Origin of the sequence: Micromonospora sp. NPDC048894 (genome assembly GCF_040649765.1) — a bacterium.
Taxonomy (GTDB): domain Bacteria; phylum Actinomycetota; class Actinomycetes; order Mycobacteriales; family Micromonosporaceae; genus Micromonospora; species Micromonospora antibiotica.
On the sequence record NZ_JBEZFY010000005.1, the window covers coordinates 304,174 to 419,516 of the forward strand.

Genomic DNA, 115,343 nt, shown 5'->3' on the forward strand with positions numbered 1-115,343 from the left:
CGGTGTGGCCGGTGTCGGCTGCACGTCGGAACCACTGCTCCGCCTCCTCCTGGCTATCACCGCGCTTGGCAAGTAGAACGCCCAGGTTGCTCATCGCCCCGGTGTGGCCGGTGTCGGCTGCACGCCGATACCACTGCTCCGCCTCCTCCTGGCTATCGCCGCGCTGTTCAAGCAGAATCCCCAGGTTGTACATCGCCCTGGTGTGGCCGGTGTCGGCTGCACGTCGGAACCACTGCTCCGCCTCCTCCTGGCTATCACCGCGCTTGGCAAGTAGAACGCCCAGGTTGCTCATCGCCTCGGTGTGGCCGGTGTCGGCTGCACGCCGATACCACTGCTCCGCCTCATCTTGGCTGCCGCGCTGTTCAAGCAGAACGCCCAGGTTGCTCATCGCGCGGGTGTGGCCGGTGTCGGCTGCGCGCCGATACCACTGTTCCGCCTCCTCCTGACGATCACCGCGCTGGGCAAGCAGAACGCCCAGGTTGAACATCGCGCCGGTGTCGCCGCTGTCGGCTGCGCGCCGGAGCCACTGTTCCGCCTCCTCCTGACGATCACCGCGCTGGGCAAGCAGAACGCCCAGGTTGCTCATCGCGCGGGTGTGGCCGGTGTCGGCTGCGCGCCGATACCACTGTTCCGCCTCCTCCTGACGATCACCGCGTTGTTCAAGCAGAACGCCCAGGTTGAACATCGCGCGGGTGTCGCCGGTGTCGGCTGCGGTGCGCCATGCCTGTTCGGCGATGTCTAACCGTTGGGTGAAATAGGCATGAGTGCCGATGGTGGCGGCTTGGCGGGTGGTGGCGATGGTGAGCAGGGTGTTCCAGACCTGGTCGGGGACGGGCGTGGCGGCGAGGGGGCCTTGGCCGGTGGTGGTGCGGTCGAGGAGATAGTCGGAGGCGGTGTAGGTGTCGTTCTCGTGGGGCAGGAGGCAGGAGCTGGCGCCGAGGACCCGTTCGCACGCCCATTGGAGTCCTTGAGTGATGGTGGGTAGATCGGCGCGGTGTCTCCAGGCGGGGGACAGGTAGGGGCGGTAGAGCCTGGCGAGGATGTCGCGGGGGACGGGGATGGTGTAGCCGGCGCGGCGGCAGTCCACTGCGGCGCTGATGAGGGCGTGTCCGACCTCGAACGAGGGGCCGTCGCCGACTGACCAGCGGTGCATCATGGCCGGGCCGGCGGCGAGGTATTCGGCGAACCCGACCCCGGCGGTTAGCGCAGCCGTGATCCGGTCGTCGCCAGTGGCCTCGGCGGCGGTGCGCTCGGAGTCGGTGAGGTGCTGACCGACCGGGATGCGACGTCGGCCGCGGATCTGGGCCACCAGTTTCGCCGCAGCCTCGTCCAGCCCGGCTGTGATGAGTTCTTGGCCTTGGCCGCCTCGGGTGGCGGCGTGGTCGAGGCGGGATAGTTCCTCGTCGCGGATGGTGGCCACCACCACCACGTCGGCCCGCCCGGAGGGGCACAGACGTTGAAGTAGCGCCTGGTCGATGCCTCCGGGGGTGAGGAAGCGCTCCAGGTCGTCGAGCCACACGACCGCATCGCTGATCGGATAGCCGGCCTCGACCAGATCTCTCAGCGCCCCTGCGTACGCCGGGGTGAGTAGCTGGTGGTGCGGGCGGAGGCGGTGGATGGCCTCGAACGCGCTGCGGCTCTTGCCGGCGGCTGCCTTGCCGTGCAGCAGCACGATCCCGCCTTCGGCGATGGCCCATTCCAGATCATCGTCACCAGTGCGGGGAACGTAGCGAGGAAGGTCCTGGTCATGGCGGTCGGTGGTATCGATGGCAGGTTTGACGCCCAGGTCCAGCGGGTCGACCTGCTCCACCAACGGCGGCCGTCCGTCGTCGCGAAGATGCAGCAGGCACCCGAGGGGCACGGACTCAGTCGGGCTGGCGGTGCCGGGTTTTTTGCCTGGTCGCGCCGTGCGCCAGCCGACCACCAGCCCTACCGCTCCGAGGAGCCCGAAACCGATGCTGGTGATTTTCTCAGCCCGGTCCAGACCTTGCTTCACCAGGAAGTACACCACCGGGACAACGACTGCGACCGAGGAGAACAGCAACACGATCTGGCGGAGTCGTCGCCGCACCGACATGAAGGCCACACGTCATTCTGAAGGTGACCGGCAAGAAGCGCAGACCCGCCATCTCACCCACGCTAGCCCGCCCATCAGCTGAGAGCATTCTCGACCTCAGCCAGGCGTAGACGGCGTGCTCGTCTTCTTCAGGCGTCACGGGTGGCCAACGAAGATGACGGCCGCCGATGTCGGGTGCTCCGAGCACGACGGGCAGCGCATGGCCCGATGTGACGAGGGGTGCGACGCCGTCCACGGCCAGGCGGCGGGCAGACCGGTGCGACCCGGTCAGGCCGGGCCGGCGGGCAGGGCCATGCGCAGGGCGAGCAGGTCGACGCCGGGCAGCGGAGACCAGTCCCGCTCCGGGGTACGCACGAAGCCGAGCCCCGCGTACAGCCGGTGGGCGGCGTCGGCGAGCCCGCTGCGGACGCAGATGACCATCGCCGAGCAGCCCTGGTCCACGGCCCGGGACAGGCAGGCCCGGACCAGCGCCGCGCCCGCGCCCCGGCCCTGGGCGGCCGGGTCCACCGCCAACATCCGGAACTCCGCCTCACCCGGCCGGGACAGCTCCGCGTACGGGCTGCCGGGCAGCACGTAGGTGACCGAGCCGAGCACGGCACCGGTCGGCTCGTCGACGGCGACCAGGATCTCGCCGTGCTCCGCCCGGCCGGCCACGTCGGCCAGCACCCCGCCGTAACCGTTCTCGCCCTTGAGCTGGCCGTCGGCCTCGTAGGCGGCGACGGTCAGCCGGGCCACCGCCGGAAACTCGGCCGGCCCGGCCCGCCGGACCAGCAGCCCGGTCGACCGGTCGCCGGGAATCAACCGATCACCGCGATCAGGTCACCGTCCTGCACCACGTCGCCCTCGTTGACCGCGAGCTGCTCGACCACCCCGTCGGACTCGGCGACGACCGGGATCTCCATCTTCATCGACTCCAGGATCACCAACGTGTCCCCCTCGGAGACGGTGTCACCGGTCGACGCCACGACCTTCCACACGTTGGCCACCATCTCGGCGCGGATCTCCTCGGCCATCACGGCCCTCCCTCTCCACCGGGTGTGTCTGCGTCGGTATCCAATCACGTGCCGCCCCCGCGCGGGCGACGAGCGCCGACACCGGCCAGGCCACGCCCACCGACGTACCGCTGCCGCCCCGGCGCACGACGGCGGGTGCCGGCCGCACTAGCATCATCAGGTCGGACCCCGACGCCGGGAGGACCGGCGGCGTGCCCCGACGTCCAGGGTCGCCGCAGCAGGGGTCGGACCCATCACGAGGAGGTCAGCATGGCGAAGAAGGCCCGTAAGAAGAAGGCCCGTAAGAAGAGCGGCGCGAACCACGGCAAGCGCCCCAACTCCTGAGTCGTCCCGGCGGTCCACCGCCGCGACGCCAGGGCCGGCCGGAGCCGGACACACCGGTGGCCCGGGTCGACGTCGACCCGGGCCACCGGTGTGCGTGCCGTCAGCCGGCCGGTGCGGGCCGGATTTCATTCGACGCCGGGTGGGGTGCGGGCACCGGCGCGTCGGGCGGCTGCGGGGTCACCCGGCCGCCGCAGGGTCACTCGGCGAGTTCGCGGGACTCGCTGGCCTCGAAGACCACCAGCTCGGTGAGGCGTACCCGCAGCCGCTCGCGCAGCTGGTCGGGGGCGGTCTCGTTGCCGCAGCAGCGGGCCACCAGCGCCCGTACCTCCTGCTCGATGCCGTACTCACGCAGGCAGGGCCCGCACTCGTCCAGGTGGTAGCGGATCAGCGAACGGCGTTCCTCGGCACACTCCAGGTCCAGGTAGAGGTAGACCTCGGCGAGCACTTCCCGGCAGTCCGTCTCGTGCGGCTTTCCGCAGCTCATGTCACACCTCCCGACTGGCAGTGGCGGTGGTGGTCGAGCCCTTCGCGGGCTGCGCGGCGCTGAAGCCACGCTCCGCGGCGTACCGCTCGAGCAGCTTGCGTAGATTGCGACGCCCGCGGTGCAACCGGGACATCACGGTGCCGATCGGCGTGCCCATGATGTCGGCGACCTCCTTGTACGAGAAGCCCTCGACATCGGTCAGATAGACCGCCAACCGGAACTCCTCCGGCAACTGCTGCAGGGCCTCCTTGACGTCGCTGTCGGGCAGCCGGTCCAACGCCTCGGTCTCGGCCGACCGCAACCCGCTGGAGGTGTGCGACTCGGCCTCGGCGAGCTGCCAGTCGGTGATCTCCTCGGTGGGCGCCTGGATGGGCTGGCGCTGCCGCTTGCGGTAGGAGTTGATGTAGGTGTTGGTCAGGATCCGGTAGAGCCAGGCCTTCAGGTTGGTGCCCTGCTCGAACTGGTGGAAGGCGGCGTACGCCTTCAGGTACGTCTCCTGGACCAGATCCTCGGCATCGGCCGGGTTGCGTGTCATCCGCAGCCCGGCGGCGTAGAGCTGATCGACGAAGGGCATCGCGTCCCGCTCGAAGCGGGCCTTACGCTCGTCCGTCTTCTCGGTGGTCAACCGCACATCCCCTCGCGTCGGATGCTGTCCCGCCGAGGATACGCGGCCGAACCGGCCCACAGCTTCGGTTCCGCCGGGTGTGCTGGTGCTCACCACCTCGTGACCGGTCCCCACCGCCGGCCAGTCCGGGCCGTCCAGCAGCTGTCTGAGCTGCCGTGCGCCCTGCTCGTCCCGCTCCCGGTTCCGTGTCTCGGTCGGCACCGGTCACCCCCCTCGCCAGATTCTTCGTCCGGGAGGCGTAACACCCGACCGCAGGCCGGGCATTCCGCCGGCCCCCGCTCCTGGTCCCGACCCACCGGTCGGCTACCGGCGGGCTGGGACCAGGAAGGGCCTGGGAGGGACGGTCCCGACCACCCGAACCGGAAGGTCGACACCATCGGATGCAACGACGGCTCCGGCGGGGCGGAAACGGGTGGTCACCGCGTCGGTCCGCGCCGGGGCGACCGGTCGACGCGGCGCGGGACGACCCGGTCCGGGCGGATCAGCGGGCCCAGCCGTGTGCGCGCAGCCAGGTGAGCACCACCCCGGCCGTGCCGGTCGGATCCCGGCGCAGGTCGTGACGTTCGCCACCGCGTACCACCACCTCGACCGGGCCGGCGGCGGTGGGCGTCCCGAACGGGTCCCGGTCGCCGTTGACCACCAGCGTCGGCAGCCCGGTGACCAGTTCGTCGGCCCGGGAGCGCTCCGGCCGCCCCGGCGGGTGCAGCGGAAAGGCCAACGCGACCACCCCGGCCGCACCCACCGCGCGGGCCGTCCGACAGGCCACCCGGGCACCGCTGGACCGCCCACCGACCAGCAGGGGCAGCTCGGGATGCCGGTGGCGCAGCGCGGCCAGCACCGCCGTCCACGCCTCGTCCAGGTGCCCGGCCGGGGCCGGGGCCCGGCGACCGGCCACCCGGTAGGGCTGGGTCACCCGGGCCACCACCACCCCGGCGTCGCGGGCGGCGTCGCGCAGGGCGAGCAGGTCCGGCGCGTCCACCGCACCACCGGCGCCGTGGCCGAGCACGAGCAGCGACGTCGGCGCGGCGGCCGGCAGGTCGGTGTCGACCCGGGCCGGGCCCCGGGGGGTGTCGAGTTGCGTGGGGTGCGGCACCCGGCCATTCTGCGCCGCCCCGACGGGTCAGCTCAGCGGAACCAGGGTGAGCAGCCGGTCCCGCACCGGTGGGCCGGCGTCGTCGGCCGCGGCGGGATCGGATCCGACCTCGCCACGCCAGGCGACCAGCATGGCCCGGCGCTCACGTGGGGTGGTGCCACCCCACACCCCGTGGGTGTCGCCCACCTCCAACGCCCAGGCCAGGCAGGATCCCTGGACGTCACAGCTGCGGCAGAGCGCCACCGCCGAGTCGGCTGGTTCGTTGGGTGCCGGAAAGAACGTCTCCGGATCCACACTCTGACAGGTTCCTCTGGTCCGCCAGGCATCGTCGGAACGGCGGTCCCGCAACGCGCGCAGCAGTCGCGGATCCCGTCGTGCGGCGGCCACCTCGTGCGGTCGGGGCATACGCGCCCGGGTCATCACACCCACCTCCCCCGTGGGACCGGCAAGATCGACGGGCGTCGTTCACACTGCGCGAAGACGCTCCCAGTGCCAGCGCTGTGTTCTATCGCACTGTTGGCTACGGGGACAAGGGGTCTGCCGGAAAGATGGCTAAAGGTCCGAGCGACGTTTCGCCCGGAACTCTGGCAATTCGTACGCGACAATGTCGCCAATCGCGTTCAGAACAGCGCAGTCTCCCCGTGGGAGCGTTCCCGGTCCACCGGCACCCGGGCGGTCAACTCCGGGCCGTTGTTGCGCACGTTGCCCACCGCCGTCCCGACCGGACGGATCTCCAACCCGGCGAGCCACCCCGCCGGCGGCGGGACCAGCAGCGCCGCCGGATCGTCGGCCGGGGCGAGCCAGTCCGTCCACCGGTCCGACGGCAACAACAGCGGCATCCGGTCGTGCACCTCGGCCAACTCGCCCACCGCCGCCGTGGTCAGCACGCTGAACGTGAGCGACTCCTCCCAGCGGGACCAGATGCCGGCCAACGCCAGCACCGAGCCGTCCCGCGGGGTCATGAAGTAGGGCTGCTTCGCGCCACCGGACCCGCGTACCCACTCGTACCAGCCGTCGGCCGGGACCAGGCAGCGCCGACGGGCGAACGGCACGGCGTACGCCCGGCTGGTGGCGACCGTCTCGGCCCGGGCGTTGATCATGCGGGCCGCGCCGGAGGCCGACTTCGCCCAGTGCGGCACCAGGCCCCAGCGGCCGACCGACAACACCCGCCCCTGCTCGGTGTCGACCCGGACCACCGGCACCGAATCGGTCGGCGCGACGTTGTGGTCCGGCCCGAGCCGACCCTCGGTGTCGTCGTACGACTCGAAGACGGCGCTCAGGTCCCCGGCACTGCGGGTCGTCGCATACCTGCCGCACATGCCGCATACGCTAACGCCCCGCCCCGTCGTGGGTTGTCCCGCCAACCGGGAGTCAGCCGGACGGTCGGCTCGAAATCGTCGCCGGGTTGGCAGAATGTGACCGTGGGAAACCTGACCGCCACCCGTCCGCAACAACCCTGGGCCGCGCCGACCGCCAGTGACCCGGTCACCGCGACGCTGCGCCTACCCGGCTCCAAGTCGATGACCGCCCGCGCCCTGGTGCTCAGCGCGCTGGCCGGCGGCCCGTCAACGCTGCACGGGCCGCTACGGGCCCGCGACACCGAACTCATGGCGGGCGGGCTGCGCGCGATGGGCGCGCACGTCTCCGTCTCCGACGACGACCGCTGGCTGGTCCGGCCGCACCGGCTCGTCGGCCCGGCCCACGTCGACGTCGGCCTCGCCGGCACGGTGATGCGGTTCGTCCCACCGGTCGCCGGCCTCACCGAAGGGCAAGTCACCTTCGACGGCGACCCGCAGGCCCGGGTCCGGCCGCTCGGCCCGCTGATCGGCGCGCTGCGCTCCCTCGGCGTCCGGATCGACGCGCCCGAGACCGGCAGCCTCCCCCTGGTGGTGCAGGGCACCGGTGGGGTCGCCGGTGGCGAGGTGGTGATCGACGCCTCCGCCTCCAGCCAGCTCGTCTCCGGCCTGCTGCTCGCCGGGGCCCGCTTCGACCGGGGCGTGGTGGTCCGGCACCAGGGCCCACCGGTGCCGTCCGCGCCGCACCTGCGGATGACGGTGCAGATGCTGCGGGCCGCCGGAGCAGCCGTCGACGACAGCGTCCCCGACGTCTGGGTGGTCGAGCCGGGGCCGCTCGCCGGCCGGAGCTGGGAGATCGAGCCCGACCTCTCCGGCGCGGTCCCCTTCTTCGCCGCCGCCCTGGTCACCGGCGGTGAGGTCACGTTGCAGGGGTGGCCGCACAACAGCGTCCAGCCGGTCGAGCAGCTCCGCTCGCTGCTGCACCGGATGGGCGGCGAGGTCACCCTGACCACCGCCGGGCTGACCGTCCGCGGCACCGGCACCGTGCACGGGCTGACCGCCGACCTGTCCGACGTCAGCGAGCTGACCCCGGCCCTGACCGCACTGGCCATGCTGGCCGACTCGCCGTCGACCTTCACCGGCATCGGGCACATCCGGGGGCACGAGACCGACCGGCTCGCCGCCCTGGCCCGGGAGTTCACCGGGCTCGGCGCCGACCTGACCGAAACCGCCGACGGGCTGGAGATCCGACCCCGGCCGCTGCACGGGGGAGCCTTCCGCACCTACGCCGACCACCGGATGGCGCACGCCGCCGCGGTGGCCGGGCTCGCCGTCGCAGGCATCGAGGTCGACGACGTGGCATGCACCTCCAAGACCATGCCGGAATTCCCGGCACTATGGTCGGCGATGGTGACCGGCAAGAGCTGACGACGGAGGGGGCAGGTCCTGACGACCAAACGACGGGAGTACGACGAGGACGACGTACGGGTCCGGCCCGGCCGGTCCTCACGTCCCCGTACCCGCACCCGCCCCCGACACGACGACGCGGTCGACGGGTTCGTCATCGCCGTCGACCGGGGCCGGTACACCTGCGTACTCCCCGACGCCCCCGACGGTGCCGCGATAACCGCCATGCGGGCCCGCGAACTGGGCCGCAAGTCGGTGGTGGTCGGTGACCGGGTGAGCCTGGTCGGCGACGTCTCCGGCACCGACGGGGCGCTGGCCCGGATCGTCCGGATCACCGAACGGCGCTCGGTGCTGCGGCGCACCGCCGACGACGACGAGAACACCGCCGAGGGGCGGCTGGAACGGGTGGTGGTCGCCAACGCCGACCAGCTGGTGATCGTCAGCGCGCTGGCCGACCCGCCACCCCGGACCGGCTTCATCGACCGGTGCCTCGTCGCCGCATACGACGCCGGCATCGAGCCGCTGCTCTGCCTGACCAAAGCCGACCTGGCCGGCCCCGAACAGGTGGTCGGCTACTACACCGAGCTGGAACTGCCGTACGTGCTGGTCCGGCCCGACTCCGACCTCGACGCACTGCGCGCCCTGCTCGCCGGCCGGGTGTCGGTGCTGGTGGGGCACTCCGGGGTGGGCAAGTCGACGCTGGTCAACCGGCTGGTGCCGGAGGCGCTGCGGGCGGTCGGCGTGGTCAGCGCGATCGGCCGGGGCCGGCACACCTCCACCAGCGCGGTGGCGCTGCGGCTGCCCCGGACCCCCGGCGGCGACGGGGACCCGGGCTGGATCGTGGACACCCCCGGCATCCGCAGCTTCGGGCTGGCCCACGTCTCGGCCGAGAGCCTGCTGCACGGCTTCCCCGACCTGGTCGAGGGAACGGTGGACTGCCCGCCCAACTGCCCGCACACCCCGGACGAGGCGGACTGCGCCCTGGACGCCTGGGTCACCGCCGGCAAGGCCGACCAGCGCCGACTGGCCTCGTACCGTCGCCTGCTGGCCTCCCGGGCCGGCGAGGGCGACCCCCGCGAGGTGGAGCGCAACCCCGGCGATCCCCTGGCCGGCTCCTGACCTAGCGGGCCAAGCGGTCCAGCAGCTCGCCGAGCAGCGCCCGTTCGCCAGGGGTGAGGTCGCCCGGGTCGTCGCCGACCAGTGCGCGCAACGTCAGTGCGGCGCTCGCCCGGGTGGCGGGGGCATCGGCGGAGGGGGTGTGCAGGACCCCGGCCAGCGCGGCCTCGCGGACGCGTTCGGACAGCCCGAAGTCCGGCTCCGGCTGGCTGATCAAGGTGAGCGTGACGCCGACGTTGGCGGCGAGCACCTGTTCGGCGGCGTCGGCCGCCGGCACCTTGAGCATGCCCTGGGCGGCGGCGCCGGTGAGCCGCTCGCGCAGCGCGGCGTGCGCGGGAGCGGTGACGGCGCAGGGCCTTCCCGGTTCGGCCCGGCCGTAGAGCAGCCCGTAGAACGACGGGTGCTCCAGCCCGAACCGTACGTGGCGGTCCCAGGCCTCCCGCAGGTCGCCCAGCGGGTCGCCGGAACTCTCGACCGCCGTGTACTGGGTGAAGCCGTGGTTGACCACGGCGTCGATCAGGCCCTGCTTGCTGCCGAAGTGGTGGTAGAGCGTCGGGGCCTGCACCCCGGCGCGTTCGCACACCGCCCTCGTGGACACCGTGCCGCTGCTCTCCAGCAACTCCGCCGCGGCGAGCAGGAGTCGATCCCGCGCGTTCTGCATGGTTGCTACAGTAGCGCATGTAGCGCTACATTGGCCCCTGTAGCGAAAGGAGAAGTCCCATGAGAACGTGGTTCATCACCGGTGGAACGCCAGGAGGGTTCGGCCTGTTCTATGCCGAGGCCGCACTGAAGCAGGGCGACCAGGTGGCGGTGACCTCCCGTCGCCCCTCCGAACTGCGAGAATGGGCCGAACCGTACGGTGCCCGGGTGCTCGTACTCCCGCTCGACGTCACCGATGCCGAGCAGGTGCGGGCGGCGGTCCGCACGGCGGAGGAGCGGTTCGGCGGGATCGACGTGCTGGTCAACAACGCGGGCCGCGGCTGGTTCGGCTCGGTCGAGGGCGCCCCCGACAAGACGATCCGCCGCACGTTCGACCTCAACCTGTTCGCCGTGGTCGAGGTGATCCGCGCGGTCCTGCCCGGCATGCGGGCACGCGGCGACGGCTGGATCGTGAACATGTCGTCGGTGGCGGGCCTCGTCAGCGCACCAGGATTCGGCTACTACTCCGCGGCGAAGTTCGCCCTCGAAGGACTGTCGGAGACGCTGCGCCACGAAGTCGAACAGTTCGGGGTACGCGTGCTCCTCGTAGAACCTGGAGCATTCCGCACCAACGCCTTCGCCGGCTTCCAGGACGAACCCGTCAACGAGACCGTCGACGCCTACGTGCCGCTGGTCGAGGGCGTCAAGGCGGCATTCGTGGACCACAACGGCAGGCAGGAGGGCGACCCCGAGCGCGGCGTCCAGGCCGTGATCGGCGCGCTGGCCGCGCCCGTCCCGCCGCACCGGATCGTGCTCGGCAACTCCGGCTACGACGCCGTCGTCGCGATGCACGAGAACGCCCTCACGGAACTACGCTCGAACGAGAAGCTCTCGCGCTCGGCGGACTTCTGAGCCTGCCGACTGAGACCGCGTCGGAGCCTGCCGACAGGAACCGCGTCGGAGGAGCCTGCCGGCAGGAGCCGCGCGGCGCCTGCCGACAGGGCCGCGTCGGCAACCGTCGGAAGTCGGCCGTGCCGCGAACGCGCGGAGCCGCGCCGGGGCGGACCGGGTCACCACACACCACCGAACCGACGGGGCCCTCGCCGACCGTCATCCCGCACCTGAACTGATCACCATGCCGCACGGCCCGTGGCGGGACGGCACCCGCAGCATCACCGTGCCGCCGAGCCGCCACAGGAACACGCCCGGACGCACCCGCGCCCCGGCAACCCGAGAAGACCGGAGAGCAGAGATGGACACCGTCACCCTTCCCCAGGCCGTCGAGAACTTCGTCGCCGCCACCAACGCCCACGACCCGAACGCGCTGGCCGCGGTCTTCGCCGACGGGGCCACCGTGCACGACGACGGGACGGCCTACACCGGCGAGTCCGCGATCCGCGAGTGGATCCAGGTGCACCTGATCAACCCGAAGATCGTGATCACGCCGACCTCGTTCGTCGACGACCGGCTGGTGGCCTCCGGGGACGGGGAGTTCCCCGGCGGGCCCCTGTCCTTCGCGTTCGTGTTCGGCATCAAGGACGACCAGGTCACCGACCTCGCGATCACCCCCGTCTGACCCCTCCCCGACCACAGCCACCCCACCCCTCCCAGCCCTCTCACCGCCCCCTCCCCCGCCCCCGGCCTCGCCGCCGGCCTCGCCGCCTCACCGCCCACCCACCCCGCCCCACCCACCCCGCCCCGGCCCCGCCGCCCGGCACTCCTCTCCCGCCCCGCCTCACCGTCTCGCCTCGCTGCCCAGCCCCCTCTCCCGCCCCGGTGATCAAGAGGTTTGCGTCAGGTGATCAAGAGGTTTACGTCATCCCGGAGCCCTCCCATGACGCAAACCTCTTGATCACGCGCGCGGGAAGTGGGTGGGAGCGGGAGGGGAGGTGGGAGGGGCGGGGGCGGGGGCGGGGGCGGGGGCGGGGGCGGGGGTTAGGGTTTTGGGGTGACGGGGCATGTGGGGGATGTTGATCTTGCTCATCGGCTTGCGGATGCTGCCGATGCCATCTCGATGAGCCGGTTCCGGGCGCTGGATCTGCGGGTGACGGCGAAGCCGGACCTGACTCCCGTCTCCGACGCGGACACCTCGGTGGAGCGGGAGATCCGGGCGCTGCTGGCCGACCAGCGGCCCGGCGACGGGCTGCTCGGCGAGGAGTACGGCGCACAGCCGGCCACCGGCCCGCACGACCGACGGTGGGTGATCGACCCGATCGACGGCACCAAGAACTTCGTCCGGGGTGTGCCGGTGTGGGCCACCCTGATCGCCCTGCTGGAGGGGGACCGGCCGGTGGTCGGGCTGGTCTCCGCCCCGGCGCTGGGCCGACGCTGGTGGGGCGCCCCCGGCCTGGGCGCGTACGCCGGACCGGACGCCGCCTCCGGCGAGCCGATCCGGGTCTCCGGGGTCCGCGACCTCGCCGACGCCAGCGTCTGCTACTCGTCGCTGACGGGGTGGGAGGCCGCCGACCGGCTGGACGCGGTGCTCCAGTTGATGCGCGACACCTGGCGCAGCCGCGCCTACGGCGACTTCTACGGCTACATGTTGCTTGCCGAGGGGGCACTGGACGTGATGGTGGAGCCGGAATTGTCGCTCTGGGACATTGCCGCGCTGGTGCCGATCGTGACCGCCGCCGGGGGCACCATCACCACCCTGGACGGCACTCCCGCCCCTGGTGGGAGCGTGTCCGGTGAGATCAGCGCGATCGCCACCAACGGTCCGCTGCACGCCGACGTCCTCTCCCGGCTGGGTCGGCCGACCGAGCGCTGAGGCCACCAGCCCTCTATTCTCGCCTGGTGGTGTCCTCCGGCTGGTGCTTCCTCGCGGCGATGATCGTCGCGTACGGCTTCGCCAACATGCTCCAGTCGGTGGCCGCCGCCCGGACGACCGTGCACCACACCTTCGACCCGGGGCTGCTGCTGCGGCTGGCCGGGCACCGGACGTACCTGATCGGGTTGCTCTGCCAGGTGACCGGCTTCGTGCTGGCCTTCCTGGCCCGCCGGGACCTGCCGTTGTTCCTGGTCCAGGCGAGCGTGGCGGCGGGGCTGGGGGTGACCGCCCTGCTGGGGGTGGTGGTGCTCAAGTGGCGGCTGCCCGCCGCCGAGGTGGCGCTGCTGGTGCTGCTCTTCGCCGGGATCACCGCGCTGGTGCTCTCCGCCCAGCCGGCCCCCTCCAAAGGGCTCGGCACCGCCGGCCTGGTCGCCCTGGCGGTGGCGCTCGGCGGGATCGGGCTGCTCGGCTTCTTCGCGGTACGCCTGCACGGGGCGCCCGGTTCGGTGGCGCTCGGTTCCCTGGCCGGGCTGGCGTTCTCCGCCGCCGCGGTGGCCGCCCGGCCGCTGGCCTCCGCCCCGTCGGCCGAGGCGTTCGTCCGTGACCCGCTGCTCTACCTGCTGATCGCCCACTCGCTGGTGGGTCAACTGCTGCTCGGGCTGGCGATGCAGCGGGGCTCCACGACGGCCGCCGTAGCCGCGATGGACGCCGCCGGTGCGGTGCCCGCCGCGATCGTCGGTCTGCTGCTGCTCAACGACAAGATCTGGCCGGGCCGGGAGTGGCTGGCCGCCGTCGGCTTCCTGATCACCCTCGCCTCGGTGATCGGGCTCACCCGGTACGCCGCACCGCAGCACCACCACACGGTGACCCGCCCCCGGGAACGCGCCATGGTCGGCGCGGTCCCCCGCGTCTGAGCGGACGGCCCGGAAACCACGACCGCCCGAAAACCACAACCGCCTGGAAACCACAACCGCCCCGAAGTCACGACCGTCCGGATCTCCCGGCCCGGTCAGACGCCGACCGGGCCGGCGGTCGCGCCCTTGACCGGGGCGTCAGTGTCGGCCTCGGCCACCGTCGCGGCACCCTCTTCGACCGACGGGTCGACGCCGCCCCCGACCGGCACCACGTCGGGCACCTCGACCGGCGTACGCCGGCCCACCACCCGCTCGTAGAGCCGCTCCAGCGCGCCGGCCGTCCGTTCCCAGGTGTAGCTGCACCGCACCCGGTCCACCGCGGCGTGCCCGTACGCGAACCGGCCCGGGTTGTCGGCGAGCAGGCGGCGCAGCGTCATGCCCAGCGTGCGGACGTCGCCGGGGGGCACCAGCCGGCCGGTGACCTCGTCGACCACCGCGTCGGCGATCCCGCCCACGGCGTAGCCGACCACCGGCACCCCGCAGGCCATCGCCTCCAGCGACACCCGCCCCGCACAGGAGTAGTGCGGGGTGCAGGCCACCACGTCGGCGGAGCGGTACCAGGTCGCCAACTGGTCGTGCGGCACCGCGCCGACCAGCGTGACCTGGTCGGCGACCCCGGTGCGCTCGGCCAGTTCCCGCAGCCGACGGGCCTCCGCGTGGGTGGCCAACTGGTCGGCCGGCGGCCCTCCGGCGATCACCAGCTCCGCGTCGCCGACCAGCCGCATCGCCCGGATCAGGTCGTCCTGCCCGTGCCCGGGGGAGAGTCCGCCGACGGAGAGGATCCGGGCCCGCTGCTCGCGGGGGGCGGCCTCGCCGTCGGGGTGGAACCGCTCGACGTCCACGCCGGTCGGCACCATCGCCACCGAGGTCCGTTGCAGCCCCATCCGGGTCAGCTCGTCGACCTCGGCGTTGCACTGGGCCACGGCGACGTCCACCGCCCGGGTGAGGGCCCGCTCCAGGGGGATCCGCTCATCCGGGCCGTCGTACTGGTGGCCGAGGTGACGGCGTTGTTCGACGCCGAGCGAATGGAAGGTCTGCACCACCGGGATGTCCGTTTCGCGGACGGCGTGCGCGGCGGCCAGGCCACCGATCCAGTAGTGCCCGTGCACCACCTCGGGCGCCCACTCCCCGGCCCAGTGCTCGGCCAGCCAGCGGCCCAACTCGGGGACGTACGGGACCAGGTCGGCGGTGGCGGTGGGCTGCGCCGGGCCGACGGGCACCCGTTGCACCCGGTAGCCGTCGACCTCGACGCTCGCCGGCAGGGCGGGATCGTCGCGGCGCTCGTACACCCGGACGTCGTGGCCGCGTGCGGCCAGTTCGCCGGCGACCCGGGCGACGTGCTCGTGGGTACCGACGGGTGGTTCTGCCGCGGACCGGGACGGCCCGGCGTGCGCGCAGACGAGGCCGACGCGCATGGTGCACCTCCATGCGATCTGCGAGGGTGGTCTCCGGTCAGAGCGTCCCATTAACCGGGGTCCCACGAGCCGAAACCTCGCAGATCGGAAGCGGTCAGCGGCTGGTGGCGGCGGCGGTGGGCGGCGCCGCCACCCGTCGGGCCGCCCGCCGGGTGGCGCCGCACGATCAGTCGGCGTCCCCCGGCATGACCCGGCCGCCCCGGGGGTACCGACCAGAGATGCCGCTGACCCGCATCCCCGTCGAGGCCACCACGCTGGTCCCCGACGCTCCGGGCGGGATCGACGCCAGCCCGGCGTACCCCGTCCCCCGACACGGCGTCGCCGTGGGCACGCCGGGCGTCGCCGCCCGGCCCGACCGGGCGGGACGACGATGAGCCGCTCCGACCTGCCGCCGACCCGTCGCCCGGGGGCCGGTCCCCCCGGGACGGCCCCTCCACCAGCGGTGGGGTGCCGGGTGGCCGTCGACGACTCGTCGGCGGTGGTGTGGCTCAGCGGGGTGCTCGAACCGGCCGACCACGACCGGGTCCGCGACGCCCTGCTCGCCCGGCTCGGTGACCGGCCCGGCCCGATCGTGGTCGACGTGTCGGGGCTGCGGTCCGCCGGGCCCACCGTCGACCGCCTGCTGGCTGAGGTACGACGGACGGTGCGCGACTGGCCGGCGGCCGACCTGCTGGTGGTCGACCCCGCCGGGACGGTCAGCGGGGAGCTGGCGGTCCACGCCACCCGCGACGGGGCGACGGCCGCGTTGGCCCGTACGCCGATGGCGGCGGTGCTGACCGAGGAACTGGCCCCGGCGGTCGGTGCGGCCCGGCGGGCCCGGGAACTGGTGACCGACGGCTGCGCCCGGTGGGGCGTGCCGGAGCTGGCCGAACCGGCCTGCATCGCGGTCACCGAGCTGGTCAACAACGTGGTGGCGCACGCGGCGACCCCGATGACGCTGCGGTTGGCCCCGGAGGGCGGCACCCTGCACGTGGCCGTCCGGGACCACTCCCGGCAGCAGCCGAGGTATGCGGGGTTGGCCCCGCTCACCTCGGCCGGCGGCCGGGGCCTGCTGCTCATCGACACGGTGGCCCGCCGCTGGGGCAGCACCCTGCTCCCGGATGGCAAGGTGATCTGGTGCGTGTTGCACACCGAGGACGAGTCATCCTGGCATCACGACTGATTTCTGCATTTTCGTCCCGATCCGGGGAGCGGGACCCGGTTACCCGGCCCCCGCCAGTGGGTAGTGCTCAGCCATGCGCGACGACGAGTTCCCGACCCCCGTGTCCGACCCCGAGGCGCTCGGCCTGCCCGACACCGCCGACGACGACTCGACCGCCAACGACGACGTGCTGACCGGCCGGGAGGCCGACGGCCCGGACCCGGCCCAGCTGCCCGGCGACCGGACCCCGGTCGCGGTCGACCACTTCGGCACCACCGCCGACGAGCAGCTCGACGGCGAGTCGTTGGACTACAAGCTCGCCCGCGAGCAGTACGAACGGCGGGCCGACGATCCGCTCGCCGGCCCGGTCGACCCGGACATCGCCGCCGAGGCGGAGAACGAGGAGGCCGCCGCGCAGGCCCAACTCGACGCCGACGTGCTGAACCCGGGCCCCACCTCGGACCCGAACTCCCCGGTCTCGCTCTATGACCACGGTCAGCTCGGCACGGTCGCCGACGCCCAGGTGGGCCGCCTGGTCGAACCGGACGAGGGTGCCCGCACCGACCAGGAGACCGACAGCATCGCGTACGACGCGGGTGCGGCCGGCGGCGGCGCGAGCGCCGAAGAGCTGGCCATCCACGAGACCCGGCCGCCCGAGGCGCACTGACCCCGGCCGTCCCGGCCCCGCACTGCCCAGTCGCCCAGCCCAGCACTGCCCCGGCCGTTCAGGCCCCGCACTGCCCAGTCGCCCAGGACCGCACTGCTCAGTCGTCCAGGCCCCGCTCGATCGCGTAGCGGGTCAGCTCCACCCGGTTGTGCAGTTGGAGCTTGCCCAGCGTGTTCTGCACGTGGTTCTGCACGGTGCGGTGCGACAACCCGAGCCGCCCGGCGATCTGCTTGTAGGACAGCCCCTTCGCCACCAGCCGCAGCACCTCGGTCTCCCGTTCGGTGAGCCGGGGTGCCGCGTCGTGTCCGCCGTCGGCCGAACCGCCGGCCGACGGCGGGTCGGCGGCGAGCCGCCGGTACTCACCCAGCACCAGGCCGGCCAGGCCGGGGGTGAAGACCGGCTCACCGGCTGCCGTGCGGCGCACCGCGTCCAGGAACTCCGCCGGGCCCGCCGACTTCAGCAGGTAACCGGTGGCCCCGGCCTTCACCGCGTCCAGGACGCCCTGCTGCTCGCCGCTGGCCGACAGCATCAGCACCCGCACCCGGGGCAGCGCGGCGCGCAGCCCCTGGATCACCTCCACCCCGGAGATGTCCGGCAACTGGAGGTCGAGCACCACCAGGTCGGGTCGGGCGGCGGCGGCCACCCGGACCGCCTGGCGGCCCTCGCCGCTGGTCGCCACCACCAGGTGGCCGGCCTCGGTGAGGTCCCGGGCCACCCCCTCCCGCCACATCGGGTGGTCGTCGACCACCATCACCCGGGTCCCGGTCATCGGTTCCTCCTCGGCACCATCAGTTCGAGTTCGGTGCCCTCCCCCGGCGTCGAGACGATCCGCGTCTCGCCCCCGAGATCGGCTATCCGACCACGGATGGCCTGGGCCACCCCCAGCCGCCCCTGCCTGGCCGCCTCGGCCAGCCGCCCCTGCGGGATGCCCGGACCGGCGTCGCGGACCGACACGGTCACCGTCTCCCCCTCGTCCTCGACCAGCACCCAGGCCCGCCCGTCGGCGTGCCGCCGCACGTTGTCCAGCGCCGCCGCCGTCGCGGCGGCCACCTCCAGGGCCACCGGGGCGGGCAGCGGCACCGGGGTGGCCGGGGCGGAGACCTGCACCGCCGCCGAGGCGTACCCGGCCAGCAGGGAGCGCAGGTCCACCTCGCCCACCGGGTCGGCGGGGGAGGTCGGCGGCGCACCGGAGATCAACGCGCGCAGCGCCACCTCCTGCTGACCGGCGAGCCGGGCCAGCTCACCGGCCTCCCCGTCGAGGTGTGCCCCGCGCCGCTGGACCAACGCCAGCACCTGGAGCACCGAGTCGTGGATGTCGCGGGCCAGCCGCTCCCGTTCCCGGGTCGCCGCCTCCAGCTCCACCGCCCGCTGCAACCGCTGCTCGGCGGTCACCGCCAACCGGGCCACGTGCCCCACCACCACCCCGGCGAGCAGCAGCAGGATCACCCCGGTCAGCGAGGACGGGCCGACCCGGCCCCGGGTGGCCAGGTCCGTGCCGCCGACCAGCAGGGCGGCCACCGTGCCGCGCCGCCGTCCGCCGGACACCGCCCAGGCCAGCACCGGCCCGGCCAGCCAGGCCACGGCCAGGGCCGGCACCCCCGCCGCCAGCGCCGGACGGCCCACCACCCACGGCGTGACGGCCAGGATCGACAGGACCACACCGAGGTCGGCCAGGAGCAGCGGCCAGCCCCGGTTGGCCGGCCGGGCGTAGCCGACCGCGGTCACCCCGGACCAGGCCAGCATCACCAGGAGTACGCCACCGGCGGCGACCGGGTGGGCGTACCGGTCGGCGTCGCGCAGGACCAGCAGCCCGACGTACGCCAGCGAGGCGAAGCGGAAGACCGCGACGGAGCGCCAGAGCGGGACCTCGAAACCACCCGGCGGGGACGACGGCATGGGCGTCACCATGCCACAGCCACCCCGGTGACCCGCCGGGCCGGCCGGTGCGGCACGGACAACCCTGACGTACGGTAGAAACAGCGCGAAAGACTCCGAGATCGCTGCCGGGACAGGGCCCATGACGAACGCAGAACTTCCCACACCGCGTACGGTGGTGCCCATCGAATCTTCCCTTCTCATCGCCGAGGCGTTCGACCAGGCGCAGGTGACCGAGCTGAGACACTCGGTCAGCTCCTGCGCGCACGCCGCCGGGCTGTCCGGCCAACGCCTCGACGACTTCGTGCTGGCGGTCAACGAGCTGATCACCAATGCCGTCCGCCACGGCGGCGGTCAGGGCTGGCTGCGGCTCTGGCGACGCCCCGGCGAGCTGGTCTGCGAGGTCGCCGACCACGGCAACGGCATGAGCGAGCAGCAGCTCGACGACCGCAGCCGGCCGGCCCCGGACACCGCCGGCGGCTGGGGGCTGTGGCTGGCCCGGGAGCTCAGCGACGCGATGGAGGTCGAGAGCGGCGCGGCCGGCACCACGGTCCGGATCAGCGCCGCCGCCAACTGACACCACCGGGCGGCCCTCCGCCCGGGCCGAGCTGGGCCGGGCGCGCAGAGCCGCACCCGGGGCCGGCCGCCGGGCCGGTCAGCCGAACAGGGCGCTGACCGACTCGCCGTTGTGGATCCGCCGCATCGCCTCGGCCAGCGCCGGGGCCACCGAGAGCACCGTCAACTCCGGCACCCGCTTCTCCGGCGGGATCGGCACCGTGTTGGTGCAGACGATCTCGCGCACCCCCTCGGTGGCGCTGAGCCGCTCCAACGCGCCGCTGGAGAACAGGCCGTGGGTGCAGGCCAGCCGGATCGACCGGACGTTGCGCTCCCGCAGGTGGGCGATCAGCTCGATCACCGTGCTGCCCTTGGCGATCTCGTCGTCCAGCACGATCACGTCCCGGTCGGTCACCTCACCGATCACCGTGCTGATGGTGACCCGGTCGTCGCTGAACCGCTGCTTGGCCCCCGCCGCGACGGGGGTGCCGAGCATCCGGGCGAACGCCGCAGCCTCCTTCGCGTTACCCAGGTCCGGCGAGACCACCACCGTGTTGCCCAGGTCGTCCCCCCGGAAGTGGGCGGCCAGCTCCCGCAGGGCGTGCAGGTGGTCGACCGGGACGCTGAAGAAGCCGTGCACCTGCGGCGAGTGCAGGGTCATCGCCAGCACCCGCTGGGCGCCGGCCGAGGTGAGCAGGTCGGCCACCAGCCGGGCCCCGATCGAGATGCGCGGGGCGTCCTTCTTGTCCGACCGGGCGTACGCGTAGTGCGGCAGCACCACGGTGATCCGCCCGGCCGACGCTCCCCGGGCTGCGTCGATCATGAGCAGCAGCTCGACCAGGTTCTCCTGGACGGGCGGCACCAGGGGCTGGATCAGGAAGACGTCCCGCTCCCGGCAGTTCGCCTGCAACTGCACCTCCAGGCAGTCGTTGGCGAACCGGGACACCCGCACCGGGTGCAGCGGCACCCCCAGGTGGGCACAGATCTCGGCGGCGAGGTCGGGATGGGCGGTTCCACTGAACACGGCGATGTCGCGCACGTCTGGAGATCGTACGGAGCCACCGTGGTTCTCCGGAGCGCACCCGGCCGGTACGGTGCCGAAATGACCGGAGAGTACGTCGCCGCCATCGACCAGGGCACCACCTCGTCGCGCTGCATCGTCTTCGACCGGGCCGGTGGGATCGTCGCCGTCGCCCAACGCGAGCACCGGCAGATCTTCCCCCGGCCCGGCTGGGTGGAGCACGACGCCGAGGAGATCTGGGCCAACGTCGAACAGGTGGTCCGTGACGCGCTGGCCGCCGCCGGTACCGGCCCGGACGGGTTGGCCGCCGTCGGCATCACCAACCAACGGGAGACCACCGTGGTCTGGGACCGGGCGACCGGCCGGCCGGTCGCCAACGCCATCGTCTGGCAGGACACCCGCACCGGCCCGCTGCTGCGCGACCTGGCCGGGTCGTACGGCGAGGAGAAGCTGCGGGCCCGGACCGGCCTCACCCTGGCCACCTACTTCGCCGGCCCGAAGCTGCGCTGGCTGCTGGACAACGTCGACGGGCTGCGCGGGCGTGCCGAGCGGGGCGAGGTGCTCTTCGGCACCATGGACAGCTGGCTGATCTGGAAGCTGACCGGCCGGCACGTCACCGACGTGACCAACGCCAGCCGGACCATGCTGATGGACCTGGAGACCCTCGACTGGGACCCGGAGCTGCTCGACGCGCTGGGCGTACCGGCCGGGATGCTGCCGCAGATCCGCAGCTCGGCGGAGGTCTACGGGACGGCCCACGGGGTGCTCGCCGGGGTGTCGGTGGCCAGTGCGCTCGGCGACCAGCAGGCCGCCCTGTTCGGGCAGACCTGTTTCCAGCCCGGCGAGGCGAAGTGCACCTACGGCACCGGCAGTTTCCTGCTGCTCAACACCGGGGCCAGCCCGGTGCCGTCCACCCACGGCCTGCTGACCACGGTGGCCTACCGGATCGACGGCCAGCCGGCCGCGTACGCCCTGGAGGGGGCGATCGCGGTGACCGGTTCGCTGGTGCAGTGGTTGCGGGACAACCTCGGGTTGATCTCGTCGGCGGCCGAGATCGAGGAGTTGGCCGCCAGCGTGGACGACAACGGCGGCTGTTACGTGGTCCCCGCCTTCTCCGGGTTGTTCGCGCCGCACTGGCGTCCCGACGCCCGGGGGGTGATCGCCGGGCTGACCGGTTACATCACCAAGGGGCACCTGGCCCGGGCGGCGCTGGAGGCGTCGGCCTGGCAGACCCGCGAGGTGGTCGACGCGATGAACGCCGACTCCGACGTGGCGTTGCGCCGGTTGCGGGTGGACGGTGGGATGACCGCCAACGGGCTGCTGATGCAGTTCCTCGCCGACGTGCTGGCGGTGCCGGTGGTCCGCTCCCGGATCACCGAGACCACCTGCCTCGGCGCGGCGTACGCGGCCGGCCTGGCGGTCGGCTACTGGCCGGATCTGGCCACCCTGCGCGCCCAGTGGCGTTCCGACGCGCAGTGGGAGTCCCGGATGGACCCGGCGGACCGGCAGCGCGAACTGGGCCGGTGGCGCAAGGCGGTCGCCCGCACGCTCGACTGGGTCGACTGACCCCACGGCGACCCGCCGGTCGATCGGTTCCCGACGCCCCGACCGATACGATCGGTCGGGGGGATGCCACATGCAGACAGTCGGTCCGTACGCGCTGCACCGCAAGCTCAGTTCGTGCGAGCTGGGCGAGGTGTGGGCCGCGCGGGACACCGCCGAGCGGCCGTTCACCGTGGCCGTGCTCGCGCCGGCCGCCGCCGAGGGCGGCTGGCGGGAGGCGTTCGCCGCCGCGGCCAACACGCTCGCCCGGTCCGACGGCCTGCCGATCACCGGGGCCAACCACACCGGACCGGTCCCCTGGGTGGCCTGCGCCGCCGAGCAGGGCGCGGGGGCCGCGCACGTCTTCCTCGCCCTCGGCCAGCGCCTCGTCCCGGCCGGGGAGCCCCCGACCGGGGTCGGGCCGCAGCGGCTCGGCCCGCCCGGTGCGACCGCCCCGGTGAGCCCGGCGGCCGGCGCGGCACCGGTGACCGGCCCGCCGGCCGGGCGTGCCGACGGTGGCGCGACCGGTTCCCCGGTGGACGGGTCACGCCCGGCGACGGCTGTGGCCACCTCCGCCGGGCCGGTCACCGACGGCACCGCGACCCCGGCCGGCGTACCCCGGTCGTCGGGGCCGACCTCGCCCGCCGCCCGGCCGGCCCCGCAACCGCCGGCCCCGCCCCGGACGACGCCGCAGCAGGGGGTGCCGGCCGGGCAGCGGGCAGCCCCGGTGCCCTACCCGCAGCCACCGGTCGCGCCCCGACCCGCGCCGGCCGGGTACCCGGGGGCCTACCCGTCGGGCGCGGCCCGTGGCCGGGGGCGTACCGGCTGGTGGTTGGCGCTGGTGGCGCTGGTCGCGGTGGGCGCGACGGCGATCGGCGCGGCCGGCGGGTTCGGCGTCGCGAGGTGGTCCGCCGACGACCCGACGACCGTCGCCGCCACGGCGGCACCGACCCCGAGCGTCGACCTGGGGCTACCGGGCACACCGCCGCGTCAGCCGGGCGTGGAACCCCCGGTCGGCGGCGGTTGGCCGACCGGGGCGCCGACCTTCGCCGCCACCGACCCGACCCGGGAGATCACCGGCCTGGCCGGGGTCGACTTCAGCTTCCGGGTGCCCACCGGGTGGAGCTGCACCGAGGCCGGCCGCACCAGCGGTTCGGCGCACTACCGGTGCGGCGTCCCGGCCGCCGACGGGTCGATCATCGGTGGCGACCTGGTCGTCCGGCAGTGCCCCCGGCTCTGCACCGACGAGCGCCGCACCGCGCTGCGCCGGCAGGAGGAGGCATGGGGGTTGCAGTGGGTACGCAGTGGCGAGTTCACCACCTGGGCCGAGACCGCCCGGGTGGACGGCGCGTCCCGCTACGGCCTGGTCTACCTCTCCTACTGGCGCAGCGTGCCGGAGGACGCGATCGACAGGCAGCTGGTGCTGCGGATGACCGCCCCCCTGGACCGTGCGGACGAGGTACGCAAGGTGGCCGCCTCGGTGCGCGAGGCCACCTTCACCATCTGACGCGGAGGCGAGACCACCCCCACTCGACCGGTACCCTTCGACCGGACGTCGACGACGAACCGGTCCGTCCTTCCACGACCGAGCGGGACCATGGTGCGCATGCTGACTGTCTCCCCTGACCGACCCGGTGCCTGTCCGACCATCACGGACGCGCTGGAGATCGCGCCGGACGACGCGGTCGTCTCGATCGAGCCCGGCGTCTACCCCGAGGCGCTCCGGTTGACCGGCCGACGGGTCCGCCTGGTGGCCGCTGGTGAGGCCGGTTCGGTCACCGTGGACGGTCGGGCCACCGGTCGACCGACGGTGGCCTGCGACGGTGGTGAGGTGCTGTTGCAGGGGCTGATCATCCAGGCCGCCGACCACCCGGCCGTGGACGCCGTCGGCGGTCGGCTCCGGATGGAGAAGTGCCAGGCCAGCGCGGGCTACGCCGCAGCCGTGTCGGTCCGCGACGGGGCCCGGATCGAGGCCGTGGAGGTGACCGTCACCGGTGGACAGCACGGGCTGGTCGTCTCCGACGCGGGCGGCACGGTCGAGCAGTGCGAGATCCGGGACGTCACCGACGACGGGATCATCGTGCGGCTCGGTGCCGACCCGACCATCCGCAACTGCACCGTCGGCAACGCCGGCTTCCGGGGTGTGTACGTCTACCAGGCGGCCCGACCCACCATCGAGCGTTGTGACGTCTCCGGCACCGGCGACGCCGGGATCGTGGTGGCGTTGCAGAGCAGCCCCACCATCGTGGACTGCTGGGTGCACGACACCCGGGGTGTCGGCATCGACGTCGGCCGGGGCTGCGGTGGGACGATCGAGGGCAGCCACACCGAGCGGACCGCCGCTCCGGGCGTCCGGCTCGCCGAGGGGTCGACCACCGTGTTCCGGGCGGCCGAGGCGGGCGGGCGACCGTTGGCCGGGGTGAGCGCGGGCGGCGGCCCGGTCGGGCAGGACGAGCACAAGGTCGAGGAGCTGCTCGCCGAGCTGGACTCGATGATCGGCCTGGCCGGGGTGAAGGCCGAGGTGCGCTCGCTGATCGACGAGATCCAGGTCAACGAGTGGCGGCGCAACGCCGGCCTGCCGGTGGGCGCGGTGAGCCACCACCTGATCTTCACGGGCGCCCCGGGCACCGGCAAGACGACAGTGGCCCGGGTCTACGGGCGGCTGCTCAAGGCGCTCGGGGTGCTGCCCAACGGCCAGTTCCGCGAGGTGTCCCGGCGGGACCTGGTCGGCCAGTACATCGGGCACACCGCCGAGAAGACCTCGTCGGTGTTCACCGAGGCGCTGGGCGGGGTGCTGTTCATCGACGAGGCGTACACCCTGTCCCGGGCCGGTGGTGCCGGCGGCGACTTCGGCCAGGAGGCCATCGACACCCTGGTCAAGCTGATGGAGGACCACCGCGAGCAGGTGGCGGTGATCGTCGCCGGTTACACCACCGAGATGGCCGCCTTCCTGGACGCCAACTCCGGGCTGGCCTCCCGGTTCGCCAAGACGTTGGAGTTCGAGAACTACAGCCCGGTCCAGTTGGTCGACATCGTCGGGCGGATCGCCCGCAACGACGAGTACCTGCTCGCCGACGGGCTGGCCGACGGCCTGCTGGAGTGGTTCGGCCAGATCGAACGGGACCAGAACTTCGGCAACGCCCGGGAGGCTCGCAAGCTGCTGGAGGGGATGCGCAAGGCGCAGTCCGGGCGGCTGCGTGCGCTGGGCCGGATGCCGAGCCGGGACGACCTGCGCACCCTCGTCCTGGACGACCTGCTCGCCGCCACCCGGTGACCGGGATGTCGCCCACCGGGGGCACCGGTGCCCGCAGCGACGCGCCGACCGCCCTGATCGTCCGGGTCCGCGACGCGCCACCCGAGCCGGCCGCCCCGTGGCGGCCCACCGAGGCCGACCAGCCGGCCCCGCCGGAGCCGCTGGACGCGCCCTGGCTGCGTCACCTGGCCCGGCTGTTGCCGATGGCCGTCGTCGCCGTCCTCGGCGGGATCGGGTTGAACCGGCCCGGCCTGTGGGAGGACGAGCTGGCCACCTGGGGCATGGTGACCGTCGGGTTCGACGACTTCGTCGCGGTGCTGCGTAACGTCGACGCCTCCATCGGCCCGTACTACCTGCTGCTGCGCGGGTGGGTGGCGCTGGCCGGCAGCTCCGACGTCGCGCTGCGGGTGCCGTCGCTGCTGGCCATGACGGCGGCGGCCGGCCTGGTCGCCGCGATCGGCCTGCGGATCGGCGGGCTACGGGTCGGGCTGGTCGCCGGCCTGCTGTTCGCGGTGCTGCCGACCACCTCCCGGTACGCCCAGGAGGCCCGACCGTACGCGTTCGCGGTGTGCGCCGCCGCGCTGGCCACCCTGCTGCTGATCCGGCTGCTGGAACGCCCCCGGTTCCTGCGCTACCTGGGCTACGCCACCGTGGTGGCGTTGCTCGGGTTGCTGCACCTGGTCGGGTTGCTGCTGCTCGCCGCGCACGCGGTGGTGGCCTGGCGGGGCGCGCAGCGGCGGCGTTCCTTCGTCGGCTGGCTCGGCGCGGCGGTGGCCGGCGTGCTGCCGGTCCTGCCGGTGCTCTGGTTCGGCCGCCTACAGACCGGTACGCAGATCAACTGGATTCCGCCGGTCACCCTGGACCGCCTGGTCGACACCCCGGAGGCGCTGTTCGGCGGGCCGCTGCTCGCCGGTGCGGTGCTCGCCCTGGCCTTCCTCGGCATGTCGATGCGGGAGCGGGCGGCGGTGGCCACCACCTGGCTGGTGCTGCCCGCCCTGGGCCTGCTGGTCGCCGCCCAGCTCACCCCGCTCTGGCTGCCCCGCTACCTGCTGTTCACGGTGCCGGCCTGGGCGCTGGTCGCTTCGTTGGCCCTGCGCCGCAGCTCGCTGCTGCGCGGCACGGCCGCGATGCTGGCGGTCGGGTTACTCGGCATCCCGGCGCAGGTGGAGATCCGTGGGGTCACCGGCCACAGCCAGGGCACCAAGGAGATCGCCGCGGTGCTGCGGGCGCACGCACGCCCCGGCGACATCCTGGTGTACGGCCCGTTCGACGCCGGTGACCAGCGCACCAGCCGGGACGCGGTGAACCGGTACGTCGACGAGAGCTGGCGACCCCGGGACGTGCTGATGACCGTTCCGGCCCGCCGGCAGGGCACCCTGGGCGCGCGGGAGTGCGCCGACCGGGACGTCCCGGTGTGCCTGGGTCGCCCGGAGCGGGTGTGGATCGTGCGTAAGGGGGCGTTCGACAACCCGGTGCAGCGGATCGGGGCGGCGAAGGAGACCGCGCTCAAGCCGTACGCCGTCGAGCGCACCTGGCGGGTCCGGGGCTTCAGCATCGGGCTGCTGGTGCGCAAGCCCGAGGTGACGAAGTGAGCACCCGGGCCGGCGGGGGCCGCACCGACGAGACGACGGAGTTCCACCGCCCGGTGCCGCCGCCCCGCCCCGGCCCGCCGGCACCACAGCGCGGCCCGGCACCACAGGCCGGCCCGCCGGCACCGCAGCACGGCCCGGCACCGCAGCGCCGCCCCACGACCCGGCGCGGCCCGGCAGTGCAGCCCGACGCCACACCGGTCGGCCCGACAGCCGCCCGACAGGGGTCGGCGGTGCCCCCGCAGCGGCCGGCGGTTCCGCAGCGGGGGCCGGTGCCCCCGGCGTGGCCGGGACGGGCGGGCGAGCCGGGTCGGCCGGCGGCGGTGCCGACGCCCCGCGAACCGACGGCGGTGCCGGGTGGCCGGATGCCGGCGGCCCGGACACCGGCGGTGGTGCCGGCCGGCCGCGAACCGGCGGCGGTGCCGACGCCACGGGCGCCGACGGCGCGGCAGGTGGTGGCACCGGCGGCGCTGGGCCGCCCGACGACCGTCGACCCGGCGTTGCCGTTGCCGCCGGACGACGACGAGAAGGCCGCCTACCGGCACCGCCGGCTACCGGTGCTGATGATCGCCTCGTTCGTCAGCTTCACCGGGCTGCTCACCAGCCAGTTGCTCTTCGTCCGGATGGCACCCTGGCTGCTGGCGCTGCTGCCGCTGTTCGGCTTCACCGTCCTCTACTACCTGATCTCGGCGACGGTGAACATCGGCACGCCCGGGTTCGACCTGGACCGGCACCGACGGCTGGTCCGCGACTTCCGGCCGGCCGTCCACCCGTCGGTCGACGTGTTCCTGCCGGTGTGCGGCGAGGCGACCGAGGTGCTGCGCAACACCTGGGAGCACGTCAGCCGGATGGTCGACCACTACCCGGGCCGGGTGCACGTCTACGTACTCGACGACTCGGCCACCGACGAGCGGGAGGCGATGGCGCTCGCCTTCGGCTTCGTCTACCAGCGCCGCCCCAACCGGGGCTGGTACAAGAAGGCCGGCAACATGCGGTACGCGTACCAGCGCACGCTGGGCGAGCACATCCTGGTGCTCGACGCCGACTTCACCCCCCGACACGACATGCTCGACGAGATGGTGCCCTACCTGGCCGCCGAGCCGGATCTCGGGATCGTGCAGTCGCCGCAGTACTTCCGGGTGCACGCCGGGCAGGGCTGGTTGGAACGCGGGGCCGGGGCGGTGCAGGAGCTGTTCTACCGGATGGTGCAGGTGTCCCGGCAGCACCACGAGGCGGCGATCTGCGTCGGCAGCTGCGCGCTCTACCGTCGGGAGGCGCTCGACGCGATCGGCGGTTCCACGCTGATCGAGCACTCCGAGGACGTCCACACCGGGTTCGACATGCGGCGGCGCGGCTGGCGGCTGCGCTACCTCCCGGTGCCGCTGGCCACCGGCCTGTGCCCGGCCGACGTCAGCTCGTTCTTCACCCAGCAGTACCGCTGGTGCGCCGGCTCGATGAGCCTGCTCGGGTCGACGAAGTTCTGGAACACCCGGATGCGGCTGCGCACCCGGCTGTCGTACCTCTCCGGGTTCTGCTACTACCTGCACACGGCGCTGTTCACCTTCGTCGGGCCGCTGGTGCCGATCGTGCTGCTGGCCTGGTTCCCGCAGTCGGTGGCCCCGGCCAACTACCTGTGGATCGTGCCCAGCCTGATCTACAACCTGGTGGTGTTCCCGCTCTGGCACCGGTGCGCCTACCGGGTGGAGGCGTGGACCGTCAAGATGGTCTACGGCTGGTCGCACGCCTTCGCGATCTGGGACCTGCTGCGCGGGCAGAGCATGGGCTGGCAGCCCACCGGCGGCACGGGACGGAAGAACAGGACGGGTCGACTGTGGTGGGGAATGGCCGTCTGCACGGCGGGCAGTGGCGCACTGTGGACCGGCCTGGCAGCCCACCGGATGATCACCGACCAGCTGTGGACCTTCGCGCCGGCCTTCCTCGGGGGAGCGTTCTACCTGGCCGTCGCGTTGCAGGCGCTGCTGGTGAAGCCGGCGCGGGACATCCGGCCGGGGCGTTCCCGGTGACCTCCCGCCAACTGTTCACCATCGTGACGATGTTCGTGATCGGGGTCTTCGGCTACGCCGCGCTCGCGCCCGCCCCGGCCAGCCGCCCGGCCCGGTTCGCCACCGGACCCAGCGCGTCGCCCTCCCCCACCGGCCCGCCCCCGGCGTACGACGTCCGCCCGCTGGTGCAACCGCAGGGCCGCTACCTGGGGGTGGCGCTGAGCGGGGCGCCGCAGGACATGAGCCGGGTCGACCGGTTCGCCGACCTGGTCGGCAGCAAGCCCAACATCATCACCATCTACGAGAGCTTCGACGACGAGTTCGCCGCCGCCGAGGTCCGCCGCGTCCACCAGTACGGCGCACTACCGATCGTCCGCTGGGAACCGTTCAAGGCGAAACTCAAGGACATCGCCGCCGGGCGGCACGACCCGTACCTGGTGGAGTTCGCCGTCGCGGTACGCCGGCTCAACCTGCCGGTGGCGCTCACCATCGCACACGAGATGAACGGCCACTGGTACTCCTGGGGCGCGCACGACAACACGGCCAAGGACTTCGTCGCCGCCTGGCGGCACATCCACGCCGTCTTCGCCCGCGCCGACGCCACGAACGTCATCTGGACCTGGACCCCGAACGTGATCAACCCGGTCCCCTCGGTGAAACTCGCCCCGCTCTACCCCGGCGACGCGTACGTGGACTGGGTCGGCATCGACGGCTACTTCACCCGACGCGGCGAGCAGACCTTCGACGACCTCTTCGCACCCACCATCAGGCAGGTCCGCAAGTTCACCGCCCGACCACTGCTGATCGTGGAGACCGGGGCCGAACCGGGCACGATGCGCCGCCGCGCGGTCGACGAACTCTTCACCGCGATGCGGAAACGACCCGACCTGCTCGGGTTCGTCTACTTCAACCAGAAGGGCTCCGGCGACTGGGTCATCGACTCGGACCGACCGGCGGTGGCCGCGTACCGGGCCGGGGTGGCCGCCGACCCCCGGATCGGTTTCCGGGTGAACTGACAGGCCGCCCAGTTCCCGGCCCTGGAAGACTTCGCCCTCGACCCCGCAGTCGACTGTGGACCGGCCCGACCCGGGCCCGCCACGAGCCGGCCTGCGGACGATTCGACCTGCAACGGACCGGCCGCCTCGGCAGCCCGGCGGCGGGTGCCCGGCCGCCGACCCCACGGGCCCCGGGTGGCGGCGGCGGGTTCCTATGATGAGGGCGACCCACCGTGGGTGGGTCACACGGGTCGAGGCGTCTGGGGGGCAGCCGGAGATGACCGGAGCACCACGACCGGGACACACCACCCTCCGGCCGGAACACTCCGACGCCCGCCTGCACCTGGCCCCCCGTCGCCGTCCCGGCCGGATCGGTGAGCTGCACGTCCTGCAACTGCTCCTGGTGGAGGCGGTGCTGATCGGCGTCCTCGCCAGTGGACTGTTCGGCATGCCGGTGCTGGTCGTCGCCGCGCTCTGCGGCGTACTCCTGCTGACCGTGGTGTTCCTGCGCTCGCGGGGCCGCTGGTGGCTGGAGAAGCGGTCGCTGGCCCGGCAGCACCGGCGGCGGGCCGCCGCAGCGGTGCCGGTGGCCGCCGACGCGGGGTTGGACGCCCTGCAACGACTCGCCCCCGGCCTGTCGGTGGGCACCGTGGCGCTGACCGACGGGACCCGGATCGGGGTGGCCCGCGACGACGCCGGCTGGTTCGCGGTGGCCGCCGTCGGCGGGTCCGGGCCGACCGGTGACGCGCCGGGCGGCCTGCCGCTGGACGTGCTGGCCACCGCACTGGCGGAATCCGGGCAGCCGGGCGCCGTGCTCCAGGTGGTGACCAGCACCGTCCCGGCCGGCGGGCCGGGTGACGACCCGACCGCCCCGGCCCGGGAGTCCTACCGGCAGTTGCTGGCCGGCCTCGACGGCGGTCCGGTCCCGAGGGCGCGGGCGACCTGGGTGGCGGTCCGGCTGGACGCCCGCGCGCTGGCCGAGGCGATCGGTGACTACGCGGTCGACCTGGGGATCGCCCCGTCGGTGGTGGCCGCGCTGGCCCGCCAGGTCGGCAGGTCACTGCGCCGGTGCGGGGTCGAGCACCGCTTGCTGGACGCCCACGGCCTGCTCGCCGCCGTCGGCCGGTCCTGTGGGTTCACCCCGGGCGTCCCGCTCGGCGCGACCCCGGTCCGCGAGGAGTGGTCGGCGTGGCACTGCGGCCCGCTCGCGCACCGCTCGTTCTGGATCCGCCGCTGGCCCCCCGTCGACCGGGCGGCGGCCATGCTCGGCTGGCTGGAGACCCTGCCCGCCTCGCTGGTGACGGTGTCGTTGACGGCCGCCTCCAACGGGCCGGGGGAGGATCTCGACCTGCGGGGGCTGGTCCGCGTCACCGGGCCGACGGAGCTGCTGCCGCAGCTGTGCGGGCCGGCCGTCGACGGGGTACGGCAGGCGGGCGGGGAACTCTTCCCCCTCGACGGCGAACACGGCCCGGCGGTGTACGCGTCGGCACCGACGGGGGGTGGCGCGGGATGACCGGACCGGATGACGAACGACGCACGACGGTGCCGGCCACCTTCGGCGCGTCCCCGGCCCGGCCGGCCGGGCCGTACCGGGAGCCGGCCGGTGAGCCGTACCCGGCGGAGCCGGCCGGTGAGCCGTACCCGCAGGGCCCGACCGAGGGGTCGTATCCGCGGGATTCGACCGGTGGACCTCGCTCCCCGGGTCAGGCCGGTGGGGCGTATCGCCCGGGGCCGGCGGCTGCCGGGGCGTACCCGGGCGGACCGGTCGCCGCTGCCGCCGCACCAACGCCGGTCACCGCACCGCCGGTCGCTGCGGACGCACCGGTGCTGGGTGCCTCAGGCGCCCGGAGCGGTGGCGACGCCGACGCGGCCGGCACCGCCACCGCCACCGCGCTGGCCACCGCCGACCCGCTGACCCGGGCCCTCGCCAGTCCGCTGGCCGCCCCGGAAAGCCATCCACCCGCTCCACCGGGGCCACCGCCGGCCCACGGCCTCGGGGCCGAGGACGTCCCCGGCCGTGGTGGGCCGTCCGGGCGGCTGCCCCGGCTGCGGATCGGCACCCACGCGGTCTCCCCGGCGGCCCTCGCCCGGCTCAGCCCCACCCCGCTGCCGGCCGGTCTGGTGCTCGGGGCGGACCGCCGCCGGGCAGCGGTCACGATCCGGCTGTTCCGCCCGGAACCGACCCGGGTGACCCTGGTCGGCGGGGTGTGGGCGGGGCAGCTCGTCGCCTTCCGGGCGCTGGCCCTGGGGGCCCGGGTCGTCGTGCTCACCGCCGACCCGGCCGGCTGGGCCGGATTCGGCACGGCGGCGCTCGGCCGGGCCGCCGACCGGGTCGAGATACACGCCGACGGCCGCCCGCTGCCCACCGCCGGCACCGCCCAGCAGCCCGTCCTGATCGTCCGCGACCTACCGCCCGGCGCGACCGCCCCGACCACACCCGGGTCGACGTCCCCCGACCCGACCGCGTCCGGGACGGCGTCCCCCGGGGTGTGGCAGGCCGAGCTGACCGTGTTGCGGCGGCTCGATGCCGGCACCGCGCCCGCCCTGCACGACAGCGATCTCTGCGTGCTGCAACGGCTCTCCGCCGACGAGTCGGCGACGGCGCAGCAGGCGCTGCGGCTGCCCCCGGACGGCGGCCGGTTCCTCCAGGTGATGGCCGACGACATGCTCACCCTGGTCGGTGGCGGCACGGACCGGCACCTGTGGATCAGCCAGACGTCGGTCGAGCAGCACCTGCTGGGCGCACCCCGCCGCTGACGAGCAGCCCGGCCAGGCGCTTCTTCCGGCTGTTCTCCCGGACGATCCAGGCCACGTCGCCGTCGTCGACGCCGGCCAGCGCCCGGAACAGCGGCAGGCCGGCAGCCGGATCGGCAGCCACCGCGACACTCCAGCAGTAGCCCAACGCCTGACGCAGGGCCCGGACGTCGTCGTCGCGGCGACGGCCGGACGGCAGCGCGGCCAGCCCCGCCGTCGCCCGGTCGCACAGGACGACGGCGCGGGCGGCGGCCTCCGGGTGGGTCAGCAGTCGCGGTTCGCAGACGGCCGCGACAGCCGCCCGCCAGACCAGCGGGTGCGGGTCCCCGGCCCACGCCGTGCCGAGGTCGAGCAGGCTCGGCAGGTCGGCGTCGCCGAGCCGCTGCAACGCCAGGGCCACCGCCTCGCGTACCCGCCAGCGGGGGTCGGTGGCGTGGTCGTGCAGGCGTGCCTCGATGCGTCTGGGGGCCCGCCCGCCGGCCGCCAGCAGACGACCCAGACCGAGCACCCCGCAGAACACCAGATACTCGTCGTCGGTGCCGATCAGATGGTCGAACGAGGCGGGCCCGCCCTCGTCGGCGACGGCCTGGGCGAGCTCAAGGTTGGCCCGTGGCCCGGGCAGCCCCGAATGCTCCCGCAGGAACGCCGGCCACCGCGCGGGACCCCGCTCCCGCAGCTCGGTCCGGTACTGGTCACGCCGGCTCACCAGCGCAGCGTAACCCGCCCGATCCCCATGCAGAGTCGGCCCGACACGCGCACCCTCGGATGGGTAACTCCCGGCCGTCACCCAAACGGGTCGTACTCTCACGTTGCGCTGCTCTGCTACGTCGACGAGTCGTGCACCGCCCGGGGTCTACCGGGTCGGAGCGTTGCTGGTGCCCGACACCGTGGCGATCCCGCTCAGCGAGGCTCTCGATCGCGTCATGGTCGACGCCGCGAAGACGTACGGGGTTCCCGCCGACGCGGAGCTGCACGGCTACGAGATCTTCCACTCAACGAGCAACTCTGGTCGCTCGTCGAGCCACGCCGCCACCACTCGTGGTGCTGGGATCCGCTGCGAAGGCAAACCCGAGACGGATGCACGAGAGGCCCGCATCAGCGGGCCTCAAGGCGGGCGCGGGAGCCCGGCGGGCGTCCTGCATCATCCAGGCTAGCAGGCAGTTCTGCTCTTCGGGAGCAGAACCGACCGTCGGACCGACGGCCCCGCTCACGCCGGGGGCACCAGGGGGAGTTGGACGAGTTGGGCGCCGTGGCGCCGGGTGAACAGCCAACCCCGGCCGGCGGGCAGCCGCTGCGGCCTGACGGTGCCGAACAGCGCGCCCTCCTCCCGCGGCCCGGACATCATGATGCCCGGGGAGGCCAGTTCCCTGATCCGCCCGATCATCGGGTCGAACATGGCCCGTCCGGCACCGCCGATCCGTCGGGTCAGCACCAGGTGCAGGCCGATGTCGCGGGCCTGCGGCAGGTACTCCAGCAGCGGCGCGAGCGGGTTGACCGCCGCCCCGGCCACCAGGTCGTAGTCGTCGACCAGCAGGTAGAGCTCCGGCCCCTTCCACCAGCTGCGGTCGCGCAGTTGCTCGGCGGTGACGTCCCGCCCCGGCAACCGCTCCCCCATCACCGTGGACACCTGCTTGACCAGGTCGGCGGTGACCTGCGGGGAGGTGCCGTAACCGATCAGGTGCTCGGAGTCCACCGCGCCGAGCAGGCTACGCCGGAAGTCGACCAGGATGATCCGGGCCTGCGCCGGGTCGTTGCCCTCGACGATGCTGCGGGCCAGCCCACGCAGGAAGGTGCTCTTGCCGCACTCGACGTCCCCGAAGAGCAGCAGGTGCGGCTCGGCGGTGAAGTCGAGGCGTACCGGCTGGAGGTCGGTCTCGGCGATGCCGATCGGGATCAGGCCGCCCTGCGCGGCGGGCAGCGCCTCGAAGGGTAGCTCGGCGGGGAGCAGCCGCACCGCCGGGGCACCTGCCGACGTCCAGTGCTGCTGCACCTGCCTGACCAGGTCGGCCAGCGCGTCCGGCAGGTAATCGACCACGGGCCGGCCGTCGAGGCGGGGCAGGCCGGCGAGGAAGTGCAGGCCGTCGGGGGTGAGCCCGTGGCCGTGCTGCTCCGGCACGTTCACTGCGGCCCGCCGGTTGATCACCGAGTCGGCCGGCTCGCCGAGGCGCAGCTCCACCTTCGCACCGAACATGTCCCGCACCGCGGGCCGGACGTCCATCCACCTGTTGGTCGCGGCCAGGATGTGGATGCCGTAGCCGAGCCCCCGATTCGCCAGCTCGGTGACCAGGGGTTCCAGGTCCTCGAACTCGGCCCGCAGCGCCGCCCAGCCGTCCACCACCAGGAACACGTCACCGAACGGGTCCTCCTGGAAACGGCCCTCCCGGCGGGCCCGCCGGTAGGCCGCCGCGCCCTCCACCGCGTGCGTGGTGAACAACGCGTCCCGGGCCTGCATCAACCCGTGCAGCTCGGCGATGGTCCGCCGGACCTTGTCCACCTCACGTCGGCTGGCCACCCCGCCGACGTGCGGCAGGCCGGCCAGCGCGGCCAGGGTGCCGCCGCCGAAGTCGAGGCAGTAGAACTGCGCCTCGCGCGGGGTGTTGCCCAGGGCCAGGCTGGTGATCAGGGTACGCAGCAGGTTGCTCTTGCCGGTCTGCGGTGCGCCCACCACCATCACGTTGCCGGCCGCCCCGGCCAGGTCCAACCAGAGCGGGTCGCGGCGCTGCTCCAGCGGTTTGTCGACGATGCCGGCGACACCGTGCAGTGCGCCGTGCCGGTCCTCGGCGGCGATCGTCAGGCCCCGCACCGGGGACACCTGCACCGGTGGCAGCAGCGCGTCGAGGGTGGGCGGCTCCTCCAGCGGCGGCAACCAGACCTGGTGGGCGGCCGGCCCGTGCCCCCGCATCCGCGCCACCAGCACGTCGAGCAGGCTCTCCCCGACATGCTCGTCGACCGGGGCCCGGGTGGGCTCGTCCGGCTCGTCGTCGGTGGCGAGCGGGACGTAGTCGGTGGTGTAGTCGCGTACCGGGTCGATCAGCCGGCCACCGACGGTGGGCACCCCGCCGTGCTGCCGGACCGCCCCCGAGACGTACGCGGCCTTGAACCGGATCAGCCCCTCGGTGCCGGCCTTGAGGTAGCCGTGCCCCGGCGAGCGGGGCAGCTCGTACGCGTCGGCCACCCCGAGCACCGCGCGGGACTCCATCGAGGAGAACGTCCGCAACCCCAGCCGGTACGACAGGTGCGTCTCCAGGCCCCGCAGCCGCCCCTCCTCCAGCCGCTGCGAGGCCAGCAGCAGGTGCATGCCCAGCGACCGGCCCACCCGGCCGATCTGCACGAACATGTCGATGAAGTCCGGTCGGGCGCTGAGCAGCTCGCTGAACTCGTCCACCACGATCAGCAGGCTGGGCAGCGGGGCGAGCGGCACCCCGGCCGCGCGGGCCCGCTCGTAGTCGCGCTGCGAGGCGTAGTTGCCGGCCCGGCGCAGCAGCTCCTGCCGGCGGGTGATCTCGCCCTGGATCGCCCCGAGCATCCGGTCGACCAGGAACAACTCGTCGGCCAGGTTGGTGATCACGGCACTGGTGTGCGGCAGCCGGTCCAGCGCGGCGAAGGTGGCACCGCCCTTGAAGTCGACAAGCACCAGGTTGAGGATCTCCGGGCTGTGCGTGACGGTCAGCGCCAGCACCAGCGTCCGCAGCAGCTCGCTCTTGCCGGAGCCGGTCGCGCCGACCAGCAGCCCGTGCGGGCCCATCCCCTCCTGGGCGGACTCCTTGAGGTCCAGCTCGATCGGCCGGCCGTTCTCGTTGACCCCGATCGGCACCCGCAACCGACTGCGGTTGGGCCGGCTGCCCCAGGCGGTGGCCAGGTCCAGCTCGTAGGGGTCACCGAGGCCGAGCAGGTCGGCCAACCCCAGGTCGGCGGCCACGGTCGGCTGGTCGACGTACGACGCGGCGGACAGCCGCAGCGGGGACAACTCCCGGGCCAGCACCTCGGCCCGGGCCGGATCGAGGGTGTCGGCCCGGCCGACCCGGGTGCTGCCGTCCATCGTGGTGCCCGAGATGGTGCCGTCCTCGGCGACGTCGAGCACCACGGAGGTCTCGTCGAGCAGGCGCGGGGGGTGACCGGTGAGGTCCAGCAGGGTCACCCCGGCGACCCCGCCCTCGGTCATCAGGTGGTCGGAGCCGGCGACCTGCCCGCCGTCGATCACCACCAGCACGTACGGCGCGACGGTCGCCGTCGCCGACGGGTCGAAGCGCGGCCGGTTGGCGAGCACGTCGACGAGCATCGCCTCCAGCGCCACCACGGTCGGGGCGAAGAGCCGGATCGGCCCGACCGCGTCGAGTTTCGTCGGGTGCTGGGCGTGCGGCAGCCACTTCGCCCACTCCCACCCGGCCCGGCGGTCGGGGTCGACGCAGAGCGCGACCAGCAGGTCGTCGGGGGCGTGGAAAGTGGTCAACTGGGCCACCACCGCGCGCACCAACCCGCGTACGGCGTCGTCGGCCCCGCGCAGGTGGACGTGGGAGAAGTCGCGCAGGGCGATCGCCACCGGCAGGTCGGGCACCACCGAGTAGGTGGCGACGAACCGGCGCAGCGCCACCGCGCACAGCGGCTCCAACTCGTCCACCGGGCGGGTCTGCGGCGGGATCAGCGGGGTGGCGACCTCCTGCGGGCCGAGCCCGATGCGGACCACGCTGAAGTCGGCATCGCCCCGCCGACGCTCCCACAGCCGGCCACTGGTCACCGTGGACCAGAGCGAGTCCGGGTCGGGGTGCCGGTAGTGGATGGCCTCCCGCTGCTGGCGGACCGTGTTGCGGACCTGGGCCCGCAGCTGGGTGAGGCGGCGCAGGTACTGCCGGCGTGCCTCGATCATCTCGCGTTTGCCCGGCCCGGACTGGTTGACCACCATCACCGCGATCATGCCGAGGATGGAGACCCCGTACATGCCACCGACCACATAGGTCATCACTCCACCGCGCTGCATGCCCATCATCAGGCCCATCGCCGCGGCACCGGCCGCCATCGGCAGGATCATCAGCATCCGGGTCCAGCCCCGGCCGCCGGCCGCCGGCACCTCCGGCGGCGGGTCGAGCAGCACCTCCCCGGTCGGCAGCGGGGGTGCCGGCCGGCGGGGTGGACGCTTGACGACCACCAACGACGACATCTCCCCCGTACCTCCCACCACATAGGTCACCGGCGGCCCACTCTATCGACCGGTCGCCCCTGGCAGGGACCGCCGTCCGCCCGTCGGCCGGACCCCCCGACGGGCGGCCCCGCCGTGCTACCTTGACCGCCGCGGAGGGCCCAGGAGGCGACCGCGCGGACGCGTGGCACACGGGGAGGTGACCAGCGTGACGGCCCCGGGCGGTCTCAGTCTGGCCAGGGTGACGATCGCCGCTCCCCAGCGGCGGATGGACGTGGCGTTGCCCAACGGCATGCTCGTCGGGGAGTTGTTGCCGCACCTGCTCCGGCATGCCGGGGAGGGGCTCGGCGACGTCGGTGAGCAGCAGGGCGGCTGGGTGCTCCGACGGGCCACCGGCACCCTGTTGGAGGCCACCCGCAACCTCGCCGTGCAGGGCGTCCGCGACGGCGAGCTGCTGCACCTCACGCCGGGCCGCGACGAATGGCCCGAGCTGGCGTACGACGACGTGGTCGAGGTGATCGCCAGCGGCGCGCGCCGGACCGGTCGGTCGTGGAGCAACGACGCCACCCGGCGGGCCGGGTTGACGGTGACCGCCGCGCTGCTCGGATTCGGGCTGTTCGCCCTGCTCGCGGTCGGCTCGCCGTGGCGGGCCCCGGGCCTGCTGGCGCTGGGGGTCGCGGCGCTGCTGGCGGTCGCCGGGCCGGTGCTGTCGCGGGCCGTGCCCGACGCGACCGCCGGTGCCGTGGTCGCCGCCGCCGGCCTGCCCTACGCCCTGCTCGGCGGGGCGTTGCTCGCCGCCCCGGACGGGGTGCGGATCGTCGACCTGGGCGCACCGAGCCTGCTGCTCGGCTCCGCCGCACTGCTGGTCTTCGGCATCGCCGGGTACGCGGCGGTGGGCGGTGTGCAGCGGCTGTTCATGGCCGGGGCTGCCGCCGGCCTGACCGGCGTGCTGGCCGCGCTGCTCTGCTACGGCGGGGTCTCCCCCGCCGGGGCGGCGGCGGCGACGTTGACCACCGTGATCGGTCTGCTGCCCGGTTACCCGTTGATCGCCGGTTGGTTGGGCAGGCTGCCGGTGCCGGAGCTGCCCGACCGGCCGGAGGAGATCCTCAAGGACCGGCCGGTGCCCGAGCGGGCGAGGGTCTTCGTGACGGTGGCGCGGGCCACCGAGCTGCTCACCGGGATGCTGCTGTCCGCGTCGGTCTGCGGCGCGCTCGCCATCGCGTTCCTGCTGACCGAGGACCGCACCCCGGCCGGCGTGTTGCTGGCGCTCTGCGGTGCCGGTGCGCTGCTGCTGCGCGGGCGGCTGTTCCCGACCGCCGCGCAGCGGGTGCCGCTGCTGGTCAGTGGCCTGTTGGGGCTGTCGGCGCTGACCGTGGCCGCGCTGCTGGCCACCACGTCGGGCGGTGACCGGATGCTGATCGGGCTCGGTGTGGTCGCCGTGGCGGCGGTGACCCTGGTCGCCGGCCTGCTCTACAGCCGTCGCCGACCGTCACCCTATCTGGGCCGGGCCGCCGACATCGCCGACGTGATCGCCATCATGGCGTTGATTCCGCTGGCCTGCGCGGTCATCGGCCTGTTCGGGGCGATCCGGGGGATGTTCGCCTCGATCGGCGGGTGAGGCGACGATGACGACCCGCCGCGACCAGCTCCAGTCCTACCAGTTCATGACCCAGCGGGTGATGTCCGCGTTCGTGATGCGCGAGACCGACCCGCAGCAGTCGCCGCTGCGTCGGGGCATCGGCGCGTTGTTCGGCGGCCTGATGGTGGCCGTCCTGGTCGCCGCCGGGGTGGGCATCTACGGACTGCTCACCAAGGTCGGCGGGGACAGTTGGCGCAAGCCCGGCTCGGTGGTGGTCGAGAAGGAGACCGGCGCCACCTACGTCTATCTGGACGGCCGGCTGCACCCCACGCTCAACTACGCCTCCGCGTTGCTGGCCGCCGGTCGCCCCGGCACCCCCGTGGTACGCGTCTCCAGCAGCACCCTCAGCGCGGTCCCCCGGGGCGTGACGATGGGCATCCCGAACGCCCCGGCCTCGCTGCCGGCAGCGGACCGGCAGGCGGGTCTGCCGTGGACGGTCTGCTCCGCCCCGGCGACCGACGACACCGGCCGTACCACCGACACGGTGACCCTGGCGCTGGCCGCCCGCCCGGTCGACGGGCGGGGCGTCGGCGACGACGGGCTGCTCGTCAAGGACGCCACGCTGGGCATGAACTACCTGGTCTGGCACGGTCGCCGGCACCTGGTGCAGGGTTCCCGGGTGGTCGTGCCCGCCCTGTTCGGGGCGGTCACCCCGACCCCCGTCGGCACCGCCTGGCTGAACGCGCTGCCCGCCGGGGTCGACCTCGCCGCCCTGCCCGTCGCCGACCGGGACGACCCGTCCCGGGAGGTGCCCGGCCGCCGCAACGGTGACGTGCTGGTCACCCAGACCGCTTCCGGCCCGCAGCACTACCTGGTGCTCACCGACGGGGTCGCCCCGATCACCCCCGTGCAGCAGGCCATCCAGACCGGCCAGTCGGGGCGGCAACCGGTGCCGGTCGCCGTCTCCGCGGTCACCGCGCTGCCGAAGAGCGGGCAGCTACCCCGCCCGGCGGACCGGGGCCAGCCGCCCGCCACCCCACCGAAGCTGCTCGGCCCGGAGCCGGGCCAGCAGCTCTGTGCCGCCACCTCCGACGCCGGCACCCCGCCGGAGCTGACCGTGGGCGGCACGATGCCCGGCGCGGACCGGGCCGCGCCGACCGGTTCCGTCTCCCCGGACGGCGTCCCGCTCGCCGACCGGATCGCCGCCCCCGCCGGCCGGGTCACCGTGCTGAAGCTGCTCGGCAGCCCCGGGGCCTACAGCATCGTCACCGACCTGGGCATCCGGTACGCGGTGCCGTCGGCCGAGGCGTTGCGCCTGCTCGGCTACCCGGCGGAGGGTGCGTTGGTGGTGCCACCGAGCCTGACCATGCTGGTCCCGACCGGCCCGACCCTGGACCCACGGGGCGCGGTCCGTCCCGCCCCGGTCACCGTCGGGGGCTGACCGACCCCACCGGGCGTACCGGCCCGCCCGACCGCTGTCCCCGGGCGACCCGCCCCGGCGGAGCACGGCCCTGAACTGCGGGCGGTGTTCATCGGCCGGGGCCGGGTTCCGGGTCGTCGAAGAGCTGCACCGGGGGGCCCGGTTCGGTGGGCTGCGCCGACCGGGCGGGTGCCGGCGCGACGGCGGCCCGCCACCGGCGTCGACGCACCCTGGGCAGGGTCAGTGCGACCGCACAGATCACCAGGACGGTGCCGAGGGCGAGCACGGCACCGGCCAGCGCGATCCGCCGGCTCTCCCGCAGCGCCGGGTCGGGCCGGTCGACGGCAGGCCGGAACCGGGGCAGCGGGGCAGGTCCGGCCTGCGGCAGCAGTTGGTCGTTGAGCGCCCCGTACGGGTTGACCGTGCCGTGGCCGTACTCGGCGCGGTCGGCGCCGGGAACCGCCGTCACCGTCAACAGCCGGACCAGTTCGCTGCGCGGCGCACCGCCCCGCTTGGCCAGGGTGAGGGCGACCGCAGCAGCCACGAACCCGCACGCCAACGCGGTGCCGTCGGCGGCCTCGACCAGCCCGCTGCCGCGCTGGGTGGTGGTGACGGCGACGCCCGGCGCGACCAGGTCCAGGTACGGCCCGTACTGCGACTTCGGCCACCGCCGCCCGTCCGGGCCGATCGCCCCGACGGCGAGGACCTCCGGGTAGCCGGCCGGGTAGGACACCGGGTTGCCGTCCCCGCCCCGGTCGCCGCTGGCACCCACCACCAGCACACCCCGGACGACGGCCCGCCGCACCGACGTCCGCAGGGCCGCACTGTCCCGGTCGGCGGCCACGGTCACCGCGACCACCCGGGCACCCCGGTCGACGGCCCAGTCGATGCCCCGGGCCACCACCCCCGGGTCGATCGGGGCGGCACCGAACGCCCGGTCGTCGACCACCCGTACCGGCAGCACCCGGGCGCTCGGCGCGAGCCCCGCGAACGGCGACGGGCCGGCCTGCCGGGCGACGATCAGCCCGGCCACCCGGGTGCCCTGGCCGGTGCAGTCGGTGTCGGCCCGACCGCTGCCCCGGACCGCGTCGTAGCCGGGCTCGACCCTCCCCCGCAACTGCGGGTGGCCACCGTCCACTCCGGAGCCGAGCACCGCGACGGTGACCCCGGCACCCTGGCTGAACGGCCACACCTGTTCCGGGGCGAGCACCTGCTGGGCCCAGGACGGCGCGGCGACCTGCCCACCGGCCTGCGCACAGTCGGGTGCCGCCGCAGCGGGCGGCACCGGCCCGGCCAGCAGTCCGGCGGCGAGCCCGACGACCACCCCACCCGCCACCCGACGCCGGCCCGACCGGGCCGGGCCGCCCGTCGCCGGCCTGCCGGCCGCCGGACCGCCCGACCGGGTCACGCCGCCGGCCGCCGGACCGCCCGACCGGGTCACGCCGCCGGCCGCCGGACCGCCCGACCGGTGCGGGTCGGCGATGACCGTCCGGCCCCGTGCCTGCGTGGCGTCCGGCTGTCGCCCGCACCGTCCGTACCCCGTCATGTGTTCCTCCGTCCCGGCCTCACGCCGCCGGCTGCCGGCGGGCCGGCGGCAACGCCGACCCGGCCCGCTCGTCCTCGACCCGGGTCACCCGCCCCCCGGCCACCGCCTCCACGGCCAGGTCACGCAGCGGACCCGGCACCGCCCGCAGGGCGTGCCAGAAGACGCCGAAGCTGTCGGCGCAGCGGTGCAGCAGCCGGTTGCCGACGTCGGCGGCGGTGTCGTCGTCGCGGGCCCGGGGGTCGTCGTCGTCCCAGTACCAGACCGACCCCTCGTCGCCGCCGGCCACCCGGACGGCGAGCAGCCCACCCTGCACGTGCCCGACCGCCAGCCAGTCGGCGGTGAACCGGTCGGTGAACCAGGCGTTGGCGTGGCACAGGTCCTGCATCCGGTCGGCGCGGGCCACCCCGAAAAGCGGCTGGTCGACCACGAAGCCGAACCGGGGGTGCACCGCCGGCCAGTCCGGCCAGCCACCGTTGGTGCGGGCCAGGAAGTCCCGGTAGCCGCCCGGCAGGGCGAACCCGAGCCGCTGCTCGACGCGGGCCACCGCCGGTGGGCTGAGCCGTTCGGCGAACCGCAGCGGCGGCGGCGTGGCGGCGTCCACCGGCAGCCCGCGCCGCCGGGGGTCGGCGTCGCCGGTGCCCACCCCGCCCAGGTGCCGCAGCGCCGCGTGCAACTCCGCCGGCACCAGCGCGACCCGCCGGCTGCGTGCCAGATGCGCCCAGACCCACCCCGCCGGGGTACGCCCGGACGCGTCCGGGTCGGCCGGGTCGGGTACGGCCAGGTTGGCGGTGAGCACGTCCAACACCCGGGCCGCGTCCACCCCGATGTCCGGTGGCAGTGGCGGCAGCTCGACCACCGCCCGCGCGTACGGCGTCCAGTCCGGAAAGCCGTACGGGTCGACCGGCACCCCCTGCCGGTAGCGGACCCGCAGCATCGGCGCGACCGGATGGACCACCCCGAAGGCGTACCGGGCACCGGGGATCAGCGTCGCCCCGCTCACCGGCCCCACCCGGCATCGGCCGGCCGCCCGGTGGCGGCCCCGGCGGAGTTCGGGTCGTCGGTGGCGGCCCCGGCGCGGGTGACCTCGTCGGGGCCCGTCTCGTCGGGGGTGGGCCAGAGCAGGAGGAACGGCACCTGGTCGGCGGGGACGGTGATGCCGGCCGGGGAGTCCGGGTCGACGGCCAGGGCGTACCCCGGCGGCCAGACGGTGAGCAGGGCGGCCATCGTGGCCCGCAGGCTCGGCGTGCCGTCCGGGTAGGCCCGCGCGAAACGTTCCGGGGCGGTGAACACCTCGATCACCGGCGTCTCCCCCGCGTCGACCGCACGCCACGGGAAGTCCGGGTCGACCAGCCGGGCCGGGTCGGGCACCGGGGCACCGGTGGGGAGCACCACCAGCGCGTCGAGCAGCGCATCCAGGTAACCGACGGAGTCGCCGCGCTCGGCCGCGTCCCGCAACAGCGCGGCGGTGTCCGGCTCGTCCGCCGGGCCCGGGGCGGGTGCCGGTGGGGCGGGCGCGGCAGCCGGATCGTCCGACCCGTCGGCGGTCGCGGCGGCGATCTCGTCGTCGGCCGCCGCCTCGGCCAGCTCGGTGAGCAGCTCCGCCCCGGCGGGCACGGCCAGCTCCCCGTCCGCCGCCGCCCGGACCGCCTCCACCGGCAGGTACGCGTCCAGCGGGGTGCCCGGGTTGACCGCCAGCCGCCACCCGGCCACCGGCCACCGCTCGCACAGCTCGTCGTACCCGGTCACGGTGTACGCGTCGGCGACCCCGGCGACCTGCGGCACCATCGCCTCCAGCGAGGTGAACACGGGCAGGAACGGCTGTCCGAAGAGGTCCATCGTGACGAACCGCTGACCGCCGTCGGCCGGGTCGTCGGCACGCAACTGCGGCAGGAACAGCTCGGCCCGGGTGAGGATGCGGAAGAACCCGGTGCGGTCGTCGTCGCGCGCCGCGCGCAGCAACGCCCGTTCGGTGTCGTTGGCCGGCTGCCACGACTCGTCCACGACGGGTCTCCTTCCCTGCCCGGTGCCGACCTGAGCCTAGCGATGTCCCGCCGGCGGGCGGGACCCACAGGGGCGCACGCTAGGCTACGGGCCGGTCGCCGTCCGCCGCCGTTGCGCAGGAGGTTCCATGCGACGTGTCGCCGCTGTGGCCGCTGTGGCCGCCACTGTGGCCGGTTGTTCCGCCGGCCCGTCGCCCGCTCCCGCACCGGCCCCGGTGGAGTACGTCGTCACGCTCACCGTCGAGGTGGTCGGCGGCGGGGGTGGGCTGTTCGGGATGGCGGTCACCTGGGGGCACAGCGCGCTGAAGACACAGTCCGCCACCAGCCTGACCTGGGCCTGGTCCCACGCGGTGACGCTGCGTCATCCCGACGTCGAACGGGTGTGGGTGTCGGCGACGCCGCAGGCCCGGCCGGGGGTCGACGAGCGGTTGGCGTACGCCGGCGGGATCCCGACGTTGCACTGCACGATCCTGTTCGACGACCGGATCGTGCAGGACCAGACCAGCATCTCCCCGACGTGCGTGGCGAACCTGTCGGCCAGCCCACCGGCCGGCAGGGCCGCCACCCCCGCGCAGCGGTCGGGCGGCACCGCCGACTGACCGCGTCCACCCCGACGGCTCAGCCCAGGCGGCGCAGCGCCCCCACGTACGCCGACCGCACCGCGACCAGCCGGCCGGCCCGGAACCGCCCCGGTTCCCGCTGGTAGAGCGTGCGGCCCAGCGCCGTCCAGACCGCCGTGAACGGCACCCGGGCCCCGCCGGGCGGCACGAACTTCACCACCTCGTCGAGCGCGGCGACGGCGGCGGTCAGTCGGGACCGGCACCGCCCACGGTCCGCCTCCGGCAGGGTCCGCGCCCCGGCCGGCACCGCCCGGGCGTGGTTCTCGGCCACCCACAGCCACTCCCCGGCGTCGATCAGCCGGGACGGCTCCGGGCCGCCGTACCGGAAGCCCTCCTCGACGCCGACGGGCGCGGCGGGCAGCCGGAACAGGAACTCGCGGGCCGCGCCGCACCCCTGGCACGCGCCGGTGTAGCGGCGGGCCAGGTCGCCGTCGGGCAGGGTGAGTACGGTGGAGGCGCGCGGGAAGCGCCCCTGCCCGCAGCCGCACGGTTGCAGGTCCATGTAGAGGTGGGCCTCGTGGGTGGACCGCGCGGGCAGCGGTGTCACGCCGGGCTCCACGGCATGTGGTCGAGGTGGAAGTCGCGGACCACCTCGATCCGGCGACGACGGAACCGCCCCGGTTCCCGCTGGTAGACCGTCCGCCCCCGGGTCGACCAGAAGGCCGCCTCCGGCACCGCGTCGCCGGTCTCGGGCAGGAACTTACGGACCTCCTCCAGGGCGGCCACGGCGGTCCACCGCAGGTCCGCCGCCTCGGCGTCGTCGCCCTGCCGCTCGGCCACCTCCGCCGCCTCCCCGCACCAGTCGGCGACGAGCAGCCACTCACCGGGGTCGAGCAGGGCGGACGGCTGCGGGCCGCCGAACCTGCTGCGGGGGTGCGGACCGGCCTCGGCGGGTGCCGTCCGGGTCCGGACGGCGGGCAGCAGGGTCACTCGGTGTCCCGGTAGTGGCCGGTGTCCGGGTCGAGGCCCATGATCTCCCGGGCCTGGCGCATGTACTCGCGCTGCGCCTGTGCCGACGGCGGCCGACGCTGCGCCGAGTCGGCGCCCTCGGGGGTGAAGTCGGCGTCGTCCACCTGGTGCGTGGCCTGCCACCGGGCGTGCAGGTCGGCCAGCGCGCGCAGCCGGCGTTGCCGCTCCGGGTCGTCGGTCATCGCCATCGGGTCACCTCCGGATGCCGTCCGCCACCGGGCGGACCGCCCCGGACCGACGGGCCGGGGCTGGTCTCTGCTGGCCGGCCGGTTCCGGCGGTCCGACCGGTCACGGCAGCGGACGCTCCACCCGCTCGGCGACCGTCTCCCGGACCCAGGTCGCCGCCCGGTCCGGTCCACCCGTCACCGTCCACCGGTACACGTCCACCGCGGAGCGGATCTCCAACAGGTAGTGGTTGTGCGAGAAGAACCGCAAGGTCCAGCCCCCGTCCGGGTCGGGCACGAACGTCGGGGGCGTCACCGCAGGCGCGTCCGGCACCGCGAGCACGTGGGTGAAATGGTCGGGGTCACGGATCAACCAGCCGGCGCGGGTGCCCTCGGTCACCGAGAAGGGGCGCACCACCGAGCCGTCGATCGTCCATGCCGAGCACAGCTCACCCAGCAGCTCCGCGTACGCCGACGGCTCCAGCCCGGCACCCACCCGGCGGCCCAGCTCGGCCATCACCCCGGGCCGGTTGAGGTGCAGCGTCCCGCCCGACGTGGTGCGCAGCAGGCCATGGGTGACGAACATGGGTTGCCGTGCCGCCACCACCCGGACCGCCTCGGCCAGCCAGTCCGCGTCGACGACGGCCCACTGTGCCGGCCGGGCCCGGTAACGGAACCGGTCGGTCTTCACGGTGACCGACTCCGGGCCTACCCACACCTGTCCGGTGGCCTCGTCGGGGGCCAGCACGTACCGCTGGAGCGCCCCGGTCGTCCACTCCGTGTCCACCAGCAACCTCCCCGTCCGGCCGTCGGCGCACGTCATTCTGCCACCCGACCCGCCAGGCGTCGGCCCGCGCGGCGCCCTGCCGGGTTCACCGCGTCCTGCCGGCGTCACCGCCGCCGTCGTCGTTCAGGCGAGCGGCAGCCGGGTGCCGACCGTCCGGCGTGACCAGGACGCCGGTCCGGCCGGGTCACCGGTCACCTCCCACTCGTGGACGTCGACCGCCGCCGCCAGCGCCTCCAACAGGTGGTAGTCGTGCGACCAGAAGCGCAGCGTCCAGCTTCCGTCGGCCCGACCGGCGAACGTCGGGGGCCCGACCGGGGGTGCCGACGGCACCAGAAAAGCGGTGCGGAAGTGGTCCGGGTCGCGGATCAGCCAGCCCGGCGGGAACCCGGGGGTCGCGGAGAACGCGTACCCGAACCGGCCGTCGGGCGTCGCGCCGGAGTGGAGGACGGCGAGCAGTTCGGCGTACGCCACCGGATCGAGGTCCACCCCTACCCGTCGGCCCAGCGCCGCCATCGTGGCCGGCGAGTTCAACACCACGCCCTCGCCGGCACGGGGGAACAGCAGGCCGAAGGTGGTGGTCACGGCACCGTTCGTGCCGACCACCTCGATCACCTCGTCGACCCAGCTCTCCCGCGCCACCGCCCAGTCCGCCGGCCGCGCCTCGTAGCCCATCTGGGCCGTCTCCAGCCCCAGCAGGGCCGGCCCGCCGAACGTACGCCTCACCCGTTCGTCGCCGGTGAAGACGGCACGTTCGAGCATGTCGATCACCCGTCGGGTGTCCATCCACTCCTCCGTACCTGGCTGGGGTCGATCGGCGGGCCGGTGCGCCCGGTGGCGGGCACGCCGGTCACGACGGCACCCAGGGCACCCGGTTGAGGTAGAGGTCCAGCAGGACCTGCAACCGGCGACGCCGGAACCGGCCGGGTTCCCGGTGATAGACCGTACGGCCCCGCACCGACCAGAACGCCGACTCGGGTACGGCCTCCCCGTCGGCCGGGAGGAACTTGCGCACCTCCTCGATCGCGGCCACCGCGGTCCACAGTGAGTCCGCCGCCCCCGTGTCGTCGCCCCGGGCATCCGACGACGACCATGCCTCGACACACCAGTCGGCGACGAGCATCCACTCGCCGGGGTCGAGCAGCAGGGAGGGTCCATCCCCACCGAACCGGGTCCTCGGACGTGGCCCCGGCGGGGCCGGTCCGTCGCCATCCTCGGAAACCTCGAACAGGAACTCCCGGTTCTCGTCGCAGTCGGCGCAGCGGCCGGCGTACCGGTGAGCCCGCCGCGACCGCACCGTCACGGGCCCGTCCCGCCAGGCGGTTTCCATCGAGCCGCAGCGCGGGCAGGGGCGCAGGTCGAGATAGATGTCGGCCTCGTCCCGGGTACGCAGCGCCGGCAGCAGCACCACGCCGCCCTCGTCGTGCGGGTTCCCGACCGAACAGGAACCCGTCGACGCGCCCTCCGGCTGCCGCCGGTCGGGTTCTCCACCGGCCGGGGTCATCGGTCGGTACGGCGACGCAGGTCGTCGGCCAGCTCGCGGGCCAGCACGCTGAGCGAGCCGTCGGAGCGGACCGGGCCACAGCTGAATCCGGGCCGGACCCGGGCCGCCAGTTCCCGCAGCATCGCCGCGACGACCAGGCCACGGGCGCTCGACATCGACACCAGCCCGGGGGCGGCCCGACCGAGCCGTTCCTCGGTCGGGCGTCCCGCGTCGACAGTCGCCCGCCACTGGGCGGCCTTCTCGTCGAGCCCGACCCTTCGCGCCGTCGTACGACCGCCGGCGTCCCGCTCGTAGTCGGGCCAGATCAGCAGCTCCCGGGTGGGGTCGGCCGGTGGGACCGGGACGGTCAGGTCGTCGTCGCTCATCGCCACGTCCCCTCAGTAACCGGTGCCCGACTCAAGGTGCCGGGCGAGCCGCGTCGCCAGCTCCGCCAGCGAATCGTCGGCCCGCACCGCCGGCGTGGACCTCCCGGGCTCGACCCTGGCCGCGAACTCCTCCAGCAGGGCCGCCACCACGTGCGCCCGCGCGGTCGAGAAGGCGATCACGTCGCCGCCCTCCTCCGGCGCGTCCACCGTCGACTCGGCCGCCCGGCCGGACTCCAGGGCCCGCCGCCACAGGTCGGCCGCCTCGGCCAGCCCGATGGGCCGCCGTACGCCGGGCCCGTCGCCGGCCGGCCCGTGGTCGTACTGGCAGAGCAGGTGCGCGGCGGCGTCCCGGTCCGGATCAGCGTCGGTCATCAGGCTGCGCCCTTCCCTCGTCGACACCTGCACGGTCGGCCGGTCGGCTCCGTCCCCACGCTAGCGGCCCGACGCCGGACGGTCGACGTCGGGAGACGGCACGTCGGGCGTCGGCGCGTCGGCGTCGCCGTCGTGCCCGGACCCGGTGCCGGCGGAGTCCGGGCGGGACCCGGCATCCGGACGGGACACCGGCCCCGGGTGGGACCCGGCTTCCGTCGGGCGTGACAACACCTCCAGCAGCTCCCGGGCCGCGTTGCCCGGCGGATACCTGACGTCGAGGTAGCGGCGCAGGTCGAGCGCCCGGTCACGCTGGGTCGACAGCTCGCCCAGGAGCCGCTGCACGTGCTCGGCCCACACCGGGACCCGCTCGTCGGCCACCCGGTCCAGCAGCGCCCGCTGGTCCGCCGGGTCGACCGTGCCGTCCGGGCGGGTGATCGCCGCGAGTCCGCTCCGCCACGCGGCGACGGTGACCCCGTCCCGTACCGTGGCCGCCTCGCCCAGGGCTGCCGGCACGTACCTCGGGTCGCCGAAGAACAGGCCCGCGCCGGTGCCCTCGCCGACCAGCACGGGCACCCCGGCCCGGGCGGCCTCACTGGCCACCAGGCCGAAGCCCTCGTGGATCGACGGCATCAGCACCAGGTCGGCGGTGTACAGGTCGGTCATCAGCTCCGGGCTGCCCGGTTTCACGAACGGCAGCACCCGGATCTCGGTCCCGGCGAGGTGGGCGAGCCGTTCGGTCTGCGCCGCGACGTCGGCGGGGGGCGCACCGCGCACGGTGAGCCGGACGTCGACCCCCTCGGCACGCAGGTGACGGATCAGCTTCGCGGCGAAGTCGATGCCCTTGATCGGGTCGGTGGCGCGACCCTGGACGACCAGGTCGAAGCCCACCTTGTCGGCCGGCCGGACGGCCGGCTCGCCCGGCAGGCGGGGCATGTCCGAGACGATCTCGTGGGTCCGGGGCGGGTGGGCCGTCCCCTCACCGGCCAGCCGGGCCGCCTCCTGACCGAGCAGCGGACCCAACCCGGTCACCAGGTCGGCACCGGCCATCAGGCGACGTTCCGTCTCGGCGTGTCCGAGACCCTCACCCGGGTTGCCCCGCAGACCGTCGAGCACCTCCGGCGCGGTGTGCAGCACGTGGACGTAGCGGGCCCCGGGGTAGAGCTGCTCCACCAGCAGCCGGGCCACGCCACCGCTGAACCGCGAGTGGCCGACCACGACGTCCACCTCGGGCGGCAGGTTCTCGAAGAGCATCAGCAGCGCCCGCGTGTCGGGCAGGCCCTTGGCGTCCAGCACCCCCCACACCGGCCGTACGCCCGTCACCTCCAGGTTGTCGGCGACGCGTTCCCGGACCAGTTCCGGCTGGTCAGGGTCGACCGCGGACACCCGCGCGTGCACCTGCGCCCCGGCCGCCGCGAACGCCTCGGTCAGCTCCCGGTTGGCCGTCGGCACCCCGCCGAGCTTCGAGTGCCACTCGGTGCAGGTGGTCATCACCCGCAGCCGCCCGGCGGTCTCCCCGCTCGGGGCCGGGTTCCGACGTACCACCTCGTACGGGGAGAGTTCGCCGAACCAGTCGCCGTCGGCGACCCGGCCGCCCCGCACCCCGGCCGCCGCCAGGCCGTCGTGCACGACCTGCGCGGTCACCTCCGGTCCGAACCGTCCGGTGAGGTGCCGCCGCAGCTCCAGCGCGCGCTCGCGGCCGGCGACGGCGTGGTCGGTCAGCCCCTGGACGCGGTCCGCCCAGGCGGTGGGGGCGGACCGGGGTTCGTCGACCACGGAGTCCCGACCCAGGCCGGCCGGGACCCGGTCGGGGTCGGTGAGCAGCCGGCCGGCACCGGTCGCGCCGTCGACCAGGACGGGGACGCCGTGCTCGGCGGCGAGGACAAATCCGGGGTCGTAGCCGCCCCGGGACGACGCCAGCACGACGTCCGCCGCGTGGAACGTCGCGGTGACCGCTTCCGCCTCCGTCGGCAGCGCACGGACCTCCACGAACGTGCCGGCGAGCGTGCTCAACTCCCGGCTCAGCACCTGCCGCACGCCGGGGTCGGACTCCACACTGGTCACCACCAGCCGGGTACCGTCCAGACCCCGGGACCGCAACTCGGCCACCACCCGGGCGGCCTGGCGGTGGGCGGCCGAGTCGCCGTCGTACACCAGGAGCCTCGGGCCTGCGCCGGGGCCGTCACCGGCGGGCGGCACCGGACGGGGCACGAACCCCGGCGTCACCTCGCGGATCTCCGGCATCCGCCCGCCCAGCCCGGTCAGCCCCTGCCGCAGCCCGTCCGCCACGTCCGGGCCGACGGCCACCACCAGGTCCGCCCGGGACAGCACCCGCAGGTGTTCCGGGTCGGTCGGCACCCGGTCGAGGAGCTGCACGACCGTGGCGTCCGGATAGGCGTCCCGCCGGACGTCCGCGATGCCCGCCGTCTGCCCGTGGCCGACCAGCACGTCCACGTCGCCGGGCAGCCCGTCCGGGCGCAGCAGCGGGCTCAGCGGCCCGGTGACGCCCGGGACGGGATCGGCGCCGAACACCCGCACCCCGGGGGCCGGCGTGGACGGCTGCGCCCCCGGCACCCGGATCCTCAGCTCGTCGCCGCGCCCACCGAGGGCCTCGGCCACCCGGTGCACCGTCCCGCCGGGGGCGACCCCCTCGGCGAAGCCGAGCATCCGCAGCGTCGGAGTCCGGGCCGGCGGGTCGGCGCCGACGAGCGCCTCCCGGCCGGCGTCGCTCAGCCGCCCGTCGAGCAACCGCAGCCGGGTCGCCAGGCCCGGATCGTCCGGGTGCAGCCCGAGATGGTCGCGCAGGGCCCGCAGTTCGGTGCGGGCGTACGCCGCCTGCGCCGGGTCGTGCAGCAGGTCGGCCAGCACCTCCGCCTCGGCCAGCCGGCCCAGGTCGTGCGGGCTCAGGCCGACGCCGTCGGCCAGCGCCCCGGGGGTCAACGCGTCCGGGGCGAACGGGTCCAGCCCACCGGCCGCCCGCTCGCTGATCGCGGTCAGCTCGGCGGCCTCGTGGGCGACGGCCCGCGCCACGGTGACGTCCGCCGCCCGGTCGGACAGTTCGATCCGCCACCCTCCCCCGTCCGGCGGGACGGTGCCGTGCGGCAGGTCCCGGCCGGCCGCGTCGACCGGCACCGACCGGGCCACCGCGCCGTCGGGCAGCGCGTCCGCCGGCACGGCGGTCAACTCCAGCCGTACGTCCCGCAGCGGGCTGTCGGCCGGCAACCGGCCCATGGTCTGCCGCAGGGCGTCGTCGCCGAGCTGCCGTACCAGCTCCGGCTCGGGGGTGTCCCGGCCGTACCCGTGGAACTGCGCGTCGGGGACGCGGGCCGCGGTGACCGGCGGATGGCCGCCGCTGAGCAGGCCGTGGATCGCCGACGGGTCGGGCACCCGGGGCAACCCGACGGTGTACGCCGAGCGGGGGTGCAGCGGGCCGGTGTCGCTGACCGGCTTGACGCCCTTCCAGTCCGCGCCGAGCAGGGCCCGCTTGCCGATCCACGAGGCGTCCCGCCCCTGGTGGTGTTCCCCCCAGCCGGCCTGGCTGATCTCGAACGGGGTCGGATACCGGCTGCTGCCGAAGGGGTGCCGGGCCGCCCGGTCCAGGATCTCCCGCCCCGCCTCCCGCTGCCGGTACGCCTCGGCGAGCACCCGCTGCGGATCGGTGGTGCCGTAACGCGCCCGGAGCCGGTCGGGGTCGACGGGGCCGTCGGTGGGGCGGCCGGCCAGCGCGATGTCGGCGTCCACCTCGCGCAGTTCGGCCCGGAGCCGGTCCAGCACGGCGTTCGCCCGGTGCCCGGTGTCCGGCGCCCAGTCGTACCCGTCGCGCGCCCACGCGTACCCGCCGACGGTGGAGGCGGCGTGCACCTCGATCCGCTGCACGCCCGACTCCCGGTACCAGTCCTCCAGGTAGGCGTTCCACTCCCGGGCGAAGCCCCGACCCTGCACACTCTCCGCGAGCCGCAGCGAGGTGTGCTCCACGAAGAGACTGCCGTCGTGGTCGCGCTGGAACACCCGCACGACCCGCCCGACGCTGCCACGTTCCGGATCGACGATGTCGGCCCGGACGATCACCTGGTCCCGGTGCACACCGACGCTGTACTCGTCGGCCAGGTCGACGCGAATCCGCAGGCCGGCGAACTCACGCCCGTCCAACTGGGCGGCGACCTCCGCGCGGACGACGTCCGACCAGGCCGCCACCTCCTCGTCGGAGGAGGGGAGCAGTTCGTCCAGCGACGGTCGGCGGTCCTCCTGCCGCCACCGACGGTCGGTCCAGAGCTCGTCGTGACGGGAGTGGTCGCGTCCGTCGACGTGCGGAGAGTCCTGCGGCTGGGGAGCCTCGGGGACCGGTTCCAACTGGTGGACGGGATACCCGCGCCGGGCGAGGTCGGCGTCGAACCGGTCCAGCTCCGCACGGAGCCGTGCCTGGTCGATCGGGTCCGTCGCGGCACGCAGCTCCTCCAGCGCGTACCGTCGTTCCTCGGCGCGTAGCAGGGTGGCGGCATCCACCGCCGGGCCGGGCGGGCGCAGCCCACCCCGGGCGGGTCCGGCCTCCCCCGTCGCCTCCCGGTGCGACCGGGAACCGTCGGAGGCCCACGGTCGCGGCTCACCGGGAGGCTGCCGGTCGACCGGTTCCGACCACCCGGCCGGAGCCCTCTGCGGATCGTCGCCCCGGGGCCGGCCCTGCCCCTCCGGGGCCGGCGGAGGTTCCTCCGTCGACCGGAACACACCGGCGACCCGGTCGACGATGCGCCGCAGCCCACCCCGGGGCCGTTCGGGGGCCGGATCGGACGGGTGGAACCCGGGACGGTCCGCCCGGCCCCCGGGACCCCACTCCGCGAGCGGCGGGGGTGCGGCGGGGTCCTGGTGAACGGTCGGGGCAGAGCCACCCCGGTCACGCAGGGGCGGTTCCACCCGCGCCGCCTGTTCCCTGCCCAGGGCGTCCAGGTCGAGGCCGAACCGTTCGGCGACATCACGGCTCATCGGGCCGTGGAGGGTTCCCTGTCGCCGCTGCTCCGCCAGGGGGTGGGTGGCCTCCTCGATCGCCTGCCGCGCTCGTTCCACGAAGCTCTCCGGCGGCAGCTCGGCGAGCCGCCGGAGCATGTCCGGGGAGAGTGCCGACCGGCTGGTGGGCGCGACGTAGCGGCTGGTTACGTACTCCTGGAGCTGCCGGGGGGTGAGGTCGGCCAGCGACCGGTAGCCGTCGGAGCGCGGCAGGCGCGGGTCTGCGGAATGGTCGGCCGAACGGAATCCGGCGAGCCCCCGCAGGAACTGCTGCTGCACGGTGAACGCCTGGAACTCACCCTCGAAGCGGAGGCTGACCAGGACTTCGTCCCGCGCGGTACGCGGAAGCCGGCCCTCGGCCACCGCTTCGAGCAGGTGCGACCCGATGTGGTCCGGGTTCGGTTGGAGGCGGTGCATGCCCTCGTGCAGCACGGTCGCGGCGAGGGCACTGATCGGTCGCGGCTGCCCGCCGTCCTCCGCAGCGACGAAGGTCAGCCCGTGCCGGGAGTCGAAACCACCACGCGCACCCTGCGCGATCCACTGTTCGAGGGCGGGCGTGTACGCCTCGGCCGGCACCAGGGCACGGGCGGAGTCGGGGTCCTTCGGGATGACGCGTTCGAAGGTGTCGGCCGCGTGCCGCTCGAACGCCGGCCCGAGCACGTCACCGATCTTCGCCACCGCGATCGCCTGGTCGATGACGTGGAACCGGTGGGTGACCGGGTCCACGCTGACCACCCGGTGCGCCATCTCGACGGAGTTGAGCGGGTCCACCCCGTCCAGGTCCCGCCAGCCCGGGTCGGCGTGTTCCCCGCCCCGGGAGAAGTCCCGCCAGTCGCGGTAGCGGTCGGCGTACCCGTCGACCGCCCGGCTCAGCGCGCGTACCTCCCGCACGACGTCACCGAGCGGGCCGCCGTCGCGGGCCCGGTCGGCGGCCGCCTGCAACCGGTCGGCCTGCCCGGCCACCGCGTCGAGGTCGGCGAGCCGGCCGGCGACCGCCGCCTGCGGGTACCGGGCGAGCAGGTGCTCCTTGGCTCTGCCCACCAGCTCGTGCACCTGCTCGGGCAGTTCCGCGCCGGTCCGGGTGCGGTGGGCGGGGAAGTTGCCGCTCGGCGCGAGTTCCTGGCTGATCGGCAGCTCGTCGCCGGCCCGTGACGGCCCGTCCGACGGCACGTCGACGGTCCGGGGTGTGGCGGTATCCGGCACGGCGGCGGGTGGTGCGGCGTTCGGGTCGGCCGGGGTGCGCTGCGCGACCAGCGCGGTCGTCTCCGCGCGCAGCCGGGCCACCACGGCGTCGATCTCCGCCTGGCTGCGCGGCAGGTAGGAGCCGTCCTGCTGGCGTACCGCGAGGTGTTCCCGGGCCCAGTCCCGCAGTTGCCCGGGGGTCGCCGGGTCGCCGGCGAGCAGGCCGCGCACGGTGTCCGGGGTCAGCGGCGTCGGCGGTGCCGGCGCGGGGGCGGTGGCGTCCCGGAAACCGACCGCGTCGGCGTCCAGCACCGGCGGGTCGGGCCGCACCGGTGCCTCCAGCGCCGCAAGCGACGGCTCCGGCGGCGTCCGCGCCGGTCCGGGTCGCGTCGGCCCGTCCGGCGGCGTCGCCCCGTCCCGTCCCCCTTCCGGTACGCCCTCCGCCGGCACGCCCTCCGCCGGCACGCCCTCCGCCGGCACGCCCTCCGCCGGCACGCCCTCCGCCGGCACGCCCTCCGCCGGCATCCCGGACCGGCCGGGCTCGACGGGACGGTCGAGCACCTGGTGGATCTCGTGGTGGAGGGTGCGCCAGGCGTCGCCGAGTTGCCTGTCGACGAAGGCGGCCCGCGCGGCCGGGTCGGCCGGCAGGTGCTCCGGCAGGACGACCCCGGCCGGGTCCCGCTGCACCCACTGCCCGTGCTCGACCGTCATTCCCGGCCGCAGCACCACCGGTTGCCCAGGTGGTAGCGCCGAGTTGACCTGGAGCACCACCCCGACGCGGAGCCCGTCCGGGTACTCGACGGTGAGCAGCCGGGACGACTCGTCCCAGCTCGCCCGGTGCGGCTGGTCCACCGGCCCGGCGGCCCGGCCGGCCAGCAGCTGACCGACGTGCCCGTCGAACGTCGACCGCACCACCTCGGGCAGCGGCACCGAGGGCCCGATCGGGTGCGACCCGGCCGGCACCAGCTCGACCGGGACGTGTCCCTGCGCTACGCCGCGTAGCTGCCCCCCGGCGGCCAGCTCGCCGTTTCGGCCTGCATCCGCAGGATCCTGCCGTACGCCTTCCGGTACCGCATGTCCGCCGGCCCGTCCAGGACCGGCCCCTTCCGGGACCCCTTCTGGATGACCAGCCGACGGTTCTTCTCCGGGTAGCCGAACCTGTACTCGATCTCCCGACTGTCCTCCCGGACCAGTTCGAACTCCACCAGAATCGCCATCACCGGTTCTCCTCGGCCACGAGTTGTCCAGGTCCTCTCCGGTCCGGCCGGGCGCGACCCGCTCCCAGTCGGCCCGGTCGACCCGGCCCCCGCCGCTGGCCGGCCCACCGCCCCCTGTGGTCGGCGACGACTCGGTGCGGACGGACGGTGGGGGCGGGCCGTCAACCTGGTCACGGCGGACCAGGTCAGGGTCGTGACGGGCCGGGTCAGGATCGTGACGGGCCGGCTCAAGGACGGGACGGACCAGATCAGGATCGTGACGGGGCGGGTCAGGGTCGCGGCGGGGCGGGTCGGCGGCGGGGCGGGTGGGGCTGCCGTCGGGTGGACTTCCGCTGCGCTGCGGCGGGGTGTCGGCAGTCGCCGACCGGGTGGTCTGCTCACCGGCAGCCCACTCACCGGCCGGCCGGAGCGGCCCGGCAGGTCGCACTCCCCCCTCCGGGCTGCGTACCGGTGTCGGGTGGGTGGGCTGGCGCGGGCCGCCGCCGTCCCCGCCTCCGGTGCCGCCCACCAGGTCGGTGCGTTGCGGCAGGTCGGCCGGGGGCAGCTCGGGCCGCGGCGGGTGCGGGCCACCCGGGCCGCCGGGGGTGGGCCCGTCGCCGTCGACCACCGTCGGGTCGGGCGACCGGACGCCGTCGCGGGCGAGCACGGTGCCGTCGGCGGCGATGGCCCCGCCGTCGAACCGTTGGCCGTCGCCGTCGACGTGGGCCCAGATCGCGCCCCGTTCGCTGTAGGTGACCCGCAGGCCGGCGGCCCGGTCGACGGCGGCCATCCCCTCGGGGAGCACCATCACGTCGCGCCCGATCCGCAGGTTCGTACCGCCGACCCGGACGGTGTCCAGTTTGTTCTGCGCACCGAAGATGACGCCGGCCTTGGCCCCCTCCGCGCCGCCGTGCAGCGCGTTCTGCAGGTCGAACTTCCCCTGCGCGGCGTCGGTCGCGCCGGTCACCAGGGCGCCGGTGACCCCACCGCCGATGACATGGCCGGGGATGCCGCCGAACATGGACGCCCCGAACAGCCCACCCTGGACGGTGGAGACGCCGAGCTGACCGAGGTCGAGGCTGGCCCGTTCGCCCCCGGCGATCTGGTACATCTGGCCCAGCAGGTTGCCGCCGCCCATGAATCCCGCCCCGAACGCCACCCGCTGACCCAGGTACCTCGTCAGCTCCCGGCCGAAGGTGGTGGTGGCGATCTCACGGGTCGCGTACTGGCTCAGGGTGGCCCGGCTGAGCTGCTCGAAAGCCTCGGTGCCGGCCAGGCGTACGCCGCCACGGGTGGCGAGGTCGGTGCCGACCCGGGCACCGAACTTGCGCAGCAACTGTTCCTCGATCTCCCGGGCGAGCTGGTTGCGGGCGGCGAGCAGGCTGCGCCCGGCCAGCCGTCGGGATTCCAGCCCGGCCTCCCGGCCGAGTTGACGCAGCAGTTCCCGGTTGGTGACGCCGCGCAGCCACTGACCGGCCATCCGGTCGGCGACCGACCGGGCGATGACGTTGCGCGGCAGGGTGTTGCGGGCCAGGGTGCCGGCACCCTGCCGGATCACCGTCGGCAGGGTCTGCCGGACGAAGGCGGGGACCTGGGTCCGCGCGAAGCGCGGCAGCTGGGTGGTGACCAGCCGGGGGACCTGGGTGCGGACCAGGTTCGGCAGTTGGGTCCGCACCAGGGTCGGCAGGGTACGGGTCAGCAGCGCGGTCACCTCGGCGAGGGCGGCGCGGACGGAGATGCTGCCGATGGCCCGTACGGCGTTGGTGGCGGCGGCTCCGATCGCGGCCCGGCAGGCGGCGAACGCCCCCGGGATGCCGGCGGTGGACAGGCCGAGCGACGGGATGGCGGCGGCGACCAGCATGAACAGCGAGACGGCGAGCATGATCAGGCCGAGCAGGGCCATGAACTTCATCAGCTCGACCTGGAGGCCGAAGCTCTGTACCGCCTCCTCCATGGACGCGAGGGTGTCGACCGTGCCGGCGAGCGACTCCAGGTAGGACAACCATTCCCGGGTGAACACCTCGGCGGCCCCGTCGCCGCTCCAGTTGGTCAGGATGCCGTCGGCGGCGTGCACCGCCTCCTCGTAGAAGGCCGCGAGTTCCTGCGTCGCGGCACCCCAGGCGTCGGAAAGCTCATAGACGGCGTCGATGTCCGACTCGGGGATCTTGCCGATGAGGATCTCACCGACGGTGGAGCGGACGCCCGGGATGGCGGCTTCGAGGTCGGAGAACCACTCCAGGATCTCGGCGAGGGCGTGGTCACTCTCGCTCACGCGGGGTCCTCCCCGGCACCGTCGGGTCCCCCGGCCGGCCGCCTCGGGTCAGCGCCGGCCACCGGCCCGGTCGATGTCGGTGGCGTTGTCGTCGTCGGTGCCGGTGTAGCTCCACATGGCGTCGGCCACGTACGCGCCGAGCTTGTCCATCGCCTCGCCGAGCTTGGGCACGGTGGCCTTGATCGCCTCGTTCATCTGCTGCCCACCACCGCCGGAGACCTCGACCGACTTGTGGTACGTCTTGAGGAACTCCTCGGTGAACTCGTCGCGCGGCAGCGTCCCGGGCGCGGCCTCCAGCGTGGTGATCGCGCCGAGCTTGCCGTCCATCGCGGTGGACATCGACTGCCCGTTGATCCGGAGCCGGTTGGCGATGCCGAGGATGTCGGCGACGCTCGTCCTGATCTCGACGAAGCTACTCATCGTCGTCCCCCTTCAGGCGCACGTCGGCGTCGTGGCTGTGCAGCAGCTTCTCCAACTGGGCCCCACCGGGGGACATCCGGCGCAGGTCGGGGGCGATGCTGCCGTCGAGGATCTCCTTGGACTGCTCGGCGGCGTCCTCCACGGCGAGCCGCACGGTCGCCACGATGGTGGCGGCCAGCGCCTTGGAGTTGGGGTTGCGGAACACCCGCGGGTCGATGTCCAGCTCCAGCAGGTGCCCCCGGGGGCCGACGACCGCCTTGACGGTGCGGTCGTCCGACCAGGCGGTGCCGGTCACCCGGAGCATCCGACGCTGCACGTCGTCCATTCCGGACCAGGCCTTCTTGAGGTCACCGATCATGGCGGTCAACGCGCCGAAGTTCGGTCGTTCCTCCATCGTCCCTCCCCCGAGGTCCCTTCCGCCGGGCAGCCTAACCGGGCCGACCCGGCCCCGGCCGCCCCGCCGGTCCGACGCCCTCCGGCCGGGAGGGCGTCGGACCGGACGGTCACATACCGGCGGCGATCTGCTGGTCGACCTGCTGCATCCGCTCGGCCGACGCGCCGAGCTTCACGCCGACCCGGGTCAGCGCCTCCTTGATCTCGGTGGCGCCCTGGTTCCACTTCTGCCGGGCCTCGTCGCACGCCTGCCCCGCCGGCCCCTGCCAGTCCTGCGCGAAGAGCTGGGTGAACTGGGTGTAGAGGTCCTGGAGGCTGCCGTCCATCTGGCCCTGGTAGGTGCCGATGGCGGTGGCCACGTCGGAGATCTGGGCGAAGTTGTAGGTGATGGGACTGCTCACTGGGGGGTCACCTTTCGCTGGTCACAGCGGCACGGGTCGCCCGGGAGGGTCGACGCGGCCGCGGCGGATACCGGCGGCGTCAGCCGCGCAGGATGCTCATCACGCTGGCGTCGCCGGTCTCGGCGGCGGCCTGGCGGATCTCGGTCGCGGCGTCCTCGTCGTTCATGCCGTACTGGGTGGCGGCGCTGGTCATCTTGCCGGACAGCTCGTCGAGCGCCGAGATGATCTTCTTCAGGCCGTCGTTGAGCTGCACGGAGACGTCCTGAAGCGCGTTGTTCGCCGAGCCGCGCATGCCGCTGCCGCCCAGGGCCTGCACCCGCTCGATGAGCCGTGCCATGCCCAGCGCGAGGCCCTCTCCGGTGTCGTTGCAGCGCGTCGCCATCTGGTTCAGCTGATCCTGGGTGGCGTGAACCTGACCCAGTCCAGGAGTGTCGGTCAAGGTGGACTCACCCGCTCCTCTGCTTGCGCCCCCCGGTCAGGGAAGCGTCCCCTCGATGGTGGTGGCCGTCGTGGCCGACCCTGACGGTAGCGCCCCGTAACGAATCGGGCTACCTCACTACGTCCAGAGTGGCTGGTCGGGGTGGCGACAGCGGCGATACCGGGTCCCGGCGGTGGTCGGCAGCGGTTACGCTCGGGGCGTTTTCCGGTGACACTCGGGCGGGGGCCCGCCGCACCAGGGGAGGTTCGGTGGCCGAGGACGACGGCAGCACGGGCGGCAGCAACCCGTACCAGCACGAGACCGAACAGAACACCCGGACCGACTGGCTGGGCGATCAGAAACCCGTCGACGTCGATCCGGACGGGCTGGTCGACTACGGCAAGAACATGGTCGTCATCCAGGAGAACCTGCAGAGCCACGGTGGCCGGTTGAGCCAGCTCGGCCAGTTGCCGCATCGCGCCTGGGAGGGCGCCGCGCTACCCGAGGGCGTCTACGTCCGCACCCAGCTCACCCTGAACTACGCCGAGTTCCAGCAGTACCTGACCTACCTGGGTGCGGCGCTGACCAACATCGGCATGGCCGCGCAGACGGTGGCGGACGCCTACGCCAACACCGACGGCTGGTCGGCGGCCTCGCTGGACGCGGTCCGGTTCGCCTTCGGCGAGGCCGACGCGCCACGTCCGGCCGGGCTGCCGCCGTTCGTCTCCGGCAAGACCTGGTGGGACCAGTACCTCGAAACGGTGTCGAGCGGTCAGGCCAACGCCGCGCCGACCCCCGAGCAGTTCGTCGACCAGGGTCAGCCCCGGGTCGCCCCGGACGGCAGCATCACCTTCACCGCGCTCGGCCCCGGCGGCGTGGTGCGCACCATCGTGCAGCGGTCGTTGCCCGGTGGCGTGGGCACCGAGACGGTCACCACCACGGCCGACGCCACCGGCAAGGTGCTCGACAGCAGCACCAGCCGGACGACCACGGTCGTCACCGGCAACTCGACGGTGGTCACCACCACCAACACCGACGCCGAGGGCCGGCGCACCGGCGGCAGCCGGGAGACCACGTCGTACGGCGTCGACGGCGGTCACACGGTGACCAGCGAGCAGCTCGACGCCGGGAACAAGCCGACCGCCACCCGGGTCGACGCGCAGCACGCCGACGGGACGCACACGATCACCACGACCGACGGCAAGGGCACCGTCACGCAGGAACTGCACATCGGTCAGGACACCGAGGGCGTGGACCCGGCCGAGCTGACCGACTCCCCCGCCAAGCGGGCGCTGGACGAGATCAAGCAGCACGACTACGGCATCTGAGCCCGGGGAGGACACCATGGCCGACTACTGGGGTGCCCAGGCCACGTACGCGCACGGTGGCCCGCGCGGCGAGGGCACCCGGTACGTCATGCCGCCGGAGAACCGGGACCTGAAGTTCACCCCGGCACCGGGCGGCGAGGGCGGGGCCACCATCGAGGCGGTCCGTCAGCAGGTGCTGGGGCAGCACCCGGAGGACATCTCGGCGCTGGCCGACCAGTGGCAGAACGCCTACAACCTGTTGCAGAGCATCCACCAGCAGTTGTTGTCCGCCAGCCAGACCCTGCACGACGAGCACTGGAAGTCCCCGCAGGCCCGCGACGCGTTCCTCAAGGCGGGGCCGGGCAAGACGCTGGCGTACCTCGACGAGTGGATGGACGCGGCCCAGCACAACGTGACCGCGCTGCGGGCGATGGTCGGCATCGCCCGCGACTCCCGGGCGGAGATGGAGCGGCTCTGGACGGAATACCGGGAGGCCATCGACGACGCTAAGAACTCCGACGGCTGGACGCAGTTCTCCGAGGGTTTCAAGCAGGGCTTCACCCTGGGTCTGTACGACGGCGAGAAGGGCATCCAGGCGGCCGAGGCCGAGGCGGTCCAGGAGAAACAGCAGGAGTTCAACCGCCGGGCGCAGGAGTTGGCCCGACGTACCGCCGACGACTACGTCGAGACGTTGAGCAAGGTCAGCGGCGGGCACGGTCCGCCGTTCTTCCCGATGGACGCGGTGCTCAACCCGGTCGGTCACCCGCCGTGGCGCGGGCCGGTCGGCGTGCCGCCACCGGTGGGGCCGCCCGGTGTGCGTCCGCCCGGCGGGACTAACCAGCCCTCGACTCCGGTGCGGGCGGTGCCCCGACCCACCCCGACCGATCCGGATCAGTTGGCCCGGCAGGTGCTGGACACCCTCAGGCCGCCGCCGGAGACCGGGGCGCCGGTTCCTACGCCCGGCACCGACGAGCGGGCGGGTCCCGCCGTGACGCCGCCGCCGGTGGTCGCGCCGCCGCTGGTCGCGCCGCCACCCGGCCTGCCCACCGGTTCACCCGGGTTGAGCGGCGTGAACGCCAATGCCAACGCCGCCGGGGTGGGCCGGGCCGGGCTGGTCCGGCCGCCGGGCCTGGACGGGCTCACCGGTGAGCGGGGTGGGTTGCGCAGCGGGGTGCTGCGCGGTGGTGCCGGAGCGCCGGGAGTCACCGAGCCGCCCCAGGCGTCGTTGCGTTCCCCCGGTGCGAACGCCACCCCGCCACCGACGGGCGGCCGGGCCGCGCCGCCGGGCGGGCTTCGCCGGCCCGGTGCCCCGTCGGCGGCGACCCCACCGCCGGGGGTACGGGATGCCGGCGGCCCTTCGACGACGGGGGCGCCGCACTCGCCGGGCACCCGCCGGCCGGGCACCGGGCAGGGGGAGGACGAGGCGCGACGCGGGTCCGTCCGCCCGGGTGCCGGCGACGCCGACCTGTTCGGCCGGCCGGCCGGTGAGACCACCGCACCGGTGTTGCACAGCCGTCGTCCGGAGGTTCGACGGGCGGCCGGCGGTGGCCGCGCCACGGGGGAGCGGGCCGGCGACGCCGCTGCGGCGACCCGGCCGGGCACCACCCCGTCCGTGCTGGGCAACCCGGCCAGGAGTGTCGCGGTGCCGGGGACGCCCCGGTCGAAGCGACGTGACCGGGGCGACGCGGCACGCCCGGCGGCCTCGGGCGGCGAGTGGCTGGCCGACGGCCGGTCGGAGGCGACCGCACCGGTGCTGGACGCGCCGGCCGCGCCACCGTCCGGCGGGCGGGTGTCCCGGCTGGAGGAGGTGCCGGGCGCGTTGCGGGGTCGCCCGTCGGCCGGGCCGGCACCCCGACCGGCACGGGGCGGGCAGCCGGTGCCGCCGGAGCTGGCTCCCCGGCGGGCCACCGCCGCGCGGCACGACGACCGGGACGAGGGCCGCGACGGCCCGGGGATCGTCACCGACGAGCAGGCGTTCAGCGTGGAGACCCCGGGTGGCGGTGTGCTCGGCAAGCAGGCCGAGGACCGCTCCTACCGGGCCGAGCCGAAGACCGTCCTGGGCGGCAACTGACCCTGTTCCCGGCCGGCCCGTGCAGCGCCGGCCGGGAACGGTGGGTCAGGACCAGCGTTCGCCGGTGAGCCGCTCGTAGACGTCGACGTAGCGGGCCCGGGTCGCCTCGACCACGTCGGCCGGGACCTCGGGCGCGGGGGGCTGCTTGTTCCAGCCGCTGCTGGTCGCCCAGTCCCGGACGTACTGCTTGTCGTAGGAGAACTGGGTGCGACCCGGCTGGTACGACTCGGCCGGCCAGTAGCGGGACGAGTCGGAGGTGAGCACCTCGTCGCCGAGGACCAGGGTGCCGTCCGCCGCCCAGCCCAGTTCGATCTTGGTGTCGGCGACCAGGATGCCCCGGTCGGCGGCGAGTTCCGCGCCCCGCCGGTAGACGTCGAGGGTGATCTGGCGCAGCCGTTCGGCGGTCTCGGCACCCACCTTGTCCACCACCTCGGCGAAGGTGATCGGCTCGTCGTGCTCCCCGGCCGGCGCCTTGGTCGACGGGGTGAAGATCGGCTCCGGCAGGATCGACGCCTCGACCAGGCCACGTGGCAGCGGCACGCCGGAGACCGCGCCGGTGCGCTCGTACTCCGTGCGGCCACCGCCGGTCAGGTAACCCCGGGCGACGCACTCGACGGGCACCATGTCCAGCCGGCGGCAGCGGATCGCCCGACCGGCGAACTCGGCGGGCACCTCGGTGGCGGAGATGACGTGGTTCGGCACCAGGTCGGCGAGTTGCTCGAACCACCAGAGCGACAGGGCGGTGAGCAGCCGACCCTTGTCCGGGATCGGGGTGGGTAGCACCACGTCGTAGACGGAGATCCGGTCGGAGGCGACCAGGATCAGGTCGTCGCCGTCGGTGTAGACGTCCCGGACCTTGCCCGAGTGCAAAAGTTCCACGCGCCCTAGTACACCACGGGTGCCCGGCCCGCCGGTGCGCCCACCCGGAGCCGGGGCGGCCGGCAGGCCGACCGGCCCGTTGACACCCACCTGCGCCACCTGCGTGAATGATCCGGCTACCGGCCCACCCCTTCCCAGGAGCACCCGTTGCCCGCTGTGCGTCCCCCGCTGCCCCGACCCGGCATCGACCCGGCCCGCCGGCGGCTGCTCGGTGCACTGCTCGGGCTGCCGGTGCTGGCCACCGGCGGCCTCAGCGGGTGCGGCGTCGAGGAGGAGTCACCGGTACAGGACGGCCCGGTGGAGCTGTCCGTCTTCTGGTACGGCGGCACCAAGCGGGCGGAGGCCACCGAACGGGCCCTGCGGCTCTATTCGGCCCGGAACCCGCTGGTCACCTTCCGGGTGACCTGGCAGGGGCAGGGCGGCTACTACGACCGGCTCGCCACCCAGGCCGGCGGCGGTAACGTGCCCGACCTGTTCCAGATCGACGACTCGATGCTCGGCGAGTACGCCCAGCGCGGCATCCTCCTGGACCTCGGCGGCTACGTCGACGACGGCCGGATCAACCTGAACACCCTGCCGCCCGGCCTGGTGGACTACGGGAAGATCGACGACCGGGTCTACGGCGTGCCGGCCGCGCAGACCCACGCCGCCGTGGTGTTCAACCGCGCTCTGCTCCGCCGGCTCGGGGAGCCCGAGCCGACCACCGCGATGACCTGGGCCGACTACCTGAGCTGGGCGGCCCGGGTGACCCGGGCCGGCGGCGGCCGGGTCGCCGGCTCGATGGACCCGTCGGGCGACCACCGCGCACTGTGGCTCTGGCTGCGTGGCCTGGGCACCAAGTTCTACCAGGGACGCCAGTTGGGTTTCGGCTCGGCGGCGCTGCTGGACTGGTTCGAGTTCTGGGAGCGGGCCCGCAGCCAGCAGGCCACTCCGGCGGCAGCGCTGGTCGACCGGGCCGACGGCGGCGAGCCGGCCCGACAACTGGTCGTCACCGGGCACACCGCCGCGTCGTTCGCCTGGTCCCACCAGTTGCCCGAACTTCAGCGCTACTGCGACGACGAGTTGACCCTGGTCGGCTTCCCCGGCCCCCGGGCCGCCCAGTGGGACCGGGCGTCGATGTACTGGGCCGGGTTCCGGGGCACCCGTCATCCGCAGGTGGTGGCGGACGTGGTCGACTTCCTGACCAGCAGTGTGGAGGTGGGCCGGCTGCTCGGCGTGGAACGGGGGCTGCCGGCCAGCCTGACGGTGCGGCAGGCGGTGGTCCAGACCATCGACGATCCGCTGGCCGAGCAGGTCGCCGCCCTCGGTGAGGCGCTGCGCCAGCAGGTGGGCCCGGCACCCGAACCGCCGCCGAAGGGGCACGGCGAGGTGCGTGACCTGCTCACCGAGGCGGCCCGGAGCATCCGCGCGGGGCGCTCCGGGGCGCGGGCGGCGACTACCCAGTTCATGGCCCGGGCCCAGGCGGCCCTGGCCCGGTGACGGGTCAGGGCCGCCTGGGCCCGGTGACGGATCAGCGCGGCGGACGGCTGCGGCGGTTGCGCATCAGCAGGACCACCAGCAGGACGATGCCCCCGACCACCACCAGGCAGCAGAGCAGCCCGATGACGCCGAATCCACCGCCCCTCGACCGGCGACGGGCGGCCTCCACCACCAGTTCGCCGGTGCCTGTGGACGCCCACGCGGCCACCGGCACGAAGACCGAGAGGACGACCGCGCCGAACACCGCGCTCAGCCGGCCCCACCACGTCACGGCAGTTGACTTGTTGATCCCAGTAGACATGCCCTCATCCTGACCGAGGAGAGCAAGTCCGGCACCCCGAAGCACCCGCCCACCCGGGCCCAGCTCCGCCCGGGCTGAGCTCCGCCCGCCGCCGCCCGCTCCGCCCGGAGCTGAGCTGGGCCCGGGGGCTGAGCTGGGCCCGGGGGCTGAGCTGGGCCCGGGGGCTGGGCCGGGGTGCCGGAGGCGACAGGCGGGTCGCCGGAGACGGGCCACAGACGGCGACAGGCCCCGGAGGGTAAACTCCGGGGCCTGTCGTAACAGTAGCGGGGACAGGATTTGAACCTGCGACCTCTGGGTTATGAGCCCAGCGAGCTACCGAGCTGCTCCACCCCGCGTCGGCTAGATAAGCTTAACCCACCCGCCAGACGGAGATCAGCCGGCCCCCCAATCCGCCATCCGCCCAGCTCACGCCCGCCCACCACGCCGCACCACGGCTCCACGGCTCCAGGGATGTCGGGGCACGCTCACCGGGCAGCGGGACCAGATTGCCGGTGGAGAGGCGACATGCCGGTGAGGATGCGCGTAAACGCAATCTGATCCTGGGCTGCCCACCCCCGACGGGCAACTTTCTCCCGGAGTGCCCTGCGGGCTCAGCCGGGGGACGGCCGGCGACTGGCGCTGCTGTCCTGCGCGGCGGGTCGAACGTGGGAACCCGGAAAGGGCCCAGCAGAACCGGTGGAAGAACCACAAACCGGTGGGTCGACGAGGGAACCCGGAGAGAGAAAACGACAGGCCCCGGAGAAGAAACTCCGGGGCCTGTCGAACAGTAGCGGGGACAGGATTTGAACCTGCGACCTCTGGGTTATGAGCCCAGCGAGCTACCGAGCTGCTCCACCCCGCGTCGCCTGGTTAACCGTAGCGCACCGACCCCCGGGCCCGCAAAACGGCCCCGGACGGGTCACCGTGGGCCCTGCGGATCAGGCCCGGCGCAGCTCGACCGACACCGGCCCGTCGCCCTCCGCGTCGCGTACCACCTGCGCCGGGGACGGGCAGCGGCGTCGCCGGTGGCGGGGCGACCGGCCGCAACGTCGACGGGCCCCCGATCCCGACTCGGATCGTGGGGCCCGTCGACGCGGGAGCGGGTGGGTCAGCCGCCGGAGGACGGTGCCGGCGTGGCGGGTGGGTTGCCGCCGGACGGGGCCGCCGGGTTGCCCTGCTGAGCCTGCTGGAAGGCGGTGATCGCCTCGTCCAGCGCCTTCAACGCCCGGCCGTACCGCTCGAAGTCGCCGGACGCCTGCGCGGCCTTGACCTCGGCGATCGCCGTCTGGACCCGCTGCGCGGCGGCGGCCAGGTCACCGCCGGGCGGCGGGCTGCCCGCCCCCGCCGAGGGCGAGGCGGAAGGCGAGGCCGAGGGGGAGGTCGGCGGGGGCGGCGTTTCCCCGCTCGGTGGTGGGGTGCTCCCCTGCCCGGCCCGTTTGCCCTGCTCGACGAGCTGCTTGATGCCGTCGGTGATGTTGTTGGCCAGCACCACGTACGAGCCGCCGTCGCCGTAGGACAGGAGCACCTTCTGCAACAGCGGGTACGCGTCCTGCTGGTTGCTCTTGACGTAGACCGGCTCGACGTAGAGCATGCCGTCGGCGAACGGCAACGACAGCAGGTTGCCGTACTGCACCTGCGCCTGGTTGGAGGAGAGCAGGTTCAGCTCGGTCCGGATGGTCGCGTTGTTGGTCATCTGCTGGTGCACCTGCACCGGGCCGGAGATCCGGGTCTGGTCCGGCAGCTCCAGCACCTCCAGCTTCGGCTGCCCGTCGACGTACGACCCGGAGATCAGCGCGGCGAGGTTCTGCCGGCCGTTCGGGGTGACCGCCGAGGTGAGCTGGAACCGTGGGGCGTCCTGGTTGGGGAACTTGGTGAACAGGTAGTACGGCGGCTGCTTCTGCCCGCTGTCCGGCGCGTCCGGCACGTTGGGCACCTGCCAGAAGTCCTGGCCGGAGTAGAAGTCGCCGGGGTTGGTGACGTGGAACTTGGTGAGCAGGTTGCGCTGCACCTTGAACATGTCGGCCGGGTAGCGGAAGTGCGCGGCCAGGTCGGCCGGGATGGCGCTCTTGGGCAGCACCAGGTCCCCGCCGAACGCCTTGTTCCACGCCTTGAGCACCGGGTCGCCGTCGTCGAACTCGTAGAGGCGGACCGTGCCGTCGTACGCGTCGACGGTGGCCTTCACCGAGTTGCGCATGTAGTTGACGTTCTCCCGGGCCAGCTGGAAGGTGCCCCGGTTGGTCAGCTCGTCGGTGGTCTCCTGCTGGAGGTTGATCCGCTCGGCGTACGGGTAGGTCGCCGCCGTGGTGTAGCCGTCGATGATCCACTGGACCTTGCCGCCCACCACCGCCGGGTACGGGTCGCCGTCCAGGGTGAGGAACGGGGCGACCTTCTCCACCCGGTCCCGGGGGTTACGCACGTACAGCAGCTTGGAGTTGTCGTTGACCGCCTCGGAGAGCAGGAAGTTCGTCTCCTGCTCCTTGATCGAGTAGAGCAGCCGCCTGGTGAACGAGCCGATCTCGACGCCGCCCTCACCGGTGTAGGTGTAGTACTGCTCGCCGCCGGTGGTCGGGGTGGGCCGGTCGAACTCGGCGTTCTTGCCCTTCTCGGTCTGCCCGACGATGGCGTAGTCGTCGGCCTGCATCCGCTCGCCGTAGTAGATCCGCGGCTGGCTGGCCGGGATCTGCTCGGCCTGCGAGGAGCACGCCTCCTGCGCCTTCTCGCCGAGGAAGCCGGAGACGAAGTACGGCTGCCCGCCGCAGACCACCTGGTTGGCCGGGGCCGCGACCAGGCCGTAGCCGTGGGTGTAGACGGTGTGCCGGTTGATCCAGTTGTTCTGCTGGTCGGTCAGCTCGCCGTAGTTGATCTCCCGGACCCCGACCACGTAGTCGGAGGTCTTGTTCTCCACCGAGTAGCGGTCGATGTCCAGCTTGGGACCGAAGTCGTAGAACCCCCGGACCTGCTGGAGCTGGGTGTACGTCTCGGAGACCAGCTGCGGGTCGAGCAGCCGGACGTTCGGCACCACCGAGGTGTCGGTGGCCAGGCTGGGCGGGGGGACCAGGTTGCTGGCCGCGTACCCCTTGGTCTGCACCTCGGATATGTCGAACGCGGCGCGGGTGGCGTCGATGCTGCGCTGGATGTACGGGGCCTCCTTGTCCCGGGCGCTCGGCTTGACCTCGAAGGTCTGCACCGCCCACGGGTAGATGCCGCCGATCGCGACGGCGGAGACCCCGAGCAGGGCCAGCGAGATGCCCGGCCAGACCAGGTTCCGCATCACCGCGTTGGAGAAGACGATGATGGCGATCGCCACCACCACCGAGATGTACGCCAGGATCTCCTTGGCCGGCAGCAGCGCGTTGACGTCGGCGTAGCCCGCGCCGTACAGCTTGGCGCCCTCGTTGTACTCCAGCAGCATGGCCCGCCGGTCCAGCACGTACGCGATGGCCTTGAGTAGGACGAAGACCGCGACCAGCGTGCTCAGGTGGGCCCGCGCGGCGCCTGTCATCCGGTCGCCGACGCCCTGCAGGCGTACCCCGCCGAAGATGTAGTGCACCGCCAGCGCGCCGATCAGGGCCAGCACCACGGCGGTGAAGCCGACCCCGAGCAGGTAACGCCAGAACGGCAACTGGAAGACGTAGAAGCCGACGTCGATGCCGAACTCCGGGTCCTTGACGCCGAAGTCGCCACCGTTACGGAACAGCAGCCACTGGGTCCAGCGGCCCTGCGCGGAGAGCCCGGCGAACAGGCCGAGCACCACGGCGGTCAGGCTGATCCAGGTGCCGATCCGGGGGGCGAGCAGCATCCGGTACCGCTCGAGGGTGGCCTGCTCCAGCGAGTGTGGGCGCAACGTCGGCCGCAGCCGGTACGCCAACCACAGGTTGCCGCCGACGAACGCGGCCAGGCCCAGCCCGACGGTCAGGAAGAGCAGCGTCCGGGTCAGCAGCACGCCGGTGAAGACCTGGGTGTAGCGGACCTCGTCGAACCAGAGCCAGTCGGTCCACGCCTGCACCCCCCAGCCCAGAAGGGTGAACAGGAGGAACACCCCGACCAGGACGCCGATGGTGACGCGTCCGCGCCGACTCATCCTCGGCAGGGGGCTGCTACGCATGGCCACTGTTTGGCTCCGCACGCTCGATGTGATCGGCTCCGGACAGGCACCCAGAGTACGGGGTGTTCCTGAACGTCACGGGTCAGGTCGTGCCCGGCCTGTCCGGCGTGCCCGCCCTCAGCAGCGGGTCGGCTCCGCACCGGCGCGCAGGGCGTCCAACGCGGTCAATGCCTCGTCCAGCGAACCGACCTTGAGCATGGGCAGGCCGGGCTGCGGGTTGCGGACCGCCTCGGCACAGTTGTCGGCGGGCACCAGGAACGCCTTGGCCCCGGCCTTCTTCGCCCCGACCAGCTTCTGGGCGATGCCGCCGATCGGGCCGACCCGACCCTCGTCGTCGATGGTGCCGGTGCCGGCGATGACCTTCCCGCCGGTCAGGTCCTCGGGCTTGAGCTTGTCGATGATGCCGAGGGCGAACATCAGCCCGGCGCTCGGACCACCGATGTCCTTCAGGTCGATCTTCAGGGTGAACGGGTGCGGCTGCCGCTGGTCGGGGACCACCCCGATCCGGGGTCGGCCGTCGGACTCCCGGCTGGTCACGGTGGCGGTGCCGGGGGCGCCGTCGCGGACGTACCCGATGGTCAGCGCGGTGCCGGCGGGCTTGCCCCGGACCAGCTCGACCAGCCGGGACGCCGAGGTGACCTTCGCGCCGTCGACGGTGGTGACCACGTCGCCGGCCTTGAGCGAACCGGCCGCCGGCCCGTCCGCGGCGACCTCCTTCGCCACCACCTCGACCGGGTAGCCGAGCTTGACCAGCGCGGCGGTCTCGGCGCTGCTCTGCGAGTTCTGGAAGTCCTCGGCGTTGCGCTTCTCGACCTCCTCCTGCGACTCGCCCGGCGGGTAGACCAGTTCCCGGGGGACCACCGCCTCGTCCTTAGACAGCCAACCGACGATCGCGGCACGCAGCTTCACCGTCGGCTGCACGCCGACCGTGGTCATCCGGAGCTGACCGGCGGAGGTGGACGTCTCCCGGCCGGTGACCTGGATGACCTCCCGGCCGTCGGAGGTGCCGAGGGTGTTCACCGTCGGCCCGGGGCCGAGCACCACGTACGGGATGGGCGCGCCGAGCACGCCGATGCTCAGCAGGGTGGTGAGCAGAGCACCGAGGAGGACGGTCACGCCACGACGTCTCATGCGGCAGAGCGTACCGACCGGGGGCGGCGGGTCCGGCAGGCTACGGCGGACTTCGCCCTCAGCGCAACGCCGACGGCGGCTACCAGGGGCGCGGCGCGCGTACCGTAGACGTCGTGCCTGATATTCCGTTCGGTTTCGCGCTCCCGGGTGGGCAACCACCAGACCCCAACGATCCCGCGCAGATGCAGCAGTTCATGTCGCAGTTGCAGCACCTGCTCTCCGCGCCGGGCAGCGGGCCGGTCAACTGGGACCTGGCCCGCCAGGTGGCCGCCAGCCAGCTCGCGGCCACGGGTGACCCGATGGCCTCACCGTACGAGCGGCACGCGGTGGAGGAGGCGCTGCGGCTGGCCGACCTCTGGCTGGAGCCGGCGTCGGCCTGGCCGACCGGCATCCGCCTCTCCGTGGCGTGGAACCGCAACGAGTGGATCTACAAGACGCTTGACGTCTGGCGCAAGCTCTGCGACCCGGTCGCCAGCCGGATGGTCGGCGCGATGGGTGACCTGGTCCCGCCGGAGGCCCGCGCCCAACTCGGCCCGATGCAGTCGATGGTCGCCACCCTGGGTGGCGCGCTCTTCGGCGGCCAGCTCGGCCAGGCCCTCGGGCAGCTCGCCGCCGAGGTGCTCTCCGCCGGTGACATCGGCCTGCCGCTCGGCCCGGCCGGCACCGCCGCGCTGATCCCGGCCAACATCCGGGTGTACGGCGAGGGCCTGGAGCTGCCCGAGGACGAGGTACGCCTCTACGTGGCCCTGCGCGAGGCGGCCCACCAGCGGCTCTTCGAGCACGTCCCGTGGCTGCGCGGGCACGTGCTGACCGCGGTGGAGAACTACGCGTCGGGCATCCGGGTCAACCGGGAGGCGATCGAGGAGGCGATGGGCCGGGTCGACCCGACCGACCCGGAGTCGATGCAGGCGATCGCCCTGGAGGGGATCTTCACCCCGGAGGACACCCCGGCGCAGAAGGCGTCCCTGGCCCGGTTGGAGACGGCGCTCGCGCTGGTCGAGGGCTGGGTCTGCCACGTGGTGGACAGCGCGGCGGCCGACCGGCTGCCCAACGTGGTCCGCCTCGGCGAGGCGTTCCGTCGCCGCCGGGCGGCCGGTGGGCCGGCCGAGCAGACCTTCGCCGCGCTGGTCGGCCTGGAGCTGCGACCGCGCCGGCTGCGGGAGGCGTCGGCGCTCTGGGCGGCGCTGACCGAGCACCGGGGCATCGCCGGCCGGGACGCGGTCTGGGGCCACCCCGACCTGCTCCCGTCGGACGCGGACTTCGCCGACCCGGTGGCCTTCGCGACCACCTCGACGGATCTCGACGACGAGCTGGCCACCTTCGACTTCACCGCTCCCGGCGGCCCCGAGGAGCAGGCGCCGGGCAGCCGTCCCCGCCCCGACGACACCGACGGCGACACCGACCGGCCCTGACCGCTGCGGACCAGCCGCGACACCGGCCGGACCCGCCCGATCCCCGGGCAGGCCCGGCCGGTCGCCGTTGGTCGTCAGGTGCGGTGGCCGGTCAGGTGCGGTGGCCGGAGAGCAGGGCGCGGGTCGCCTCCCAGCCCTCGACGGCCGGGTCGAGGGCGGCCAGGTCGGCCGGGCCGCGCAGCCGGTGCCAGCCGGGGGTGACCGCCACGTCGGTCGGGGCGGGCGCCGCGCGCCGCAGGTCCGCCGGCCCGGCGGCGTCCAGGTCCAGCGCCGGCAGCCAGCCGGGTACGGGTAACCGGCACGCCACGCCGAGCAGCCCGGGGCCACCGCCCTCGACCGGAGCGACGGCGACGGGTCGACTGGTCAGCGGTCGGAGCAGCTTGCCGAGGGTGAGCCCCGGCAGGTCGGGGGCGTCGGCGACGACCACGGCAGCCTGGTCGTACCCGTCGAGGGCGGCCAGCACGGCGTCGACGGTCGGCTCGGGCACCTCGTACACGGGGGTGTCGGGCCAGCGCACCGCGTCGGCCAGCCAGCGGTCGGCCGGGGTGACCGCGAGCGCGGTCTCCACCTCGGCGAGGGTGGCGAACAGGTCCACCACGTCCTCGGCCAGCGCGGTACGCCAGCGCGTCAGCTCGACGCCGGGCGGCGACCAGGCGACCGGAGCGAGCAACGCCACCACCACCCGTCGGAGCATTCCCCGACTGTAGTGGGCACCCTGCGGGTGATCGACTCCTGTGGGCCGAAGTGGTGGCGTCGACGCCCGGCGGACCCCGCTACCTGCGCCCGGACGAGTCGATCTGCACCTGGACGAGTCGATCGACCCACGGCCGGACGGTCGACGGGGGTTGCGGTCAGCCGGCCACCGGGACGGCCGAGGCGGCGGCCACGCCCTCCAGATAGCCCCGGGCCCGTTCGGTCTTGGCGTACCGGCCGACCAGGGCCCAGAAGCGGGCGTTGTGGCTCGGCACGATGAGGTGCGCCAACTCGTGCAGCAGCACGTAGTCGAGCACCCACTCGGGCATGTCCTGGAGCCGGTGCGAGATCCGGATGGTCCGGTCGGCGGGGGTGCAGGACCCCCATCGGCCGTTCTGGTTGGTGACCCACCGGACGCTGGCCGGCAGGGTCTCTCCGCCCTGGTCGGACAGGTACAGGTTGATCAGGCGGAGGGCCCGGTCGAGCAGCTCGTTGTCGTTGCGGGCCAACCGGCCCTCCCGGGCGGCGAGCCGGGCGAGCATCCGGTCGACCCACTCGCTCTCCTCGGCTCGGGAGAACTGGTCCGGGATGAGCACCACGACCCGTTCGCCGTCCCGGTAGGCGGACACCGTCCGTCGCCGGCGCTGACTGCGCCGTACCTCGACGACTGGCTTCCGCGCCGCCATCAGTGGGCCGCGCAGCCGTGGTTTCCTGCCACGAGGGAAAGCTAATGCGTACTGACCAGGGGTCCGCAAGGGTCAACACCCCGACACGCGCCCAGAAAATGGGGGTTAGTAGTAAGGAGTCCGAAAAAAACTGGTGGTGACCATGAGGCTGGACCCTCGTCACCCTTCGTGGCGAGACCGACCGCCCCCCACCGGGCGCGATCTCCACCGTAGTTGATCAGCTCCGGTAGCGTCGCCGCACCCCCGTCCGGGGGACCTCCCCTGGCACTCCACACGGCGTGTCCCCGGCAAACTCACTTATCCCGCCTATTTCGGGATGCACACTCTCGACGTCGACTTGCTCACAGTGTCGATGCACAGCTGACATGGAACCGCCCAGAGCTGGGTAGGGTCCGCCAACCGGCGGTCACGTGGGTGGCCGCGGAGAAGGACCCGGCGCCGCGCCCCGCGTGGCCCGCCGCCGGGAGAACCGCCGGACCGACGTGCCCGGCGGACGAGACGAGGAGGCTACCGTGGCCGACCAGGCCCAGACCTACAACGGTTACTGCGTGAAGTGCAAGGAGAAGCGGGACTTCGAGGGGCACGTCGAGGTCTCGAAGACCGGGATGAACATGGCCAAGGGCAAGTGTCCGGTGTGCGGCACAACAGTGAACCGCATCCTGGGCAAGGCCAAGGTCTGACCCGTCCGGGTACGACGCCGGAGGGGCGGCCGGTCGGCCGCCCCTCCGGCACGTCCAGCCAGCCCACGGAGACGACCCGGCCGACCGATCCGCGACGACGCCCTCCGATCGGTGGGCAGCGCCCGCCGAGCGGAGGGCAGCGCGCACCGATCGCAGGGCAGCGCCCACCGGACGGCCGGCCCACAGCAGCCGCCCACTCCCCCGCCGGGCGATCTGTCAGCTGCCCGACATGACGCGCGGTGAGCTGTGGATAACCCGCCAACTCCTGTGGACAACGCTGGATCTGGCGCTGCGCACCTGTGGACAACGATCGACTCACCGCAGGGATTCGGTCACGATTCGTCATCGTGGCCCCCTCTCCTCCCGCACCCAGCGACGCTGCACTACTCCGCCCCGTACTGGTGCCGGGTCTGACCCGGCTCTGGCGCGACCGGCACACCCTGCAACTGGGGTTGAACCCGGGTCGGGCCGTGCTGCTGGAAGTGACCGATTCGCGGGTCACCCGGCTGCTCGACCTGCTCGACGGCACCCGGAGCGTCCGCGGCGTCCTGGCGGACGCGGTGCACGCCCAGATCGACCCCGGCCAGGCGCGCGGGTTGATCGACACGCTGCACGCGGCCGGGCTGGTCGTACCGGCGCACACCCTGCTCCCCCGCGAGCTGACCGGCCCGGACCGGCTCCGGCTCGCCGCGGAGGCCGCAGCACTCGCCCTGGCCGCGCCCGCCCTGCCCGGCACCCCTGCCCAGGTGCTCCGCCGACGACGCGCCGCCCGGGTGGTGGTGGCCGGGGCCGGCCGGCTCGGCGCACCGGTCGCCGTGGCCCTGGCCCAGGCCGGTGTCGGGCACGTGGCAGCCGAGCTGACCGGCCCGGTGGACCCGGTCGACCTGGTCGGGTCCGGGTTGGCCGCGACCGACGTGGGGCGACCGCTCACCGAGGCGGTCCGGGACGCCGTCGCCCGCACCGCCCCGGGCACCCGGACGCACCCGGCCGGCCGACGCCCGGCCGCCCTGGTGGTGCACCTCGGCACGGACCGCCCGACGGACCTGCTCGCCACCGGGTACGCCCGCCGTCGCCAACCGCACCTGCTGCTCACCCTCCGGGAGGGGGTGCCGGTGGTCGGTCCCCTGGTCCGGCCACCGGTGGGCCCCTGCCTGCACTGTCTGGATCTGCACCGCACCGATCGCGACCCGGGCTGGCCGGGGTTGGCCGCGCAGCTCGCCACCGGCCCGGCCGACCGGTCCTGCGGCACGGCCACCCTGCTCAGCGCCGTCGGCTATGCGGTCGCCGAGGCCCTGGCCCAGGTCGACGGGGGCACCCCGGAGACGGTGGGCTGCGCGGTGGAGATCGGGTCGGCCGGCCGGTTCCGACGTCGGGCCTGGGCCCCGCACCCCGGCTGTTCCTGCTCCGGCCCCGGTCGCCCGCAGTGACGGGTGGGAGCGCGGTGGGCGTCCCACCGGGCCCGCGGAATGGGGTATGCGCCGACCCAGCCCAGCTTGGAGCAGCAGCGGGGCCGAGAAGTCGGTAACAATGGCCAGGTGACCGACATCCCGCGCCGCGCCGTGTCCCGGACCGCCAAGCTCGCCGCTCTGCCGCTCGGCTTCGCCGGTCGGACCGTCCTCGGGATGGGTAAGCGCGTCACCGGCATCGCCTCCGACGTCATCTCCGCCGAGATCCAGCAACGCACCGCCGAGCAGCTGTTCAGCGTCCTCGGGCAGCTCAAAGGCGGGGCGATGAAGTTCGGCCAGGCGTTGTCGGTGTTCGAGGCGGCGTTGCCTGACGAGATCGCCGCGCCCTACCGGCAGGCGTTGACCAAGCTCCAGGAGGCCGCCCCACCGCTGCCGGTGGCGAGCGTGCACAAGGTGCTCGCGGAGCAGCTCGGGCCGGACTGGCGGGACCGGTTCGTGGAGTTCGACGACACCCCGGCCGCGGCGGCCAGCATCGGCCAGGTGCACCGGGCGGTGTGGCGGGACCCGGAGACCGGGGTGTCCCGGTCCGCCGCCGTCAAGATCCAGTACCCGGGTGCGGGGGACGCGCTGCTCGCCGACCTCAAGCAGCTCTCCCGGCTGGGCGGGATGTTCCGGGCCATTCAACCCGGCCTGGACGTCAAGCCGCTCCTGGCCGAACTGCGGGAGCGGATCACCGAGGAGTTGGACTACGAGCTGGAGGCCGAGTCACAACGCGCCTTCGCCGCCGCGTACGCCGACGACCCGGAGATCTTCATCCCGGCGGTGCTCTCCGCCTCGCCCCGGGTCCTGGTCACCGAGTGGATCGAGGGGACACCGCTCGCGGACATCATCCGGGAGGGCACCGACGAGCAGCGCAACTCCGCCGGTCGGCTGATGGCGACCCTGCACCTGTCCGCCCCGCCCCGGGCCGGGCTGCTGCACGCCGACCCGCACCCGGGCAACTTCCGGTTGCTGCCCGACGGCCGGCTCGGTGTGATCGACTTCGGCGCGGTGGCCCGGATGCCCGAGGGTACCCCGGAGCCGATCGGCCGGTTGCTCGGGTTGTCGCTGCGTGGCGACGCCGACGCGGTCGTCGCCGGGTTACGCGAGGAAGGCTTCGTCAAGGCGACCGAGCCGATCGACGCGCAGGCGCTGCTGGACTACATCCGGCCCATGCTGGACCCGGTGGCGCAGGAGGAGTTCCGGTTCACCCGGGCCTGGCTCCGCGCCGAGGCGACCCGGCTGGCCAGCCCGAAGTCGCCCGCCTTCCAGCTCAGCCGGCAGCTCAACCTACCGCCGTCGTACCTGCTCATCCACCGGGTGACGCTGGGCTCGATCGGGGTGCTCTGCCAGTTGGAGGCGAAGGCGCCCTACCGGGGCATCCTGGAGCGCTGGCTGCCCGGTTTCGCCCCGGTGGCCTGACCGACGCGCGGCAGCGGGACCGGCGGCGGGCCGGCCCGGCCGACGGACGACGCGGGGGCGGTGACCGGAACCCGGTCACCGCCCCCGCGTATCGCAGGTGGTCCTAGAGAACGCCCAGGTCGCGAGCCGACTGGCTCCGGCTGCTCATCGCGACGGTACGGGCAGAACGGTGCGCCTCAGTGCTCGTGGTGGTACGACCGGCCTGAGGCTGGCGCATTCGAGCCCGGGACAACGCTTCGTGGAGTAGTTGCATCTCGGTTCCGTTCGGCAGGTGCAGCATCGTGGTCAACTTTCTCGCGGCCGATGGTCATCGGCGGGTGGGTGGAACGGATCGGGTAGGTCAGGCTGCCAGCCGGACCGCACTGCGCGAGGTGGCCACACCACTGGCCGCCATCCGCGCCTCGGCCTCGACCTGAAGGGCCGCGTCACGGGCGAGGTCCTCCTTGCGCGGACGGCCCCGGGGCCGCTTGCGCGGGACGACCGCGCCACGCTCGAAGATCTCGCCGCCCCAGACGCCCCAGGGCTCGGCCCGCTCGACCGCACCGGCCAGGCACTCGACGCGCAGCGGGCAGTCCCCGCAGAGCGACTTGGCCAGCTCCAGGTCGGTGGGCGAGTCGGAGAACCACAGGTCGGGGTCGAACTTCCGGCAGGGCAGGTTCGCCTCCAGCTCGACGCTCACGTCGAGGGGGGCCAACGCCAGACTCATCTCCCGGTCACCTCTCTCTCACTTCGATCTCGTGGATCGCAATTCCGACGTACTTCGACGGGCAAAAAACTGAGGCCGCGGATCCCGGTGAGCGGGTTCCGCGGCCTCGAGGTGAGCCGGTGGTCTGAGTGTCAGACCGGTCTACCTCGAGGTGGAACGCCGCGGACATCCATGCGCTGCTTAGCGACATCAATGCCCAGACCCGTGAAGCCACTGGTCCCCTCGGCTCCCGCAGTGGGTGCAACAGTCAGGTTCAGCTCGGCCTGAACCGAGACCTGGTGCACCTGCGGGTTCGACGGTCGCGGAGCGGCAAGGGCCACCCGGACAGCCGACAGCGGAGCGAAGGCAGCTGGCATCGCCGCCGGACGCTCATAAGTGATGATCTCCACGGTTGCCACCTCCCTCACGTTCCTCGTGCCGATTCGGACTCAGCCCCCGTGAGCAGCCGTTATGGCGCTGCTCCCGAGGTGCGTCCTGAGGCTATTCCTCGCCACGGGGCGAGGGCAAACGAATTTACGACGAGATTTCGAGAGTTTTCTCCGGGCCGATCTCGTCGACCGTCGCGCCCGCCACCAACGCCAGCACCGCCTCGCCGTACAGGCCGAGTTTGCGGGGGCCGATGCCGGCGATGGCGATCAGCTCCTCGACCCGGCCCGGTCGCCGTTCGGCCAGCGCGACCAGGGTGGCGTCGGTGAAGACCACGTACGCCGGGACCCGCTGCGCCCCGGCCACCCGGGCCCGCCAGTCACCCAACCGCTCGTAAAGATTCTCGTCAATGTCCGACGGGCAGGTCGGGCAGCGGCCCAGTTTGCGGTCCGCCCCGGCGAGCAGGGTCGCGCCGCAGATCCGGCAGGACACCACCTGGGTCCGCCGACGTTCCACCGCCCGTTTCGCCCCGGCCACCCCGCCCGACCGGCCCGCACCGGCCCGCTCGCCCCCACCGGTCCGGTCCAGCTGGGGCAGGAACCGCGACGGCCGGCGGGCCCGACCACCGGGCGAGCGGGCCGAGGCGTACGACAGCCAGAGCCACTGCCGGGCCCGGGTGATCCCGACGTAGAGCAGCCGCCGCTCCTCCTCGACCTGCTCCGGGGTACGCGCGTACGAGGTGGGCAGGGTGCCTTCGGAGAGGCCGACCAGGAACACCGCGTCCCACTCCAGCCCCTTGGCCGAGTGCAGGGAGGCCAGGGTCACCCCGTCCACCGTCGGCACGTGCTGCTGGGCGGCCCGACGGGCCAACTCGTCGTTGAAGTCCGCCAGGGTCGCCTGACGTTCCACCGTCGCCGCCTCGCCGATCGGCAGCACCTCGGGGCTGGCCGCGTACTCCTCGGCGAGCTGGACCAGGGCGGCGAGGGCCTCCCAGCGCTCCCGGGCGGCACCACCGGGCGGGGCGGCGTCGGGGGCCCAGCCGACCGCGGTCAACGCCTCCCGGACGGCGATCGGCAGCGGGGTGTCGCCCGGGATCGACCGGGTGGCGGCCCGCAGCGCCACCATCGCCTGGCGTACCTCGGCACGCTCGAAGAACCGCTCCGCCCCCTGCACCACGTACGGGACGCCGACCTCGGTCAACGCCTTCTCGTACGCCTCCGACTGGGCGTTGGTGCGAAACAGCACGGCGATCTCCTTGGCCGGGGTGCCCCCGTCGACCAGGGTCCGGCAGCGGGCCGCCACCGCGGTCGCCTCGGCCGGCTCGTCGGTGAAGATCCGCAGCTCCGGTTCGGGGCCGGGCGGGCGCTGGCCGTGCAGCTCCAGCCGCAGCCGCGCCTCGGTGCCCCGGGCCTGCCCGATCACCGCGTTGGCCAACCCGACGACCTGCGGGGTGGACCGGTAGTCACGCACCAGCCGGACCACCGTGGCCGCCCGGTGCCGACGCGGGAAGTCGATCAGGTACGCCGAGGTGGCCCCGGTGAACGAGTAGATCGTCTGGCTGGCGTCCCCGACCACTGTCACGTCGTCCCGGCCGCCCAGCCAGGCGTCGAGCAGCCGCTGCTGGAGCGGGTTGACGTCCTGGTACTCGTCGACGACGAAGTGCCGGTACTGGCCGCGTACCTGCTCGGCGACGTCCGGGTGCTCCTCGATGCCCCACACCGCGGCGCGCAGCATGTCCTCGAAGTCGATCACCCCGGAGGACCGCTTCAACCGTTCGTACGCGGTGAAGACCTCGGCCACCGTCGCCGGCTCGTACGGCGTCTCGCGCAGCGCCCGGGCCGCGGCGACCACGTAGTCCCCCGGCTCGACCAGCGACGACTTGGCCCACTCGATCTCACCGGACAGGTCCCGGGCGGCGGCCCGGTCGGCCCGCAGGCCGACCTTGGCGGCGGCCAGGGTGACCACCCGGACCTTGCTGTCCAGCAGTTCCGGCATGGCCCGGCCGGACAGTAGCCGGGGCGCGAAGTAGCGCACCTGACGCAGCGCCGCCGCGTGGAACGTCCGCGCCTGCACCCCGGGCACCCCGAGCCCGGTGAGTCGGGCCCGCATCTCGGCGGCGGCCCGTGCGGTGAAGGTGACCGCCAGCACGTGTCGTCCGACGATCTCCCCGGTCAGCACCCGGTGGGCGATCCGGGAGGTGACCGCGCGGGTCTTGCCGGTGCCGGCGCCGGCCAGGATGCAGACCGGGCCGGCCGGGGCGGTCACCGCCGACCGCTGCTCCGGATCCAGCCCGGCGAGGACCGACTCCGCTGAGTGAACCACCACAGCGAGGAATCATCTCAGCTCCGGCCGGTGTTGTACCGGTCAGCCTGGCCTGACCGGGCCGGGGCGCGGCGAACCGTGGAGGATCCGACGATGTTGACCATGTATTCCACCCCGTGGTGCGGCTACTGCCACCGGCTGAAGTCGCAGCTGGACCGGGAAGGCATCGGGTACGAGGTGGTCGACATCGAGCAGGACCCGAAGGCCGCCGACTTCGTGATGAAGGTCAACGGTGGCAACCAGACCGTCCCGACGCTGCGCTTCGCCGACGGCAGTGCCCTGACCAACCCCTCCATCACCCAGGTCAAGCAGCACCTGGCCACGATCACGGGCTGACCCCGTCGACCCGCCGCGGGGAGCGGCCGGCCCCACCGGGCCGGCCGCTCCCCGCGGTTGCGGGGTCACCGACCGGGGAGCCGGTGGATGGTGGGATCGGGCAGCGGCCGGCGGGGTGCCGGGATGTGGGCGGCCGGTGTGGGCGGGACCGGCGTCGGGGGTGTGGGCGGGACCGGTGTGGACGGGACCGGGGCGGGCGGGACCGGCGTCGGCGGGGCGGGCAGCCGCGGCGGGGTGAGCCGGCGACCCTGCCAGAGCCAGAGGCCGGCGACCGTGGTGACCACCCCCACCAGGACGAAGAGCAGCCGGTAGTCGAACACGCCGACCAGCAGCGCCCCCGTCCCGATGGAGACCGCCTGCGGCCCACTGACCAGCGCCTCGGAGGCCGCGGTGACCCGACCGAGCAGTCCCGGCGGGGTACGCCGCTGGACCAGCGTGGTCAGCCCGACCATGGTCAGTGGCAGGGACAGCCCGGCGAGCAGCAGGGCCAGCACCCCGAGGCGCAGGTCCGGCCAGGCCAGGGCCAGTGCGGCCGGACCGAACAGGGTCACCCCGGCGGCGAGCGCCCCCAGTTCGCCGACCCGACGCACGACCGTCGGCGAGAGCAGGCCGCCCACCAGGCCCCCGATCCCCTGCACGGTGATCAGCACCCCGACGAAGGCGGCGTCCCGGCGTAGTCCCTGATCGACGTACGCGAAGATCAGCGATTCGGTGAAGCCCATCACGAGTGAGCCCAACCCGTACCCGAGCAGGGCCCGGCGCAGGGCCGCCTCGTGGGTGAGGTGGCGCAGCCCGGCGCCCAACTCGGCCGGCCAACGCAGGGTGGCGGTGGCGGGCGCGTGCTCGGTCACCCGCAGCAGCCCCACCACGGCGGCGGCGACCACGAAGCCGGTCATCGCCAGGCTGGTCAGCAGCCAGCCGCCGACCGCCGCGTACAGGGCCGCCCCGGCGAGCGGGCCACCCAGGCGCAGGCCCTGCCGGACGGTCTGCAACGCCCCGTTCGCGTCGGCCAGCAGTTCGCTCGGCACGATCTGGCGGAGCAGCCCGCTCAGGGTCGCGTGCAACGTCAGGTAGGACAACCCGTAACAGGCTGCCACCACGTAGATGATCCAGACGTCGGCCCGGTCACGGACCAGGAAGAGCGGGCTGAGCACCAGCGCCGTGCCCAGGTTGGCGACCACGAAGAACGGTCGGCGACGGTAGCGGTCGACGACCCAGCCGATCAGCGGGGCCAGGATCATCGGCGCGATGATCGCGAAGATGGTCGCGCCGGCCAGCCCGTCGGAGCCGGTCAGGTCCTTGACCCAGATGGCGAGGGCGAGCAGCAGCAGCGACTCGGCCGCCATGCTGGCCAGCAGGGCGACGAAGAGCAGTCGGAAGTCGGGGCGGCGCAGGACGGTGCGCATGGGGTTCCCTCCGGCGGGGGGTGGCGTCCGGTGGACGCGTACGGGGGAACTGCCGCCAGCTGGGACGACGTCGTCCCCGGGCTCGGCCGGCACGTTCCACAGTCCTCTTTTTGACGCAAGACACGCCCTCGTCGGGACCTCCGACGCCGGTCGCGACGTCCATACTGACCGTGGGGGGCGAATTTCATACAGTTACCGCCGCGCCTCGCGACGGTCGACGGAATCGAGGACACCGTGCCTCCAGCCGTACCGAGTCCGATCCTGCGCCGACGCAGGCTCGGCAATGACCTGCGCCGCCTGCGCGAGGCGGCGGGACTCACCGGTGACCAGGTGATCGACCGGATCGGCTGGGCGTCGGCGTCGAAACTCTCCCGGCTGGAGAACGGCCGCAGCCGGCCCGACCCGGAGGACGTCAGCGTCCTGCTCGACCTCTACGGCGCCACCGCCGACCTGCGCCACGAACTGCTCGCCATCACCGACGAGGCCGGCGACATGCGCGCCTGGCGCAAGTCGTACCCGGTGATGACGCAGCAGCAGTTGGGCTGGGCGGAGCTGGAGGCGGGGTGCGCCCAGATCCGTGAGTACAACCCGGTCCTGGTGCCGGGGCTCCTGCAGACCGAGGGGTACGCCCGACTGCGGATCCTCTCGGCCGACGCCGCCGCCGCCGAGTCGGCGGAGCCGCCCGGGGACGACCCGGAGACCGAGGTCAAGGCCCGGCTGGGACGGCAGTCCCTGCTGGACCGGGCGGACGGCCCCCGGTACACGGCGGTGTTGGAGGAGGCGGCGCTGGGCCGGCGGGCCTGCCCGCCGGAGGTGCTGCGGGAGCAGCTCGCCCACCTCTGCGAGCTGGCCATGCTGCCGAACGTGACCCTGCACCTGCTGCTGCGGGACACCCGGATCGGGGAGTTCTACCTGCCACCGACGGCCTTCTCGCTCTACCGGTTCGCCGATTCGCAGGATCCGGAGACGTTGGCGATCGAAGGAGGCTTCATCGACGTCATGTCGACCGAGGTATCCACGGTAAATCGCTATAAAGTGGCATTTGAGTGGCTCTGCTCGGCGGCGCTCTCCGCATCGGACACCCTTACCTGGCTCTTCGCGGCAACGGGACGGCTGACCGACACGGCGGCCTCGTCCGTGGTGGCTCCGGGACCGACAGCAGCGCCGGCCCAACGCCGCCGGCAACCGGGGCGCCTGACGGAACGGTGACCCACACCGATCCGCCGGGGCCGGGCGACCGCCACTCGTTCCGTCGAGGCAGTTCCAGAAAGCAGGAGCAGAACCATGAACGAGATCCAGACCGTGCCCGCCGACGCGCGCTGGCACAAGAGCACCCGCAGCCAGACCTCCAACTGTGTGGAGGTCGCCCACCTGCGTACCGCGACGGTCGAGGTGGCGCTGCGGGACAGCAAGGACCCGAACGGCCCGGTGCTGCTGTTCCCGAGGGCCGGCTGGCTCGGCTTCCTCGCTGGCACCAAGAACGGACAGTTCGCACTGGACTGATCCCGGTCGCTCAGGGTGGGGCCGTCGGCAGGATTGCCGGCGGCCCCACCGTCGTCCGGCGGCCCCGAACCCGTCATCCCCGGACGGCAACCGGTCTGACCAGGCATCGGATGATCGGACAGGGACCCGGTCGATCGCCGCGTTTCACTTGCTGGGACCCCGCGCGGGCGTAACATGACGATTCAGTGACGTGGAAGTTCCACCACGTACCGGCCACCCGCGGTCCGTCCGGAGACAGCCATGCGTTTCCTGATCGTTCGTACCGACATCCGCACCGCCGCCGACATCGACCTCGCCGCCGCCTGGGCCGGCGGGGGCTGCCTACGCAACGAAACCACCACCCCGGAGTTCCGCCGGCAGACCGTCCACGCCGAGGACCGGGACGCGGCCCTGCTGCTGGCCCGCGCCCTGTCCACGGTGGGCGCGGTCCGCGCCGGCCGGCAGCGGGTCAAGGTGCTTCCGCTCGACGAGCCGGGCCGACGCTCCCGCAGACAGCACCCGCCCGGCTGACCGACGTCAGTCGGCAGACCCGCACGGCGTCGGTACGCCACCCGACCGGTCAGCAGTGCCCGTCGAGCCAGCGGTGGATCAGGAAGAGGGCGATCGACGACGGCGGCGGCAGGAGCACCCGGTCGCCGTCCCCGGCGTCCACCGCCCGACCGGCCAGTACCGCGCCGATGTCCCGCCGGGTGAACCACCGGGCGTACGCGATCTCCGTCGGGTCGACCCGCACCGGCTCCCGGGGGTCCGCCTCGGCCAGGTAGCCCAGCATCAGCGAGCCGGGAAACGGCCAGGCCTGGCTGCCCGCGTACGTGATCCGCTCGACCCCGACGCCGACCTCCTCGCGGACCTCGCGCAGCACCGCCGCCTCCGCCGACTCCCCCGGCTCCACGTAGCCGGCGAGACAGGAGAACCGCCGCTGCCCCGGGGTACGCGGCCAGGTGGCGTTGTTGCCGAGCAGGCAGCGACCCTCCGGTCCGCCCATCCCGTCGTGCACCAGGACGATCATCGCCGGGTCGGTCCGCGGCCACATCCGCTGGCCGTCCGTGCCCACCCGTGTCCAGCCGCCCTCGGCGACCTCGGTCCGGTGCCCCGACCGGGGTGACCAGCCGTGCCCCAGGTGCCAGTTGACCAGGGCGAGCGCCGTGGTGAAGATCCCCGCGTCCCGGTCGTCGAGCAGGTGGCCGATCTCCCGCAGGTTGGCCGCCCGGGTGCCCGGCAGGTCGGGGAGCGGGGCGTCCACCGCGAAGACCGGCACCCCGTCGGGCTCCACCCCCAGGAAGAGCGGGTACGCCTCCCCCGGCGGGCCGACCTCGGCGGCTTCCCGCAGCACCAGCACCGGCGGGTTCGCCTCGGTGTGCACCAGCGCCCGCCCGTCCCGGGTCGAGTCCAACACCAGCACCCGGGCCCGCTGCCACGCCTGCGCCAACCACTGCGGGTCGGTACGCCGGTGCGCCGCCCGGTCCAACGTGGACCGGGCCAGCGGGGGCGCGGCCTCCCCGCTCACGCCGACTCCGTCCGCACCGGGGTGAGGGCGGACAGTGGTCCGGCGACCCGCTCGGCGTCACCGAGCACCACCACGACCGCCCGCGCCGGGGCAAGATACCGGGCACCCGCCTCGGCGACGTCGTCGACGGTGGCCTTCGCCAGCCGGGCGGCGTGCTCGGCGAGGAAGTCCAGGCGCAGCCCGCTGCCCGCGTACGCGCTGGTCAACGCGGCCAGCCCGGCCTGGGTGGAGATGCCGAGCTGGAGGGTGCCCAGGGCGTACTGGCGGGCCTGCTCCAACTCGTCCGCCCCGGGCGGCACCGAGGCCAGCCGGCCCAGCTCGTACGTCGTCTCCAGCAGGGCCGGGCCGGTCACCTCGGTGGCCACCTCGGCCCCGGCGACCAGCACCGACCCGGCCACCGAGTGCTCGACCGACGAGTGCGGGCCGTAGGTGTACCCCTTGTCCTCCCGGATGTTCTCCGTCCAGCGGGACGAGAAGTAACCGCCGAAGATCAGATTGGCCAGTTGCAGCGCGGCGTGGTCCGGGTGGGTGCGGGGCACCGCCGGCAGCGCGATCCGCAGCGACGACTGCACCGAACCGGGCCGGTCCACCAGCAGCAGCGGACCGGGTTCCAGCGGGGGTGCCGGCGGCAGGGCGGCACCCCGGCTGTCCCCGGTCCAGCCGGCCAGGGCCTTCTCCGCCGCGTCCAACGCGCGTTCCGGCTGCACGTCGCCGACCAGCACCAGCACCGCCTCGGCCGGGTGCACCCGCTCGGCGTGCAGCCGGCGCAGCGCCGCCGGACGGACCGCGCGGACCTGGTCCGGTTCCGGGGTCTGCACCGCGTACGGGTGCCGGCCGTAGATCCGCCGCAGCAGCGCGGTACGGGCCAGGTGGGCCGGCTGGCTCTGCGCCACCTGGATCCGGTCCACCAGCCGGTCCCGCTCGGTCTGCACCCAGTCGGCCGGGTAGCTGGCGTCGGTCAGCACGTCCGCCAGGATCTCCAGCATCCGGTCCAACCCGGTGACCAGACCCGCACCGGAGAGCATCAGCCGGTCCGGGTCGGCCCCGGCCGAGAGCCCGCCGCCGACCTTCTGCAACTCGGCGGCGATCTGGGTGGCGGTGAGGGTGCCGGTTCCGGCCAGCACGGTCTCGGCGAGCATCGCCCCCCGGGCCAGGTGGGTCCGGCCGAACGGCATCCACAGCCGCAACTCCACCAGGGGGACGGCGGGCCGGCGTACCGCGAGCACGGTGAGCCCGTTGGGAAGCCTGCGCTCGGCCTGCTTGGGCAGCTTGAGCCGCCGGGTCGGACCGAGCGCCGGCAGCGCCCGGGTGACGCTGGTCATTTGGCACCTCCTGGGATGACCTCGATGGAGGCGCGGCGCTCCGGGCGCAGGGTGGCGGCGGCGGCGCGGACCTGGTCCTCGGTGACCTCGCCGACCAGCCGGGGCAGGTCGTTGAGCAGGCCCGGCTCGCCGCGCTGCTGTTCCAGCACCGCCATCCGCAGCGCCCGGCCGAGCACCGCGTCGGTGTCCCGCAGCAGGTGGGTGGCCATCCGTGCCTGGGTACGGGCCAACTCGCCGTCGGTCAGCCCGTCGGTGGCCAGCCGGTCCAGTTCCTCGTCGATCGTGCGCAACGCCTTGTCCACGTCGCCGCCGGGCGGCAGGTGCGCCTGGAGCAGCAGTGCGGTGGGGTCGCGGACGTCGAACGGGTCACCCATGAAGCCGAGGTAGCCGCCGAGGCCGGTGACGCTGCGGTCGCGCTGGACCATCCGCTCCACCAACCGGGACGCGTCCCCGTCGGTGAGCACCTCGGCGAGCACCACGTAGGGCAGGTAGCCGGCGAAGTCGACGACCGGGTCGGGCACCCGCCACGCCGAGGCCACCGCCGGCAACGGGGCCAACTGATCGGTGTACGAGGTGCGCCGCTCGACGGTCAGGTCCGGCTCGGTGAAGTCCGGACGCTCCGGGGCGGGTCGGGCCGGCACGTCACCGAAGTGCCGTTCGACCAGGGTGGTCGCCTCCGCGACGTCGATGTCCCCGCTGACCGCCAGGACGGCGTTGCCGCTGGCGTAGTAGCGGCGGAAGAAGTCGGCGGCGTCGGCGACGGTGGCGGACTCCAGGTCGTCGAACGAGCCGTAACCGTCGTGCGCGTTGGGGAAGGTGTCGAACATGACCGGCGGCAGGGTCAGCCAGGGAAACCCGCCGTACGGCCGGTTGAGCACGTTGACCCGGATCTCCTCCTTGACCACGTCGACCTGGTTGCGCAGGTTCTCCTCGGTCAGCCGGGGGCCGCGCATCCGGTCGGCCTCCAGGAACAGCGCCCGTTCCAGGGCGTTGCCGGGAAGCGTCTCGTAGTAGTCGGTGTAGTCCAGGTGGGTGGAGCCGTTGAAGGTGCCGCCGGCGCCCTGCACGTGCCGGAAGTGGGCAAGCTTCTCCAGGTTCTCCGAGCCCTGGAACATCAGGTGCTCGAAGAGGTGGGCGAAGCCGGTACGCCCCTGCGGCTCGGAGCGGATGCCGACGTCGTAGACGACCGCGACGCCGATCACCGGGGCGCTGCGGTCCGGGGTGAGGACCACCCGTAGGCCGTTGTCGAGGGTGAACCGCTCGACCGGGTATTTCGTCGCTGGAATTCTCGCTCTCCGGGTCGGCACGTGATCGACCCTAGCGTGTCGCCAGCGGTGACACGGCCGTCCGCGACCCGCGTCTCAGTGCGACACCGCGACGGGCAGCGCGGTGACCCGGGGCAGCACCTCCGCGCCGACGCGTTCCGCCTCCTCCCGGTGCGGCCAGCCGGAGAGGATGAACTCGTCGACGCCGCTGTGGGCGTACTCGTCGAGCCGGGCGGCGACCTCGGCGTAGCTGCCGACCAGCGCGGTGCCCGCCCCCTCGCGGACCAGGCCGATGCCGGCCCACAGGTTCGTCGCGACGGCGAGGCGTCCGCTGCCGCCGCCGTGCAGCGCGGTCATCCGGGCCTGGCCGACGGAGTCCATCCGGCCGAACCGGGCCTGGGCGGCGGCGATCCGCTCCGGGCTCATCCCGGCCCGCAGCCGGTCGGCCTCGGCCCACGCCTCGGCGGCGGTGTGCCGGGCGATGACGTGCAGCCGCAGCCCGGTGCGCAGGGTGCGGCCCTGCTCGGCGGCGCGGGCGCGGACCCGGGCCACCCGGGTGGCGATCGCCGCCGGTGGCTCGCCCCACATCAGGTACGCGTCGGCCTGCCGGGCGGCGACCGCCTCGGCGGCCGGGGACGCGCCGCCGAGGTAGACCGGGGGCGGGTCGACCAACGGGCTGGCGAGCCCACCGCCGTCGATCCGGTAGTGCTCACCGGCGAAGTCGAACGGGCCGCCGCGCCAGGAGCGGCGGAGCACCTCGATGAATTCCCCGGTACGGGCGTAGCGGGCGTCGTGGTCGAGGAAGTCGCCGTACGCCCGCTGCTCGGTGGGGTCGCCGCCGGTGACGATGTTCAGCGCGAGCCGGCCGCCGGAGACCGCCTGGAACGCCTCGGCCTGCTGGGCGACCAGGGTGGGCAGGGCGAAGCCGGCGCGGACGGCGACCAGCAGGCCGATCCGTTCGGTGTGCTGGGTGACGGCGGCGCAGACGATCCACGGGTCGGGGCAGCCGGAGCCGACCGGGGTGAGCAGTGCGCGGAACCCGCCCGCCTCGGCGGCCCGGGCCACCTCGGTCAGATATCCGATCGTGGCGGCCCGTGCGTGCCGGGCCGCGCCTGCGGCGACGGTGGCCGCGCCGACCTGGTCGCCGTCGCCGGAGGTGGGGAGGAACCAGTGGAAGGTCATGTCGGCAGCCCTCTCGCCGTGTCCCGCCCGGTCTGCCTCGCCGGGGCAGCTAAACCTATCAAGAAGGTAGGAAAACCAGGAATATCTGAGACCCGACATCCCATGATGTGGACGGCGCTTGACGTCAATGGACCCCTGGCCCACTCTTCCTACCAACTAAATAGGAATACTGCGGATTGGACAGATGATGAGACGGCTCCCCTTCCGTCGGCTGATCTCCCTCGCCACCCTCGCCGTCGTCGGCGCGGCCACGATGGGCACCACCGCCGCGTGCGGCGACGACGACAGCGCCGGCGGCGACTCCGGCCCGGTCACCCTGCGGCTGGGCTACTTCCCCAACATCACGCACGCCCCGGCCGTGGTGGGGGTGGAGAAGAAGATCTTCGAGGACAAGCTCGGCAGCGACGTCAAGCTGGAGACCAAGACGTTCAACGCCGGCCCGGCCGCCATCGAGGCGATCTTCTCCGGCGCGCTCGACGCCACGTACATCGGCCCGAACCCGACGGTGAACGCGTTCTCCAAGTCCAAGGGCGAGGCCGTCCGGGTCATCTCCGGCGCCGCCTCCGGCGGGGTCGCCCTGGTGGTCAAGCCCGGGATCACCTCGGTCGAGCAGCTGCGCGGCAAGAAGATCGCCACCCCGCAGCTCGGCAACACCCAGGACGTCGCCATCCGCTACTGGCTCAAGGAGAAGGGCCTCAAGACCACCAAGGAGGGCGGCGGCGACGTCAAGATCGTCCCGCAGGAGAACGCCCAGACGGTGGAGACCTTCTCCAGCGGCTCGATCGACGGCGCGTGGGTGCCCGAGCCGTTCGTCTCCCGGCTGGTCAACGCGGGCGGCAAGGTCCTCGTCGACGAGCGGGACCTCTGGCCGGACAAGAAGTTCGTCATCACCAACCTGATCGTCTCCACCAACTTCCTCAAGGCCCACCCCGACGCGGTGAAGAAGCTGGTCGAGGGGCAGGTCGCGGCGAACGACTTCGTCAACACCAAGCCGGACGAGGCCCAGCAGGCCATCTCCGACCACATCGGCAAGATCACCGGCAAGCCGCTGGACCTCAAGCTGATCAAGCAGGCCTGGCCGACCCTGCTGTTCACCAACGACCCGATCGCGTCCTCGCTCAAGACCGGGCTGGACCACGCCGTCGCCGTCGAGCTGACCCAGCCGGTCGACCTGAACGGCCTCTACGACCTGAAGTACCTCAACGAGGTGCTCAAGACGCAGGGCCAGGCCGAGGTCACCCAGCCGTGACGTCGACCACGACACCGCCGCAGAGCGCGACCGCCGCGGTCGCGCTCTCCGGCGTGACCAAGGTGTACGGGCGCGGGACGAACGCCGTCCTCGCCCTGGACGGGGTCAGCCTCGACGTCCGGCCCGGCGAGTTCGTCTGCCTCGTCGGCGCGTCCGGCTGCGGCAAGAGCACCCTGCTCAACCTCGTCGCCGGGCTGGACCGCGCGCAGGGCGGCACCATCACGGTGGCCGACGACGCCCACCCCGGCCTGATGTTCCAGGAGCCGGCGCTCTTCCCGTGGCTGACCGTCGAGGCCAACGTCGAGGTGCCGTTGAAGCTGCGCGGGCTGCCCCGGGCCGAGCGTCGGGAGCGGGTGGCCGAGCTGCTGAGCACCGTCCACCTGTCCGACTTCGGCCGCAAACGGCCGCACGAGCTGTCCGGCGGCATGCGGCAGCGGGTCGCCCTGGCCCGCACCCTCGCCCTGGACACCCCGGTCCTGCTGATGGACGAGCCGTTCGGCGCGCTCGACGCGATGACCCGGGACATCCTGCACGACGAGCTGGAACGGATCTGGGCCGAGCGGCAGCTCACCGTGCTGTTCGTGACGCACAACGTCCGTGAGGCGGCCCGGCTCGCCGACCGGATCATCCTGCTCAGCAGCAGGCCCGGCCGGATCATCTGGTCCACCGAGGTGAACGTGTCCCGCCCCCGGCGTATCGACTCCCCCGAGGTGGCCGCGATCGCCTCCGAGGTCACCGACCGACTCCGTACCGAGGTGGGCCGCCATGGCAAGTGACACCCTGACCGGCTCGGCCCGCACCGACGCGGAGATCTCCGGGCTGGACGCGCTGGAGATCGCCGGTCGCGACAAGGAGGTCTCCCGGGGGGCCCGGCTCTGGGCGTCCACCTGGCCCAAGCTCGCCGCGCTCGCCATCGCCATCGGGTTGTGGCAGGTGGTGGTCTGGAGCGGCTGGAAGCCGCCGTACTCGCTGCCCGGCCCGGTCACCGTCGCCGAGGAACTGGCCCGGCAGGCCAGCGGGCGGCAACTCTGGGACGGGCTCGCCACCACCCTGCAACGGGCCGCCCTGGGCTACCTCTTCTCCGTCGCGGTCGGCCTGCTGGTCGGCCTGGCGGTGGCCCGGTCCAAGGTGCTCCGGGCGGCGATCGGCTCGATGATCACCGCGTTGCAGACGATGCCGTCGATCGCCTGGTTCCCGCTGGCCATCCTGCTGTTCGAGCTGAGCGAGAAGGCGATCTTCTTCGTGGTGGTGCTCGGTGCCGCGCCGTCCATCGCCAACGGGGTGATCAGCGGCGTCGACTACGTGCCGCCGCTGCTGGTCCGGGCCGGCCGCAACCTCGGCGCCCGGGGGCTGAACCTCTACCGGTACGTCATCGCGCCGGCCGCGCTGCCCGCCATCGTCGCCGGGCTCAAGCAGGGCTGGGCCTTCTCCTGGCGCAGCCTGATGGCCGGTGAGCTGCTGGTGGTCGGCATCTCACAGACGTCCCTGGGTGCCCAGCTCACCTACTCACGGGAGTTGTCCGACGCGCCCTGGCTGCTCGCCACGATGATCGTCATCCTGGTCGTCGGGCTGGTGGTCGACGCCGCGTTCGGGGCGGCCGACCGGGCGATCCGCCGCCGCTGGGGCGTACTGGACCAGGCTGGTCAGTGACGTGTACATCTCCGCGCGCAGTGACTATGCGCTCCGGGCCATGCTCGCCGTCGCCGCGTCCGGCGACGGCGAGACCACCCACTCCACGGATGGGCCCGGCCGCCCCGAGGGCGGCAGCAGGCCCGAGGGCGGCAGCGGTCGGCCTGACAGCGGCGACCGGTTCGAGGACGGCCGGTCCGGGGGTGGTGGCGACCGTGGGAGCCCTGGTGGCGGCGGTGGGGGCCGTGGCGGTGGCGGTGGCGGTGAACTCGTCAAGGCGGCGTGCCTGGCGCAGGCGCAGGGTATTCCGTTGAGCTTCCTTCAGGGCATCCTGCTCGACCTGCGCCGCGCGGGTCTGCTGCACAGTCACCGGGGCACCGAGGGCGGCTACGCGCTGACCCGACCCGCCTCGCAGATCAGCGTCGGGGACGTGCTGCGTGCCGTCGGTGGATCACTGACCACCGTCCGTGGGCTGCCCGCCGAGGACGCCGGCTACCACGGGGTGGCGACCGGCCTGCGCGACGTCTGGCTCGCCGTGGACGGCGCGATCGCCGTGGTGGTCGACCAGACCACCCTGACCGACCTGCTGGTCCGCCAGGACCATGCCCCGGCCCCACTGCCGACGCCCAGCCGCTGACCCGGTTCGACCGGTGACGCCGGCCGGCCCGCCTGCGGGCAGGGTCCGGACGCGGTGCCGTTCGGCCGCTGACGACACCCGACCGGCCGCACCGTTCGGCTGCGACGACACCTGACAAGCCGCGCCGTTCGGCTGCGAAGACACCCGACCGGCCGCGCCGTTCGATCGCTCACGGCAGCCGACCCGCTGACCGCCTGCGAACCGCTGGTCCGGGGTGTCCGTCCGACCGTCGACCCCCCAGGATCCGACGGTCGGACGGGCACCCGGGCCCTCGGCCCCGCGGGCCCCACGGCCCCCGCGGGGTCGACTCAGCCGGCGGTCAGCTCGACCGTCGGCGGGCGCCCCTCGTCAGGGCTGTGCAACTCGACCAGCCCGGCCGGGGCGGTCCGCCCCGGCCTCGGGTGCCAGGGCGCGAACGCCGCGACCATGGCGAGCAGGAGCCCGGCACCGGCCACGGCTAACACCACCATCAGCTCGCGTCCCGCTCCCGACTCGACGTCGCCCCCCATGGTCACCCCTCCCGTGCCCGACCGTGCCGGCCGGTTCTTCCCCCGCGAGCAAGCTTCGACCAGCCGGGCACGGTGGAACAGTCACCGATCGGACGCAATAGAGCCGGCAAACCGACCCACCCGCCACCATGATCACCGAGGGTCTCCGCCCGACCCCGCACCGTCCATCGGCCGGCGGCACCCGACCCTCACCCGGCCCGAAAGCACGATCGACTCAGCCGGGCCGATGTGCGGCATCGTCGACACGATGACACCGCAACAACGGCCCGGCTGAGTCGAACGTGACAAGGCCCGACGGGCGGCCCGGCTGAGTCGAACGTGACCAAGCCCGGCGGACGGCCCGGGTCGGGCGGGGACCGGTCGGTCAGGCGGTACGGGGGCGACGCGGTCGACGGGACCGGCCCGACGCCCGGTGCGACCGACCACCCTCGCCACCGCCACCCGTGCCGCCACCGACAGCGGCACGCGGCCGGGCGGCCGGGGTGGGCGTCGGGACGACGATCGTCACCGGCACACCGGACGGCTCACGGGCCCCGGTCACCCGGGCCAGCGCTCCGTCGCCGAGGCGTACCTGGGTGGACTGCGGCTTGATGCCGGCCACGCTCATCAGCCGGGAGACGTCCCGGCGCTGCTCCGGCAGGACCAGGGTGACCACCTGACCGGCCTCACCGGCGCGGGCGGTACGGCCACCCCGGTGCAGGTAGTCCTTCGCCTCGGTCGGCGGGTCCACGTTGACCACCATGTCCAGACCGTCGACGTGGATGCCCCGGGCCGCCACGTCGGTGGCGACCAGCGCGGTCACCTGGCCGGTGCGGAACTGCTCCAGGATCCGGGTGCGCTGCGGCTGGGACTTCCCCCCGTGCAGCGCCGCGGCGCGGACGCCCTTGGCGAGCAGCTGGCGGGCCATCCGGTCGGCCCGGTGCTTCGTCGCCATGAACAGGATGGTGCGGCCCTCGCGGGCGGCGATCTGGGTGAGCGCGGTGGGCTTGTCGACCGCGTCGACGTGCAGCACGTGGTGGGTCATCGCGGTCACCGTGGCGGTGCCCGGGTCCACCGAGTGCGACACCGGGTTGCTGAGGAACCGGCGGACGAGGCGGTCCACCCCGCCGTCCAGGGTGGCCGAGAAGAGCATCCGCTGGCCGTTCGGGGCGACCTGCTCCAGCAGCTTGGTCACCTGCGGCAGGAAGCCCATGTCGGCCATCTGGTCGGCCTCGTCCAGCACGGTGATGGCGACCTGGTCGAGGCGGGCGTCGCCCCGGTTGATCAGGTCGTGCAACCGGCCGGGGGTGGCCACCAGCACCTCGGTGCCGGCGCGCAGCGCGTCCGCCTGCCGCTGGAGGGAGAGCCCCCCGACCACGGTGGCGCAGCGCAACCCCAGCGCCCGGGCGTACGGGGTGAGTGCCGTGGTGACCTGGGCGGCCAGCTCACGGGTGGGGACCAGCACCAGGGCGAGCGGGCGACCCGGGCGGGCCCGGTGACCGGCGGTGCGGTGCAGCAGCGGGAGCCCGAAGGCGAGGGTCTTGCCCGAGCCGGTGCGGCCCCGGCCGAGCACGTCCCGGCCGGCCAGCGAGTCCGGCAGGGTGGCCGTCTGGATCGGGAACGGCTCGGTGATGCCCTGCTTGGTCAGCTCGGCGAGCAGCGCCGGCGCGAGGCCGGTCGCGGCGAAGGTGGGAATGGTCATGGTCATGCGGAATGCCTTCCTCGACGCGGCACGTGTCGAGGGAGGGCGCCGAGACTCGGCGCGGTCTCCGACGGAGCAGTCCGTCGAAGACTCACAAGCACGAACCGATGGGGTACGGGCCGGTCCGCCGCAGCACGCCGCGTCCCGCCGGAGCGGGGGGCGGCGCGGCGGACCGGTCCGTCACCGGGTCCGGAGGACCCGGTGGGTGTTACGGACGATCCGAAGATCAGAGCGGGCGGATGTTCTCCGCCTGCGGGCCCTTCTGGCCCTGGGTCACCTCGAACTCGACCCGCTGGTTCTCGTCCAGGCTCCGGTAGCCGGAGGACTGGATCGCCGAGAAGTGGGCGAAGACGTCGGCGCCGCCGCCGTCCGGGGTGATGAAGCCGAAGCCCTTGTCAGCGTTGAACCACTTGACGGTGCCAATTGCCATCTGTTTCGTCTCCTTGACGGAACGTCGAACCCGCACCTGTTGCGGGCCCGAAGAGGAGCGCCCCGCGCGGGATGCGCGAATCGCCTGTTGTTTTTGGTCGCCCCGCCCGGAGAGCTCCGGACACAACAAAGAGCGCCTGGGGCCACAATCCGCCAGGCGCACACAGAGTCTCTGGAAACCAAAACTGCAACAAGAACAACCTACCACGGATCTTCGGGAGCGCCACCCCCCGCTGGAATTTCCGGCAACCCGGCGATGATCGTGGTCAGCCCGTCGGCGTCCAGCAGGTCCGCCGGCCGCACCGTCACCCCCTCCCGGACGTAGTGGAAGGCCGCCCCCACCCGGTCCACCGGCACTCCGGCCAGCTCCGCCCAGGCCAGCCGGTACACGGCCAGCTGCACCGCGACCACCTCGGCCTCAACCCCGGTCGGCTGCCGGCCGGTCTTCCAGTCGACCACGTCGTACCGGCCGCCGGGGCGGGTGAACACGGCGTCCATCCGGCCCCGCACCACCACGCCGGCCAGCACCGTGGCGAACGGCACCTCGACCTCCACCGGCACCCGGTCGGCCCACTCGCTGGCCAGGAAGCGCTCCTGGAGCTCGGCCAGCGCCGCGTCGGGGGCGGCGTCCGCGTCGGCCGCACCCGGCAACTCGTCCACGTCGAGCAGCCGGTCGGCCCCGAAGCGGGCCTCCAGCCACGCGTGGAAGGCGGTACCCCGCCGGGCGTACGGGCTGGGCGGGGCCGGCATCGGCCGGCGCAGCGTACGGGCCAGCTGCGCCGGGTCCCGGCGCAGCGCCACCAACTGGGTGACCGACAGGTGCCCGGGTAGCACCACCTCCACCGCCTCGGCCTGCCGCAGCAGCTCCGCCCGCTCGGCCAGGAGCAGATCCGCCTCCCGCCGCCACCGCGCCACCTCCGGATCGGGCTCCGGACCCGCCGCCTCCGGACCAGCCGCCCCCCTGCCCGCCGCCGGCGTGCCCGTGGGAGGCGGGGCCACCGCCTGGGGGGCCACCACCTGTGGGTCGCCGGGCACCACGGCGGGCGCGGGATCGCGGCGGGCCGCGTCGGGGTCGGCGAGGAAGCGGCGGACCAGGGCCGCCGCCTCGGTCAACGCCGGCCGGCGGGGGCCCAGCGGGTCGGCCGGCCACTCCGCCCGCAGCACCACCTCGGTGGTCGGATTGACCGCGTCACCGGCCGGCTCGGGCGTCCACTCGTCGACCAGCAGGCCGTCCCCACCGGCCAGGCAGGCGTCGTACACCTCGCGGAGCAGCACCGACGGGCCCCGGAACCGTTTGGTCCCCTCCCCCCACCAGTAGCCGGAGCAGAGCAGCAGCCGCCGGGGCCGGGTCACCGCCACGTACGCCAGCCGGCGTTCCTCACGCTCGTCGTGGGCCCGCCAGGCGTCGGTGAAGTCGGACACCACCCGGGCCACCCCGCGCTGGTCTATCACCTCGGTCAGGTCGAGCGTGGGCAACCCGTCGGCGTCGCCGCGCAACGGGAACGGCAGCACCCCGAGCCCACCCAGCCAGTGGTCGGAGCTACGGACCTGACCGGGCCAGCTGCCCCGGGTCAACCCGGCGACCGCCACGACGTCCCACTCCAGGCCCTTGGCGGCGTGTGCGGTGAGCACCTGCACCGCGCCCTCCACCACCTCCACCTCGCCCGGGGACAGCCCACGTTCCTCGTCCTCGGCGGCGGCCAGGTAGGCCAGGAAACCGGCGAGCGTCGCCGCCGGGGTCTCGCCGCTGAACCGGGCCGCCACGTCACCGAGCGCGTCCAGGTGCCCCCGGGCCAGTCCGGCGTCGCCGGTGCCGTCCCGGCCGGCCCGGACCGCCACCTCGACGTCCAGCCCGATGGTGCGTTCCACGTCCGCGATCAGCTCCGGCAGCGTCTGGTCCAGCCGGTAGCGCAGCAGGGCCAGCTCCATCCCGTACGACCGCAGCCGCGCGTAGCCCTCCGCCGAGTACGTCTGCGCCGGCCCCAGATCGGCCAGCGCCTCCACCAGGGTCGCCTCGTCGAGGGTGTCCACGACGATCTCCGACCCGTCGTCGCCGGTCAGCTCCCGGCGGGCCCGGGCGATGACCCGCGCCCGCCGGTGCAGGGCGACCAGGTCACGCGGCCCGATCCGCCAGCGCGCCCCGGTGAGCAGCCGCAGCAGCGCCGCACCGTCGGTCGGGTCGGCGAGCACCCGCAGCGTGCAGACCACGTCCCGTACCTCAGGGGTGTCCAGCAGCCCGCCCAGGCCGACCACCTCGACCGGCAGCCCCCGGGCCCGCAGGGCGGCCTCGATCGCCGGGATCTGGCTGCGCAGCCGGACCAGCACGGCGGTGGCGGGGCGCTGCGGCACCGGGATGTGCTCGGGCAGCGCGCCGGGCATCCGGGCCGCCCCCCGCCAGGCGGCGAGCACACTGTCGGCGATCCAGTCCGCCTCGTCGACGTACGTGGGCAGCAGCGCGCAGTGCACGGTGCCGGCGGCCCGTCCGCGCGGGCTGCGGTGCGGGATCGGGTCGCGGACGCTCAGCGCGGCGTGCAGCTCCGGCACCCGGGCGCCGGCGGCCCGCAGCGGCACCGACAGCGCGTTGGCCACGCCGAGGATCTCCGGCCGGTTACGCCAGCTGGTGGTGAGGCTCATCGCCTCGGCGGGGGCACCGTCGGCGCGGGCGAAGTCGGTGGGGAACCGGTCCAGCGTGCCGGCGCTGGCCCCCCGCCACCCGTAGATCGACTGGCAGGGGTCGCCGACGGCGGTGACCGGGTGACCGCCGCCGAAGAGGTGGTTGAGCAGCACCACCTGGGCGTGGCTGGTGTCCTGGTACTCGTCGAGCAGCACCACCCGGAAGCGGTCCCGCTCGACCGCGCCGACCGCCGGGTGGTCCCGGGCCACCCGGGCGGCACGGGCGAGCTGGTCGGCGAAGTCCATCGCCTCGAAGTCGTCCTTGCGCCGGGCGTACGCCCGCACCAGCGGCAGCAGCTTCAGCCGGGTGCGTTGCAGCTGGAGGGCCTTGCGGACGTCGGCGTAGACCCGGCCCGGGTGGGACTGCACCTCGGCGAAGAACCGGCCCGTCCAGGCGGCCAGGGTGTCCGGGTCGACCAGGTGCTCGTCCAACTCGCCGGCCAGCGCGAGCACGGCGTCGGTGATGGTGCTCGGCATCCGGTCGACCTCGGACATGTCGCCGTCGTAGTTGCGCACCAGCAGATCGACGAGCTGCCACCGGGACGCCTCGGTGAGCAGCCGGGTGGTCGGCTCGTAGCCGGCCCGTAGCCCGTGCTCGGTGACGATCCGCCCGGCGTACGAGTGGTAGGTGGAGACGGTGGGCTCGCCGGCCAGCGGGTCGTCCAGCGGGTTGCGGGCCCGCCGCCCGAGCCGCCGCACCAGCTGGTCGAGCCGGGTCCGCACCCGGTGCGCCAACTCACCGGCCGCCTTGCGGGTGAAGGTCAGCCCGAGGATCTGCTCCGGGCGGACGTAGGAGTTGGCGACCAGCCAGACCACCCGGGCGGCCATCGTCTCGGTCTTGCCCGAACCGGCACCCGCCACCACCAGCAGCGGCGCGACCGGTGCCGCGATGATCGCGGCCTGTTCGGCGGTGGGGGCGGGTAGCCGGAGCAGCCGGGCCAGCTCCACCGGCGTGTAGCGCGGCCCGGCGTCGGCGGCGCGGGGCGCGGGGGTGGCCGCGCTGAACAGCGTCGGTTGGGTCACCCCTCCCCCTCGTGGCCGGTCGCCGGTGGCTCCACGACCTGGCGGCCCTGCCCGGAGACGGGGCAGCTGGTCCGCACCGGGCAGACCCGGCACTTCGCGTTGGCGACGGCGGCGAAGGTCGAGGCGGCCATCGTATCGGCGGTGCGCCGGACCAGGGCGGTGGCCCAGCCGGCCTCGGGGCCCTGCCCGGCGGCGGCCTGGGTCTGCTCGCGGGCGTCCTTCGCACCGGTACCGAGCTGCACCAGCGCCGCGCCCCCGGCCTCGTCGCCGAACTCGGCGAACCCGCCCGCCTCCACCGCCGCCTGGTACGCCCCGAGCTGCGGATGCTCGGCCACCTCCCGCTCGGTGACCATCGTCGACTTGCCGGTCTTGAGGTCGATCACCACGAGCCGGCCGTCGGCGTCGACCTCCAGCCGGTCGACCCGGCCGGTCAGCTCGATCGGACGGGTCGGGTCGTCGAGGCGGACCGCGAACTCGTGTTCGATGGCGAGCAGCCGGCGCGGGTTGCCGGCCAGCCAGCGCAGCAGCTTGTCCACCATGGCCTCGGCGCGGTCCCGTTCCGGGCCGACCATCCACCGGGCGGCCAGCTCGATCGCGTCGAACCGGGCGGCCACGTACTCCAGCAGGGCCGTGCGGTCGGCGCTGGCGTCCTCGGCCAGCATCGCGGCGGCGTGCACCAGGTTGCCGACGCCCTGGGCGGCGCTGGCCGGCCCGCTGCCGCCGTGCCGTTCGAGCAGCCAGCGCAGGCTGCACCGCAGCGCGCTCTCCATCCCCGACGGGGTGACCCGGACCGGTTCGCCCTCGTCGGCCAACGGCCGGTCGTCGGAGAGGCTGCGCAACCCCCACCAGTCGTCCGGGTGCGCGCCGGGAATGCCGGCGGCGGCCAGCCGGGCCAGTTCGGCCGCCGCCGCACGCCGCCGGGCCACCGACGCCGCCGGATCGACGACTGCGGTACGCAGCTCAGCCACCAGCGCGGAGAGGGTGAGCGCCCGGGGTGGCCGCCCCACGGGCAACTCGCCGGGCAGGGCGTCACCGGCCTCCCCGGGCCCCGCCGCCGACCCCTGGTCAGCCGCCTCGGCGCCGTGGCGGCGGGCGGTCGGCGGATCGTGGCGGGAGGGTGCCCCTGCGGGGGCCGGCTCCGGCCGCGGGTCCTGGTTGTCCACGCCGGCAGTGGGCAGGGCCGGCGTGGTGCTGTCACCCTGCGCCCGGTCGGCACCGACGCCGCCGACGGACGGGGTCCGAGCGGGGCCCCCGGGCGAGGTCGGGGGCCGGGTCGGGGTCGGGATCGGATCGTCGGGCGGGATCGGATCGTCAGGCGGGATCGGATCGTCAGGCGGGGTGGGGTCGTCGCCGGAGGTGCCGGTGACGCCGAGTTCGTGCAGGAAGCGGCTGGGCTGCTCCTCGTGGTCGTCGCCACCGACGGCCGCCGAGGCGACGGCGGTGACCAGCAGCCGACGCCGGGCCCGGGTCACCGCCACGTGGAACAGCCGGCGTTCCTCGTCGAGCAGGGCGGAGGTCTGCCCGACCAGGCCGGCCCGGGTGCCGGTGCCGTCCGCCCGGCCGACCAGCACGTCGACCAGCCGTTCGGAGCCGAGCAGGCTGCCGCGCAGCCGCAGGTCGGGCCAGACGCCCTCCTGCACGCCGGCCACCGCGACGAGGTCCCACTCCAGTCCCTTGGCGGCGTGCGCGGTGAGCAGGCGGACCGCCTCGCCCCGGTCGGCGCTGGCCGCCAGGGTGTCCGCCGGCAGATCCTGGCCGAGGACGTGGTCGAGGAATACCTCGGTACGCGCGCCGGGCAGCCGGTCGACGAACCGGGCCGCCGCGTCGAAGAGCACCAGCACCGCGTCGAGGTCCCGGTCGGCGGCCTCGGCCCGCCAACGCTGGGCGGTCTCGTGCTCCCCGGTGGCCTCCCGGCCCCGGTTGATCGCCCCCGCCCAGCGTTCGGCGAGCCCGCTGGCGTCCCACACCGCCCAGAGCACGTCCTCGGCGGTGGCCCCGGGCACCGCCGCCGCCGTCCGCGCGGTGGCGAGCAGCTCCGCCACCGTCCGGGCCGGCTCGACCCAGCGGCGTTCGATGCCGGCCAGCTCCGCCGGGTCGGCCAGCGCCTCGACGATCAGCTCGCCGGAGGGCCGCCGGTCGCCCCGGGCCAGCGCGAGCGCCCGCAGCCCCTGCCGCAGCCGCCGCTCGGCCAGCGGGTCGGCCCCGCCCAGCGGCGAGTGCAGCAGGGCGACCGCGGACTCCTCGTCCAGCCGGGCCGGTTCGAGCGCGCAGCGCAGCAGGAGCAGCAGCGGGGCGACCGCGGGTTGCAGGTGCAGCGGCAGGTCCTCGCCGTGCACGACGGTGGGCACCCCGGCGGCGTGCAACGCCCGCCGCAGCGCCGGCAGGTGCAGGTGGGTCGAGCGGACCAGCACCGCCATCGCCGACCAGGGCACCCCGTCGAGTAGGTGGGCGGAGCGCAGCGCGTGGGCCAACCAGGCGGCCTCGCTGGTGGCCGAACGGAAGGTACGCACCTGCACGCTGCCGGGTGGCGCGTCGGGCAGCGGTCGTAGCCGCCGGTGCCCGGCCGGCCCGCGCAACCGCCGGGCCAGGCGACCGGTGGCCCCGAGCAGCACCGCACCCGCGCGGTAGGACGTGGTGAGGGTGACCTGCGCCGCCGGGGCCCCGGAGGCCGTCCGGAACCGGTGCGGGAAGGCGGTCACCACGGCCGGGTCGGCACCCCGGAAGGCGTACGTGGAGGAGTCCGGGTCGGCGAAGGCCACCAGGGAACGGCCACCACCGGCCAGGACGGCCAGCAGGTCCTGCTGGGCCGGGTCGGTGTCGGCCAGTTCGTCGACGTAGACGTGGGCCAGCCGGCGACGCTCGGCCTCCAGCAGCTCCGGATCGTCGAGGAGCATGCCGGTGGCCGCCCGCACCAGCTCGGCCGGGTCGTACGCCACGGAGCCCCGGTTGCTGACGTCGCGCAGCGCGAGGACGGCGACGTACTCCCGGAGGAACCGGGCGGCGGCCGGCCAGTCGGTGCGGCCCAGCTTCTCCCCCAGCCGGGCCAGCTCGACCGGCCCGACGCCGCGTTCGGCGGCCCGCATCAGCAGGTCACGCAGCTGGCCGGCGAACGCCCGGGTACGCAGGGCGGGGAGCAGGTCGTCCGGCCAACCGACCGGGTCGTCGGGTTCGGTGCCGACGACGTCCAGCAGCTCCCGGATGATCAGATCCTGCTCGGGCCCGGTGAGCAGCCGGGGGGACGGCTCGCCGCGTTCGGCGGCGGCCCGGCGCAGCAGGCCGAAGGCGTACGCCGGGAAGGTGCGCACCAGCGGCTCGCGCAGCACCCGGTGGCCGTCGGCGGCGATCCGGGCCTCGATCCGGTGCCGCAGCCCGGTGGCCTGCCGACGGCTGAAGGTGAGCACCAGCAGGCGCTCCGGGTCGACCCCCTCGGCGACCCGGGCGGCGACCGCCTCGACCAGGGTGCCGGTCTTGCCGGTGCCCGGCCCGCCGAGGACCAGCATCGGCCCGGCGGTGTGCGCCACGACCTCCGCCTGGAGCGGATCGGGCCGACGCGCCGGCGGGTGGGTGGCCCCACTCGCCGTTGCCCGGAGCCGCAACTCCCCCCGGGGGTACGCGGCATCGCCCGCCGACCCCCCGGGCCGCGGCTCCCCCTCGACGCCTGACCCGGCCCGATCCGGGCCCACGGTCGCCCCGCCGTGCCGACCGTCCCCCCGGACGCTCGCGGCGGACCGGCCGCCTTCCGGGCCCGATCCGGCAGGTCGGCGCACCAGCCGGTACCCCTGCACCCCCACATCCCACCACGCGGGTACGACACCACCCACCGCACCACCCCGCCCGGGCCCGGCCGGTGGCCGGCGGTCGGAAGTCGGTGCCGGCCACCCGGCCCGAACCCGCACCGCCCGGCCCCGGCGACGGGTGGGGATCAGGGCAGTTGGGACTCCAGGGCGTCCAGCGCGGTCGAGACGGTGGGGGCGACAGTGAGCAGGCCCAGGCCGGCCGGCTTGAGGAAGGTCTGTTCGGTGATGGTGCCCAGCCAGTCGAGCAATGGACGGTAGAAGCCGTCGGTGTCGACCAGCACCATCGGCTTGGTGTGCATGGCCAGGGTGGCCGTGGTCCAGACCTCGAACAGCTCGTCCAGGGTGCCCAGTCCGCCGGGCAGGGTGAGGAACGCGTCCGACTTCTCGATCATGATGGTCTTGCGGCTGGCCATGCCGTCGGTGACGAGCAGTTCGTCCGAGGCCAGGTCGGCGACCTCCAGGTCCACCAGCGCCTGCGGGATCACCCCGACGGTGCGCCCACCGGCCGCCCGCGCCCCGTCGACGAGGGCGCCCATCATGCCGACGCAGCCACCGCCGCTGACCAGCGTGTGCCCGCGCCGGGCCAGCTCCGCGCCGGTCTCGGCCGCCAGATCCAACCAGCGCTGGTCGAGGGTACGGGAGGACGCGCAGAAGACACAGATCGCCGCCACCGGCTCAGCCCTCCCGACCGTCGACGACACCCCGGCCCGCCCCGGACCCCGGCTCACCGGACCCTGACTCACCGGACCCCGGCTCACCAGGCCCGGCCGGACCGGACGCGGGGCTGCCTGGCGGCGGGCTACCGGAATCGGCGCTGCTCGACGTCGGACTGCCGGACGCGTGGCTGCCCGATGGGTGACTGCCCGATGGGTGGCTGCCCGACGCGGGACTGCCGGGCGAGAGACTGCCCGACGCGGGACTGCCCGACGCGGGACTGCCCGACGCGGGGGTGCCGGGCTTCGTGTCGGTGGCGTCTGCGACGGCGGCGGCCCGGCGGGCGGCCTGTTGGTCGGCGGCGGTCCGGGCGACCGCCTCCTCACGTACCGCCTCCTGGTCGACGGCGAGGGCCGCCTCGGCCTCGACGATGTGCCGTACCGCCGCGTCGACGTCGTCGGTGAGGCAGATCAGCTCCAGGTCCACCGGGCCGATCTTGCCCTCGGCAGCCATGCTGTCCCGCAGCCAGTCGAGCAGCCCCCGCCAGTAGTCGGTGCCCATCAGCACCACCGGGAAGCGGGTCACCTTGCCGGTCTGCACCAGGGTGAGCGCCTCGAACAGCTCGTCCATGGTGCCGAAGCCGCCGGGCAGCACGACGAACGCCTGGGCGTACTTGACGAACATGGTCTTGCGGGCGAAAAAGTAGCGGAAGTCGATGGCCAGGTCGACCCAGTCGTTGAGCCCCTGCTCGAAGGGAAGTTCGATGCCCAGCCCGACGGAGAGGCCGCCGGCTTCACTGGCACCCCGGTTGGCCGCCTCCATCACTCCGGGGCCACCGCCGGTGATCACCGCGTAACCGGCCCGGGCGAGGCCGGCCCCCAACTCCTCGGCCAGCCGGCACTCCGGACTGTCGGGTTTACTACGCGCGGAGCCGAAGACACTCACCGCGGGCGGCAGGTCGGCCAGCGTGTCGAAGCCCTCGACGAACTCGGCGAGGATCCGCAGCGCGCGCCAGGCGTCCTTGGTTTTCCAGTCGCTGCGCCCCCGGGAGTCCAACAACCGCTGGTCAGCGGTGCTGGTGGGGATCGCGCCACGGCGCAGCGTGACCGCTCCCCGGTGCCGCTCCGGATCGCGGCCCGGCCGCCGCCCGTTGGTCTGACTCATGACAGCCACCGTAGTGGAGGCGCACGTCAGGGCGGTGCCGGCCGACAGGTCGGAGAAAAAGTTCGCGATCATGGGCAACTAATTCTGTCGCCCGTACGTCTTACTATTCACATACCGGGTATGGCCCGGCGCGCGCCTTCGGGGGAGGAGCAAGCGTGATCAGCAACAACGAGCGGATGCGTATCCGCCGGCAGATGCAGCGACGGATCAACGAGGTGGTGGCCGAGCGCCGCCGCGCCCGACAGCTGGAGGTGCCGGTGGAACCCGCCGCCCAGCCCGTCGAGCCCACCGAACCCGACAATCCCCGCCTCACCACCGTCTGACACCCACCACCCGCCCAACCAGCCCCACCCCGCTCCCCACCCAATCAGCCTCACCCCACCAGCCTCACCCAACCAGCCTCACCCTGAGTTTCACCCCACCAGCCCCACCACGGCCCCGGCGGTCCCCGACCCCGGGGCCTCACCATGCATCCCCCACCCCTTCCAGCGCCCACACCCCACCCGCGCCCCTCCCCGCACTGGCGATCAAGAAGTTTGCGGCTGGTGATCAAGAAGTTTGCGGGCCGGGAGAGCGCTCCCCGTGACGCAAACCTCTTGATCACCGGGCCGAGCCGGGGCGCGGGCGGAGCGCGGGGTGGGGTGGGTTGGGGTGGGTTGGGGTGGGTTGGGGTGGGGGGTGGGTTAGGCGGGGGTCAGCCAGCGGTGGAGGGTGGCGGCGCCGTCGCGGATCTTGGTCAGTTCGACGTGCTCGTCCTTGTGGTGGGCCAGGTTGGGGTCGCCCGGGCCGAAGTTCAGCGCCGGGATGCCCATCGCCGCGAACCGGGCGACGTCCGTCCAGCCCAGCTTGCCCCTCGGGGCCGAGCCCACCGCCGCCAGGAACTCCTGGGCCACCGGGGCCTTGAGGCCGGGGAGTGCGCCGGCCGCCGCGTCGGTGACCGTCAACTCGTAGCCGGCGAGCACTTCGCGCAGGTGCGCCTCGGCTGCCGCCGGGTCGCGGTCCGGGGCGAACCGGTAGTTGATCTCGATCTCGCAGCGGTCGGGGACGACGTTGCCGGCCACCCCGCCGCCGATCCGCACCGCGTTCAGGCCCTCACGGAAGTCGCAGCCGTCGATGGTGACCCGCCGCGCCTCGTACGTCGAGAGCCGGCGCAGCACCTCGCCCGCCCCGTGGATGGCGTTCACCCCACGCCAGGACCGGGCCGCGTGGGCCCGCTCGCCGTGCAGGGTGACGACCGCCCGCATGGTGCCCTGACAGCCGACCTCGACGATGCCGTACGTCGGCTCCAGCAGCACCGCGAAGTCGGCCTGGAGCCACTCCGGGTGCGCCCCACCGACCAGGGTGAGGCCGTTGTACCGGGACTCGATCTCCTCGGCCTCGTAGAACAGGTACGTCACGTCGTAGCGGGGGTCGGGCAGGGTCACCGCCAGGTGCAGCGCGAAGGCCACCCCGGACTTCATGTCGGAGGTGCCGCAGCCGTACATCAGGTCGCCGCGCATGGTCGACGGGAAGTTGTCGTTGAGGGGCACCGTGTCCAGGTGCCCGGCGAGCACCACCCGGGAGTCCCGGCCGAGGTCCGTGCGCGCCATCACCGTGTTGCCGTGCCGGAAGGTGCTCAGGTGCGGCACCCGGCGCAGCACCTCCTCGACGCAGTCGGCGATCGCCTTCTCGTCGAGGGAGACGGACTCGATGTCGACCAGGGCACGGGTCAGCGCCACCGGATCGGCCAGGACCTCGGGGGTAAGCGGGTTCTCCATGGTTCGCACGGTACCGTCCTGAACGGTGGGCGCGAGGGGTGAGCCCACCGGCCCCGCAGCCGCGAACGAGAGGGTAGAACAGTGACGTCCCAATCCGCCTGGGGAATCGGCGTGGCCACCGTGACCGCCGCCGAGCAGGTGCTCGACACCTGGTACCCGACCGGCAAGCTGGGCCTGGGTGAGCTGCCGCTGGTCCCCGGCGAGGACCAGGCCGACGTGCTCGACCTGCCACCCGGCGCGATCGGCGAGCGGGCCCTGCCGGGTCTGCGTACGGTGCAGGTGGTCACCGTGATCGGCGCGCTGGACGAGCCGATCAAGGACGCCGCCGACGCGTACCTGCGGCTGCACCTGCTCTCCCACCGCCTGGTGCGGCCCAACGAGCTGAACCTCGACGGCATCTTCGGCAAACTGGCGAACGTGGCCTGGACCTCGGCCGGGCCGTGCCCGCCGGAGCGGGTCGACGAGCTGCGGGTGATCGAGCGGGCCGCCGGCCGCCACCTGGCCGTGTACGGGGTGGACAAGTTCCCCCGGATGACCGACTACGTGGTGCCCGCCGGGGTGCGGATCGCCGACGCGGACCGGGTCCGGCTCGGCGCCCACCTCGCCACGGGAACCACCGTGATGCAGGAGGGTTTCGTCAACTTCAACGCCGGCACGCTGGGCACCTCGATGGTCGAGGGCCGGATCGTGCAGGGTGTGGTGGTCGGTGACGGCTCCGACATCGGCGGCGGCGCGTCGATCATGGGGACCCTCTCCGGTGGCGGCACCGACCGGGTCCGCATCGGTGAGCGGAGCCTGGTCGGCGCGAACGCCGGGGTCGGCATCTCGCTCGGCGACGACTGTGTGGTCGAGGCCGGCTGCTACGTCACCGCCGCCTCCAAGATCACTCTGCCGGACGGCCGGGTGGTCAAGGCCCGTGAGCTGTCCGGCGTCGACGGGCTGCTGTTCTGGCGTAACTCGGTGACCGGCGCGTTGGAGGCGAAGCCGCGCACGGGTCGGGGCATCGAGCTGAACGCCGCCCTGCACGCCAACGACTGAACCGCCCGAAACGCCGACGACCGGGCCGCCCGGCACGCCGACGCCCGGGCCGCCCGGCGGCGTGCGGGCCGCCGTCGGGTGCGCGCACGGGTCCGGGCCCGCGACGTCACCGTCGCGGGCCCGGGCGTCGGGTCACTTCAGGCGGTACGCCTGGATGATCCGGGTGCTCGCGGTGTTGCCGTCGGTGTCCCGGGCGGTCGCCCGCAGGGACGCGTACCCGGCACCGGCCGGGTGCTTGACCAGCGCCACCGTGCCCTGGCCCGGCACCTTCACCACGGTCGCCCGCCGCCAGGTCTTCCCGCCGTCGTACGACACGTCGACGCTGAGCTTCGCCAGCTTGGCGGTGCCGGCGCCCGCCTGCCGCCGCACCTGCACCGGTACGGCGAAGACCTGCCCGGCCGGGGCGGTGTTGTCGGCGTTCAGCCGCGGGGTGAACCGGATCTCCGACAGCTGCAGCCGCTTCGGCGTGTCACCCGCCACGTGCCCCGAGCGGAAGGTCCAGCTCGCCTCCACCTCGGTGCTGAGGTCGGTGAGGTTCCGCTTGGCCCTGACGGTCAGCTTGTAGTCGGCGTCCCCCTTCGGCACGGTGAACTCGCCGTACCCCGAGGTGTCGAGCTCCTCCACCAGCTTGCCGTTGCGCCACAGGACGGTACGGGCGGTGTCGTTGAGCGACACCCCGATGTGCCCGGCCGCGTCACTGTGCAGTGCCACGCTCACCAGGATGGTGTCCCCGATCCGGGTGACGCTCTCCTCCGGCCAGCGTGGGGTGGGCAGGGACGGCCCGAGCGGCGCGGCCCCCCAGGTCTCGGTGACCCGGCGGCCTGCCTGGTAGGCGGCGGACCGGCTCAGGAGGATCGCCTGGAGGTCCAGCCAGCCATCCTCGGTCCGGGTGCCGAAGTCCAGTTCGGAGTCCCAGCGCACACCCTTGGTGCTGTAGTGCTCGACCCGCTGGCCGGGCACGTCGGTGGCGAGCCCGACGGCCCAGCCGCCGGTGTTGTAGCCGTTGTCCGGGAAGACCAGCCGCTCGGCTTCCATCTTCGGGTACGGGTCACGGAACCTGTGCACCACCGTGGCCAGGTCACGCTTGCGGTAGTCGCGGACGAAACCACTGGGCAGCCTGCCCGGGATGGTCTCGGCCAGCGCGTACAGGTAGGGGCTGTGCTCGGCTTCGAGGTCGGCCCACTGGCTGTTGACGGTGGCGACGAACTCGTCGGCCGACACCGCCCTGCCGAGCTGCCCGGTGGACAGTCCGTCGAAGGTGTCGAAGGAGACGATGCCGGAGCCGAAGCTGCCGCCGTCGGGGGTGAGGAAGTTGGCGCTGACGTCGACCAGGGCGACCTTCGCGTCGGCCTGCGGGACGGTCATCCGCACCGGCTTGGCCTTGCGCAGATCGATGGTGACCGCCGTGTCGCCGTCGACCACCAGCTCCGGCTGGGCGAGCAGGGCCAGCCCGCCCGACTGCTCGTCCGGCCCCGGCTCGAAGAAGACGCTGCTCAGCCCGTACCTGCCCTTGGGGACCCGGACCTCGGCGACGCCGTCGAAGTCGGTGACGTCCACCAGGTCGTACCCGGTGAGGTCGGCCAGGGTGGTCGAGTAGTCGCCGCCGGGCTTTCCGCTGCGGTCGAGGTGGGTGAGCGTGACGGTGTAGCTCTCCACCTCCCGGTGCACGGCCAGCGGGGTCACCGCGACGGTGGACCCCGACCGGGCCACCACCCGACCGGTCCAGTAGCCGTCGACACCGAGTCGGGTGTCGGCGGTGACGGTGGTCTCGGCCCGACCGCCGGCCGGGACGGTGATCCGGTTGACGCCGAGGGTGAACATGCCGGCCGGCGCGGCCTTCCCGCCCGGTCCCTGCACCTCAAGGGTCAGGTCGAGGGTGACCGGGGCCGTCCCGGCGTTGTGCCAGGCGACGGTCCGGGTGATCGGGGCGTCGTCGCCGTGCGGCCAGAGGGCCCGACCGAACGAGACGCTGACCGGGTCGGTGGTGACCTGCTCGGTGATCGCCCGGGTCAGGTCCACCCGACCGGCGCCCTGCTCGTATGCGGTCTGCGTGGGGTGCGGCTTGGCGGCGGCCATCAGGGTCGCCTTGAGCTGCCCGGCCTTCCAGCCGGGGTGCTGCTGGGCCAGCAACGCCACCGAGCCGGCGACGTGCGGGGTGGCCATCGAGGTGCCGGAGAGTGCGACGTACTGCGTCCCCACCGGGTCACCGATCTGGCCGTCGACGGAGCGGGCGGCCACGATGTCGACGCCGGGTGCGGTGATGTCGGGCTTGAGCGCGTCGTCACCGACCCGGGGACCCCGGCTGGAGAAGTCGGCCAGTTCGTCGTCCCGGTCGACCGCGCCGACGGTGAGCGCGGCGTCGGCGCTGCCAGGTGAGCCGACCGAGCCGTCCCGGCCGTCGTTGCCGGCGGCGATGACGAAGAGGCTGCCGGTCTGGGCGGTCAGCGTCTGGACGGCCTCCTCCAGCGGGTCGACCTCCGGGGTGTCCGTGCCACCGAGGCTGAGGTTGACCACGGCGGCCTTCTTGTCGACAGTGGCCCACTGCATGCCGGCCAGGATCGACGACTCGGCGCAGCCGAACTCCTCGCAGACCTTGCCGTCGAGGAGCTTCGCGTCCGGCGCGACGCCCTTGTACTTCCCACCGGAGGCGGCACCGCTGCCGGCGATGGTGGACGCGACGTGGGTGCCGTGCCCGACGGTGTCCTTCTGGTCCGGCGTGTCGCTGAAGTTGCGTGCCTCGCTCACCTTGCCGGCCAGGTCCGGGTGGGTGGCGTCGACGCCGGTGTCCAGCACCGCGACGGTCACCCCCTTGCCGGTGTAACCGGCCGCCCATGCGGTCGGCGCACCGATCTGGGGCACGCTGTGGTCGAGGGAGAGTGCGCGACGACCGTCCAACCAGATCCGCTCGACGCCCCCTGCCGCGCCGAGTCGGGCACTGCCGGCACCGGTGAGCGTGGACCAGACCGCGCCGGCTGAGGACTTGCCGGCGGTCAGGGCCGCGCCCTGGATCGCCGGGAGCTCGCGGGTCACCCGGGTGCCGGGCAGCGCGGTCGCGCCACGCCGGGACTGCTCCGAGCGGTACGACACCAGCAGTGGCAGATTGTCCCGGTGGGCGTCGTCGTAGCGGGCGGCGATCAGCGCGGTGACGTCGAACAGCCGCCGGTCGACCTGGCCCGAGCGCAGCAGCGGCAGCGCGTCGCGGGGCACCACGTTGAGGTGGCCGTGTTCGCGGCGGACCAGGAACTGCTGGTGCTTGCGGCCGACGCCGGGGCGCACGGCGGCGCCACCGGTGCGGGTGACGGTGACCTGGTCCCCGGTGATCAGGGTGACCGTGGTGGAGCCGGCGGCCGGCGTGGTGGGCCGGGACGCGGGCGGGGCGGCCGGGGCGGCGTTCGCGCCCGTCGCCGGCAGACCGAGAGCCAGGGCGAGCACCAACCCGCCGGCCGCGGTTCTTCTGCTTCCGTGCAACGGATCCTCCTTCTGGGGCGTTTCATGACCGGAGTCACATCGACGCCTAGAATTACATACCCGGTATGCAAATAGAAGGCCGAATGATGACCGTCCGGACACATTGCTGCGACAGGACCGACCCACTTCCCACCCCGGGGACGACCGACCGGTGACCATGGCCTGGTGACGTCCATGAGGGAACGCATGCTCGCCGGCGAGCCGTACATCGCGAACGAGCCCGAGATCATCGCCGACCTGGACCGCGCGGCGCGGCTCACCGAACGCTTCAACCGCAGCGCCGCCGACGACCCGCAGGGCCGGCTCGCCACCCTGCGCGACCTGCTCGGCAGCCTCGGCGAGGGCGCCTGGGTACGCCCGCCGCTGCACTGCGACTACGGCTGGCAGACCCACCTCGGGGCCCGCAGCTTCGTCAACTTCAACGCGGTCCTGCTCGACGTGGCCCGGATCACCATCGGCGCGGACGTCCAGATCGGACCCAACGTGCAACTGCTCACCGCCACCCACCCGGTCGAGGCGGAGCCCCGCCGGGCCAAGTGGGAGTCCGCCCAGCCGATCACCATCGGCGACAACGTCTGGCTCGGCGGCGGGGTGATCGTCCTCGCCGGAGTGACCATCGGGGCGAACACGGTGGTCGGGGCCGGCGCGGTGGTCACCCGCGACCTACCGGCCAACGTGGTCGCCGTGGGTAACCCAGCACGGGTGATCCGTACCCTGAAATAGCGGCTGAGCTGCGAGAACACCGGACAGATCGGTGGGCGAATCAGGAAATCCGATGCACTCTGGGTAGTGAAGACGTCACCAGGGAGCACCGATGGCCGAGCGTGTACTCGAACTCCGGGTGCACGGCGTGTCGAACACCCCGCCCGACCAGATCCTCGGCCTGCCCACCGACCCGACCGGTGTCGGCCAGCCGCCCCGACTCGTCTCCGGCGGTGACGTCACGGGCTTCTACCGCGCCAGCGACTCCGCCCCGGACGACCCGGTCGTCGTCGAGGCGTACAGCTGGGGGCAGTTGACGTCGGGGGCGCGGACCGCACGTGACGTCGAACGGGCCCTGTGGACGCTGCTGCTGCCGTTCACCCTGGCCAACGTCGCGCTGTACGCCCGCCCCGGCATCCCGCCCGACCCGGACACCGAACGCTGGGGCAGCCGCTCCGGCATCACCGCCTGGCTGATCCGGCTGTTCTGTCTGAGCCTCACCGGCACCCTGGTGCTCGCCGCCGCCGGCGTCGGGGTCGACCTGATCGCCTGGCAGTGCATCGATCAGGAGTGCCTGCGGCAACTGCCCGGCTCGTGGGAGTTCCTCGGCCGGGGCTGGTGGCGCACGGACGCCCACGCGCTCGCCGCCGGCCTGCTGGTGCCGTTGTCCATGCTGCTGGTGCTCGGCGTCGTCGCCTGGCGCACCTACCAGTACGAGGCCGAGATGCCCGCCGACCCCCGCCCCCCGCTGGCCGACGACGGGGAACAACCCGCCGCTGCCGGGCCCGGCCTGGCCAACCCGTTGCAGGACCCCACCTTCTGGAGCGGGGAGGGCCAACTGCGCCGCGCCGCCGTCCTGCACCTGTGCGTCGGCGCGGCGCTCGCCGCCGCGGTACCCGTCGGCGCAGTGCTGGTGATGGACCCGGCCCGGGGCGTACGGGCCGTGATCGCCGCCCCGACCGTCACCGCCCTGGTCGTGGTGGTGGCGATCGCGGTGGTGGCGGTGGGCCGGCCCTGGCTGACCCGGCGCAGCGGGGCCACCCCGCTCGGCCGGTGGAGCCTCGCCGTCGGCGTGCTCACCGGCCTGGCCCTGGTCGGCACCTTCACCCTCCTGCTGCTGCCGGACGGCCCCGCCGGCACCCCGCTGGCGCAGTGGCGTCCGCCCGCCGGGTGCGCCCGTGACCCGGGCCTCGCCGGCTGCCTCACCGACCACTCCCTGCCCGGCTACGACGGTCTCGTCGCCTGGCTCGCCACCTACCAGGTGCTGCTGCTGATCGCCATCGGCACGGTCGCCCGGTCGGGACGACGCGCCCTGCTCCTCCCCGGCACGGTCGGCGTGCTGCTGCCCCTCGGGATGGCCTGGCGCGACGGCTGGCTGCCCGGCCTCCCCACCGCCCCCGACGGGCTGCTGATCTGGATGCTCGCCGCACCGGCCATCGCGGTCGCCGCGATCGGGTTGCTGCTGCCGCGCACCGGCAGCGACGACGACCAGCAACCGCTCGGCACGTACACCGACGTGGCCTGGGGCGGCCGGGGGGCGGCGGTGATCGCCGGCTTCGGCTGGATGATGGCCATCGCCTACTGTGCCGGCCTGCTCTACTGGATCGCCGACCGGCTCGACGGTCCCGCCTCACCCAGCGGATTCTCCCCGATCGCGCCGCCGCTGCCGGTAATCTGGGCCGGCCTGGCCTTCACCGTCGCCACCGCCGCCCTGATCGGCACGCTGATCCGCGCCGCAATGATCTTCGGCGGGCTGCGTCGCGCCGAGTACACCCGGCTCACCGCCGGCCGGCGGGACCTCTCCGCGCACGACCTGCGCCGCTGCCGGGACGTCAGCACCTTCCGCGCGCTGCACCGCCTGGTCGGCGAACACGCGGTACGGCTGATCGGCCACTACGCCGCCATCGCGGCGGTGCTGGTGGCCTTCTCCTGCGTGGCCGCGCTCACCCGTACCCGCCCCGCACCGGCCGGCGCGTCGGGCTGGGTGGGTCTGGTACGCGCCGCCGCCGACCTCGGCGACACCATGCTGGGCTGGCTCCCCCTGGTGGTCGCCGGCCTGGGCCTGCTCGTCTACCGCAACGACACCGTCCGGCGCAGCGTCGGGGTGCTCTGGGACATCGGCACCTTCTGGCCGCGCGCCGCGCACCCGCTCGCCCCGCCCAGCTATGCGGAACGGGCCGTACCCGAGTTGCAGACCCGGGTCGCCGGAATCCTGGCGCTGAGCGAACAGGACCCGCGCCGGATGGACGGGGTGATCCTCTCCGGGCACAGCCAGGGCACGGTGATCTGCGCGGCGACGCTGCTCCAGCTCCCGGCCCGGTGGCGGCGGCGGATCTGGTTCCTGTCGTACGGCTGCCAGCTCACCCGGCTCTACGGACGGGTCTTCCCCGCCTACTTCGGCCCGGACCGGCTCCGGGTGCTCGCCGACAACCTGACCTGGCCCTCCGGCCACGTCGCGTGGACCAACTTCTGGCGCGACACCGACCCCCTCGGCTGGCGGGTCAGCGCCGGGGAACGGGACGTGCCGGTGACCGACCCGGAGGCGCTGCACCCCAGCGGGGGTGAGGTCGCCGACCCGCCGATCCGCAACCACAGCGGCTATCCGGAGGCGTTGGAGTTCCACCGGGAACGGACCCTGGTGGCCCGGCTGCTGCGGCGTACCGTCCCGTCACCCCGGGTCGGTTGACCGGATCACCAGGTCGGCCCGGTCGGCGGTGCCCGCCACCAGCGCGGCGTTCGCCTCGTCGCTGCCGTACGCCCAGGTGTGCGCCGCCTCCGGCGACCGCCCGTACGCCACGTGCCGCGCCACCAACCGACGCAACCGCAGCTCGGCGTCCAGGTCGAGGAACCACGCCTCGTGCAGCAACGACCGCACCTCGTCCCAGGGGGGATCGTCGAGCAGCAGATAGTTGCCCTCGGTCACCACCAGCCGGACCGAGGGCGGCACCTCCACCGCCCCGGCCACCGGCTCCTCCAGATCACGGCGGAACAGCGGCGCGTACACGGCGGTCGGCTCCAACCGGCGCAACCGGCGCAGCAACGACACGTACCCGTTGGCGTCGAAGGTGTCGACCGCGCCCTTGCGGTCGGCCCGGCCCAGCCGGACCAGCTCCGCCTGGGCGAGGTGGAA

At 73.8% G+C, this 115,343-nt stretch carries 93 protein-coding genes, 2 tRNA genes and 2 pseudogenes (1 of these 97 running past the window's edge); 40 read left to right on the forward strand and 57 right to left on the reverse strand.

The annotated features are described in order from the left end of the window. From AB0C22_RS13490 to AB0C22_RS13525, 8 genes are all read right to left on the reverse strand, one after another. Nucleotides 1-2,077, reverse strand: a 2,077-nt coding sequence (locus AB0C22_RS13490) for a tetratricopeptide repeat protein (RefSeq protein ID WP_357535276.1), incomplete at its 3' end; no start/stop codon positions are given. 267 nt (nucleotides 2,078-2,344) lie between these two features. Further along, the gene (locus tag AB0C22_RS13495) at nucleotides 2,345-2,875 is read right to left on the reverse strand and encodes a GNAT family N-acetyltransferase (RefSeq protein ID WP_308291117.1); all 531 of its coding nucleotides are present in this window, start codon (nucleotides 2,873-2,875) and stop codon (nucleotides 2,345-2,347) included. Further along, nucleotides 2,875-3,090 carry a biotin/lipoyl-binding carrier protein gene (locus AB0C22_RS13500; RefSeq protein ID WP_145921537.1) on the reverse strand — a complete coding sequence of 72 codons (216 nt, stop codon included), beginning with the start codon at nucleotides 3,088-3,090 and terminating at the stop codon, nucleotides 2,875-2,877. The genes AB0C22_RS13495 and AB0C22_RS13500 overlap by 1 nt, the downstream gene beginning before the upstream one ends. 520 nt (nucleotides 3,091-3,610) lie before the next feature. Next, on the reverse strand, nucleotides 3,611-3,898 hold the full coding sequence (gene rsrA / locus AB0C22_RS13505) for a mycothiol system anti-sigma-R factor (protein ID WP_067312082.1): 288 nt from the start codon (nucleotides 3,896-3,898) through the stop codon (nucleotides 3,611-3,613). A 1-nt stretch (nucleotide 3,899) separates the two neighbouring features. Then, a complete protein-coding gene (locus tag AB0C22_RS13510) occupies nucleotides 3,900-4,724 on the reverse strand; it encodes a sigma-70 family RNA polymerase sigma factor (protein WP_219464530.1) in 825 nt (274 codons plus the stop codon). A 280-nt stretch (nucleotides 4,725-5,004) separates the two neighbouring features. Next, on the reverse strand, nucleotides 5,005-5,616 hold the full coding sequence (locus AB0C22_RS13515) for an alpha/beta family hydrolase (protein WP_219464532.1): 612 nt from the start codon (nucleotides 5,614-5,616) through the stop codon (nucleotides 5,005-5,007). Between the two features lie 27 nt (nucleotides 5,617-5,643). Beyond that, the gene (locus AB0C22_RS13520) at nucleotides 5,644-6,036 is read right to left on the reverse strand and encodes a WhiB family transcriptional regulator (RefSeq protein ID WP_208568120.1); all 393 of its coding nucleotides are present in this window, start codon (nucleotides 6,034-6,036) and stop codon (nucleotides 5,644-5,646) included. A gap of 200 nt (nucleotides 6,037-6,236) precedes the next feature. Next, complete coding sequence (locus tag AB0C22_RS13525; protein ID WP_219464533.1) at nucleotides 6,237-6,935, reverse strand: SOS response-associated peptidase; 699 nt, start codon at nucleotides 6,933-6,935, stop codon at nucleotides 6,237-6,239. Between the two features lie 102 nt (nucleotides 6,936-7,037). Here AB0C22_RS13525 and aroA point away from each other — a divergent pair, with 102 nt between their 5' ends. Further along, nucleotides 7,038-8,339, forward strand: a complete 1,302-nt coding sequence (aroA, locus tag AB0C22_RS13530; RefSeq protein ID WP_219464534.1) for a 3-phosphoshikimate 1-carboxyvinyltransferase — start codon at nucleotides 7,038-7,040, stop codon at nucleotides 8,337-8,339. A gap of 204 nt (nucleotides 8,340-8,543) precedes the next feature. Continuing rightward, on the forward strand, nucleotides 8,544-9,437 hold the full coding sequence (gene rsgA / locus AB0C22_RS13535) for a ribosome small subunit-dependent GTPase A (protein WP_255597727.1): 894 nt from the start codon (nucleotides 8,544-8,546) through the stop codon (nucleotides 9,435-9,437). Nucleotide 9,438: 1 nt separating this feature from the next. Here the strand turns inward: rsgA and AB0C22_RS13540 are convergent, their stop codons facing one another. After that, on the reverse strand, nucleotides 9,439-10,095 hold the full coding sequence (locus AB0C22_RS13540; RefSeq protein WP_357535092.1) for a TetR/AcrR family transcriptional regulator: 657 nt from the start codon (nucleotides 10,093-10,095) through the stop codon (nucleotides 9,439-9,441). Between the two features lie 59 nt (nucleotides 10,096-10,154). Here AB0C22_RS13540 and AB0C22_RS13545 point away from each other — a divergent pair, with 59 nt between their 5' ends. The 4 genes from AB0C22_RS13545 (at nucleotide 10,155) to AB0C22_RS13560 (ending at nucleotide 13,754) form a co-directional block, all read left to right on the forward strand. Further along, nucleotides 10,155-10,985, forward strand: a complete 831-nt coding sequence (locus AB0C22_RS13545) for an SDR family NAD(P)-dependent oxidoreductase (RefSeq protein WP_219464536.1) — start codon at nucleotides 10,155-10,157, stop codon at nucleotides 10,983-10,985. Nucleotides 10,986-11,325: 340 nt separating this feature from the next. Further along, entirely contained in the window at nucleotides 11,326-11,649 is a 324-nt protein-coding gene (locus AB0C22_RS13550; RefSeq protein ID WP_219464537.1) for a nuclear transport factor 2 family protein, read from the forward strand. Between the two features lie 372 nt (nucleotides 11,650-12,021). Further along, complete coding sequence (gene hisN, locus AB0C22_RS13555; protein WP_219464538.1) at nucleotides 12,022-12,840, forward strand: histidinol-phosphatase; 819 nt, start codon at nucleotides 12,022-12,024, stop codon at nucleotides 12,838-12,840. A gap of 59 nt (nucleotides 12,841-12,899) precedes the next feature. Then, on the forward strand, nucleotides 12,900-13,754 hold the full coding sequence (locus AB0C22_RS13560) for a hypothetical protein (RefSeq protein ID WP_255598612.1): 855 nt from the start codon (nucleotides 12,900-12,902) through the stop codon (nucleotides 13,752-13,754). Nucleotides 13,755-13,849: 95 nt separating this feature from the next. Here the strand turns inward: AB0C22_RS13560 and AB0C22_RS13565 are convergent, their stop codons facing one another. Then, entirely contained in the window at nucleotides 13,850-15,169 is a 1,320-nt protein-coding gene (locus AB0C22_RS13565; RefSeq protein WP_219464541.1) for a glycosyltransferase, read from the reverse strand. Between the two features lie 218 nt (nucleotides 15,170-15,387). Here AB0C22_RS13565 and AB0C22_RS13570 point away from each other — a divergent pair, with 218 nt between their 5' ends. From AB0C22_RS13570 to AB0C22_RS13580, 3 genes are all read left to right on the forward strand, one after another. Next, on the forward strand, nucleotides 15,388-15,543 hold the full coding sequence (locus AB0C22_RS13570; RefSeq protein WP_219464542.1) for a hypothetical protein: 156 nt from the start codon (nucleotides 15,388-15,390) through the stop codon (nucleotides 15,541-15,543). Nucleotides 15,544-15,623: 80 nt separating this feature from the next. After that, nucleotides 15,624-16,331 (forward strand): ATP-binding protein, encoded by a 708-nt coding sequence (locus tag AB0C22_RS13575; RefSeq protein ID WP_308290906.1) that lies wholly within the window; start codon nucleotides 15,624-15,626, stop codon nucleotides 16,329-16,331. Between the two features lie 73 nt (nucleotides 16,332-16,404). Continuing rightward, nucleotides 16,405-16,977, forward strand: coding sequence for a DUF5709 domain-containing protein (locus tag AB0C22_RS13580; protein WP_208568109.1), 573 nt, complete (start codon nucleotides 16,405-16,407; stop codon nucleotides 16,975-16,977). A 97-nt stretch (nucleotides 16,978-17,074) separates the two neighbouring features. Here AB0C22_RS13580 and AB0C22_RS13585 read toward each other — a convergent pair whose 3' ends face one another. Further along, a complete protein-coding gene (locus AB0C22_RS13585) occupies nucleotides 17,075-17,746 on the reverse strand; it encodes a response regulator transcription factor (protein WP_208568108.1) in 672 nt (223 codons plus the stop codon). Continuing rightward, nucleotides 17,743-18,873: a DUF5931 domain-containing protein gene (locus tag AB0C22_RS13590; protein ID WP_219464544.1), complete on the reverse strand. Its 1,131-nt coding sequence runs from the start codon at nucleotides 18,871-18,873 to the stop codon at nucleotides 17,743-17,745. Before AB0C22_RS13590 ends, AB0C22_RS13585 begins: the two co-directional genes overlap by 4 nt. A gap of 121 nt (nucleotides 18,874-18,994) precedes the next feature. Here AB0C22_RS13590 and AB0C22_RS13595 point away from each other — a divergent pair, with 121 nt between their 5' ends. Then, nucleotides 18,995-19,429 carry an ATP-binding protein gene (locus AB0C22_RS13595; RefSeq protein ID WP_219464545.1) on the forward strand — a complete coding sequence of 145 codons (435 nt, stop codon included), beginning with the start codon at nucleotides 18,995-18,997 and terminating at the stop codon, nucleotides 19,427-19,429. A gap of 78 nt (nucleotides 19,430-19,507) precedes the next feature. On the opposite strand, the gene AB0C22_RS13600 is transcribed toward AB0C22_RS13595, so the two are convergent. Continuing rightward, complete coding sequence (locus tag AB0C22_RS13600) at nucleotides 19,508-20,446, reverse strand: ribose-phosphate pyrophosphokinase (RefSeq protein WP_208568105.1); 939 nt, start codon at nucleotides 20,444-20,446, stop codon at nucleotides 19,508-19,510. Nucleotides 20,447-20,509: 63 nt separating this feature from the next. Between AB0C22_RS13600 and glpK the strand changes: the two genes are divergently transcribed. The 8 genes from glpK (at nucleotide 20,510) to AB0C22_RS13640 (ending at nucleotide 32,567) form a co-directional block, all read left to right on the forward strand. Next, nucleotides 20,510-21,994, forward strand: a complete 1,485-nt coding sequence (gene glpK, locus AB0C22_RS13605) for a glycerol kinase GlpK (protein ID WP_219464546.1) — start codon at nucleotides 20,510-20,512, stop codon at nucleotides 21,992-21,994. Between the two features lie 70 nt (nucleotides 21,995-22,064). Then, entirely contained in the window at nucleotides 22,065-23,477 is a 1,413-nt protein-coding gene (locus AB0C22_RS13610; protein WP_357535097.1) for a hypothetical protein, read from the forward strand. 90 nt (nucleotides 23,478-23,567) lie between these two features. Continuing rightward, a complete protein-coding gene (locus tag AB0C22_RS13615) occupies nucleotides 23,568-25,244 on the forward strand; it encodes a right-handed parallel beta-helix repeat-containing protein (RefSeq protein ID WP_357535099.1) in 1,677 nt (558 codons plus the stop codon). 5 nt (nucleotides 25,245-25,249) lie between these two features. Next, complete coding sequence (locus AB0C22_RS13620) at nucleotides 25,250-26,815, forward strand: glycosyltransferase family 39 protein (protein ID WP_357535101.1); 1,566 nt, start codon at nucleotides 25,250-25,252, stop codon at nucleotides 26,813-26,815. Beyond that, nucleotides 26,812-28,836, forward strand: a complete 2,025-nt coding sequence (locus tag AB0C22_RS13625) for a cellulose synthase catalytic subunit (RefSeq protein ID WP_219464551.1) — start codon at nucleotides 26,812-26,814, stop codon at nucleotides 28,834-28,836. The genes AB0C22_RS13620 and AB0C22_RS13625 overlap by 4 nt, the downstream gene beginning before the upstream one ends. Beyond that, a complete protein-coding gene (locus AB0C22_RS13630) occupies nucleotides 28,833-29,831 on the forward strand; it encodes a glycosyl hydrolase (protein WP_357535103.1) in 999 nt (332 codons plus the stop codon). The genes AB0C22_RS13625 and AB0C22_RS13630 overlap by 4 nt, the downstream gene beginning before the upstream one ends. Before the next feature lie 256 nt (nucleotides 29,832-30,087). After that, nucleotides 30,088-31,323, forward strand: coding sequence for a type VII secretion protein EccE (locus AB0C22_RS13635; protein ID WP_357535105.1), 1,236 nt, complete (start codon nucleotides 30,088-30,090; stop codon nucleotides 31,321-31,323). Continuing rightward, entirely contained in the window at nucleotides 31,320-32,567 is a 1,248-nt protein-coding gene (locus AB0C22_RS13640; protein WP_357535107.1) for a hypothetical protein, read from the forward strand. Before AB0C22_RS13635 ends, AB0C22_RS13640 begins: the two co-directional genes overlap by 4 nt. Here the strand turns inward: AB0C22_RS13640 and AB0C22_RS13645 are convergent. After that, the gene (locus tag AB0C22_RS13645; protein WP_357535109.1) at nucleotides 32,518-33,270 is read right to left on the reverse strand and encodes a hypothetical protein; all 753 of its coding nucleotides are present in this window, start codon (nucleotides 33,268-33,270) and stop codon (nucleotides 32,518-32,520) included. The genes AB0C22_RS13640 and AB0C22_RS13645 overlap by 50 nt on opposite strands. Before the next feature lie 501 nt (nucleotides 33,271-33,771). Next, nucleotides 33,772-37,719: a type VII secretion protein EccCa gene (gene eccCa, locus AB0C22_RS13650; RefSeq protein WP_357535279.1), complete on the reverse strand. Its 3,948-nt coding sequence runs from the start codon at nucleotides 37,717-37,719 to the stop codon at nucleotides 33,772-33,774. Between the two features lie 187 nt (nucleotides 37,720-37,906). Between eccCa and eccD the strand changes: the two genes are divergently transcribed. Together eccD and eccB are read left to right on the forward strand one after the other, a co-directional pair. Beyond that, a complete protein-coding gene (eccD, locus tag AB0C22_RS13655; RefSeq protein WP_357535111.1) occupies nucleotides 37,907-39,316 on the forward strand; it encodes a type VII secretion integral membrane protein EccD in 1,410 nt (469 codons plus the stop codon). 7 nt (nucleotides 39,317-39,323) lie between these two features. Beyond that, entirely contained in the window at nucleotides 39,324-40,718 is a 1,395-nt protein-coding gene (eccB, locus tag AB0C22_RS13660; protein WP_357535113.1) for a type VII secretion protein EccB, read from the forward strand. An 88-nt stretch (nucleotides 40,719-40,806) separates the two neighbouring features. Here eccB and AB0C22_RS13665 read toward each other — a convergent pair whose 3' ends face one another. The 3 genes from AB0C22_RS13665 to AB0C22_RS13675 are packed head-to-tail and all read right to left on the reverse strand — an operon-like array spanning nucleotide 40,807 to nucleotide 44,244. Continuing rightward, nucleotides 40,807-42,243, reverse strand: a complete 1,437-nt coding sequence (locus AB0C22_RS13665; protein ID WP_357535115.1) for a S8 family serine peptidase — start codon at nucleotides 42,241-42,243, stop codon at nucleotides 40,807-40,809. A gap of 19 nt (nucleotides 42,244-42,262) precedes the next feature. Next, a complete protein-coding gene (locus AB0C22_RS13670) occupies nucleotides 42,263-43,243 on the reverse strand; it encodes an SMI1/KNR4 family protein (protein ID WP_357535117.1) in 981 nt (326 codons plus the stop codon). Then, nucleotides 43,240-44,244 (reverse strand): SseB family protein, encoded by a 1,005-nt coding sequence (locus AB0C22_RS13675; protein ID WP_357535119.1) that lies wholly within the window; start codon nucleotides 44,242-44,244, stop codon nucleotides 43,240-43,242. Before AB0C22_RS13675 ends, AB0C22_RS13670 begins: the two co-directional genes overlap by 4 nt. 127 nt (nucleotides 44,245-44,371) lie before the next feature. On the opposite strand from AB0C22_RS13675, the gene AB0C22_RS13680 reads away from it, so the two are divergent. Further along, on the forward strand, nucleotides 44,372-44,842 hold the full coding sequence (locus AB0C22_RS13680; protein WP_357535121.1) for a hypothetical protein: 471 nt from the start codon (nucleotides 44,372-44,374) through the stop codon (nucleotides 44,840-44,842). A 19-nt stretch (nucleotides 44,843-44,861) separates the two neighbouring features. Here AB0C22_RS13680 and AB0C22_RS13685 read toward each other — a convergent pair whose 3' ends face one another. From AB0C22_RS13685 to AB0C22_RS13745, 13 genes are all read right to left on the reverse strand, one after another. Next, entirely contained in the window at nucleotides 44,862-45,410 is a 549-nt protein-coding gene (locus tag AB0C22_RS13685) for a hypothetical protein (RefSeq protein WP_357535123.1), read from the reverse strand. Further along, nucleotides 45,407-45,793 carry a hypothetical protein gene (locus AB0C22_RS13690; protein ID WP_357535125.1) on the reverse strand — a complete coding sequence of 129 codons (387 nt, stop codon included), beginning with the start codon at nucleotides 45,791-45,793 and terminating at the stop codon, nucleotides 45,407-45,409. The genes AB0C22_RS13685 and AB0C22_RS13690 overlap by 4 nt, the downstream gene beginning before the upstream one ends. Beyond that, on the reverse strand, nucleotides 45,790-46,020 hold the full coding sequence (locus AB0C22_RS13695) for a hypothetical protein (protein ID WP_357535127.1): 231 nt from the start codon (nucleotides 46,018-46,020) through the stop codon (nucleotides 45,790-45,792). Before AB0C22_RS13695 ends, AB0C22_RS13690 begins: the two co-directional genes overlap by 4 nt. Before the next feature lie 100 nt (nucleotides 46,021-46,120). Then, complete coding sequence (locus AB0C22_RS13700; protein ID WP_219464566.1) at nucleotides 46,121-46,783, reverse strand: hypothetical protein; 663 nt, start codon at nucleotides 46,781-46,783, stop codon at nucleotides 46,121-46,123. Between the two features lie 123 nt (nucleotides 46,784-46,906). Continuing rightward, the gene (locus AB0C22_RS13705) at nucleotides 46,907-47,566 is read right to left on the reverse strand and encodes a hypothetical protein (protein WP_219464567.1); all 660 of its coding nucleotides are present in this window, start codon (nucleotides 47,564-47,566) and stop codon (nucleotides 46,907-46,909) included. 64 nt (nucleotides 47,567-47,630) lie between these two features. Beyond that, a complete protein-coding gene (locus tag AB0C22_RS13710; RefSeq protein ID WP_357535130.1) occupies nucleotides 47,631-48,191 on the reverse strand; it encodes a hypothetical protein in 561 nt (186 codons plus the stop codon). 89 nt (nucleotides 48,192-48,280) lie between these two features. Further along, on the reverse strand, nucleotides 48,281-48,649 hold the full coding sequence (locus AB0C22_RS13715; RefSeq protein WP_357535132.1) for a hypothetical protein: 369 nt from the start codon (nucleotides 48,647-48,649) through the stop codon (nucleotides 48,281-48,283). A 12-nt stretch (nucleotides 48,650-48,661) separates the two neighbouring features. After that, on the reverse strand, nucleotides 48,662-49,021 hold the full coding sequence (locus tag AB0C22_RS13720) for a hypothetical protein (RefSeq protein ID WP_219464570.1): 360 nt from the start codon (nucleotides 49,019-49,021) through the stop codon (nucleotides 48,662-48,664). A 60-nt stretch (nucleotides 49,022-49,081) separates the two neighbouring features. Beyond that, nucleotides 49,082-58,666 carry a glycosyltransferase gene (locus AB0C22_RS13725; protein WP_357535134.1) on the reverse strand — a complete coding sequence of 3,195 codons (9,585 nt, stop codon included), beginning with the start codon at nucleotides 58,664-58,666 and terminating at the stop codon, nucleotides 49,082-49,084. 48 nt (nucleotides 58,667-58,714) lie between these two features. After that, the gene (locus tag AB0C22_RS13730; RefSeq protein WP_208568082.1) at nucleotides 58,715-59,086 is read right to left on the reverse strand and encodes a hypothetical protein; all 372 of its coding nucleotides are present in this window, start codon (nucleotides 59,084-59,086) and stop codon (nucleotides 58,715-58,717) included. Then, nucleotides 59,079-59,480, reverse strand: coding sequence for a YbaB/EbfC family nucleoid-associated protein (locus AB0C22_RS13735; protein WP_219464573.1), 402 nt, complete (start codon nucleotides 59,478-59,480; stop codon nucleotides 59,079-59,081). Before AB0C22_RS13735 ends, AB0C22_RS13730 begins: the two co-directional genes overlap by 8 nt. Before the next feature lie 109 nt (nucleotides 59,481-59,589). Then, nucleotides 59,590-59,880 carry a WXG100 family type VII secretion target gene (locus AB0C22_RS13740; protein WP_088644222.1) on the reverse strand — a complete coding sequence of 97 codons (291 nt, stop codon included), beginning with the start codon at nucleotides 59,878-59,880 and terminating at the stop codon, nucleotides 59,590-59,592. A gap of 79 nt (nucleotides 59,881-59,959) precedes the next feature. Further along, entirely contained in the window at nucleotides 59,960-60,319 is a 360-nt protein-coding gene (locus AB0C22_RS13745) for a WXG100 family type VII secretion target (protein ID WP_244252578.1), read from the reverse strand. Between the two features lie 248 nt (nucleotides 60,320-60,567). Between AB0C22_RS13745 and AB0C22_RS13750 the strand changes: the two genes are divergently transcribed. Continuing rightward, entirely contained in the window at nucleotides 60,568-61,626 is a 1,059-nt protein-coding gene (locus AB0C22_RS13750; protein WP_219464575.1) for a hypothetical protein, read from the forward strand. A gap of 16 nt (nucleotides 61,627-61,642) precedes the next feature. After that, complete coding sequence (locus AB0C22_RS13755; RefSeq protein ID WP_357535137.1) at nucleotides 61,643-63,676, forward strand: hypothetical protein; 2,034 nt, start codon at nucleotides 61,643-61,645, stop codon at nucleotides 63,674-63,676. Nucleotides 63,677-63,721: 45 nt separating this feature from the next. On the opposite strand, the gene AB0C22_RS13760 is transcribed toward AB0C22_RS13755, so the two are convergent. Next, on the reverse strand, nucleotides 63,722-64,555 hold the full coding sequence (locus AB0C22_RS13760) for a phosphoribosylaminoimidazolesuccinocarboxamide synthase (protein WP_219464579.1): 834 nt from the start codon (nucleotides 64,553-64,555) through the stop codon (nucleotides 63,722-63,724). A gap of 156 nt (nucleotides 64,556-64,711) precedes the next feature. On the opposite strand from AB0C22_RS13760, the gene AB0C22_RS13765 reads away from it, so the two are divergent. Beyond that, nucleotides 64,712-66,034: an extracellular solute-binding protein gene (locus AB0C22_RS13765; RefSeq protein WP_219470356.1), complete on the forward strand. Its 1,323-nt coding sequence runs from the start codon at nucleotides 64,712-64,714 to the stop codon at nucleotides 66,032-66,034. Between the two features lie 31 nt (nucleotides 66,035-66,065). On the opposite strand, the gene AB0C22_RS13770 is transcribed toward AB0C22_RS13765, so the two are convergent. From AB0C22_RS13770 to AB0C22_RS13790, 5 genes are all read right to left on the reverse strand, one after another. After that, nucleotides 66,066-66,335 carry a hypothetical protein gene (locus AB0C22_RS13770; RefSeq protein WP_208568077.1) on the reverse strand — a complete coding sequence of 90 codons (270 nt, stop codon included), beginning with the start codon at nucleotides 66,333-66,335 and terminating at the stop codon, nucleotides 66,066-66,068. 261 nt (nucleotides 66,336-66,596) lie between these two features. Next, nucleotides 66,597-66,670: transfer RNA gene (locus AB0C22_RS13775), tRNA-Met, on the reverse strand. Nucleotides 66,671-67,102: 432 nt separating this feature from the next. Beyond that, nucleotides 67,103-67,176 (reverse strand) — tRNA-Met (locus AB0C22_RS13780). A gap of 246 nt (nucleotides 67,177-67,422) precedes the next feature. Next, nucleotides 67,423-70,419: a UPF0182 family protein gene (locus AB0C22_RS13785; protein ID WP_357535140.1), complete on the reverse strand. Its 2,997-nt coding sequence runs from the start codon at nucleotides 70,417-70,419 to the stop codon at nucleotides 67,423-67,425. 117 nt (nucleotides 70,420-70,536) lie between these two features. Continuing rightward, nucleotides 70,537-71,550: a PDZ domain-containing protein gene (locus AB0C22_RS13790; RefSeq protein ID WP_219464583.1), complete on the reverse strand. Its 1,014-nt coding sequence runs from the start codon at nucleotides 71,548-71,550 to the stop codon at nucleotides 70,537-70,539. Between the two features lie 113 nt (nucleotides 71,551-71,663). On the opposite strand from AB0C22_RS13790, the gene AB0C22_RS13795 reads away from it, so the two are divergent. Then, nucleotides 71,664-72,962 carry a zinc-dependent metalloprotease gene (locus tag AB0C22_RS13795; protein WP_357535142.1) on the forward strand — a complete coding sequence of 433 codons (1,299 nt, stop codon included), beginning with the start codon at nucleotides 71,664-71,666 and terminating at the stop codon, nucleotides 72,960-72,962. A 91-nt stretch (nucleotides 72,963-73,053) separates the two neighbouring features. Here the strand turns inward: AB0C22_RS13795 and AB0C22_RS13800 are convergent, their stop codons facing one another. Further along, the gene (locus AB0C22_RS13800) at nucleotides 73,054-73,656 is read right to left on the reverse strand and encodes a hypothetical protein (protein ID WP_219464585.1); all 603 of its coding nucleotides are present in this window, start codon (nucleotides 73,654-73,656) and stop codon (nucleotides 73,054-73,056) included. 157 nt (nucleotides 73,657-73,813) lie between these two features. Continuing rightward, nucleotides 73,814-74,344, reverse strand: a complete 531-nt coding sequence (locus AB0C22_RS13805; RefSeq protein WP_208568143.1) for a M48 family metallopeptidase — start codon at nucleotides 74,342-74,344, stop codon at nucleotides 73,814-73,816. 509 nt (nucleotides 74,345-74,853) lie between these two features. On the opposite strand from AB0C22_RS13805, the gene AB0C22_RS13810 reads away from it, so the two are divergent. The 3 genes from AB0C22_RS13810 to AB0C22_RS13820 all read left to right on the forward strand — a co-directional run bounded on the left by AB0C22_RS13810 (nucleotide 74,854) and on the right by AB0C22_RS13820 (nucleotide 77,888). After that, nucleotides 74,854-75,021 carry a DUF5679 domain-containing protein gene (locus AB0C22_RS13810; protein ID WP_007464795.1) on the forward strand — a complete coding sequence of 56 codons (168 nt, stop codon included), beginning with the start codon at nucleotides 74,854-74,856 and terminating at the stop codon, nucleotides 75,019-75,021. 347 nt (nucleotides 75,022-75,368) lie between these two features. Beyond that, nucleotides 75,369-76,448 (forward strand): ThiF family adenylyltransferase, encoded by a 1,080-nt coding sequence (locus AB0C22_RS13815; protein WP_219464587.1) that lies wholly within the window; start codon nucleotides 75,369-75,371, stop codon nucleotides 76,446-76,448. Nucleotides 76,449-76,556: 108 nt separating this feature from the next. Continuing rightward, a complete protein-coding gene (locus AB0C22_RS13820) occupies nucleotides 76,557-77,888 on the forward strand; it encodes an AarF/ABC1/UbiB kinase family protein (RefSeq protein WP_208568071.1) in 1,332 nt (443 codons plus the stop codon). A gap of 340 nt (nucleotides 77,889-78,228) precedes the next feature. Here AB0C22_RS13820 and AB0C22_RS13825 read toward each other — a convergent pair whose 3' ends face one another. The 3 genes from AB0C22_RS13825 to AB0C22_RS13835 all read right to left on the reverse strand — a co-directional run bounded on the left by AB0C22_RS13825 (nucleotide 78,229) and on the right by AB0C22_RS13835 (nucleotide 81,285). Continuing rightward, entirely contained in the window at nucleotides 78,229-78,594 is a 366-nt protein-coding gene (locus AB0C22_RS13825; RefSeq protein WP_208568070.1) for a WhiB family transcriptional regulator, read from the reverse strand. Between the two features lie 131 nt (nucleotides 78,595-78,725). Next, the gene (locus AB0C22_RS13830; RefSeq protein ID WP_219464588.1) at nucleotides 78,726-78,983 is read right to left on the reverse strand and encodes a hypothetical protein; all 258 of its coding nucleotides are present in this window, start codon (nucleotides 78,981-78,983) and stop codon (nucleotides 78,726-78,728) included. A gap of 124 nt (nucleotides 78,984-79,107) precedes the next feature. After that, entirely contained in the window at nucleotides 79,108-81,285 is a 2,178-nt protein-coding gene (locus AB0C22_RS13835) for an ATP-dependent DNA helicase UvrD2 (protein ID WP_208568068.1), read from the reverse strand. A gap of 90 nt (nucleotides 81,286-81,375) precedes the next feature. On the opposite strand from AB0C22_RS13835, the gene AB0C22_RS13840 reads away from it, so the two are divergent. After that, on the forward strand, nucleotides 81,376-81,618 hold the full coding sequence (locus tag AB0C22_RS13840) for a mycoredoxin (protein WP_219464589.1): 243 nt from the start codon (nucleotides 81,376-81,378) through the stop codon (nucleotides 81,616-81,618). Between the two features lie 65 nt (nucleotides 81,619-81,683). Here AB0C22_RS13840 and AB0C22_RS13845 read toward each other — a convergent pair whose 3' ends face one another. Beyond that, nucleotides 81,684-83,024: an MFS transporter gene (locus tag AB0C22_RS13845; RefSeq protein ID WP_208568066.1), complete on the reverse strand. Its 1,341-nt coding sequence runs from the start codon at nucleotides 83,022-83,024 to the stop codon at nucleotides 81,684-81,686. A 234-nt stretch (nucleotides 83,025-83,258) separates the two neighbouring features. Here AB0C22_RS13845 and AB0C22_RS13850 point away from each other — a divergent pair, with 234 nt between their 5' ends. The 3 genes from AB0C22_RS13850 to AB0C22_RS13860 all read left to right on the forward strand — a co-directional run bounded on the left by AB0C22_RS13850 (nucleotide 83,259) and on the right by AB0C22_RS13860 (nucleotide 85,037). Next, complete coding sequence (locus tag AB0C22_RS13850) at nucleotides 83,259-84,233, forward strand: helix-turn-helix transcriptional regulator (protein ID WP_219464591.1); 975 nt, start codon at nucleotides 83,259-83,261, stop codon at nucleotides 84,231-84,233. Nucleotides 84,234-84,308: 75 nt separating this feature from the next. Continuing rightward, a complete protein-coding gene (locus tag AB0C22_RS13855) occupies nucleotides 84,309-84,527 on the forward strand; it encodes a DUF397 domain-containing protein (protein WP_208568064.1) in 219 nt (72 codons plus the stop codon). 240 nt (nucleotides 84,528-84,767) lie between these two features. Beyond that, nucleotides 84,768-85,037, forward strand: a complete 270-nt coding sequence (locus AB0C22_RS13860; protein WP_208568062.1) for a hypothetical protein — start codon at nucleotides 84,768-84,770, stop codon at nucleotides 85,035-85,037. Between the two features lie 49 nt (nucleotides 85,038-85,086). On the opposite strand, the gene nudC is transcribed toward AB0C22_RS13860, so the two are convergent. From nudC to AB0C22_RS13880, 4 genes are read right to left on the reverse strand one after another with little or no spacing between them, the layout of a single operon-like run. After that, the gene (nudC, locus tag AB0C22_RS13865; RefSeq protein WP_219464592.1) at nucleotides 85,087-86,034 is read right to left on the reverse strand and encodes an NAD(+) diphosphatase; all 948 of its coding nucleotides are present in this window, start codon (nucleotides 86,032-86,034) and stop codon (nucleotides 85,087-85,089) included. After that, nucleotides 86,031-87,356 carry a pitrilysin family protein gene (locus AB0C22_RS13870; protein ID WP_219464593.1) on the reverse strand — a complete coding sequence of 442 codons (1,326 nt, stop codon included), beginning with the start codon at nucleotides 87,354-87,356 and terminating at the stop codon, nucleotides 86,031-86,033. Before AB0C22_RS13870 ends, nudC begins: the two co-directional genes overlap by 4 nt. Further along, on the reverse strand, nucleotides 87,353-88,663 hold the full coding sequence (locus AB0C22_RS13875; protein WP_219464594.1) for a pitrilysin family protein: 1,311 nt from the start codon (nucleotides 88,661-88,663) through the stop codon (nucleotides 87,353-87,355). The genes AB0C22_RS13870 and AB0C22_RS13875 overlap by 4 nt, the downstream gene beginning before the upstream one ends. Before the next feature lie 54 nt (nucleotides 88,664-88,717). After that, complete coding sequence (locus AB0C22_RS13880; protein WP_219464596.1) at nucleotides 88,718-89,803, reverse strand: LLM class flavin-dependent oxidoreductase; 1,086 nt, start codon at nucleotides 89,801-89,803, stop codon at nucleotides 88,718-88,720. A gap of 187 nt (nucleotides 89,804-89,990) precedes the next feature. On the opposite strand from AB0C22_RS13880, the gene AB0C22_RS13885 reads away from it, so the two are divergent. From AB0C22_RS13885 to AB0C22_RS13900, 4 genes and pseudogenes are all read left to right on the forward strand, one after another. After that, nucleotides 89,991-91,052: an ABC transporter substrate-binding protein gene (locus tag AB0C22_RS13885; protein ID WP_357535281.1), complete on the forward strand. Its 1,062-nt coding sequence runs from the start codon at nucleotides 89,991-89,993 to the stop codon at nucleotides 91,050-91,052. Continuing rightward, complete coding sequence (locus AB0C22_RS13890; protein WP_208568056.1) at nucleotides 91,049-91,828, forward strand: ABC transporter ATP-binding protein; 780 nt, start codon at nucleotides 91,049-91,051, stop codon at nucleotides 91,826-91,828. Before AB0C22_RS13885 ends, AB0C22_RS13890 begins: the two co-directional genes overlap by 4 nt. Next, nucleotides 91,818-92,702: an ABC transporter permease gene (locus AB0C22_RS13895; protein ID WP_219464598.1), complete on the forward strand. Its 885-nt coding sequence runs from the start codon at nucleotides 91,818-91,820 to the stop codon at nucleotides 92,700-92,702. The genes AB0C22_RS13890 and AB0C22_RS13895 overlap by 11 nt, the downstream gene beginning before the upstream one ends. A 238-nt stretch (nucleotides 92,703-92,940) precedes the next feature. Next, nucleotides 92,941-93,318 (forward strand): annotated as a pseudogene (locus AB0C22_RS13900) (Rrf2 family transcriptional regulator); the annotation flags it as partial. A 308-nt stretch (nucleotides 93,319-93,626) separates the two neighbouring features. Here AB0C22_RS13900 and AB0C22_RS13905 read toward each other — a convergent pair. From AB0C22_RS13905 to AB0C22_RS13935, 7 genes and pseudogenes are all read right to left on the reverse strand, one after another. After that, entirely contained in the window at nucleotides 93,627-93,827 is a 201-nt protein-coding gene (locus AB0C22_RS13905) for a hypothetical protein (protein WP_208568054.1), read from the reverse strand. Between the two features lie 364 nt (nucleotides 93,828-94,191). Then, nucleotides 94,192-95,514 (reverse strand): DEAD/DEAH box helicase, encoded by a 1,323-nt coding sequence (locus AB0C22_RS13910; RefSeq protein ID WP_219464599.1) that lies wholly within the window; start codon nucleotides 95,512-95,514, stop codon nucleotides 94,192-94,194. Between the two features lie 220 nt (nucleotides 95,515-95,734). Continuing rightward, nucleotides 95,735-95,938, reverse strand: coding sequence for a cold-shock protein (locus AB0C22_RS13915; RefSeq protein WP_007464836.1), 204 nt, complete (start codon nucleotides 95,936-95,938; stop codon nucleotides 95,735-95,737). Nucleotides 95,939-96,138: 200 nt separating this feature from the next. Further along, complete coding sequence (locus AB0C22_RS13920; protein WP_357535149.1) at nucleotides 96,139-99,633, reverse strand: UvrD-helicase domain-containing protein; 3,495 nt, start codon at nucleotides 99,631-99,633, stop codon at nucleotides 96,139-96,141. Then, the gene (locus AB0C22_RS13925) at nucleotides 99,630-103,133 is read right to left on the reverse strand and encodes an ATP-dependent DNA helicase (protein WP_357535283.1); all 3,504 of its coding nucleotides are present in this window, start codon (nucleotides 103,131-103,133) and stop codon (nucleotides 99,630-99,632) included. The genes AB0C22_RS13920 and AB0C22_RS13925 overlap by 4 nt, the downstream gene beginning before the upstream one ends. Before the next feature lie 422 nt (nucleotides 103,134-103,555). Further along, nucleotides 103,556-104,101 (reverse strand): TIGR00730 family Rossman fold protein, encoded by a 546-nt coding sequence (locus AB0C22_RS13930; protein WP_219464602.1) that lies wholly within the window; start codon nucleotides 104,099-104,101, stop codon nucleotides 103,556-103,558. A gap of 325 nt (nucleotides 104,102-104,426) precedes the next feature. Next, nucleotides 104,427-105,248 (reverse strand): annotated as a pseudogene (locus AB0C22_RS13935) (TIGR00730 family Rossman fold protein); the annotation flags it as partial. 155 nt (nucleotides 105,249-105,403) lie between these two features. Between AB0C22_RS13935 and AB0C22_RS13940 the strand changes: the two are divergent. Beyond that, the gene (locus AB0C22_RS13940) at nucleotides 105,404-105,571 is read left to right on the forward strand and encodes a hypothetical protein (protein ID WP_208568156.1); all 168 of its coding nucleotides are present in this window, start codon (nucleotides 105,404-105,406) and stop codon (nucleotides 105,569-105,571) included. Nucleotides 105,572-105,931: 360 nt separating this feature from the next. Here AB0C22_RS13940 and dapE read toward each other — a convergent pair whose 3' ends face one another. Further along, entirely contained in the window at nucleotides 105,932-107,005 is a 1,074-nt protein-coding gene (dapE, locus tag AB0C22_RS13945; RefSeq protein WP_208568050.1) for a succinyl-diaminopimelate desuccinylase, read from the reverse strand. An 81-nt stretch (nucleotides 107,006-107,086) separates the two neighbouring features. On the opposite strand from dapE, the gene dapD reads away from it, so the two are divergent. Further along, a complete protein-coding gene (dapD, locus tag AB0C22_RS13950) occupies nucleotides 107,087-108,043 on the forward strand; it encodes a 2,3,4,5-tetrahydropyridine-2,6-dicarboxylate N-succinyltransferase (RefSeq protein ID WP_219464603.1) in 957 nt (318 codons plus the stop codon). A 132-nt stretch (nucleotides 108,044-108,175) separates the two neighbouring features. Here dapD and AB0C22_RS13955 read toward each other — a convergent pair whose 3' ends face one another. Next, the gene (locus AB0C22_RS13955) at nucleotides 108,176-111,475 is read right to left on the reverse strand and encodes a S8 family serine peptidase (protein WP_357535285.1); all 3,300 of its coding nucleotides are present in this window, start codon (nucleotides 111,473-111,475) and stop codon (nucleotides 108,176-108,178) included. Between the two features lie 201 nt (nucleotides 111,476-111,676). Here AB0C22_RS13955 and AB0C22_RS13960 point away from each other — a divergent pair, with 201 nt between their 5' ends. Both AB0C22_RS13960 and AB0C22_RS13965 read left to right on the forward strand, forming a co-directional pair. Next, entirely contained in the window at nucleotides 111,677-112,234 is a 558-nt protein-coding gene (locus tag AB0C22_RS13960) for a sugar O-acetyltransferase (RefSeq protein ID WP_308290910.1), read from the forward strand. A gap of 91 nt (nucleotides 112,235-112,325) precedes the next feature. Further along, entirely contained in the window at nucleotides 112,326-114,899 is a 2,574-nt protein-coding gene (locus tag AB0C22_RS13965) for a hypothetical protein (protein WP_219464605.1), read from the forward strand. Here the strand turns inward: AB0C22_RS13965 and AB0C22_RS13970 are convergent. Next, nucleotides 114,882-115,343, reverse strand: the 3' portion of a protein-coding gene (locus tag AB0C22_RS13970; protein WP_219464607.1) for a nucleoside/nucleotide kinase family protein. It continues 180 nt past the right edge of the window; the window shows 462 of its 642 coding nt (coding positions 181-642); its start codon lies beyond the right edge, outside the window; the stop codon is at nucleotides 114,882-114,884. The genes AB0C22_RS13965 and AB0C22_RS13970 overlap by 18 nt on opposite strands.

Coding starts and splice junctions, on each gene's coding strand:
- dapE (WP_208568050.1), bottom strand. CDS start 107,005: ATGGAGAACCCGCTTACCCCCGAGGTCCTGGCCGATCCGGTGGCGCTG.
- AB0C22_RS13560 (WP_255598612.1), top strand. CDS start 12,900: ATGATCGTCGCGTACGGCTTCGCCAACATGCTCCAGTCGGTGGCCGCC.
- AB0C22_RS13540 (WP_357535092.1), bottom strand. CDS start 10,095: ATGCAGAACGCGCGGGATCGACTCCTGCTCGCCGCGGCGGAGTTGCTG.
- AB0C22_RS13965 (WP_219464605.1), top strand. CDS start 112,326: ATGGCCGAGCGTGTACTCGAACTCCGGGTGCACGGCGTGTCGAACACC.
- AB0C22_RS13910 (WP_219464599.1), bottom strand. CDS start 95,514: ATGACCATGACCATTCCCACCTTCGCCGCGACCGGCCTCGCGCCGGCG.
- AB0C22_RS13880 (WP_219464596.1), bottom strand. CDS start 89,803: ATGACCTTCCACTGGTTCCTCCCCACCTCCGGCGACGGCGACCAGGTC.
- AB0C22_RS13755 (WP_357535137.1), top strand. CDS start 61,643: ATGGCCGACTACTGGGGTGCCCAGGCCACGTACGCGCACGGTGGCCCG.
- AB0C22_RS13620 (WP_357535101.1), top strand. CDS start 25,250: ATGTCGCCCACCGGGGGCACCGGTGCCCGCAGCGACGCGCCGACCGCC.
- AB0C22_RS13665 (WP_357535115.1), bottom strand. CDS start 42,243: ATGACGGGGTACGGACGGTGCGGGCGACAGCCGGACGCCACGCAGGCA.
- AB0C22_RS13885 (WP_357535281.1), top strand. CDS start 89,991: ATGAGACGGCTCCCCTTCCGTCGGCTGATCTCCCTCGCCACCCTCGCC.
- AB0C22_RS13590 (WP_219464544.1), bottom strand. CDS start 18,873: ATGCCGTCGTCCCCGCCGGGTGGTTTCGAGGTCCCGCTCTGGCGCTCC.
- AB0C22_RS13845 (WP_208568066.1), bottom strand. CDS start 83,024: ATGCGCACCGTCCTGCGCCGCCCCGACTTCCGACTGCTCTTCGTCGCC.
- AB0C22_RS13635 (WP_357535105.1), top strand. CDS start 30,088: ATGACCGGAGCACCACGACCGGGACACACCACCCTCCGGCCGGAACAC.
- AB0C22_RS13715 (WP_357535132.1), bottom strand. CDS start 48,649: ATGAGCGACGACGACCTGACCGTCCCGGTCCCACCGGCCGACCCCACC.
- AB0C22_RS13855 (WP_208568064.1), top strand. CDS start 84,309: ATGAACGAGATCCAGACCGTGCCCGCCGACGCGCGCTGGCACAAGAGC.
- eccB (WP_357535113.1), top strand. CDS start 39,324: ATGACGACCCGCCGCGACCAGCTCCAGTCCTACCAGTTCATGACCCAG.
- AB0C22_RS13735 (WP_219464573.1), bottom strand. CDS start 59,480: ATGGAGGAACGACCGAACTTCGGCGCGTTGACCGCCATGATCGGTGAC.
- AB0C22_RS13915 (WP_007464836.1), bottom strand. CDS start 95,938: ATGGCAATTGGCACCGTCAAGTGGTTCAACGCTGACAAGGGCTTCGGC.
- AB0C22_RS13770 (WP_208568077.1), bottom strand. CDS start 66,335: ATGTCTACTGGGATCAACAAGTCAACTGCCGTGACGTGGTGGGGCCGG.
- AB0C22_RS13520 (WP_208568120.1), bottom strand. CDS start 6,036: ATGACCCGGGCGCGTATGCCCCGACCGCACGAGGTGGCCGCCGCACGA.
- AB0C22_RS13825 (WP_208568070.1), bottom strand. CDS start 78,594: ATGAGTCTGGCGTTGGCCCCCCTCGACGTGAGCGTCGAGCTGGAGGCG.
- eccCa (WP_357535279.1), bottom strand. CDS start 37,719: ATGTCGTCGTTGGTGGTCGTCAAGCGTCCACCCCGCCGGCCGGCACCC.
- AB0C22_RS13500 (WP_145921537.1), bottom strand. CDS start 3,090: ATGGCCGAGGAGATCCGCGCCGAGATGGTGGCCAACGTGTGGAAGGTC.
- AB0C22_RS13705 (WP_219464567.1), bottom strand. CDS start 47,566: ATGGACACCCGACGGGTGATCGACATGCTCGAACGTGCCGTCTTCACC.
- AB0C22_RS13585 (WP_208568108.1), bottom strand. CDS start 17,746: ATGACCGGGACCCGGGTGATGGTGGTCGACGACCACCCGATGTGGCGG.
- AB0C22_RS13580 (WP_208568109.1), top strand. CDS start 16,405: ATGCGCGACGACGAGTTCCCGACCCCCGTGTCCGACCCCGAGGCGCTC.
- AB0C22_RS13925 (WP_357535283.1), bottom strand. CDS start 103,133: ATGCTGGTCCTCGGCGGGCCGGGCACCGGCAAGACCGGCACCCTGGTC.
- rsgA (WP_255597727.1), top strand. CDS start 8,544: ATGCGGGCCCGCGAACTGGGCCGCAAGTCGGTGGTGGTCGGTGACCGG.
- AB0C22_RS13800 (WP_219464585.1), bottom strand. CDS start 73,656: ATGCTCCGACGGGTGGTGGTGGCGTTGCTCGCTCCGGTCGCCTGGTCG.
- AB0C22_RS13550 (WP_219464537.1), top strand. CDS start 11,326: ATGGACACCGTCACCCTTCCCCAGGCCGTCGAGAACTTCGTCGCCGCC.
- AB0C22_RS13905 (WP_208568054.1), bottom strand. CDS start 93,827: ATGGGGGGCGACGTCGAGTCGGGAGCGGGACGCGAGCTGATGGTGGTG.
- rsrA (WP_067312082.1), bottom strand. CDS start 3,898: ATGAGCTGCGGAAAGCCGCACGAGACGGACTGCCGGGAAGTGCTCGCC.
- AB0C22_RS13860 (WP_208568062.1), top strand. CDS start 84,768: ATGCGTTTCCTGATCGTTCGTACCGACATCCGCACCGCCGCCGACATC.
- AB0C22_RS13640 (WP_357535107.1), top strand. CDS start 31,320: ATGACCGGACCGGATGACGAACGACGCACGACGGTGCCGGCCACCTTC.
- AB0C22_RS13785 (WP_357535140.1), bottom strand. CDS start 70,419: ATGCGTAGCAGCCCCCTGCCGAGGATGAGTCGGCGCGGACGCGTCACC.
- AB0C22_RS13895 (WP_219464598.1), top strand. CDS start 91,818: ATGGCAAGTGACACCCTGACCGGCTCGGCCCGCACCGACGCGGAGATC.
- AB0C22_RS13680 (WP_357535121.1), top strand. CDS start 44,372: ATGCGACGTGTCGCCGCTGTGGCCGCTGTGGCCGCCACTGTGGCCGGT.
- glpK (WP_219464546.1), top strand. CDS start 20,510: ATGACCGGAGAGTACGTCGCCGCCATCGACCAGGGCACCACCTCGTCG.
- AB0C22_RS13570 (WP_219464542.1), top strand. CDS start 15,388: ATGCCGCTGACCCGCATCCCCGTCGAGGCCACCACGCTGGTCCCCGAC.
- AB0C22_RS13595 (WP_219464545.1), top strand. CDS start 18,995: ATGACGAACGCAGAACTTCCCACACCGCGTACGGTGGTGCCCATCGAA.
- AB0C22_RS13695 (WP_357535127.1), bottom strand. CDS start 46,020: ATGGCGATGACCGACGACCCGGAGCGGCAACGCCGGCTGCGCGCGCTG.
- AB0C22_RS13565 (WP_219464541.1), bottom strand. CDS start 15,169: ATGCGCGTCGGCCTCGTCTGCGCGCACGCCGGGCCGTCCCGGTCCGCG.
- AB0C22_RS13870 (WP_219464593.1), bottom strand. CDS start 87,356: ATGACCAGCGTCACCCGGGCGCTGCCGGCGCTCGGTCCGACCCGGCGG.
- AB0C22_RS13615 (WP_357535099.1), top strand. CDS start 23,568: ATGGTGCGCATGCTGACTGTCTCCCCTGACCGACCCGGTGCCTGTCCG.
- AB0C22_RS13610 (WP_357535097.1), top strand. CDS start 22,065: ATGCAGACAGTCGGTCCGTACGCGCTGCACCGCAAGCTCAGTTCGTGC.
- AB0C22_RS13525 (WP_219464533.1), bottom strand. CDS start 6,935: ATGTGCGGCAGGTATGCGACGACCCGCAGTGCCGGGGACCTGAGCGCC.
- AB0C22_RS13720 (WP_219464570.1), bottom strand. CDS start 49,021: ATGACCGACGCTGATCCGGACCGGGACGCCGCCGCGCACCTGCTCTGC.
- AB0C22_RS13545 (WP_219464536.1), top strand. CDS start 10,155: ATGAGAACGTGGTTCATCACCGGTGGAACGCCAGGAGGGTTCGGCCTG.
- AB0C22_RS13790 (WP_219464583.1), bottom strand. CDS start 71,550: ATGAGACGTCGTGGCGTGACCGTCCTCCTCGGTGCTCTGCTCACCACC.
- AB0C22_RS13840 (WP_219464589.1), top strand. CDS start 81,376: ATGTTGACCATGTATTCCACCCCGTGGTGCGGCTACTGCCACCGGCTG.
- AB0C22_RS13730 (WP_208568082.1), bottom strand. CDS start 59,086: ATGAGTAGCTTCGTCGAGATCAGGACGAGCGTCGCCGACATCCTCGGC.